Source organism: Vibrio penaeicida (assembly GCF_019977755.1).
GTDB lineage: Bacteria > Pseudomonadota > Gammaproteobacteria > Enterobacterales > Vibrionaceae > Vibrio > Vibrio penaeicida.
On record NZ_AP025145.1, the window covers coordinates 346,030 to 461,372 of the forward strand.

The window sequence follows — 115,343 nt, forward strand, 5'->3', positions numbered from 1 at the left end:
TTTAGTTGGCTTTCAATATATCGCCTTTTCAACACTCGAAATTTTCCCATAAGACGGTTTTTTGTTTCGTGAAGACGAAGCTTCCACAGAAAGAATGTGTTCGATCTTGGAGTGGAATGAGCGAAAAGTGTGAGTTAACTAGCTAACATGTCCGAAATTGACCTCCTATAGAAGAGCATTTCCCGCCAAACTGTTAACAGTATGTAAACTATGCTGGTTTGAAAATGATCGTAACGCGCCTTGCACCTGAAACACTTATTGCCGCGAATGGTAAGCCTCAATATGGGCAGTTTGATGGCATACCCAAACAACTCGCAATCGAAGAGTTTGATTACCGTAATACTATGGATGGAAAAGCGTCGGCGTTGAGGCGGTATTTCCACTATAAGCAGTTTCAGTTTGTCAGTGTGATTACCGATCGCTACGTTATCGGGGTAGCGATTGCAGATATCCGATATTTGGCGTCGGCTTTTTGCTATGTCTACGACATCGAGAAAAACGAACTGATAGAAAACAATTGGTTACGTCCATTGAATTGTGGCTACGCAACGGCACCATCGCCTTATACCAGCTTTGCTCACATAGCTTCAAAGCAGATTCAGTTCCATCTTTTTGAAGGTGGTTGGCAGGTGAAGCTGAACACCAAAAACATCAAAGCCGATTTAACCCTGTCTGCACCCAGTGGAAGCTTACCCTTGGCGATGTGTACGCCTACGGGTTACACCGGTTGGACATACACCCAAAAACACAACGCTCTATCTGTACAGGGAATACTGGAGATTGGCGGCGAGCCAGTCCCTTTAGATTTCGCTTTGGCGGGGTACGACTTTTCAGCAGGGTATATGAGGCGTGAAACCAGTTGGCGCTGGGCAAGTATCAATACTCGTTTGGGTGAAACCACTTTGGGTTTAAACCTCGCGGCAGGGGTTAATGAAACGGGAAGCAGCGAAAATGTGTTGTGGCTAAACGGCGAGAGGCATTTTCTTTCGAATGTGCATTTTGAGTTCGACCGCGATAGTTCTGATCAAGACAACATCGATCAACATTGGCGAGTTTTCTCTGAAGATGGCTGTGTGGATTTGGTTTTTAAACCATTAAACAAACGCAGCGAAAAGTTGAATCTTTGGTTACTAAAAAGCAATTTCAGGCAGTTTGTTGGGCAATTTTCTGGCTCTATTAAAGATAATCACGGGCAAGTGCATCATCTCGATGAGGTACTTGGATTAACAGAAGACCATTTCGCGCGCTGGTAGGTTCGATGTGCTAGTGCAGATAAGGACGAATTCATGGACATAGACTCCCTTATTCACCACCCAGAATGGTTGCTCATCGTTTTAGCGCCTTTGTTCATTGTCTGTATTTTGGCTGAATATTTCATCGGTCAGAAAAAAGGAAAGTTACCAGACAATGCGACTTATAAACTACCGGAAGTCGCCTGCAATTTTGCCCTTGCGGGGATGCACCAATTTGCCGACTTGCTGACCGGGTTAATGATAGCTCAGCTTTACTTGTGGCTGTTTGGTTGGCGTTTGCTGGATATTGAAATGGGGTTAGCAAGCTTTCTGGTATTAGCGGTATTGCAGGACTTTTGTTATTACTGGTTTCACCGAGCTAGCCACCGAATTAGATGGATGTGGGCGGCGCATGTGGCGCACCACAGTTCGGAACGGATGAATTTCAGCACGGCTTTTCGCCAAAGCTTTATGTACCCTTTAGCTGGAATGTGGATATTTTGGTTACCATTAGTGATCATCGGGTTTGATCCTAAATGGGTGGTGTTTGTGGTGCTGTTAAACTTAGGCTTACAGTTCTTTGTTCATACGCAATGGATACGTACGCTCGGTATCATTGAGTATGTATTTAATACGCCATCGCATCACCGTGTGCATCATGGTCGAAACCCGCAATATATTGATAAAAACTATGCGGGTGTATTGATCATCTGGGATAAGCTGTTCGGCACTTTTGAGCCTGAAGTTGAAACGGTGCGCTATGGTATTTCTAAACCCGTAAACAGCTTTAATCCGCTGGTGGTGACGTTTCATGAATGGCGAGACATGTTTAAAGAAGCCAGCCAAAAAGACCTGTCGGTACAGCAACGTTTCAAGGCGTTATTTTCTCCGCCGAGCGATACACCCATCGCGTCGGCAAAGAGAGCAGAGCCAAAGAAAGCAAAGCAAAAGAAACAACGTGCAGAGCATTAGCTCGCTTGCGCTCAGGTGAAAAAGCTATTCCCCCACACTTTAGGTTATTTCGGATCTTGCTTGGTTACGGTTGATTGTTGCCCTGTATCTTTCACTTGATACCCTTGCGCCAAGATCTGATTTCGAATGGCGTCCGCCTCTTCATATTTCCCCTGTTTTTTAAGTGCGGTGCGCTTTTTTGCCAGTTCTAGAATGTTATTGGGTATGGCGACTTCTTCCACTTTGTCTATTTCAATGCCAAAGATTTGGTCGAAATACATCAATGTGGCTTTTTTGTTTTGCGGTGCGATTTGGCTATCTAACACTTCCCAGATGAGAGCCAACGCTTTTGGCATATTGAGGTCACGGTTGATGTGTTCAAGAAATGCGTTTTTAAATGATTCATCGACCTGACCACCCTCAGGCAAAGCGGCGACTTTTGTTCTCAATCGATTGAGGGCTTTTTGCGCGCCTTTCAAACTGTCCCAAGTGAAACTTAAATGGCTACGATAGTGGCTAGTGAGTGCCAAATATCGATAAGCCAGCGGGTCAAATCCTTGTTCTAACAAGCTGTCTAACAGCAAAGATTTTCCTGATTTGGAAATCTTCTCATTGTCTATTTTTAGAAAGTAGCCGTGCAGCCAGAAGTTGGCTTGAACGTGGCCATTTTTCGCTTGGCATTGGGCTATCTCATTGGTGTGATGGACTGGAATATGATCTTCACCGCCAATATGAATATCGAAGACCTCACCCAAATATTTCTCCGCCATCGCAGAGCATTCAATGTGCCAACCCGGAAAGCCTCTTCCCCATGGGCTTTCCCATTCCATTTGTCTTTGTTTGTTTCCGCTGAACTTCCAAAGCGCAAAATCGGTAGGTCGCTTCTTTTCTCCCATATCCACTCGGATACCGGCTTCTAAACCTTGTTTATCAAGCTTTGCCAGTTTGCCGTAATCAGGCAACTTGTTTGTATCGAAATAGACACCATCACTAGTTTGATAGGTGAACCCTTTTTCTTCCAGAGATTGAATGAAGGCTATTTGTTCTTGGATGTGCTCGGTTGCTCGGCAAGTCGTGGAAGGAGTAAGAATGTTCAAACGTTCAAAATCTTGAAAGAAGGCGTTTTCAAAATGGGTCGCTATCTCCCAAGCAGATTTTTGTTGCTTGCGAGCGCCTTTCTCCATTTTATCTTCACCTGTGTCACCATCGGATACCAAGTGACCAACGTCGGTAATATTCATGACGTGGTGGACATCGTATCCATTGATTTGAAGCACACGGCGCAGCACATCCACAAATAAATACGTGCGTAAGTTACCTACGTGAGCGTAGTCGTAAACCGTTGGACCACAGGCGTACAGCCCAACTTTTTTTTGCTCGATGCTGGTAAAAGGCATGAGCTCCCTGTTCATAGTGTTAAACAATTCCAGTGTTGGCTGAGCCATAATTCAATCCTTGTGTCGGGTTTTATTAGTACAGACCCTAATAAATAAACAAATGCAAAAAGGCCGTAGATGGAATCATCTACGGCCTTGGAATTCGTATGAGTCTTACTTTGTGGTAACTAGTTTTGGTGATAACCAGTTTTTAGTGGTGACTCGATGGCAAATACGCGAAAGCAGCCGTAGATGAAAGATCTACAGCAACAACAAGATTGGTGAGCAATCGCGAATATCGAAGTCATGCTTTTAAACTAATCGAGATAATAGGGAATTGCAATGGTTAGGGGCGAGATGTTCGGATTGCTTAGGTATTTGGTATTTAGGTATTGACCTCTACTTAAGTTGAGGTTTTAAGGTATATACCCAAGTAACCTCAAGATACTTGGTTCAGCGAGATTTAACTGGCTTTAAGACAAGGCACCGATTTGATGATTTAGTGGTTCTAAATCAAAAATCGGTAACGCAGTATGAAAGCCAGTTAAACTCGCCCTTGGGAGCCCATATTCTGGCTCATTTCATCGTCAAAGAACTTGGAAAGGACTCGTCATTCCACTGCGTCCTTTTCCTTGAACTGAGCCAGAATATACGGCTCTGAATCCTGTATCTTGAGGTCACTTGGGTATAGTTTTTCGAAATCAACAATAGAGTTTACATGCTGACAGAAACACAAAAAAATCAATATTTAAGAAGGCTAGGTATCGATCCTATGTCGATGCAGGCTGGCGCGCATTCAGACAAAAAATCATGGCTTAACGTGCTCCACCATGCACATCTACACAACGTCCCGTTTGAAAATTTAGACGTTGTATACGGCAGAAAAATTGAGTTGTCTAAAGAGGCGGTTTTTCGCAAGTTAATCGAAAACGAATGGGGTGGTTTTTGCTATGAACTGAATTACGGATTCTACCTTCTGCTTTCCTCTCTGGGGTTTTCAGTACAACTTCTTTCCGCGAGAGTTTACGGAGAGAAGGAGGATGGGGAGAAGGGATATGGGCAGGAGTTTGATCATTTAATGTTGCTGGTGGATCTTGAGGGGGAGCGAGTTATCGCCGATGTCGGTTTTGGCGACAGCTTTCTTTACCCTATGCCATTGAGTGGTGGTGTTCATGTTGAAGAAGGTGCCCAATTTCGAGTGAAAGAAGAGCAAGGCGATTTGTATCTGTTGAGTAGTGATGACAATAAAACATGGCAGCCCCAATACTGTTTTACTTTAACACCAAGAAAGTTTGCCGATTTTTCTGAAATGGCGAGCTATCACCAAACGTCTCCAAAATCATCGTTTACTCAAAAGTCCGTCTGTACTATTGCGACCCCAAATGGGCGAGTAACACTAAGTGACCGCAAATTGATCACCACAGAGAGTGGAGTAAAGTCTGAATACCCTGTTCTCTACACGCTAGAGCATGCCAAATTATTGAAGAAGCATTTTAATGTGGTGTTTCCTGAGAGTTTTTCTATCGAAGAATGAGTGGATAGAAATGACCCATTCTTAGCGTGAAAAAGCCGGAGTAGATGCTCCGGCTTTGATTGGAATCGCATTATAAAGTGTTATTTACAAGCACCTAGGTTTGCCCAAACTTCCCACGGACCTGAATTTTGTTCTGGGTTTGCACCTTGAGTCCACCAACCTGCTTGGTACTTCACGCCACCAAGCTGAACGGAATCGCCCGCTACGTAAATAGCCTTGTCATCCCAAACGGGTAAGCCAGCACACAAACCGCCACCTGTTGAGTCTTTTTTCACTGTAACGCTTTGGGTGTATGCATCCGATAATTTCGCATCGTCGGTGACAACGAGTTTCACCGTGTAGGTACCATCGGCTAAGTAAGTATGTGAAGGCTTAGCGGAGCTAGAGTGGCTCCCATTACCGAAGTCCCAGTTGTAGCTCAGTTGCGCACCTTCGTAATCAAACGACTTAGAGCCATCAAAAGTACAGGCTAGTTTGTTACAGCTGTATGTGAAATCGGCTACCGGAGGGCGATTCACATCAATAATGTCGATGTAGCTGTTAGGAACACCAGCAGGGAAGTGAGAAGACACTTTCGGCCAAATTTTGCTAATGTGCGCGCCTTTGTTGTAGCAGCCACCAAGGTGGTGTAACGCGATAACGTTGTTGCTTTTTGCGGCCAAAACAGGAGAACCAGAAGATCCGCCTTCAGTATCACACAGGTAGCCTGCATCCGTATTGGTGCCACGACCATTCACAACAGGGCGATCGACCTGACAAACGCCAGCGGTGTTGGAATCGGTTTCGATGCCAAGCTCTTTTTTACGTCCACCAGGGTGCTGTGGAATGAAAATACGCTCGGACAAGGAAGGGATACGAGGGTCTAACCCTAAGTGACCAAATTGCGTGATTTTAGCGAAATCTTTCACATTAAAGAGAGTGTAGTCGAGTGTGTAGTCAGTAGAAAGAAGCTGATTTGCTTGCACTTTTACGGTTTTAGCACTTGCGCCGCCACAGCTCGCTTGCTGGTAGTTAAACCACACTTCAGTTGAAGCTGCTTCGGCTGCAGATTCAACACAGTGGTTGTTGGTCATCATCAAGTTATCAGGACCAACACGCCATGCCGTACATAAGCTACGCCCGCCAATCAGCAATCGAGCCACTGGGCGCGACAGTGCGTATTCTGTTGGGTGAGAAGTTTCGTAGCACACAGCGGCTTTTTTCTGGTCTGTACCACAGATAGATTCGGTGCCATCTGGGTTTAAGTTAATAATGGAATCGATTTCGGCTTGTGTTTTGCCTTTTTGGTATTGGTCTATCACAACATTGAACGTACTGTTCGGATCTTTCGCTTCGCCGATGACCTTAACATGTACCGTGTCCCCTTGAATCGAAATAGCCGAGAAGCGGTTCACACCATCATCTCCGGCATTTGAATCGTAAGTTTTCGCGGTATTTAAGCCCGGTCCGTAATGCAGCACTTCACTTCTGTCTGGTGAAGAAAGCTCGATAGCCATGCCTTCCGGTACTTGAAACTGCGAGAAGTGCACTTTAATGAAGCTCGCATTTGGAGAGTAGAGCAAGCTAGCACTCTCTTCATTGACTTGTGTGGCAGATAAAGACAATTGTGCCACCACATCTTCCGAGATGGTTGGCAAAACATCTGGGATTTGATCGTTTGCCGCGAAGCTTGACGTCGCGGTTGCAATACCTACTGCCAAAGCACTAACGGCAATAAGTTGTGATTTTTTCTTCTTAATTCGTGTAATTGTATGGTTCATTTTTAATTCCATTTTATGCATCTGTAAATTTCAACCTCGCTGACGTTTCTATCCAAGCGCAAAATCCGTAAGTGATAAAATCGTCCTTTTTCTTCGAGGCACTAAAAATTTAGTTGGAATTTATAATTTCGCTTTAAATGAACGTAAAAAATTCAAGTAGTTTTAAGAAGTTATGAGAATAGTTTGGATTAAATGAAATTAATAAATCTCACATTTAATGATTTAGTGACAGTGTTCCAAAATGTGGATACTGAGGTTGTAGCTGCAAGACGAGAGCGATGGATGAAATGAAAGTGAGTACAATGAGTGTAGGTATAAAAAAGCCCGGCATTAATGCCGGGCAAATGGATTGAGATCCATGATTTTTATGGAGTCCACGTAACTGTCAAATCGACGTTTGAGTAAGACTGGTAGCCGTTTAAGGCGATGTACCACTTTCCAGCGGTTGGATTATTGATAACACAAGACTCTGTGTTGCCATTTATCCAAGGTGCGCAGTCGTTATTGAATGTCGATGGTTGGCTACCGAACTTAACGTATAAGTCGGCATCGCCAGTCCCGCCAGCAATGCTAATGGTGAGCTTGCTCATGCCTGCAGGAATATCAATATTGTAATGGTCCCAACTTCCTTGTGCGCCAGATAGGTTGCTTGCTTGAGCATTGCCACCTTGGCCAGGTGCTGGGTCCGGATCTGGTGTTCCACCGCCACCAGCTAATTGGAGGGCGCGGTCAACAGCGGCATTGGCATCCAGCATACCTGCGCCACATCCGCCATTGTTACAAGAGCCAGGGAAAGGACGTGCTGAATCTTTAATAATGGATTCAACTTGATCAGGCGTTGCTGCTGGGAAGGCTTGTTTAACTAAAGCCGCAACACCCGCAACATGAGGGGTCGCCATTGACGTACCATTCATGCTTGTTGAAGACGGACCTTGAGGTGTCGCTGTACCCGAATCGACCGTAGACAATATGCTCACGCCGGGTGCCATAATATCAACCTCAGAACCATAGTTACTGAAGTTAGCTTGGTTGCCGGATGTGTCGGATGCACCGACAGTAATAATGCCTTGGCAGTTTGCTGGGCGTACGTTTTGAGTGTTGGTTCTATCGTTACCTGCCGCCACAACGACAACTGCACCATTGTTTCTCGCAGCGTTTATCGCATTTTGGTAGGTGTAACCACAGCTGCCTCCACCACCAAGGCTTAAGTTAATCACTTGTGCTGGATTAGGGTTGTTAACGTTGCCTGCCCCCGCAGCCCAGATGATGCCATCTGAAATATCGGAAACGGAACCACCACAACGGCCGAGCACACGAGCTGACGTGAGCTTCGCATCAAACGCAACCCCAACACCGTATTGACCATTTCCTTCAACAGCACCCACTGTGCCAAGTACATGAGTACCGTGCCATGTTGAATTTCTCGCAGGGATAGGGTTACCGTATTGGTCGTTTCCACACTCCCCATAAGCGCTGCGGTCACCTGCATCGATACCGTTAGAATCTCGACCATCGCCGTCACGGGATGTCCAAGAATTACTGATGAAATCGTAGTGTGATACTAAGTTTGGCGTGAGATCTGGGTGATTGGTATAACCCGTATCGACCACACTTACCGTCACGCCCTGACCTGTGGCTTTGTTCCATGCCTGATCCGCACGGATACCGACATTAGGGTTACTGTAATGCCACTGGCTTGAATATTGAGGGTCGCTAGGCGTATAGAAGGGTTTTGCCCAGCCATCCAGCTCGACACTTTCTACATTCGGATCAGCGTTTAATTTACTGATTATCGCTTCCAACCCATAGGCGTTGGTGCGGCTGTCAATTTTCACAACGTGATGATCATCAAGCAGCATCGCACGTTTGTATCGAACTTCGTTGCCTAATTCATTCGTAATATTGTTGGACAAACTGCGAATCGAGTCTGATTGCTGTGCTTTAACAATCGACGCCATAAACCCACTTTGGGCTTGACCAGAAGACTTATATTTAACGATCAGCTGTACTTTATTAGGCGGAATATCCTTTAGTGCACGCGAAAGTGCGTGGTAGGAATTTTGTGGTTGAACCAGCGATGATGAAGCGTCTGCTGCCATTGCGCTCGATGCTGTTGCCCCTGCAAGTAATAAGGCGGAAACCACTGCCGTTAATTTGAAGTTAGAACGTTTCACTTCTTTTCTCCGTGACTATTTTGGGCGCGTACATCCAGAGACACCAATTTATTTTTGCTCCTGCTATACAGGTGGGGCTATGCCTACTGTCATTCGGCAATCCTCACACAAGCATTAAAGCGCTTAAGTGGCGTATCTGATTAACACGCTAAAGATTGAGCAACACATCCCTGATTCGCTAAATCTATATATGACGACGTATTCCGTTTGTCGCCTATCTACCCAAATTACACTCGATGAAACTAACATCTTGAGAGTTATTGGGCTTATTTGTACTCATAACAACGTTAGTCATGTCGCTCCCCTGAAGCTTTCTTCATGACCATTGAGTACATGTAATGCATGCCCAAAACATTAAGATATAAAAAGTCTTGTTTATAGGATTCCATCGAATATATGGAATCATGTATGGATAACCTCATGTACATTCATGAAACGAATTTTGTCGTGTCATTAAGAATTTGTTTGAGATGAAATTTCTTGCATAACAACATTAATTGGGGTTTGTGTTGTGAAATATGGTGAATACATCAGTTTGGTAGAGAAATTGACTATGTTTTGGGGAAAGTGTCAGGGCTAAGACAGGTAGGTTGGTTGAATGGTGAGATCTCATTTTGTACAAAATACGAGCATTGCGGGTAAAAAAAAGCACAGCCATTCAAGCTGTGCTTTAAACCGTCTTTTCAAAAGTTGCGCTGCTATCAGCGCTTCAGTAAGCGGTGCGTGTTACCGAAAGCAGGTATTTGCCCAATGAGTTAAACCTGCTGTTACCGAGCCGAAGAAGTTGCCGCTAACGATTGGTATGTTAGGTAACTGAGCCTCGATCGCAGCGCGCAAAATTGGAGAACGAGCACTACCACCGGTTAGGTAAATGGCATCTGGATTCTTTCCACCCAAGCTGACGGCTTCGGCGACCAAATCAATCATTTTTTCTTGGGGAGTCGAGACAGCCTCAGCCATCTGAGCTTGTGAAACATCGACTTCCAACATTTCAGAAATCAAATTTAACTGAGTTGTAAACAGCGATGCATCGGACAGTGCGATTTTGGCTTGCTCCGCCTGACGAATAATACTGTATCCGAGTGTTTCCATGTAAACCTGCAACAAGCGTTCGATCTTGTTTGGCTCTAGGACATCTTTTCTTAATTGCTTGAGGACTTTGTGATTCTCTCTGCCATAAAAGTCACGCTGCGCTTCAACATTATTGATGGCGACGGGGTTCCAAAACTGATTTAAAGGGATATCGATGCCCGCGTGGGTTTTCGAACCCTTACCAAATGCAGGCATAAGTTGTTTGAACGCAAGGTATATATCGAAATCATTCCCTCCAACTCGTTGACCACTGTGCGCTAGTAAACTGGCAGTGCGATCGGTTTGATGTGCCCAACTTGGTCCCATTTCTATCAACGAACAGTCGGTGGTACCACCGCCGATATCAACCACCAAAACGGTTTTGTTTTCGCTCAAGGTGTTTTCATAGTCGAGCCCTGCGGCTACGGGTTCGAATTGGAATTCGATGTTACGAAAGCCTGCACGCGTTGCTGCGTTACGTAAAATGGTTTCGGCTTGCTGGTTCGAATCTTCACCGCCACGACCATGGAAGTTGATTGGTCGACCGATCACCGCATCATTTATCACTTGATCGATATGGTGCTCGGCATTGTTTTTTATATTAACCATCATCGAACAAACCAAATCTTCAAAAAAACGGATCTGGATTTCGTGCAAACCACTGGCACCCAAGAAGGATTTTGGAGATTTTACGTAATAGACCTCTCTAGGGTCTTCGAGGTACAAATCCAACGCGGCTTGACCAAATAAAATGTCATCTGCCAGTACTTCGATGTCTTCTTCGCGGTTAAAAGCAATGGAGCGCCTGAGCACTTGTTCGCCAACGGAATCACTTGGCGAGATCCCGTGATGACGAAACAACGCCTCAGAAACGGCTTCCCGTGTAGGAGCACAAAGTGTAGAAGGAATAAAGTTGCTGTCATTCTCTAACGGGATTAATACGGGTGTGTCTTTCCCTGATGTCGCATCTTTCAACATGGATGCTACCGAGCAATTTGCGGTTCCATAATCAAAACCAATATACATGTCATCTCCCGTATTTGAGTGAAAAAGGTCGGCGATTCTACAGCAAATGAAAGACTGAATAAATATTTAAATATACCCAAGTATCTTGGGGTTACTTGGGTATAGACCAAACAACTCAATTGAAGAGGAAATTGTTACTGTGCAGCGTATTGTGATCTTTATGCAAAATAGGAGACTAAAATAAATTTCAGAGATTTTGAGATTTGTTTAAAAGTTTGACTGGAGATCAATGAAAGGGAACATTCCCATTGACGGAAAAAATGAAAATCAATAGGTTTCTCCGTGCCATCGAAATTTCGCAAAGCCAGTATTTATAAGGGATGCAGTCCGATATGAACTGGTTAAATAGTCGGAGTCGGTGTTTTTGTTTTTGGAATCATTTTTTAACCGTATTCCATTGTCTGTTGTTTGAATTTTTATTTTCTTAAGCATTTATTCACTTCAGATACGCATTTTGTATACGTCATTGCGAATTTACGCAGAACTTCTGACGTTCAAATAAAAATAATACCGGAGAACACAATGAAAACCCTGAATCTCTCTAAATTGTCGCTTGCAGTAGTATTTACTCTGTCTTCAGCGTCAGCTCTAGCCCAATCACCATCCTTTACCGAGGGGCTAGAAGGACGTGTTATGTCCTACTCGGAGTTTGTTGATAATAAATCAAACCAAAAAATGTTGATGACATTTGCCGATCAATCTCGAGCGGGTTCGATCGTATTTAACATTGACCACACTTGTGGTTATGTTTTGGGTACGCTAAACCTGAATGATCCTACTAGCACTTTTGGTGGCGGGATGAATATTAAGCTCAATAAATTTGACAGCACCCATCGATGCAGCACGGAAGAGTTTGATGATCTTCGAACTTTGGTAACGGCAGACAACATCAACAGCTTAAGGATATTCGACAGCAGTAGAACGAGCCTTTCTTCTAAAGTCACTGGCGCAACGTTGTCATTTAGTGACGTTACAAAAGAAGTAGAGGCACAACGCGCTCGACAAGCGGTGCTCGATACTTACTGGGTAAGAGGAAATGACTCTGCATCCGGCAGCCAATCCGATGAGAAGCCTTCTGTGGACCTTTACTTGGAGCGAGTTCAACAAGCACCAATAGACTATCCGTACTTTGTGGTTCACAATCACGCATTACGTATCTTTGAAAGCGCTCAAACAGACACAGGTATTGCAGCAGAAACTTATGTAGGCGGTATGTTCGGCGGTTTCAATATCACAAATGGTATGAGCAGCGAGTCGATAGTTGGAAATCAAGGAACGACATTTGGGTTTGACCACACGCATGCAAATGGCTTCGACCTAACTCAAGGGTCTATTAAATTTGGTCAGTTTCATTGGCTGGATCGGATACATTTGGATTGGCCTAGGGAGTTGAGTTCCAAAAATCGTTTTCAAGTTAATGGCGATTCGCTAACGCTGTCTTCCGATACTTCTGAGGAAATCATTAAGTATAATCGTTTGGTCAAATCCGCCAAAATTGAAGATCTTAAAAGTACAGAATGGGTTGGGAACATAGCAAGCGAGAACGTGACGGCGAAGTTTGCGAGCCACTCTTTAAAAGAGATGGTAGTGAGCGTGGAAGGAGCGGATTCTAGAGCTATGGTGAAACTGAACACAAATGACAGCGGTTCATTTAACAAAGCACAAGTTGTTGGTGCAACCCACCAACATGCTTTGGTAACAACGCTGAGCAACGCATTACCGGAAGTAAAGTCCGTTGTTTTGGATTACTCTGACGCGAATAGCCGCAAGCTTCACATCATTACAGAAAGTGAAATATTCTCGCTAACAGAGAAACGCGCGGCGATTGCTATCACTTTTAATTAAGATCGCTTTTTAGATTTATACTACCCCCCGATAGCCCGACCGAATCAACGGTTGGGCTTTTTTGTTTTTATTTATCCAAAGCTGAAGTTATTTCGTATGTGGATACCATTTGTAACATCAGTTGCATTCACGCTCTACAACCTCAAGATGCTAACTCCGATACCCACAGTTTTAAGCTACATAATCTGGCAATCGAATCATCGCAAGAATTGAAAATTCTTTTAGTCAGTTAACACCTAGAATGGCGACCAGGCTTAATAAAAAGGAATCAACATGTCCGCAAGGAACACCAGTAAAGAAGCATCGACTCAACAATTAGCGAATACGCCCATCTTCCCTCTGTTTATGCAAACTGCCATTCCCATTTGTATCGGAATGTTAGTGATTGGCTTGTACAATTTGGTGGATGGTATTTTCATTGCACGATGGGTAGGGGCGGATGCGATTGGCGCGGTTTCGATGGTGTTTCCAATGCAAATGCTGATCGCCTCAGTGGGTGCGATGATTTCCTCGGGCACGGCAGCGATACTTACGCGGCTTATCGGAGAAGGGAAACTATCGGATGCAGGAAACGTGGCTGGGAACGCCGTTTTTCTTACTGCTACTCTTAGTGTGATATTTTTTGTTATCGGGTGGCAGCACCTAGACGCTGTGCTTGAATTCCTCGCCGTTTCACCCGCTTTTTATGATCAAGCATTCCAGTACGCGCAACCCATCGTTCTTACGGCTATCGTAGCGATGATGCTCCCTGTTTTTGGCGACGTATTCCGTGCTGAAGGCAAAGCGCAGATCATGATGCTATTGATGCTGACCTCTTCCGTTTTGAATATTGTGTTGGACTACCTGTTTATCGTTGTCATGAAGTGGGGTGTATCTGGTGCGGCTTGGGCAACGGTACTCTCACAAGTGGTTTCCATGAGTATAGGGATCTACATGTATTTAAAAGGAAAAACCTTGGTTCGCTTTTCCTTTCAATTCAATGTTCGGCTTTGGGGTTCTATTGCCGCTTTAGGTGTACCTGTGTTGGTTGCTCAAATGGGCATGGCGATTCAAACGGGCTTGGTGAATTTTCAATTTACAGAAATAGCATCTAAAGATTGGATCAGCGCTTACGGCATTTTGGGAAGGCTGTCGATTTTCATTATCCTGCCTATGATAGCGATGCTGATTGCGTTTCAAACCATATGTGGTTTTAACCTTGGTGCGAAGGCGATGGGCCGAGTTCAACAAAGTATTAAAGTTGCGCTGACGGCAATGGTTGCGTATTCCAGTTTTGTCACACTCTTGCTGATTACTGTACCCGAATGGTTGATGGGCGTATTTACAACGGAACAGGAATTGATTTCTTACGGGAAAATTATCATATTTGCCACCATTTGGGGCTTACCATTGGCTGGAATCAACATGCTGGCGACAGGGTTCTACCAAGCAAAAGGCAACGCCAAACTGGCAACGATGTACAGCTTGTTGCGTGTTGTGTTTATTATGAGCCCATTGCTCTTTATTTTGCCGTACTTTTTTGATTTGGAAGGGGTATTCTTGGCGATTGTCGCAAGTGATATTTTGGCAGCAGGTATTACGTTATTGCTGTGTTTTAAAGAGTACAAAAAACTTTCTGAACCGGAGTTGAGTTACGTTGACGTTTAGTGTGAACTCCCTGTCAGCCAGCAGTTGGCAGGTTTATAGTGAAAGGCTAGAGCCCGTTCTAGCCTATATTCATCAGCATTTGGATCGACCACTGACGCTTGAGAAGGCGGCAGAGCTGAGCCACTTTTCCAAATATCATTTTCAGCGAATCTTTAGCGCTATTATTGGTGAAAGCTTATCGCAATACAGTAATCGGTTAAGGCTTGAGAAAGCCGCAAACGCGCTGCTTTTTCACGAATCATTGTCGATAACAGATATCGCCATGCAATTTGGCTTTTCCAGCAGTGCGAATTTTTCTCGCTCATTTAAAGATCATTTTGGTATCACGCCCTATGGGGTAAAAAGTGGTAAGCCCAACTCGTTGAATGGTGTAAAAACCCCGCTTAAGCAGCCAATCGATACGGCTATTTTGCAACACATTCATACATTGCGAGCCGAAGCCAAAGTTTGCCCACCTAGTGAGGCTATTACCCCCGACAGGATCTTTGAATCACCAGACATCGAGCTCTGTTCATTGAGGTCGGAAGATGGGTATTTATTGCCAAGTATATTCCAGTGCTGGAATACGTTGATTGATTGGGGGCTAGAGAACGACATAGGTGCCATGGATCAGGTTCGGCTTGCAATGTGCCACGACAACCTGCTTTTTACCCCCAGAGAAAAGTGCCGATATGATGCGGCACTTATGATCACGCCAGAACAGCGAAGTAAAATCCACGAACCATTCGAACTGGGCAAGTTAAATGCGGGTCGGTATGCGGCTTTCAGGTATCAGGGCAAACCAGACAATGCTGCGAAATTTCAGATTAGCTTGTACGCGAAATGGTTGCCGTATAGCGGATACGAGCCTGATATCGCCCCCCTCATTGAGCGCTATGATAGACCGATTTCTTCATTGGATAAGGACGGCAAGCCAGAGTGGATTGACTTAGAAGTCTGGATCAAAATAAAACCGCTCAGAACGTTGAACGAACTGAGCGGTGGTTGTTATAGCGACTAGATGTTAAGGCGACTTGCTAACGTCGCTTGTTAGGGTGATTGACTAAAATACGCGTCGACGGAGCGTTCGGCCTCGGCTATGGGTGTTGCGCTTTTACTTGCGGGTGGGGCAAATTCTGTTGTCGCTAAATCGTAGGTGTAAAGATCAATGGATTGATCCCGTTCATCCTGACTTCGAATTTGTCCCTCTTCAGACGGGTAAAGCACCGTACCGAGTACATCCCCTAAGTGGCTTAGCAGTACATCAAACGTGCCTTGTTGTGGTGTGGCACTGCGCCTACGTTGCGATGGCGGGTAACCATCCGTCAGTCGCAACCCCAAAGTATTGGCGTTTAACGGCTTAAGGTTTGGGTGTTGTGGCGATACCGAAGGCGATAGAAAATCAAACGCATGAAGGGGGAAGTTGTTTAACACCCCACCGTCCATCCACATTCCATGATAGTCATCTGCTCTTTGGTTGTATTGCCCTGTAGGCACATTCGCTTCCACCTGAACCGGTTTAAACAACACCGGTAAATTCATCGAAATTCCCACGGCTTCTGCGACGGGGAAATCCGGCGTATGCCGTTTAGAAAATACCGACGGTCGGTGCTTGGTAATGTTAGAACCGGTGATCACTAAATCGACGCCCGTGAGGTCAAAGAACTCACGAAAGTTAAGTTCCGACCCGTTTACGGCGTAGATAAGCGGCGCTTGCCCTTGCGGAGTTCTCCGGTTAACCAACCTTTGCCACAGGGTGCCATAGAGCGCACTTTGCAAGAAGTTTCGGGCTGCCACTCCCGGAAACATGCCTCGGTCGAACAATATGTTAAACAAGTAGTGTTCGGGGTGAGCAATTAGCCTACGCACAATGGGATCGGATGTGGAGCCAAATGCCCCGTTCCTCGCCAGATTACCGACCGCGCTCGCCAACATCGACAAGCCACGAATGCTTTGGCTTTGTTGGCGAATATGATCGATAGGTCGAACTCCATTTGGCGCGCTGGTGTGCAAATCGGGGCGATTGTTCCGATCCACCGAGCGAGACAGCCCAATGCTTGGTCCATCAAAAAAGCCAGTAAAGGTACTGGAATTATTAAGCACCTGTTGCAGCTGGGTGGAGTTATACCCCATCGCTAAAAACATGGCGGTGATGGCGCCGGCCGAAGCACCACTGATCCCCCGAATCTGGTTTTGTCCGGGCGTATCAATGTTGATAGGTAGAACACCGTGCCGCTCCAAGGCGCGAATGGCACCGAGGTAAGTCACCCCTTTGCCTCCGCCACCTTCTAGCGCGAGATAGTGTACATCCGCTGGATTAGAGATTCGTGCCATGGCTTAATCTCCATCCAAATCTTCAACCCACTCTCCATCTTCATTCTGTTTCCATTTCGGCAACTTGTCGTCGGCTCTTAAATGCACCAGTGAGGTTGGGATTCGGACATCCCAAGGGTCACCTTGTGGCACTTCTTCTCCGGGTCTATCCAGATGTTCTGCAATTTCGTCTGCGATGGGGAGATAGAGTGGGTTTGAAATGGCGGGCAGCGGACCACCATCCCACAATTCACCGAAGGTAATGAAGTGGTCAACCGCACCTTCAAAACCCGGACGGATTGGCACAGAGACACGGCAATAACCCGCTTTAAGGAACTGATTGAAAAGTGGGTCGGTATCTTCATAAGCGATACGTTCATCCCATAGAGGTTTTCTTCCCCAGAAGTATGGGTAAGTCACCCATGTCACATGTTCCCATTCGAATGCTTGTTCAAAGAACCTTACGTACGGACCTTCTGCTTCGTTTTCAAATATATTGATTTGGGGGAAGCCTTCACCGCCCGTTTCGATGGAGTTAAACAAGTCGAAGTGTTGCTCGGTAAGAATACTCACGCAATGCTTTTTAAGTTCATCTTTCATGAGCTCTAAATTGAGCGTGGGATTCTTCCCTTCTATGGCGACACCGGCTTGCAGTTCGGCAGCTGAGAGCTTTTCTTCGTATTCAGATAGGCGAGCTTTATAGGCGTTGGTCAGTTTGGCGTGGGTGTCTAGCCGCCATTTCATCATGGCGCGGTCGGTTCGTTGGCACTTCACTTCGACAATGGCCGCTATGTCGGAGACCTTCCAGGTTTGCAAGCCAAATGGAATGCTCTCTCTTTCACCACTGAGGCTGGTGCTCCAAACCCAATCGCCGTTCTCGAATCGATGGGATCGATTACCAATCACGACATCGACAACAAAGTTATCTTCCCAGATATTCACGACATTACCCACAACGCCGTGAATTGCCTTATAGCCTTCGTCTATCTGAATGGTGCCAGAGTGGTTGTAGTGTGTGTCGTCATCGCCACCACCGGCTTTAAAGTCTAGTGATTTGGTGATGTAAATTTCAGGCGGCGCACTGACATCGGTCGCACCGTACTCTTGAACCCACGAATGGTAATTGTATTCTGTAATTTGATCAGGGCGCAGGTTAAATTCCATTGGTTTTTCGATGTGCAAGGCACTGGCGTGAGCATCGGATAGTGTTTCAATCAGGAAAGCTCCGGGCTCTGGCACCATAAAATCGTACATGGTGCGAATGCCATAATTGTACATTTGCGCTTGATAAACCTTGTTCACCCATTGGTACACGCCAGCGATATGGCCATCGCCATCGACATTATCAATGCCGTGTGCCGATGTTTCGGTGACTTCATTGGTGACTCTTAATGAAGACCGTTCTAATACACGCTCAGTTATCTTATTGGCGCTTCGTTGTGTCACATCTTGCGAGAAACTGGCCGCGGTTTTAGTGGCTTCCTGCTTACTTCGAGATATCGAGCCTTCTGCACTGGCAGAAAATTCCACCACTGGGCCATATTTCCCCGACACGCTCAAACCGGCTTTAAGCGACGAGTCTTGCTTAATGGTTTCGCTGGTTTCTCGGCTCATTTCAAAACGGCTGGTGGATTCTAACTCCCGCTCTTCACTGGTTGTGATTTCGGTTTCTTGGAATAGGAGTTCTTCGGTTTCCCGACGCCTTATGTGTTCCCTTTCTTTGGTTTCGCCTTTGAGCACATTTTCAATGTGAGCAATATCGGTGCCTTCGTACGCTTTGAGTTGCTGCTTAATCACCAACAAATCGGCGATGCCTGCGGGGGCAATACTGCCGTGTGTTCTCGGTACGCGGGTGTCCACGAGCAGTGGCGCCATCCAGTTTCCTAAGTTCCCTAAAAAACCAATGGTAATGTTGTTCCAAGCCGTCGCGATGGGTGTTTTGGTCATAACCAACGCTTTACCCATTCGCTTAAACGATTTCTTCATGGGGCGGCCGAGCAAACCATCTAAGTCGCTTGCAAGCATGTCGATTTCTTCTTGAAGCTTTTGAACAATTTCGTCGATTGGATCTTTCGTTATGTCCAATTTGCGTGACGACAGAATTTTTCGGGTGCTGTCGGTGAGCTTGTTGCCAGCTTGCTGAGTGGCAAGAAACCCTACTTTTCCTAAATCGACGGGGGTAAAGGCTTGGGTTCCGCTTTTGAAGTGCCGGGCTTTTTCTAGTAGTGACGTAAGCGATTTGCTTTCGCTGCCAACATCAATAGAAAACTGACCTACTTTTGCTTCTTTTAAGTTGTCGTCGATGATCTTAGACCGACTCAGAATGCCTTTCGTGAAAGCCCTGACCAAGCTGTTTTCTCGCTCGAAGGCGGCCGTGGGGCGCAATTCTGCAGCAACCATAAAGCCTTTTTTATTGTCTTGCTGTATATGAACCAAAGAGTGACCTTCTAACCCAGAAAGTTCCTTAACGGCGTTGTTCAGCCGAGTGTGAAGGTTTAATTGACTCTCAGCCTGTTTTCTCTGACGTTCCAAGGCTTCTTGCCTGAGTTTTTCCCTCTGCTTTTGCGCCTCTACGGTAGAAAGTGACGATTTCAATTGAGCGTCGGTGGGCATTTTTAAGGATCGTCTTCGGTAGCGCCTTAGTGCTGTACCGGTTCCGGGAAATGCATTGTCATCATCTGTTTTCGCTATTAGTTCAAGATCGCGCAGCATCTGTGACAAGATTTCGATTGGCTTGTTGTGTTCCTGCGGAAGGTATTTGATGGCGAGAACACTGTCACGCAGTTGTTCTACTGCCTTCTTATACTCTCCCTGACCAACAATTTGATTGGGGTCAGAACCAAACGCTGTTTTGATGGCGTCGGACACCTGCTGGTTGTTGACGGCATCATTCGGTTCTAGCGAATCTAAAGAAGACGCGAGTGCTTGCCATGGTTTATAGATGTCGTGATTTTTGGGGGTATGGACAAAGCGCTGACCTTGTACATATTTGTTGGCTGCGGTTTTTAAAGCCTTGCGAGAGTCATTCTGCCCCTCTGCTTGCCCTAGTTCGGCTTGAAAATCCGTTGCTTGTGATAATTCAATGCTTGGGGCGTCTTCACTTTGTGATACTGCCGGACGTTTAAGCACCAATCGAAATAAAGTTTCCATTTGATTTCTCCATAAATCGAAATGCAAACTGCGTTTTACTTTCCATGACTGCTCTTTTAGCGATAAATGCCTTGCATCGCTAAAGCCGTTTTATTCGCGCAATCGGTTTTAATTTCTGCACGCGTAAAACAGAAAGATCCGGCAACTTGCAAATGGTCTTCATACATAAGGTGATGAAAGGAGCAGTGCAAGACGACTCATACAAGTTGCTCGGTTTTTATAATGAGGTACGTTGGTTATAAATTACTAATGTATTTATAACTAACGTGTGATGTTGATTCCGGGAAGGTAATGCAGATAAGGGGTTTTTAGTGTGGTGTCTGAATTATGATACAGCGGTTATTTGAGCGTAGCCTTCGGGCTGCTCGACTCTTCGAACAGCCATTCAAATATTACTTGGTTAGTGAACTATTTATTGTGAATAGTCTGCAATACCAAAGCGCTGGATTTCTTCTTTTGTCATAAAATGTATGTCACTGGCTGGTGCGGATTCCAGTGTGAACCAGTAAAACTCAGTATCAATGCCCATTACCTTGTAATAGTCCAGATAGGGCTTATGTTCTGCATGGTCTCTTGGCAGCTTAGAGCCTTCAACGTCTACGGCAGACCACGAATGCACACCAATTTTCGCGCCTGAGTCCATGGTTCGAGTAACACCAGAAATAAACAGGTCAGTTCCACCTGAAGCAACCATACTGTTTGCAGCCAGATGAGTTGAAATTCCTCTGTCGCGCAACTCGTACGACATGATTAGATTGGTTTCGTCATCAATAGAACCGTTAATGATACCTAGCTGGATTTTCTTTATGTTTGGGTGGTTATCCACTAAATCATCAAAAGCATCAAGAGAGCCGTCACAGATAACGCCGCTGGCATACGCGACATTTTCTACAACATCAAAAGTGAGTGGTTTATCGCCATCTAGGCTTTCGTCACAAACAGACGCGTATGAGTACTCGAACTTTTGAGAAGCGCAGGCAGAAAGCGTTGAAATAATACCCAGTGCAAGAATTAGTTTTTTCATTTATTCAACCTCGTATGAAACCCATTCGCCGTTCTCTTTCACTAACTTTTCTTTATGTGTAAGAATGCCGTCCACAAACGTAAAAGCGATCTCATGTCCGTCAAAGCTATACATTACGGAATCTACTTCTTCAGCGTTAACTGTGATAGAAGGATCACCATACAGGGCAATAATGTTCTCTTTACTGGTTTCACCGACAAGAGCTTTCGATGTATCGATTGATGCACTTGAACAACCAGAAATAATGGCTGATGCCAGTAATGCTAAAAGAACTTTTTTCATGTTCTGACTACCTATAACTTTATTAAAAACAGGGGTTAACACACGTGTAGGTGCAATAATGTTCGGTTTGTTGGCGAAAATACTACCAGTAGACAGAATCAATCTATGTAAGCCAATGTAAGTGAAATTACTGTACGACTTCTATGTACCCCATCAAACCTGTTTTCATGTGCTCGATAACGTGACAGTGATACATCCACCTACCTAGGTTATCGGCCACAAAGGCGGCGCGCGCTTTACCGTTTTTACCAAGCAATACGGTGTCGGTATGGAAGGGTTCATCCAGTTTTTTCCCGTCCAATTCCAACACCGTAAAGGTATGTCCGTGTAAATGAATAGGATGATGGTATTGGGTAACGTTTCTTAAATTGAATATGTAGGTTTTTCCAAATTCCAATGTCGCGAGTGGTGCTGGAATGGAGTCTTTGCTCATGCCTTCCCAAGCACGCTTGTTCATCAGCCAAAATTTGGTGTCGACTTTGCCATTTTTCTTAGTGGGTGAGATAGCGCCTTCCCATTCGAAGACAAAATCGATTTCCGTCGCATTGGCCAAGTCCAGCTCAGGTACGGGGTTGAGTGGCAGCTTAGGGAACGGTTTTCTTTCTGCAATATCAGAAGCAATGGATTCGAATTCACACAGTGGAAATGGGAATTTTCCTTTCAAGAATCGAACGTAAAATCGTTCGCCTTGTTTCGGTGCGTGCACTGCTAAATCGACTCGCATTCCGGGGCTAATTTTATGTGCTTTCAATTTATAAGGGGTTTTAATAGGGTTGCCATCGATCGCGATCACCCACGCGTCTGCACCTTCAACCACAATAGGATAGGTGAGCGTGTTATCTACGTTCGCAATGCGCAGGCGAGTAGTCGCGTTTTCTTTCAACTGATAAACCGGCTCATGTTTACCATTAACGGTGCCCCATTCTCCGGGAGTACCCATTCTGGCGCTGTAGCGTGGGATCATCAGCTTTTTCCATTGACCTTGTTTGTCTATGTGCCAATGCTTGAGGATCAGCGTGTGTTCTTCATCAAAGACAACGGGCTCTTCTTCTTCAACAATAATGGCACCAACTAATCCCTTACCAAGCTGAACCACACTGTTCACGTGGGGGTGATACCAAAATGTGCCGGCGTCTGGTGGCGTAAAGGTGTAGGTAAAAGTTTCACCAGGCATAATAGGCGGTTGGCTTAGGAAGGGAACGCCATCCATTTCGATGGGAATGCGTAGCCCATGCCAATGGATCGTCGTTGGTTCTTTCAGTTTGTTCGTGAAAATGATGGTAACGGGTTCGTTCTGGCGACAGCGAAGGGTAGGGGCAGGAATACGTCCATCGAAACCCAATACATCGGTTTGGAACCCATCCACCAATTCGGCCGTGGTTTCTTCCGCGGTGAGTTCGTAAACCCAACCTTTCTTTTTGCTGTGGCTTGCTTTGGTTACGGTACATGCAGGAAGCGCAAACAGAGAAGAGATTGCTAGCCCTGCTTGAAGCAATCTACGTCGACGGATATCCATAATTTCATTCCTGATAATAGCCTGATAATAGCCTGATATTAGAGCCTGATGGTTTTTCGAGATGATTTTTGCGTGAAACCATAACACATTTGGTTTAAATCCCCTGATGCCTTCGTTAAACTGGCAGCAGTTTAATTAGATTGGATTGGAAATGGCTAAATTAACGCTTCAAGAGCAGATGTTGAAAGCTGGCTTGGTAAACGAAAAGAAGCTGAAAAAAGCGAAAAAGAATTCGAAGAAATCGCGCGTGCAAGCACGTGAAGCAAAAGCGGCTGCAGAAGCAACAAAAGCAGCGCAGCAAGCGAAAGATAAAGAACTCAGTCAGCAGCAAAAAGAGCTTAAGTTATCAAAAGAGATCCGCGCTCAGGTTAAGCAGTTGATCGAAATGAATAAGCTTGATCTGAAAGATGGCGACATTAAATATAACTTTACAGACGGTAAGCTGATTAAATCTTTGTACGTTGAGTCACTTGTACGTGACCAATTGCTAAAAGGCATTCTAGCCGTGGCACGTTATGAAGATGGATATGCAGTGATTCCTGGCGTAGTAGCGACTAAGATCGCAATGCGTGATGAGGAGTCCATCATTGAGAATAAGTCGACGGAAGAAGAGATTCCGGCAGAAGACGATCCGTACGCCGATTTTGTTGTACCGGATGATTTGATGTGGTGATCGCCCACACTTTTTCAACATATCAATCGGTTAAAAGCAGCGGAAACGCTGCTTTTTTATTGCGCGCGATTGGCATCGGTCGAGCCTTTACAAAAGCGGCATAGACTTAATGTTTAGCCGCTGGCGTATATGACTCACCGCTTGAGTAGGTGGTTCGGCTACGACTTCGCTGTTGGTTTCATTTGGGATTTTAGGCTGCTGATTCTTCACAAGATAAAAGCCGTAAATCACGACAGTGGAGTAAATCGTAATCAGCAGAATAAGGATTTGTGTGGATTTCGCCATGTTCAGCCCCCTTGCAGAATCAGAGTGATCACCCAGAGACGTCCTTAGCGAAAAAGGTATCGGAAAATCAATTTGTTGCATAAACGATTATGAGGGGAAAAACCTAACATTCAGGCGATAATCCTCGGTACTAATGATGGGTTTAACCCAACGAAATGTAATTTAATGCATCAGTAAGCCCTGCTAAGTTGATGAGTATTCGATTTCGTCGACTTTTTCACAAGGTTTAGACGTCCTAAATCAGCAGAAAAAGCGCCATTAGTTAGGGGTTAATATGAGACATTCTTTGTTAGCTTTCGCGACAGCCCTCACCTTTTCTTCAGCTGCCATGGCCGAAGAATCCGAGATGATCGACCCAGCCGATCTCACACGTGTTTATACCCAAGCCGCAGTATTTGTTACATCGGACGCCGATGTACGTTTATCTTCCATGCTGACAGGATCTTGGACAGAAAATATCCAATTTGGTGGTTTTCTTGAAGCTAATTTTGGCGATAGCCAAAGTACAGCTGGGAAGGATTCGCTGGGTGCGGATTATTTGGGTTCCAGAGCTCAGTATTTCCAAGTATCTGGCATTGATAACGCCTTGATTCCAAGAATAGGATTTATGGCTGATATCATTCATCAAAAAAATGGGGGTTTAGATGATACCGCGCTGTATTCATTTGGGGCAATCGGATCGATTAACCCAGAGTACACTGGGGGAGTGATGTTGTTCCCCAATGTAAATTACACGTCTGGTAAGGTGTTTGGGGAGTCCGCTAAAGGATACATGCTAAACCTGTTTGCCACGATCCCATTTGGTGACACAGGCGCGTTTATTCAGGCTTGGCCAGAATACTTCACGGTTTCTGGAGATACGGTCGAGATGGAATCCACCGCGTTCAATTTAATGTTCAATGCACCGCTAAAATCAGACCGGACGCAGTGGCTAATGACCAAGCTTGAATACGCTGCCGCAAACATCGTTACGCCAACGGGGATCAGCATAGAAGGGGACTACGAACTGAAAGCGGAAGTTGGCGTTAAGTGGTTCTTTTAGTAGTCATACACAGCCTTAGATAAAGTGCTTCCTCGCGTATTGTGATATCACTTCCTTTATGTGAAGAAGCTCTTTTTCTTTTTCTAGAGCGATAGGGTAATAGAAAGCGACACCGGATTTTGGTGGCGAGATAGCTTGTTCAATTCGAACTTCCTTGAGTACATTTTTTTCTAAGTACGGATGAGCTTGTGCTTTGCTCAGAATTGACCAGCCATCACTTTTTAGCAGCTCGATTAGCACATCATTATTACTAACAAATCGAAGGTCTGGCGATACACCAAACATATCGGGCAACGCATCATAAAGGTTTTCAGTAATGTATTGTTTTTCGAGCTTCAATTCATCAAGGGAGGCGACTTTGGCTTTGGCAAGTGGGTGCTTAGGGTTACAACAGACGACGAAGCTTTCAGCCCCCAGATTTAAAAATCGATAGGGCACTTTAATATCACTGGTTAAGCGATATTGCATTAACGCCAGTTGGTGCGTCCCCATGGAGACTTTATTGAGGATTTCTTCTCTGTTCCGATGAAGCCAATTTAGCTTAATGTGCGGAAATTGCTGTGTGAATTTGGTTTCCACGTGGGCAATCATGGTCGTTGGAACCAGCGCGTCGTGATAAATATCAAAATGTGTAAATTGATTCTGGTAGCTATTTATCATATGTGATTCTAGCGCTTCGCTGCTGCGTAGTACCAATTTGGCTTGTTTATAGAATGCTTCGGCTTGTGCCGTCATCACCGCCTTTTTTCCCTCAATATTGAACAGCGTAACTGCATAGCCATCCTCCAGTGCTTTGATTTGCTCACGCACCGTTGTTCTGTCTTTCTTGAGTTTACGAGCAGCTTGGCTGTAACTGCCTTCTTCTGCTGCGGCGCAAAATGCAGCTAGGTGTTCATAGGAAAACATAATAACCCTAATATGTTGGATAACCCCCCTCATAATGCATTACTTCGAACGGGATTTCATTGGTATTTTATTCCCATAGTGTTCTGAATTGCTTAATACGGGACACAGTTCTCAATATGTGTTTTAAGGCATATAAAGTTTCTGATAAGCAGGTGTCCAAATGAACAAAACAATCAAATATTCTGCAATCGCCATCAGCTTAATGACCGTACTAGGTTGTACCTATAAAGAGCAAGATACAGCGAACGTAAACAATGACCTGGCAGCGAGTGGCGCGATAACCGTGTACGTGTCGAATGATCTGATCACGTTGGCTGACAATACCCCCAAAGGCAGCAATGCCGTTGCGGTACAAGATGGCAAGATACTCGATGTGGGGCTGAAGAAAAACTTGGTGAACAAATACCAAGCGCATCCAGGTTTTTCCATCAATGATGATTTTGCTGACAAAGTCATCACCCCAGGTTTTGTGGAACCTCATATCCATCTTTGGCTGAGTGGTTACAAACTCCCGAGGAACTGGAAGACAGCATGCGCCCCTACTGGGAAGATGATTATACGGTGGTGATTCATGCCAACGGAGACTTGGGCTTTGAAAGTGCTATCGAAGTGGTTGAGAAGCTCAATTCGGAACATCAACGTGAAGATCACCGCACAAGTTTTCATCATTTGGGTATCACTGACAAAAACGACATTCCTAGAGCGGTTGAGTCGGGGGCGAATTTCAGCGTAAACCCTTTCTATACGCATGTTTTGGCTGAGCTATATAGTGAGTTTGGTGTTGGTCAGGAAAGGGCGGAAGTGATGTCACGAGGGCGTTCATTTATTGATGCTGGAGGCGTGCTTTCTTTACATTCCGACGCTCCGATGGCACCTGCTCAGCCTTTGTATTTAGTTTGGGCTGCCGTAAATCGCATTGGTTTGTCTGGCTCTACAGTGATGGGACCACAGGAAAAAATCACAGTCGATGAAGCTATGCGGGCGATAACGATTGATGCCGCCTATACAGCAAGATTGGAGAATCAAATTGGAACAATTGAACCGGGAAAATACGCAGATTTCACCATATTGGATAGCAACCCGTACAAAGTGAACCCGAAAAATATTCATGAAATAGGAGTGGAAGCGACAGTATATCGAGGTGTACCAGCCATTATTGAAAACAGCAATTCTGGTCTGGCGCTTAGTGCAACCAATCAGCGTGTCATGAGAACCTTGGCTATGCTTCCTGGTCACAGTCATAGCGATGAGTTTTGTACCACCAGCTTAATGTTTCAACAAGCCCTGACCGAAGCAACCAAATAAGTGAAACCTAATGCCACGTCCGGCTTTTGAGCGGTGAATGGCATTGATTGGAGCACATTCAAGAAAAGGCAGTCAAATGACTGTCTTTGTTCTACTTTTAACGATGGTTGCAAAACGCACAGATGATTCTTTGGTACATTTGAGCCAATTAAGATAGATAATGTTTTTATCACTAGTGAAGCAATGATGACACACGGTATTGCCATTAGATGTGGTCAGCTTTGCACTTTTATGTGAGATCTCCTGCTAAAATATTGATAACAAGTTAGTAAATTAGTACTCACTAAAAAAGAACAACTATGATCAATGAAGAAAAGATAAGTCAGTGCATTGTTGATATCTATCGTCTTGCTTACGATTTGCCTATAGCTGATTTCAAACAAGCAGCAATGAATAGGTTTAGTGAGCTTATTAAAGTAGATGTGGGGTTTTGGATAACGCGTTCCGAAATAGAAACCCCGTTTTTCGATGAAGACTCTTTCACGTACAATCTACCTGAAGGCGTTATGCAGCATTACATTGAGATCTCTTCTGTGTCTAAAACGGCTCAGGAGATATCAGGCTACTTATTTGCAAACCTTAATAAAACTTATGACGTTCAAGAAATCATTCCAGAAGAAAGATTTAAGAATTCGGATATTTACCTTATTCATTGTAAAAAATATGATTTAGAACATGCCATGGTTACCATGACCTTAAACCCGAACAGTATGATTGTTAACGCATTCTCTTTTGTTCGAGGAGAGAGTAAGCAAAACTTTACTAAAGAAGAGCGCGAAATTAAGCAATTTATCGTGCCAAACTTAGTGGAAGCACTAAGAATTAATCTTATTAAGTCCATCAATGATGATTCAAAAAGCAAACATAGCGTTAGAGGGATAGTGGATAAACATGGGAAAATTATTGAATCTGAAGAGCGTTTTGAAGATTTGATGAAAGAATATGAAATGTTATCTGATAATACCGTTGACCTGAATTTACTTGAGTCCAAACGCTTTTCTGAAAAGAATAAAGTGAGGATGAGCAATAACGACGGGCTCGTCTACATTGAAATCATCAAAGCTCCTATTAAAGATCAACTAAGCAAGAGAAAGCTTGCTGTTTGCCAACTCCTTTGTAGGGGGCTTTCTAATAAAGAAATCGCCAGAGAGCTATTCATTTCTCAAGATGCCGTTAGTAATCATATGAAAGAGATAAATAAAGCACTCAATGTTACTTCCCGATATCAAGCTATCGCGGTGTTATCCGAACAAGATTTAATGTGAGAGTTCAATTGCATTTACTTAATGACAAGCTGAGCCAGTATATCGTCGGCATATATCATAGCAGCCAGAGCCTACAAACAAATGATTTCAGAGTTTGGTGTATGGATAACTTAAGCAAAATACTCTCAGAAAAGACGTTTGTGTGGAGCGTTTTACGAGAGGATAGTGCCTTATCAGACATCAAACTTCATCACTTTCATTTTCAAGCAGAAGGGTCGGGGGTATCTCATATACTTGCGTTGTCAGAATCAACAGAAATCCCTTTAGATGAGAATGAAAAGAAGTTAGTCACGTTTATATTGCCCCACCTTGCAGAAGGGTTCCGCCTTAACTTGTTATCTAATTTTTATGACAGCAATAAGCACCCCAATTCTTTTAGAGCGTTGTATAGCAAAGAAGGTCATATTTTGGAGCAAGATGATGGCTATCTGCCTTTGCTGGTGTCTCAAGGAGCGGCGTTAGATCAAATTAATGCTTCTCTTTTTGACATTCAAGACAATGTCTTCACGCAATTTGGACTGATTTTCAAAGTCAATAAAAATGAAAACTACCAAATCGTCGAGGCTTGTTACCTTGGTACGAGCTTTAGCGTTTTATCGAATAAAGAAAAGGTTGTTTGTTATTACATTGGGCAAGGATTGTCTAATGAAGTAATTGCAAGCGAAATGGGTACATCAAGAAAAACGACAGAGAACCACTTAGTCAAAATTTACGAAAAGCTCGGTATTTCATCTCGTGCGCTGTTGGTTTCTAAACTCAATGACGAGAAAAACAACTTCCAGCTTTCTGTTCAGTAACAATGTAGTGAGACGATTGTGATTCATGAGATAATAGTTGGCTCATGAAAAAACGGTATATCAGCGAAATTTAGATAAATAAGCCAGAGAATAAGTATCCTCTGGCTTGTAAGGTTTGATATCGGTTGGTCGGCGTAGTTAAGACTATTTTTTCACTCTTCTCAACCCAATTAAGAATGCAAACAGTAACCAGCCTAGTCCAAAAGAGGCACCGCTACTGCTTGCGCCACTGACAGTTCCGGTGCTATTGCTGATCGCCTTTGTCGTGGTTGAGAACACCGAGCTTTCGCCACCAATGGTTAGGGTTGATGTTTGCAATGATGAGACGTTACTAGCAGACGTATGTCTAACAACAACTTCATCATTCACACTGACAGTGCCATCGACGGAAGTGAAAGCTCCCCCATTTATGCTGTACTCACCATCAACAATCGATATGTCTGCTGGGGCGTTGATACCCGAAATCGTGATTGAAGCCGAAGCCACTAGAGTATTAAGATCAACGTCGGTCAATGCGCCTAATACAAACGCATCCGGTCTTGTGTCCGTGGTGGCTACGTTCGCTCTCGTCACGCTAGAAAATCGACCAACAATCCCACCAATCGTAAGCGTCGACGCGTTGGTATAGAGTTGACGTGGTCCCGATGTGTGGCGAACGACGACATTATCATTGAGATTTACCGTTCCCACTGCCGAGGTGAAATTCCCACCATTTACGCTGTATTCTCCATCTAGGATAGAAATTGGGGCAGGTGCATTAATGCCCGTTACGGTGATGGTGTTCGATGACACCTGAGTATTAAAGTTCACACCAGTTACACCAGTGAAACTAAATGCATCGGGTGTTGTGTCTGCGGTTGTAGTGGCGGCTTTTGTACCGCTGACAAAGGTACTCGAAACGCCACCTATAGTGAGCGTTGTTAACGTACTAGTATTGTGTGTTGAAGCCGAAGTATGTCTGACTCGAACTTCATCTCCCGCTTCGACGGTGCTTGGCGTTGTGATATATGGTCCACTATTAATGCTGTACTGCCCATTTGTTATCGATACAGGGCTCGGTGCATTAATTCCACCAACAGTAAATGGTGTAGAGGTAATGGTCGTGCTTAAATCAACGCCGCTTTGTCTCGCAAAACTAAATGGGCTTGGCGTGGTGTCTTTCGCTGCAGTGGTGCTGGACAAGCGAGTATTCACCCCACCTACATTTAACCCAACTTCCTTTGTGCCTGAATAGATGGCTGAAGCGTCGTAGCGGACGCTAATCACGTCATTGTTTTCAACGGTACCGCTTGAACCGAGGTATGCCCCCCCATTGATGCTGTACTGACCTCCAGCACCAACACTTATGGGTGAGGGTGCGTTGATTCCCGTAACAGTCACCACATTATTGAAAGTAATGGTTTCGTTTGGAAGGGGAGCATTACCTTGATAGTAGATGATGATAGGGAATGAATTTGGTGTAGTGTCGGCGGCCAATGTTGTGGATTCAAACGTCGCGGTAACCCCGCCAATATCAAGAGTAGAAAGCGTTGCCGTTGAAAAGCTGCTTGATGCTGTGTGCTGAACAGTCACGGTGTCGCCGTTATTCACCGTACTATTTACGCTGGTGTAAGCACCGCCATTTATGGAATATTCCCCGTTCGTAATAGATACGGGCGTGGCACCGTTAACTCCTGCTACCGTGATGGTTTCTGATGTTGCTATTGCGCTTAGCTGTGTCGGTGTTTGGGTTCCCTGAGGCTGAAGAACAAAGGCGTCTGGGGTGGTATCGACAAAATGGGTGGTAGAAGTGAACGTGGCAATGGAATCCCCAGTTGTCCACGACTTGTTGTTTCGGTGATAGCCGTTACCCGTTTTCATGATCAAGGACGTGGTGGTGTCTTGATCGGATACGCTGGACGATGTGTGAGTCAGCTCTAGGCTATCACCATCTGTTACGCCCAAAATACCGGTCATGGGGTTACCTCCTCCGTTACGAATCACCGCACCATTGGAGACAAATGCGTTAACGGTACCCGAAGGCGTGACGGAAACAGTTTGTGCATTGGATGTGACTTGAGTTGCGCCCGCAACATTGGTTTGACTGGTAAAGCTCAAGGAAGAGGCGGTTGCCGTTGCTGGTGGTATAGCAATACCTTGGTACATTATTAGCGAACCCTCAACCTTAGAACCTGTTACGTACGGAATTCCTGTGGTCCCCGCAACAATAATTTGACCATTTTCCATGATACCTAGGGCGCTGAATTTACCTTGTTGCGAATTGTTCGTGGAAGAGTCGATAATATTGCCGGAGTTAGAGAAACTTGTTGCGGCTGAATCTTTATCAAACTGCCACATTATCTGTTCATCAGAATTGTCGCCGATGGCAATTAAACCCGCTGATGGGCTGTATGCGACTTCGGTATAGCATTCATTGTTGGGGAGTACGTCTAGGACTCGTATACCGCCAACGCCAAATGTTGGAACAAATGCTCCAGTGCTGGTTTGGCGTTGAATGATGGCATGACCGTTTGCGTTACAACCTACACTGACAATATCTCCACCGGGTAATATCACGCTCGCGTTCAATATGTTGTTTGTCGTCGATACCCCCGAGCCAGCGGATGAAGATAGATTGTTATGTAAAGCCCATACGTTTTGAATAGATGTATTTGCAACAGTAGGACCGAAGTTTTCAGGTTGCCCAGAAACGTTATATTTGGCAATCAACATAGAAATCAGCGGATTGTAGCTAACATTTACACCAACATATCGACCTGTAAGATAAATGTTGTCGCTGGCATCCAATGAAATTTTTTCAAATTCAACAGAGTGGGTATTGGATGCACCGAATCGCACCACGTTAACAAAATCCGTAGTGAACGAAGTATCTGCAGCGCCAGCCTTAGTGAGCTTTTTCATCTTGGTATAGTATTTATCGGTGCCAAGAGAGGTTTGATAGTATTCGTGGTAGATAAAGATAATGTCGCCTGTAGAGGTTACCGCCATATCTTTTGGGTACAAGTTTTTAGACGCTTGAACAATATATTTCCCATTGGTGCCAAAGCTGGTGTCTAATGCACCACTTTCACTGAGGCGAAGTAATTCCACTTGCCAAAACCCACCCGTATTTCGGCTCATGGCAAGAACCAAAATTTTTCCATCAGGTTGAATAGCGGTAGAAATGGCGCGAGCGTCATCGCGTAGGGGAAGGATCAGCTTTCCGTCGCTATCAAAGCTTGTATCGAGAGCGCCTGTTTGGCTCTGCTTCACCAGCAATACGTCGTAGATGCCGTCTGCCCGAGAGGTATACCCCGCAGCAAGGAGGTTTCCATCAGGCGTGCTTTCAATGTCTTTGAAATAGGTTCGTGAATTGCTGCCCGTGTAATCGGCATAGTTGGCGCTTAGTCTTCCATTTACTCCGAATGTACCGACAGTATTGGAGGGTATGGCGTGGGCTATTGAGCTAGCAAGTAGCGTCCCCATTCCTAAAATGAGTTTGAATCTGTGAGTTGAATACATGTTTACCTCTTCCTTTTGTCCCCCGCCGTGAGCGAGTGTTTTAGTCGAGGCGATTTTTTCAGGAGAGGCTTGATCGGTATATAGGTAGAATTGGTCGTTTTTTCTTAGTAAAGAAATAAAGACTGCTAAATCAATAGATTAATTTCCGTGAGTAGCTCGAATCTGTTTCAGTATTGAGAATAAAGGTTAAAGGTAGGGATAAAGAAAAAGGCAGTTCCGGAGAACTGCCTTCCGCTAGTTTTGTGTTTTTGCGCTCACCGTCGTTTTGGTTTTTTGAACGTACTTTCCTTGAGACAGGTTTCGTAGCCAACGCTGGGCTGGGCGTTCGATACCGTGATAACTTAAGGTCGAAACAGCAACAGTTATCGCAAGGAACAAAGTGATGCCTATCAGTCCGGCTGTCCATGATGTCTGCTCATACCACCATGCCAGTTTTTCTGGTGCGATGTAATGAATAACTTCCGTTCCGGCAAGTAACAACACCGCATGCCATAAGTAAACAGAGTAAGAAATATCGCCAAGGAACTGGGTGAATCGGTTGTCCAATATTCGAATAAACAGTTGCTTGGGTTGCATCTGAACAGCGGAAATACCCACCAATAAAGTCATAAAGACGTAAGTTGACATAAGGGAAAGCTGGCTGGAACGAAAGTGCATAGAAAACACCACACCCGCAATCATTGCCCAAACCCAAAATCCGCCCTGACACCTTGCCATCCAGCTGTTATTGATGTTGCTACACATCCAAGCGCCTAACATAAACCCACTAGCACCTCGAATTAACGCTTCCGCAGACTTGGTGTGATCTAAACTATTTGATTGTGCCACCAAAGCGTAAACCATAAGTAAAGCGAGAACAGGAATCACATAACTTCTGCCAAATGGTTTAAGCAACGAAACCGCCATGGCTGGGAAGCACAAATACACTAACCACTCGATACTGAGTGACCACGACGATATGTTCCAACTAAGCCCACCAGACGTTTCCATACTTTGCAGCATAAGTAAGTTTGAAAGAATAGCATCGCCACGGTTATAAGGCCCTTCAAATGGTGCTTGTCCAGCGAGCCCCCAGCTTTCTGCCAACGGACCGGCATAAAAGAGAATCCCTTCACTGGCTTTAAAGCTTTCCCATGCGATGAGCGTTAATAAAGTAATAAGGAACAAAGGGTAAATACGGCTGAAACGGAGCCACATAAACTGACGCCAGTTGGAGAGCGTTACCCCATCTTTGAATGTATTCCGATAGACATGGATCATCACATAGCCGCTTAGAATGAAAAACAGATCGACCCAGATGTAGCCCCTTTCAAGGAAGTATGTGTAATCCGCAATGGGGGATTTCCACTGAGGAAATAAAACAAGCCGCGCATGGTAGAGCACCACAAACAAGGCAGCAAAGCCTCGTAATGGGGTAAGCAAGGGTAATGGAGGTAAGGATGACGTAGCCATAAACACACCGATTGTGTTTCTTATTAAGTAAAGTCAGTGTCTTACATCTAGGAAAAAGAATACCAGTGGAGATTAGTTAAGCTTTGTTAATGTTAGGTATTGCTTCGCATTTCTATAAAATTAACGAGAAATTGGCGGGTATGACTGTCCATCTGTTATTTGTGAAAGCAAAAGGCACCTTACTCGGCGTTGTTGATCAAATCAGCTTAAGGCTCAACGATGCCATGTATGACTAGCCGTTAGCTTCTAACGGGTATACCTAGTCCTATGACTTTGTTAATCGCTTTGACATTCACCATGATTTCGCCCACTTGAGCGTTTACTGATGCAGGTGTAATCTGGGGAGGTCAGCGGAACATCTAATAGCTCAAAGATAGAGTCGATAAAGCCTTGAAGAGCACGTAATGACAGAGAGAAGATCCCCTTAATCATCAAGGCAGTTTCAATCGCTGTATCAGAGTACTGAAAGCCTCTACCACGCTTACCATGATGAGTTTTACATCGCCATGCATCTACGGCTGAATCATCTATCCAAAACGTAACGGACCCCCGTTTGCACAGAGCCCTATTGTACTCCGCCCAGTTAGTTATCTTCTTTTTCGCTTTGCCCATATCACCACCGTTCTAATCATCACAAAGGATCAGATCGCTGGTCTTGGAAAAGGTTCAACTGATTTAGGCAACAACGCCCCCACAAATTGCTGCAAAAATTATCTCGAAGGGTCAACAGAATCTAGAATATGGACTTCTTCATCGCGTTAACTATCGCATCACCTAGCTGCTGAGTAGTTGCATCCCCTCCCATGTCTCGAGTCAAATACCGTGCTTCCTTAATCACATCTTCCATAGCACTCAGTATGTTATCGTGAGCGGATTTCAACCCTAAATGATCTAGCATCATGGCACCAGCCCAAATAGCCCCCAAAGGATTAGCTATAAATTTTCCAGAAATATCGGGAGCTGAACCGTGGACCGGTTCAAACATACTGGGAAAATCTTTCTCTGGATTAATATTTGCTGAAGGCGCAATTGCTACAGTTCCAGTACATGCAGGACCAAGATCCGATAAAATATCACCAAACAAATTAGAGCCAACAATGACATCAAAATATTCAGGCTTTAGTACAAGATTGGCGGTAAAAATATCAATATGAAATTGGTCAACCTGTACATGAGGAAAACGTGCTGCCATTTTTACTACTCGGTTATCCCAGTAAGGCATACTATGATAAATTCCATTGGATTTTGTCGCTGAACTAAGGTGCTTTTTAGGGCGACGATTGGCGAGTTGAAATGCGTATTTCAATATTCTATCTGTACCTTTTCGCGTAAAGACACTTTGTTGCATACAAAGCTCATGTTCCGTGCCTTCATATTGAAGCCCTCCAATTGCAGAATACTCACCTTCAACATTTTCACGAACAACATAAAAATCGATGTCACCCGCTTGTTTGTTTGCCAATGGAGATGGGATGCCTTCAAATATTCGTACTGGACGAATATTAGCATATTGGTTGAAAGCGCGACGAATAGGTAATAGTAAACCCCATAAGGAAACGTGGTCGGGCACTCCTGGGAAACCAACAGCACCAAGGTAAATAGCATCGAATTTTTTCAACTGATCCAATCCATCTTCTGGCATCATACGACCAGTTTGGTGATAAGTTTCACAGCTCCAATCAAAATATGTCCAATTAATCTTATATTCATTTAGTTTGCATGCCTGCTCAATTGCTTTAATACCTTCTGGAATTACTTCTTTGCCAATACCATCACCAGGAATAACGGCAATATCTAGTGTTTTCATTATTTGTCCTTATATGTGTTGTGGAGGGTGAGGGACTGAGGGAACACTTTATCAAACTCGATAGAAATTAAGACTCTCGAGAAAGTGAAGTAATAATTCACACTTTGGAAAATATGGTTACTCTGTTTTAGGAAGTGTGATGGCTTCAACTTCAATAAAACACAAAGTGTGCTTTTCTTAATTGAGATAAGTATTTTAGAGCGACAAAACTTGAATAATTTACCACCTTTAAATGACATAAGAGTATTTGTGATTGCAGCTAAGTTAGGTGGTTTTTCTGCAGCAGCGAGTCAGTTAAATGTGTCACCCGCATATGTTAGTAAGCGAATTGGGCTTTTAGAAAAGCAGCTCAAGGTAAAACTTTTCCTTCGCTCATCAAGGCAGGTGACGTTGACTCTCGAAGGAAAAGTCGCTCTAAAGTGGTCAATGCAGATATTAGATGCAGCTGAACGGATGTTTGTTGATATTAATTATGAGCATGAAGTACCGCGAGGAAGTTTACGTATTACGACCAGTACGGGGTTTGGCAGCCAGTGTATTGCTCCCATTATTTCTGAGTTAGTACGGAATTATCCAGAATTAAGTGTAGATCTTGAACTACTAGATAGACCAGTAGGTCTTCTAGAGGAAGGGTTTGATCTTGAGATAAAAATAGGAGGAGAGCTGCCACAAAACATGATCGCGAAAAAGTTAGCGGTAAACTCTCGTATCATATGTTCATCGAGTCGGTACATTTCAGAGCATGGTGAGCCGCGTACTGTTGCAGAATTAAAAGATCACACATGTATTAGTATTCGAGAGCGAGATCAACATTATCAGTCATGGCAGCTCGATGGTAAAAATGGCAAAGCTTCTATTGACTTTTATCGTAAGCTAAGTACCAACAATGGCTTGGTAGCAAAGCAGTGGTGTATAGATGGTCATGGTGTAATGCTTCGATCAATTTGGAACGTCAAAGACGAAATTACCAAAGGGAAATTGATTCGAATTTTACCCGACTTCGAGCAACAAGCAGATATTCATGCGATCTTCCCTGTTCGTCTAGAAACCTCCGCAAAGCTAAAAGTTTGTGTGAACTTGTTAAAATCTCGGCTTCCTATCTACTTGTAATGCTTAAGTTATATACCCAAGTAACCTCGCCCTTAGGAGCCCAACTTCTGTCCCACTCAACAGTAATAAGGAATCCGTGTGGTCGTTTAGCAACTGTTTCATTTATTTTTCTCACATCAGACTATCTGTACTGGATTGGTTGTTCTAAACACTAGATTGGCATTTAAGTGGTTATCTGACGTGAAAAAGGAACCAAGGCATGAAAAAAATCCTTCTACTTTCGTTCTCGGGGTTCGTGCTAATTGCCATCATTGCCTACGCTGTAACGCCGATTCCGACACTCTTTCGATATATAGCGAATGCAGAACGAAGCATGGCAGGTTTAGAGCTTAAGCAAATCCAAGTTGGTGAACTCGATATCGAATACCTTCGTGGGGGAAGCGGCCCTCCACTTGTGCTGCTTCATGGCTTTGGTGCAGATAAGGACAATTGGGTACGAATATCCGGCGATCTTGTGAGTGACTTTGATGTTATTGCGATTGATTTACCAGGCTTTGGGAACAGCACGCAGAACATTGCGTTGGATTATGATGTGCTCTCACAAGTTAAAAGGGTAAAGCGAATAACTGAGGCTTTGAATCTCACAGAGTTTAATCTAGCTGGCAGCTCAATGGGTGGATACATAGCAGGGAACTTTGCGGCTCAATACCCCAATACAGTGGAACACTTATGGCTTGTTAGCCCCTTTGGCGTAGAAGGCTCGGAGGTTAGCGAGATGTTTGCTGCAACCAAGAAAGGGCTTAACCCAATGGTCTTACCCAGAACAGAAGCCGAGTTTATGGATCTGCTCGATTTTCTGTTTGTTGAACCGCCATTTATCCCTTCTCCCATCGTGCGTCATTTAGCAGGCAAAGCGAAAGAAAGCGTCGAGATAAACACCAAAATCTTCGAGCAAATACATCGAATGAAAAATGGTGAGCCTCACCCTGACTTGCCTTTGGATAGTGTTTTAGAAAATTACAGTGGTTCGGTACTGATCACATGGGGCGAGAAAGACAGAGTGCTGCATGTTTCGGGTGCGTCGGTTTTAAAGCAAGTTATCCCGCATGCTCAACTGGATATCGCCCCTAACGTCGGCCATTTGCCTATGGTAGAAACCCCTTCAGAAACCGCACAATCGTTTCTATCATTTGCAGAAAAGCACTAAGTTTGAGTGTTTCACTGTGTAGCCAAATCACGGGAGGTCTGTTATTGGTCTCCGAGGCTACCCCTTACAGCATGCCTTCGGGTTTTGTTGTATTGGGGGGCAAGGAACGGTGCCATACGAGCAATAAACGCAACAATCCCCAGGTTTCGGCTTTAATAACTGATGGCAGTGCTCACATTCGTAAAACCACTGACAGGCATTTGTGGGCATCACGTCAATTTTTTTATTCTCACAGTGCGGGCAGGTCAGTTCGGACTCTAGGACAATATCAGTCATGATTCGTCACCTGCTTAGCGGTGGAAGGGTAGCCGGCGTCAGTGGTGGATTTCTCCAAACTTACGATGTCCGTTAATTCATCGTCAAAAGTGACATGTGCAAGCTTGTCTTCAAGATACGTTTCAACGTTCGTTACGCCTTCCACTCGGTTTAGTGCAGCCTTTATCGTGATTGGGCATACAGGGCAAGACATACTAGGAATATCCAACTCGACAATTTGCTCTTTTGCCATAGCAGAACTCACCGCTACGACACTGAGTAGCATTACGATCAATCTAGTCATTTTTCAGCTCCTTTAAACGAAGAACACTATCCAGTATGGACTTGCTATCAAGATTAACGCGACGACTGAAGCCATCCATAGAACCACTTTTTGACGCTTGCGAACCTTTGGAATCGAGCATGCAGCATCTTCCTGCCATTGGTCGATAGGGCGGTAGATGCGTCTAATGGCTAAAATGAAGAATGTAAGTACGGCAATGATGAAGATAGGTCGATAGGGTTCCAGCATAGTTAAACTACTGATCCATGAACCACTCACTCCTAGCAACAGTAATATCAAAGGACCGACACAGCATAAGCTGGCACCAACAGCGGCAATCATTCCACTTATTAATGGGATAGATGGCGTTTTATCCACAATAGACTCCTGTTGCGACTTTTGATTTATTAAATGTAGCAACCGTATCTAGGTACGGAGTCAAGCGGTTATTTTTTGAAAGATTCGACAATGGGGCAGGAGGTGCTTGGGGAATTTGAGCATTGATCAATAAGATGGTTCAAGTTGGACTCTAAGCGCTGAAGATCAACAATCTTTTTCCTAATGAGTACTGCTTTTTGTTTGGCTAGAGCTTGAACCTCTTGACAGTCTTTGTCTTCGAGTTTTAATAGGTTCGAGATCTCGTCTAGAGTAAAACCAAGTTCTTGTGCTCGTTTAATAAAACGCAATCGGTGTAAGGTTTCAGATGGATATTGACGAAACCCTTCGGTAGGTTTTGGGGGCTGGGTGATTAGCCCTTTCTTTTCATAAAAGCGGATGGTTTCAACATTCACACCAGCGGCATTCGCCACTTTCCCAATGGTCAACATTGTGAGTACCTCTTTGCATGTCGATATGGCATAACAAAGCCAGTTAATAAACCGAGCTTCGCTATAAACCGAGCCCTTCTATGAACATAGCGCTTTTAACACGTTTTTGCTTTTCGCGCACACTTCGGTGCCTTGGTGAGTCATGTACGCCGTGGTTATAGCCCCTTCCTTCATAATGCAGATTGCATCAAGGAGGTGGGAATTTTCATCGCTGAGTTTGCTTTCTATGAGTTGTTTTACTTCCCTTTTGTGGAAGGTGCAATATTGCAGAATATCGCTCTCAATGTTACTGAATTCCGCAGAGGTATTGATAAAAAAGCAGCCTCTAAACTTGCCTAAGTCTTTTGTATTTCCGTTAAACCATTGCGCTAAACCATCAAATAAATCATCAATCAACTCTTGGTCGGACTCAGCCTTTTGTAATACCACCTCTAACCACTGCATAAAGCGTGAATGTCTTTGCTCTAATGCAGCAAGAATCAATGCGTCTTTGCTTTCAAAATGGCTGTAAAGCGTTCTTTTGGCGACACCAGACACTTTTAATACTTCGTTGATACCAATCTCATGAATGCCTTGATGGTAGAAAAGATCGAGTGCGGTATCGATCAGCAGTTGACGTTTTTTACTCATAACTCGCCTACGTGGTTTCAAAGAGAAGACAAAAAGAGTTTGACAAAAGTAGACAGACTTGTCTATTTTATTTTGTAGACAAGTCTGTCTACTTTTTTGAGTGAGATGATATGAACAATTCTTTAATTTCTTGTATAGCAGGGGTGGGGGCAGCATTCGCAATTGGTGTTTTAACGCACATGGAAGCATCAATAACCGAAGTTGCGTTGGTAATGGCGCCTTTCGGGGCGACAACGGTCCTCGTTTTTGGCTTACCCAATAGCCCGCTAGCCCAACCTAAAAATGTTGTGCTGGGGCATTTGATTACCGCTTTAATCGGGGTGATTTTTACGCAATGGATTGGGGTAACGCCATTAACGTTGGCGATAGCGACGGGGCTAGGTGTTTCAATGATGTTACTAACGAAAACGACTCATCCACCTGCTGGGGCGAACCCAATACTTATTATGTTATCTGGGCAAAGCTGGTGGTTTTTGATCTTCCCTGTGCTGAGTGGGGCGTTGATCATTGTCGCTGTAGGTAAGCTGTTTCAATTACTGCAAGGTCGCTTACTCAACAGACCCTAGTGCTTGCCATAATATCGGTGAAGCTGGCTAATAGCAGCGACCCCCAACACAATGAGTAAACTAATCCATAACGTTGTTTGGGGAGAGCGCTCTGCCAACACTCCAGCGAGATAGCTACCAATCGAGACAGCCCCAATTTTCATTGCGGCAATCCACATAAAGACCTGAGAAGCACTTTGTGGAGGGGCATATTCCGTTCTTGCTGCCAAAGTTGCAGCAAAGAAAAAGGCATTGGCAATGCCACAAATCAGAAAAGCCCCAAGCCCTAATGAATAGAACGAGGCAGTCGCGATAAACAAGATCCCTACAGCAACACCGAGGGCAGAGGTTGTCATACTAGGATCGGCTTCCTTCTGATTTGGCCATCGGATTAAAAACAGGGAACCCAGCAAATTCCCGATCCCATAACCACTCACGAGAGTCGCGGCACTGGCTGGATCTTGCTGCCAGCCAGACACCAAAAAGATGGCGCAAATGGGTAACGCCGCCAAAGAAAAAGAAGTGGTCATGGTTAGGTAGAGGGTTCGGCTCAACGCACCGTTTTGAAGGATCTGTTTGGCGACAACGGTAACGGTAGGCACTGTTTGCCTGTCGTTGGTTTGTTTTTCATGTTTAGGAAGCCTCATCACCAAAAAGGCAGTGATCAACGGCAGTATTGCAATGGTCGCCACGGCTACCTGAGCATTGAAGTTTTTGGTAAGTAGAGCCACCAGCATGGGACCAGTGGTTGTGCCTATGGCATAACAAGCGACATCCCACCCTTGTGCTTTTCTTCTTAACTGCTGGTTGGCTTTAAACAGGTAGTTGAGTTGTCCGCTAATACCGCCCATCAAAAAGGGAGCGGAACCACCGCACACAACTAAAATCGCAGTCAATATGGGGTACGGAAGCGCAGGAAAAAGGAGAGCTGCTAACAGTAAAAATGCACTGTAACAGCAAGCGGCGAGAGCGACTAACTTGCGTGAATCGGCCACTGTATCCAAGAAGCGCCCCCAAATAGGACCCAGTAAATGCGGAGCCGTAAGGCACGCGGCAAGTATGCCTATTTGTTGACCGTTAATCCCATTTTCAGCAGCCAAAACCAAAATACCGACAGTCGAGGCACCTGTCGCTGTTCGCGCAAAACTGGCAAGAATGGCGAAAAGAGTAAGGAGAGCAGAAGTGTTATTAAGCTCAGGGTGTTTTTTGCTTATACCGTCCATACTTTTGCTCCTAATCTTCTTTTTTCTTTTCTTGAGTTTTATATCAGTTCTAACTCTGAAATAAGTTTGTGAAGGATTGCTTGCGACTCGGTGTTAAGCCCAGTGAGTGGTGAGGGCAAACACGGGGCTTCGGCATACCCTAATATTTCTGCGGCAGATGCCATTACTCGCATTCCGCCCAGATTTTCAGAGAATAGAACCCACAAAGGATCAAATTTCTGTGAAAGCTCTGTGGCTTGTTTGGAATTACACTGTTGAGCTCGATAGAAGATATGCTGGGCGGTACGAGGGAAAAGCCCCGCCAGCACGGAATACCAGATATCACAGCCCGATTGGATACCTGAAGGGGCAAAAACATCACCGCTCACACCAATAGTTACATCGGAAGGCAGAATAGCTTTGAGCTGCTGGATTCGTTGTTCTCCATTTTTTTCAAATGGCATACCCGGGAACTTGATCGATTTGATCATTTCCAACTTTGCGATTTCAGTGTGAAGTTCGTCAGTGAAAGTGAAGTGGGTTGCGGGTGGATTATCGTAAACGCAAATCGGTACAGACACTTGTTCTGCAACCTGTCGGTACAGTTCATACACTTCTTCTTGGGTTAATCGCTGATAAGAAAGGGGAGCAAGTAGAAGCCCTTTCACACCCAACTTTTCGGCTTGCTCGGCATTGGCGAGTACATCCCTTAGCCTCAATGAGCCAATGCCTGCAAGTACGGGTATATGACCAGCGTGTTCTACAGCTATTTGGATTGCCTGTTCTTTCTCCTTAGTATTCAAATAAGGGTATAAACCAGTCGAACCGAGCGCACAGATAGAATCAATTTGAGTGTCGGCCAAGCGATTAATAAGGTTAGCGTAGGCTGAGTGATCTATTTGGTCGTCAGTAAAAGGAGTGATAGGGAAGCCACTTAATCCAGTAAACATATCGCGTATTCCTTTAAGCGTTAGTGGTAGAGAGGAATTTAAATGTTTGAACTCATGCATAAAGGGATACACAGCATCCTGCAAAGGAAAGATCAGAGTGGTATCATTGTCCTAGTGCGAAACATTTATTGTCATAGTTCAATAAATATATTGTCATAGGACAAAGATGAAAATCAAGATAAAAGGACAAACTGGCCAAGAAATTTTTGAGTCGGTTCGATCGCTCATTGCTTCTGGAGAGCTTGAAGAGGGCTGTGCTTTGCCCCCAGTAAGGGAACTGGCTCAAGAAGTGGGCGTGAATAGAAATACGGTTGCTGGTGTTTATCAACGCTTGGTGAAAGCGGGCTTGGCGGAAACTAAAGGCCGGTTGGGAACTAGGGTAAAAGCTCGGCAAACAGCCGGTCAGCATGACGGGGTAACCGAAACTCAATTGGTGGATCTGGCGGATGGAAACTTAAAACGAGAGTGGCTTCCCGATCTAAACCAAGTTGCGCAACAAAGTAATTTTAAGCAGTTTGTTTATGGTGAATCCCCTATATTGCCGGAAATGGAAGAATTTGGCAGAGGGTGTTTTAAAGCGGATTGCCCTGAAGAAATGGGGTTCTCGATAACAGGTGGAGCCGTCGACTCATTAGAGCGTTTGTTGGCTACCCATTTACTTCCCGGTGACAAAATTGCCGTAGAAGACCCGTGTTATCTCGGATCCGCTAATGCTATTCAACTTGCGAGTATGGTTGCCGTCGGAGCCAACATGGACGGCGATGGTATGCTGCCGGATGAACTTGAAGCCCACCTAAAAAAAGGAGCGCGAGCGGTGCTCTTCACGCCTAGAGCGCAAAACCCGACGGGGTGTTGCTACAGTGAAAAACGCGCTCAAGAAATTCGTGATGTGCTTTCTCGTTATCCCAATGTGCTGGTGTTGGTGGATGACCACTACGCGCTACTTTCTACCTGCGAATACCAAAATCTGATCCCAGATAATGCACAGTATTGGGCTGTGTACCGCTCAGTTTCTAAAGGGTTAGGTCCAGATCTTCGGCTGGCATTTGTAGCCGCAGATTTGGTGACGACAAAGCGGCTACAAAGTCGTTTGATTCCGGGCATGACATGGGTAAGTCGCATTTTACAATCTATGGTTCTCACCGCATTACAATCTAAGTCGGTTCAAAAGCAACTTGTTGATACGAGCGAGAAGTGTCGTCAGAGCCGATTATGGTTGATCCAAGCATTGGCAAAACATGGATTATCCATTCGAGAGGATATTGAAGGAGTGAATGTTTGGGTGCCAGTGAAAGGTGATAGTCAGGCTTGTGCCTATGAACTGTCTAAACTGGGTTGGTTAGTCAGACCGGGAAGTTTGTATGATATTGATAGCCAATCGAAAGGATTACGAATTACAACGGTAAAATTGGATAAGCAACAAGCCCAGCAACTGGCGAAAGATATCGTCTCGGTTTGTCTATAATCTTTTCCTACGGCGAGAGTATTGCTGAAACGAAATACAAAAGGAGCTTAGTGGTAAGCTAAGCTCCTAATGATTTTGAGATGGCTGCTAATCTATGCTTCGACCATCCCATTAATTGAATATTGGGATAATATCGTTTTTCATTAGGTGCATTGCGTCATTTCGATTGGCGTAGTTTGTCGCGGTTTTAACCACAACCAAATCCAAATCTTTCACAATAGCGATCATTTGCCCGCCATAGCCTAAACCGTAAATGGTTTTATAGACTCGACCATCAACAAAGTGATCATCAAGCCACCAGTAATAGCCATATGTGCTGGCTCCGGGGCTGGTATATAAATAGCCACGGGTCGAATCTTCAATCCACTCTTTTGCTAGAATGGGTTCACCTTGCCAATTTCCGTCGTTATTCACCAGCATACCCAGTTTGAGCATATCTCTAGGGCGTAACATTCCACCACCAGCGGTATTACTTACGTCACCCATTTGCGCCGATATATAGGCATTTTTAAAACAGAGTTTGGATAGACCAGAATCGATTATTGCACCTGCGAATCGCTCTTTTTTATAGCTGTTGGCAATGATTTCCCCAGCTACAGTAACAATACCGCCATTGTAGTTGAATTGGGTACCGGGTTCGGATGTTAGTGGGCGATCTAAAGTGAATTTAACAGGAGTGTGGCTTCGCATTTCTTGATAGCGGATATTTTCAGGGCTGGAATAAGGCACTGTCCATTCATCCCAGTCTAAACCTGCACCCATCATGAGCAAGTGCTCTAAGGTAATTTTGCTCTTTTCACCTTGCAGATACTGAGAGTGGTTAGGTAGCAGCTCGCCGAGTGGCTGCCGAATACCAGAAAGTTTGTTCTCATAGATGGCGACCCCAGTCATGAGTGACGTAAGGCTTTTGGTGACAGACTGAATCGAGTGCGGATAGGATTGCTTCCAGCCATTCATGTATTCTTCAATAATTAACTGCCCACCTTTCATCACCAAAAAGCTACTTGCTTTCTGATAGAAGTTGTTATTGTTCTTGAATTTATTAAGCAGTTTATTGAGCTTTTCTTTATCGTATTTGACGTCTTCATTTTTGACCAACCAATCTTCGTGGCATTCAGATTGCGTTTCTATGCTGTTGAACCAGCTCGATTGGTAGATCTTGTCAACCAATTCGTCATCGCTGGCATCTTCCACTCTGGCAAAGGTATGGTCAGCTCCCCAATAAGTGATGGTCGCGTTGACGTAATTCCCATTTATGTCGGAACCAAATTTGCCTTGAGTTCCCGTCCCCGTTTCTAGAGAGCGAAAGTGCCCTTCTGAGTCAACGGTAATGGCTTCATGTCCCCATGCTGTCAATATATAGTCTTGTCCATCATGTTGATAAAACTTAACGTGCGGAAGCCCTCCAAAGTTGGATGAAAACAAGCCTAAGTGCTTATTTGAAGAGGCTATATCCTGTGAGGTGGTTCCCTGAGAGATAGCTCCCTTAGTGATGGTATCGTGGGTAATGTCATTCTGAGCGACAGAAGTGAAAGGTATGGCGACGGCAAGTGTTGCTGCAATGGTGTAACTCAAACGAGTCAAAGGCAAAGATAAACGCATAGTAACATCCCTATAAAACCCGCCCTGATTGAAGTGGCAACAGTGGATGCCGCCACTTCAAACAGTTTGGGTATGAAATTAAAGCCTTATTCAATTTATATTAAACGTATCCCCACATTTTATATAAGGTTTCTAAAATGCGGCCGAGGGATAAGAATTAAATAAAATGATGATGCAAACAGCCATATGAGTCATTTAGTGAAGTAATTTGTCGAGCTCATTTTGTTTCGCCTATTTAATGTGCCAGAAGTAAGGTCAATGGAAGTTTGAGGTTTTGTTAAGGATTATTAATGCTGTCAGTCAGTATTACGGTAGGGAAATAAAAAAGGTTGGCTAATCTTGGTTAGCCAACCTTTTTAAGGAGTAGAGAGGGGTTATTTGCGAACGTCGATACGAACGTCACCCATCTCCAGAGCGTGGTTTTCACCAGCATCTTCGGCTAACGAGAAATCCAATTGGTTAGCTAGCGTTTCTTCTTGCAAGTAGTCTTGGTGTTTCTCGATCCATTGCTGAACGTCTGGTGAGGTATGAATAGAAATAGAGATGGTATCCGTTACTTCTAGCCCCATGGTCTTACGGGTTTTCTGAATCCGGCTGATCACTTCTCTCACCATGCCTTCTGCAATAAGTTCGTCGGTGAGATTAGGGTCGATTTCCATGGAAATGAATCGATTGGATACCGCGTTAAACCCTTCTTTTGCTTTACGGTAAATGACGATCTCTTCTTCGGTGAAGCTCTGACCATCAATGTCAATTTGCCCTTGCTGCTGCAAGCGATCAATGTCGTCTGCGGTTAACTGATCAATTAAGCTGGCGAAGTGCTTCATTTGCTTACCAAGTCGTTTACCCAACACAGGGAAGTTCGCCTTGGCGTACAAGTCGATAAACTGGTTCTCTTCAGTACTGAATTCGAGGGTTTTGATATTCAGTTCCGACTTGATGTAACCGGCCAATCGTTCCACATCGCGCAACTCTTCCGGATCACGGTGAAGGACCGTAGCGCGGCTAAGAGGTGTCTTGGTTTTGACCTTCATCTCGTTACGCTTCTGGCGACCCATAACGACGAGGTGTTTGAAGCGCTCGACACTGTTTTCCAGCTCCAGCTTTTTCGCTTCGGTGTTTGGCTGCGGGTAATCGCACAAATGCACGGAGAGTGGCTGTTCACTTTCTTGCGAGTAGCCTTTGAGTTCTTGGTATACATGCTCCGACAAGAAAGGCGCAAAAGGTGCCATCAGTGTTGAGAAGGTATTTAAGCAGTAGTAAAGCGTTGCGTAGGCGCTGTCTTTGTCTTGGTTCATTTCAGATTGCCAAAAACGTGCGCGGTTTAAACGGATGTACCAGTTGGTTAAGTCGTCCAAGAATTCAAACAAAGGTGGTACAACTTCGTACAATCGGTACGCCTGCATTTCAGTGTTTACTTTCTGCTTTAAGCTTTCTAATCGAGACACGATCCATTGGTCTAAGATGTTATCTGTGTCCAGTTTGCCCGACGCTTTCCAATCGTCGATATCAGCGTAAGTCTTAAAGAATTTGAAACCGTTGTACCAAGGAAGCAGCACTTGTCGCACCATTTCTTGAACGCCGCTGTCTGCGAATCTTTGTTCTTCCGCTTTTACCAAGCCTGAATTGATCAAGTACAAGCGCAAGGCATCGGCACCGTATTCTTCCATCAGAATGTCTGGAGCGGTGTAGTTCTTCAAACGCTTAGACATCTTTTTGCCATCTTCTGCCATCACAATGCCGTTAACGATCACGTTGCTAAACGCAGGCTTGTTAAATAAGGCTTCGCTGAGTACTTGTAAGGTGTAGAACCAACCACGAGTTTGGTCGACCCCTTCAGCAATGAAGGACGCTGGGAAGTTGGATTCAAACTTCTCTTTGTTTTCGAACGGGTAGTGAGCTTGCGCGTAAGGCATGGATCCAGACTCGAACCAACAGTCGAACACTTCAGGAATACGGCGGTAAACCCCTTCTTCGTTTGGCAAACTAAAGGTAAGGTCGTCCACGTGGTCACGGTGTAAATCAGACACTTCTTTACCCGTCAGTTTGGTCAGTTCCTCAATCGAACCAACACACAAGTGGTTACCGGTTTTTTCGTTGATCCAGATTGGAAGCGGCGTTCCCCAGTAACGGTTTCGGGAAATCGCCCAATCGATCGCGTTTTCCAACCATTTGCCCATTCTTCCTTGCTGGATATGTTCTGGAACCCATTTGATTTGTTGGTTGTTCTTGACCAGATTGTCGCGAATTTCTGTCACTCTTACATACCAGGAAGGCACGGTACGGTAGATGATTGGTGTATCGGAACGCGGGCAGAATGGGTAGCTGTGCATTAGCGTTTCTTGGCGATACAGCAATCCTTTGTCTTTAAGAGCGTGAAGGATAGGTTTGTCGGCATCTTTCACATAGGTGTTGGAAAAATCGTTCACTTCTTCAGTGAATCGACCACGAGTGTCTAGTGGGCAAACGCTGATTTCGACACCGTGTTCACGACATACACGTTGGTCGTCTTCACCAAAGGCGGGTGCCATATGAACAATGCCTGTACCGCTATCTAGGGAAACATACCCATCTGCAAGTACTTGGAATGCGCCTTTTTCACTGTGAGCGGAAAAGTATGGGAAAAGTGGCTGGTAGGTTTTGCCTGTTAGCTCGCTGCCTTTTGCTTTGGTCAGTACTTCGAATTCATTGTTTTTCAGAACCACTTCCATTCTGGCTTCGGCAAGCCATAGGGTTTTATCCGTGGTTTTGTCCTGTACTTTTACGTAGTCAATATCTGGGTTAACACAGAGCGCTAAGTTAGAAGGTAACGTCCATGGTGTGGTTGTCCATGCGGCGAGATAAGCATCTTCATCATCGAGTTTGAATAGAACGGTTGCGGCCGGATCTTGAACGTCTTTGTAGTTAGAAGAAGCTTCAAAGTTAGAAAGAACCGTTTCCAGTTCTGTGGAGTAAGCAACCACTTTCTCGCCTTGGTATACCAAGCCTTTGCCCCAAAGCTGCTTGAAGACCCACCAAACGGATTCCATGTACCATGGTTCCATGGTGCGATAGTCATTTTTGAAATCGACCCAACGACCCAAACGAGAAATGGTTTTTTCCCACTCTTGGGTATAACGCTGAACGATGCCACGGCATTCATCGTTGTATTTGGTGATGCCAAATTTTTCCACTGTCTCTTTAGCAGACATGCCCAACGCTTTATCGATTTCGTGCTCGATGGGTAATCCATGGCAATCCCAACCGAATCGGCGTTCCACGTGATGACCTAGCATGGTTTGGTAACGAGGAACGATGTCTTTGATGGTAGAGGCAACAAGATGACCATGATGAGGCAGGCCCGTTGCAAACGGAGGACCATCATAGAAGATAAACTCTGGCTTGCCTTTGGATTGTTCAAGTGACTTTTCGAAGACTTGGTTTTGCTGCCAAAAATTCAATACATCGTGTTCAGCTTGTACGAAAGAAAACTTCGTTGATGAAGTCGGTTGGGTCGATGACGCTTCTTCTTGGGATGACGAAGCGGTTTGGCTAGGTTGTGTCGACATACTTACCTCTAATGGGTTTTCCTAAGAGGTTAAGTAAGAAACCCACCTCTTAGGTGGGTTTTTTTAGATTCTTAGCTGCGTAAGCTATCCCACCATTCCGATTGAAATGATGATTATAATTCGTTGGATACCAGCTTGCGCGATCGTGTTCATAAATGCAGCATCGCAGAATGTGTTTTACCTGTCAATCAAGTTGGCTAGTACATTCTTCACGTTGACTAAAAACAGGCTAGCCAACGCGAAATTTAGACCATTACGCCCCAGTGCAAGTATCTGCACCTTGATCAAGCCAAGTGCCAAACTTTCCAGTGTCCGCCGGTTCTGTTTGGTTCCAGTATCTCGCTTTCCAGATTCTGCCGTTCCAGCTCACTAAATCGCCAGATTGGTAAGCTTTTCCGCTTTGCCAAGCTTCCGCGCAGCCATTCCCTGGGTTAGTTGGGTTGGAAGAGTCTGTAACCGTCGCTTTTATTGCAGCGGTGTGGATCTTTGTACCTGTTCTATCGATGGTGAAGTCCAGCTTCACTTCTGCGGTACCTGCTGCGATAGCGCCAAAGGTCGCTTGTATGGAGCACGCTCTGCCCGCAAGCAGTGGCGCGGTTGTGCATTTATCGATTGTCATGGCTGGTGTTTCAGCAACGCCTGAACCGGTTAAGTTTGCCGACGTAATATTGATGTCTGCCGTGCCAGTATTACGAATGGTAAAGAAGTGCTTTTTGCTTTGTCCAAGCTCAAACCCTTCAACCTGAATCGATTTCTTGTAAGTGAAGGCGACTTGGTCGTCTGGATGGGCGATGACCCCTTTGATCCAATCATGGTAATGCGTCACATCGCTGTACACACCGTATTTGCCCGGACGAGCACAACCGACTCCCCAGCTCACCACACCAAGTTGGCTGACTTGTCCGCCTTGGTTAACAACGATTGGACCACCGCTGTCACCAGAGCAAGAGTCTTTCCCGCCTTCAAGGTAGCCTGCACAAAATGCCGATTTTCCGATATACCCGTTTTGGTAGGCACCGCCTGCGGCGTTACAGGTTTCGGTTGATACCAGAGGTACGTCCACTTCCTGCAATACTTTTGGCGAAGGGCCTTTTTCTACCGTACGACCTAGCCCAGCAACGGTCAGTGGATCGCCCACTCGAACATATTGGCTCAAGTTGGTTTGCCCCAAATTCACGCCACTAAATCCAGTCGGTATGCTTTTCAGCTCAATTACCGCGATGTCGTTTAAGCCATACGCTGCTTCATATTCTGGATGCATAAATACGCGTTTTACCTCGAAGCGCGTGCCTTCTTTATTCTCAAACTTATATCCACCCAGCTTAACGTCAAAGAAAGCGGTATGTTTGTTGCGCAAGCAGTGGGCAGCCGTGAGTACAAAGCCCTCACCAAGGTAGCTACCACCGCAAAAAGAGCGCTCGCTGTAAGACGGAACGATCTGAGCGAAGAATTGCCAGTCGGCTGGGTTTGCGTCGTTGCCGTTCACAATTCTGGGGGTAATGTCTGAAGCGCTTGCCGTCATAGGCAGCATAAGGCTGGTAGCCACTGCCAGCATGTTGAGTTTCATCTGTGATTTCATGCTTTATCCTTTTAATTTTAGTTGTCCCAAACATTCGAAGGTTTGGGTATATGCCTCGTGGGGCATAAAGCATGTTAGTCGCCTGTTTTTTACTCAACAAATTGATTTCGAAAATAAATGGCACTTAATAAATGTTATGCACTGAGTGTCAAAAGGCTGGCTGAAACAACACAGTGATCGGACGAGTTAGGGTGACTTTTATCTGAAATTACTGATAGTTAACGTATTGAATTCGATTAAGAAAATCCTTGAATGTTTATGAACTCTCTATCTTGAGGGAGTGTGGCTCCTTCGATCGAAAGTGCGTTCTTGCCAGCATTGAATGTGTTCAGCAACTCGTTCAGGGTGGTTGACCCAGCGGAAATGACAGGGTTTTTTAAGACCGACTTCATCGGGAGCTAGAGTAACCTTATCTACTTGAGCCGATTTTAGTTTGCTCGCCAAGTAATGGCTGCAATTTGGCGTTACATAGCTGTCTCCATCGATTGAAATAAACAGGACAGGTAATTTGCTCGTATTGAGCAGCTGTTCATAGTCTAATGAAGACTCAGTAACTTTGTACCTGCCTGTTAGAGATTCGTGTAGCCAGTCTGAGATGACATTTTTGAATTCTGTCCCTGCAAATTTAAAACGTTCCCCAGGAAAGTAACCACATATCTTGCTGAGTGCTTTAATACAGTGATAACCGACATAGCGACCAATCCTCGCTTTTAACTTCGGTAAGTTTTTGTACCAGTTTGAGCCACTGGCAATCAGAATAGTACCTTTGACGTCTTCAGACTGAACTCCGTACAACAAGCCAAGCTGACCACCAAGGCTATGCCCTAAAATAAAAACTTCTTTGCAGTGTAAGCGATGCTTAACGGCTGCTATGATTCCCGGAATATCCGTAGATAAAATATCGTTATAGCCATAGTTGCGGTGACGACCTGCACGAACAGAGCTTTTGCCATGCCCCCTTAAATCACAGGTAACAGCGGTAATACCTTGCCCAGCAAGCTTTGTGGCAAGCACGCCATAGTATTCAGCACGCACTCCCATTGCTGGCAGACAAATACAAACGGGAGCCGAATCTTCCTCTGCCGTGAATATACTCACTTCAATGGAGGTATTGTCATGAAGCTCGACGAGTAAAGTGAACTTATCTTCAGATGGTCGGCTCTCTTCATTCATTTGTTTACTCTCGTATTGCTGAAGTGCAACGTTTTCGCTCTCATTCAACGCCAAATTCCTTGTACATTTCAGTGAACTGTTCACTTTACCTAAAAATTCAAAGAGCTAAAGGAAAATCTAGGTGGTTTGAGTATTGAAGAATGAACCAATTGATGATGTTTTACATACCGTTCTCTGAACTTTGCTGTTGCACACTTTTCTTACACAACAACTGATGTATAACTTTCTACTCCCATACTTTGTATTCCCATATTTTTAGAGACACGCATGACCCGCTTACTGATTGTTGAAGACATTCCCGCATATCGACAGTTTTTATCTCAGCTTTCGGACTCTGAGCAAATCAGCCATTGCGACAGCGCCAGTTGTCTGGCGGAGGCTTTTGAGCTGATTAAGCGGCATCAATACGATTTAGCCTTGGTTGATCTGGGCTTACCCGACGGTAATGGGCGGGAACTGATCGCTCACTTAAGAGCGCAATCCTCAAAAACGGAAATCATGGTGCTAACCATCTTTGGCGACGAAGACAATGTGCTCAAAGCCATCGAAGCGGGTGCTCGCGGTTACTTGCTGAAAGACACCCCATTCGAACAGATAGAGCAGGCGATCGCTAACCAACTCGCCGGAGGCGCACCCATGAGTGCTGCCGTGGCTGCCCATGTGCTGAACCAAATTCAGGGTGGGCAAAAAGAGCCTTTGCCGAATCCATTAACGGGCCGTGAAAACGAAGTACTGACTTTGCTGGCAAAAGGGCTTAAAAGCAGTGAAATCAGCAATATGATGGGTATTTCTCATTACACAGTGAACGATCATATCAAAGCGATTTATCGCAAACTTGAAGTCAACAGCCGCTGTGAAGCAGTGTATGAAGCCAATCAACAGGGGCTGATAAAGTAGCTCTGAATAACAGAACATTTTTCTAGCCCCTGCATTTTTTCAGGTTACTTCGCTTCCAGCATCATGATGCGCTCTTCCAATCGTTGAACCTGTTGGTGTAGTTGCTTGGTGGTTTCCAGCAGCAAAGGGATCAGCCCTTCATAGTCGACACTCTTCATGCCTTCTGCGTCTTCATCCACTAAAGATGGGATGACCGCTTCTACCTGTTGCGCAATCAGCCCGTATTCCGTAGTGTTGCTATGGCTGTCTTTCCACAAAAACGTCACGCCATTCAACTGACTGAGGATTTGCTGTGGTGAAAGGATAGGGTTGATGTTTTTCTTAAGCCTTTCATCAGACGTTCGGCGAAAGTTACGCGCTTTGATGGCTCCGGTTTCTCCATCGACGTGAATATCGGGGGTATCCTTGGGAGTGATGACTTTAATTGAGCCAGTTTCGTTGTCGATGCGTTCTGTTACCGCTGCCACACTGCCTACACTGATCTCTTTGCGGCACTCCTGTTCTTCACAGAACACTTTATCGGACACGGTTGATTTGGTGCGAACACGGTTTGGCGTGATAACCGTGCGGTTGGCGCGGCTAGAAAACTCCGAAGTGATGATTAAGTTGTCGCGCAGAATCTCAACACCAGTGCCTTTGTTTTCTTCGGCTCTCTGACCAAAACGAAAGTGGTTTGCGATGTTGTCGATTCGGCGGGTGCCCAGTTTGATGTCGGTAGTCATAATTAAGTCCTTTTAGTTTTGAGTTGGCGTAGAAAAGAGCCCGAATGGTAGCGGAGTTCCGGCACTGCTGAGTGTGCCGTTGGCCTCTTCTAAATCGAATGAGAAGGTCGCGCCGTTGATCATCACTTGCAGATTCACGTTAGCGACTTTGTTCACCCCCGATGTCGCGCAGCGAAGGTGCAGTTTTCTGACGGATTTCATGGGAACTCGTGCCTCGGTATCCAGCACCACTTGCTCGGAAGCGTAGAGCTTCATCGCCCCCTGATTCACCAGCGATTTCACCACCAGCGGAAACTTGCGATCCCCGTAATGGAGGTTGAACACCAGCTTTTCTGCGTTGCTTCTTGCTTGTACCGTCAGCGTTGCCCCCAGCATGTTTAACGTTTGATGAGGAATCAGATTTCGAAGCGAACCATTAAACGGAATTCCGAGTTCTTCCGTGGCTTTACGGACGCGATAATTCGGCGCGATTTGCCCCATCACTTTACGCAGGCTAAAGGTGTGATGGTCGGTCATCATGGATTGCAGACGAGCAAAATACTGGTTTGCTCCGGATTTGTTGGGATGCAGCATGTGGGCTTTCTGGCAAGACACCGCAGTGAGCAGGTTTTGTCCCAATTCCAACCCTTCCGATGCAGAAAAACTCAACGTTGCCTGATATTTCGGGCACATCTTGACGCGCTCGCGAGTGACAAGAGGATCGCCTCGCAATCCCCACACCTGCGGTTGCCGGGTGAACATGGCTTTGCTGGCGGACAAACCGGGGTGAACAAACCAGATGGGCGCTTTGCCACTTGCGGTGAGTTGTTGGTTGACCTTGTTGGCGGCACGCATTGCGCCCAGTTCCATGGCGGTATAGAACAGGTAAGCATTGAGTTTGATGATGTCGAGCTGGTCGGTTGGTGCAGTCAGCCCGTCGCCCATCCATCCGAGAATGTCATCGATGGGCGTGAGCGCTTCGGCAAACTCAATAATGGTGTCGGCAAAACGGTTTCCGGTGCGAAAGTTAGCAATTTCCTGCAACACGGAACCCGCTTGCTCCATCACGTCCAATACCTGCTCCACACTTTCAAATTTTGAATGCGGGGAAACGGCCGGGAAGTATCCCGTATAAATGATCAACGCATTGGGGCACTGATTTCTGGCTTTCACCAGAAACGGAATCAGGCGGTCGTCGACCAGTCCATCCAGCTTTTGCACCGTCTTTTCAAAATCGGTGGCGGCAGACTTAAACCCCACGTCGTTGGCGATGCCGTTCATTAGCAGCAAGTCGACGGTTTCGGGTTGGTCGATGTCCGTGAGTTGTCTGGTAATGGTCGGGTACGACGCAGGTAAATCACCAAAATAGGTGAGTTGCGGTAAGTTGGTGTCGTAGCTCGGGCGTCGGTGGTGCTCGTTGTCATGCCCGATAATGGCACCTGAGTGGGCTTTGTAATCGCCAGTGACGGGCTGGTGAAGATCCCGCACGTTTGCGCCACTATTTACGTTTTGTCGAAGCCAACTGACGAGTTGATTCGCATAGGTTAAGTGACGGGGAATACCTTGCCCCCACATCACGGAATCACCAATAACGGCTATTCGCATCATGTCCTCCTTGAGTGTAGATAATTGTAATCTGGCTGTTTTTTGCTCTGAGTAGTGCTTTGCCTAGCGCAGTTACCAGTGCGGCAACTGCGCTAAGCAATGATGAATAATGTCGGTATCCCGCACGTTTTGAGTCCTTTCTAAAGGGGCGATCAGCTCCGTGGCGGAATCCACTTTTATGCCCTCGTGACCTCGCCCGGCGACCACAACGATTTCATCGGGCTGCTGTGTTTTTAAAGCTTGATAAATGGCGTCCGTCCGGTTTTTGATGACTCGGGCATGTGGCAGGACTTTTTTGAGTGGTGCGAAGATCTGTTCAGGCGGCTCGCTTCGTGAGTTATCGCTGGTGATAAAGGCTTGGTCTGCAAACTGTCTGACACTTTCTGCCATGGGTGCGCGTTTGCTTCTGTCTCGGTCCCCCCCGCAACCGAATACCACCACCAGCTTTTTGCCAAAGGTTTGATTCAGTGAATCCAGAGACTTAATCAGCCCGTCTGGGTTGTGGGCAAAATCGACAAACACCTGTCGGTTCCCTTTAGTGGCGATGGATTCTAGCCGACCGGGTGGCAGAGAAAGAGTGGGGATATATTGGCAAGCCTGTATGAGTGCTTCCTTACCGTAAAGGCTCTGGACAATACCGAGTGAAGTCAGCAAGTTTTGAACGTTATGTTCGCCAAAGAATGGGCAATCTCCCTGCCATACAAAGCCGTTAAGATTGAGCGATAATGTGTTTCCCTCTAGCCGCCCAAACCATCCGGGGGTGGACGTTGAGTTGGCAAATAACCGAGCGTTCAATCCAGAACTCTGGCTTGCAGCGATCCATTTGAGGTGCATGGGATCTTGCTGGTTGATCCACACGTCAGCGCCAGCTTTACAATGCTTCAGCAGTTTAAGTTTGGCATTGAGGTAGTCTTCGAGGGTGGGGTGATAGTCCAGATGATCGTGCGTTAAGTTGGTAAAGGCAGCACAGTCGAACTCGAAATGTTGGTACTGCCCAATCTCGATCAGGCGACTAAAACACTCCATCAGACAGACATCCACCTGATTCTGTGCGGTGAGATCTTGAATGAATTCGTGAATCCGTTGGCTGGAATTGCAATACCAGGGGACGTCTTCAAACTCCCCATCCAACCCCACCCCTAATGTGCCCCAACTGGCTGCATGAATACCAAGCTTGGAAAGCAACAGCCTTGCTAACTCTACGCTGGTGGTTTTGCCATTAGTTCCGGTAACCGCTGCCCATTTCATTATCGAATCCTTTCGAATCAGTTAAGTTGCGTGACTGGATATTTACGTTACGCGGACAAGGGGGATTCACCATCCCCAGTTTTGGGGGGACTTGGTTGCAGAGCGGATAGAAATGGCAGTAGACTGAGTTTTTATAAAATAGTAAACGGTATGCAATTGAGCGAAAGGACATCGCTGAACAGACCTGAAAGCGCATCTCGGGAAGTATTTGTGCGCTTGGCGATCATTGTTTTGGTGCCGGTTGTAGCAATTTACGCACTGGTATCGCTACTGAGGTACGGTGATCTCGTCTCTTTACCGTCGGTGCAGTCAGGCGTGCTGGTTCTTAAAGACAATGAAACCACCAAGCTGATAGATGTCGCCCTACCTCATAATTACAGCCAGCACCTCAATTTTTCTTATGGCGAGTATCGGATCTCGCTTCCTAAAGTCGACAAAGATTCGAACGCGACCACAGCTATCTTTTTGCCACCTTTCCGCGACACTGCCGAGTTTTACTTGGGCGAGCAGATGATCTGGCAGACGGCACCGATTGCTCATTCCCGCGATTCTATGATGCCAAGGTTTCGCTATCGCCCTTCCTATCATGAGCTGCCCAATTCGTTTTTTGAGGCGGGTGAACTGCCACTGACTGTAAAAATCGCGTCCAGTGGCGGGCTGCAAATGCCCGAGATTTTTTACGGCACACCAGAGCAGGTTAAGCCCTACTATCAGTTTCAGTACTGGTCGCAGATTGGGCTGCACATTGTGATGCAGTGGCTGACTCCGCTGATTACATTGTTTTACCTGCTGCTGTGGTGGTTTCGACGCAACAACACTGAGTACCTTTTCTTTGCATTGGGCTTTGCATGCTGGGCAATGAGTAATATGACATTTACGGTGTCGTCGCTGCCTATTTCCCAACAAACTTACTGGATGACAACAGTCACGGTTCAGCCTTTTCTCACCTTGTTTATGATGCTGTTTTTGCATCGCTGGTATCAGCTTAAACGCCCGTCTGTCGAGTTAATCGTAAGTGTGGCGACATTGGTTCTGGCGGCATCGTCTTTCGTGATTTATGAATACGAACCGACCGAACTTTGGTGGCGATTTAACGAAAGCGCTTTACGTGGTTATGTTGCATTGAGCTCGGTGTATATCGGCTATGTATTGGTGACTCAGGCGTTATTCAATCGCAGTAAAAGCGCTTTGTTACTCGCAACGGCAGGAATGATTGGCGTGGTCTCAGGGGTATTGGATTCGCTGGACGGGATGCAACTTCTGGAGATGCATTTCCCGCTAAGCGCCCATGCAAACTTACTTATCTTTCTGACTTTGTGCGTGCTTCTTATCTATCGATATGCCAGTGCACTAAACCGCAGTGAAGAATTGCAAAGAACCCTAGAGCAGAAAGTGGTGGAAGCCATCGCGCTCTATAAAAAAGAGCAGGCAGTGGCTCACGATCTGGAAAAGAAACAGGCATTAATGGATGAGCGTCAGAGCCTGCTTTCTGACATGCATGATGGGTTAGGCAGTCAGCTCGTTGAGCTGATTACGTTACTAAGAGTGCCGAACGCCAACCAAACCGATATTCAGCTCAAAGCAACCCAATGCCTGAACGATTTACGACTGATTCTTGATTCTCGTAACCCGCTCTTTGATGCGCAATTCAGCGTATTACTCGGGCAATGGCGAGCGCGTATTGATCCCGTGCTTCAAGCCGCCAATATAGAACTGGAATGGTTTGTGGAGTGTGAAGACAGCGCCGTGACTCTTACACCGCAGTCCAAACTGGACCTGCTACGCATTCTGCAAGAACTGATTACCAACGTCATCAAGCACGCCAACCAAGCCACAAAGGTGAGTTTTCACTGCATTCAAAACGACTCCCAGCTCATCATTCAGGTTCAGGACAACGGGAAAAATTCCAAAGACTTTGTTGATAAGAAATCTGATGGATATGGTTTGTCCTCGATTCAAAATCGAGCAAAAAAGATGAATGGCGAGTTTAGTTTTGAGCTGACTGAAAGAGGTGGGTTAGCTGACGTACAAGTGCCACTAAAAAAGTTGGGAAAATAAGTGCTTTCCCAATCTTAGACATAAAAAAAGCTAACCAATAGTGACGGTTCCACCGCCAACCAAAGAGCCACCACAGCTCACCGCATCACCCGAACGGGCAACGGGTTTGCCGTTCACAAATACAGTGCCAGAACCCGCAGCAATACTCCGACCATGGGGGGGATGTTTAGGCTTTGCGTGAGGGACCAATGGGTCGCCAACTCGCGCAATGGGAATACCATCGGCTTTTACATCGGGAGATGCACCACAGACAGGCGTGGGAGGGAAACCGTCATGATCGGTACCAATATTTCCTAAAACTACTGCGTTACCCATGGTTTCCTCTTATACGTTATAGATAGCGTGATTGAAGATCTTACTTGCTAGACCTTAGTTCCTTTAGTTTCATTACACCCCAAAGCTGATTGTAGAAAAATACGTTGCTTTTTGAGGGTTTAATTTCTTCATCTGACATGCAAAGCACTTGTCGAATTTTGTACTTAGGCAGTGGAAACATTGCTTCCTGATTTTGTTCATCCATAAATTCTAATGTAGACCTGCCACTTTTGAGTATGTCTCGAGGCTCTATGCCTTTAGCAGTAATTTTTCCTAGAATTTTACTCATAGAAGTAGATGAACTTACAGCGCATTCAGAGTTACTTAGGCTGCCACTTTTCCAATAGAGGTACTTTTCAAATTCAGCTTTTTCTTCTTCGCTCATTTTGGTTGCAAGGTGAGAACGTCCGTCAATTTTTAGGTCACTGCTTTCGCCCTTCGTAAATGCTTCAAATTGAACATTGAATTTGCCTGAGTCGTTAATGTAAACCGTGGATGTAATACCCAGGCTCGACCAAATCACAGAACTGATCCCAATCAATATACTTAAAGGTTTTTTTAATCTTATCACCTAAGTACTCCCAAAAAATTTGCTGCCGTTTTTGTCGTTAAATTTGCAAAAAAGCTTGTCTAGTAGCGCAAGCCATCAAGGTTCTAAGAGATAAAGATTTCTTATGGAATCAACCAACTCCGATTCCTTAACAGTAAATTTCCCATGAGCTTCTATACCGCTAAGAGCTTTCCTAACTTTCTCTAAAATTTTATTAAATTCATCTACTGAAATTGTTTTCGAAAGTGAATCTAACGCCCAGTCAAAAACTTTCACACCTTGCTGTGTATTGCGGTTAATCGCACTGTTTCTAAGTTGTTCAAGTAAAATCTGCAACTTAACCACTTTGGTTTCAAATCTCATGTATTCTATATGTTGTTTTTGGCATTCAAACACTCACCCAGAATATCTTGTTTTCATCATCATCTTGAGTAGGAAGTTTCTCCCCCTGATTGACGAAAATGGATTCATTCGAAAGGTTACTTACCCATTCAGCACTTACTGGGCTTTCATCATTTGGGAAAGCAATATAGTGCTGTGGAATATTGTTTGGCTTTAGAGCTTCAGCAATACCAGCTTGACGGGCGTGATCAACAATATCTTTTGGGTAAAAAGGCAGATGGCGATAACTAGAATCATCCAGTTCATAGAGCACAGTAACAAGTGCGGCTTCAAATGCCCAATAGCCGAAAAAGGTTGGAAATCTTCCTTTATGACGATCGTGCCAGTAGCAACCTTTTGAACCTTTGTACCAATTCTTTAGATAGCGCTTAATACTTTCTTGTCTGTGTACTTTTGTTGGTGTGACTCCATCACCTTTTACGGCGTCATAAAGATCGACATATGGTGTCTCAAAAACTAATTTTTCAGCGGAGTTACGTGGTAATCCGATATACCCCAACCTAGACAGTGTGATACTCAATAGAGGGTCATCTTCTGCAATAGGGTTTTTACTTATAAGTCTTACTACTGTACCAATACTTTCTTTTTGACCAAGAAGCACTGAAAGGCTTAGAAGCCACAAAATGTATTGGAAGCTGTCTTTTTCCCAATATTGAAGTTGAAAGTGAGAAGCTTTAGTTTTGTGTAACATTAAAGTTTCTAAGGCTTCTGCAAACTCTTGTGAAAAAATACTGAGTTCTACTCCGCCAGAATAACCACAAATAGAATGTTCAAGAAATCGAGTAAACCTGTCCCAACCAACACGTGAGCGATGTATTGCGTCTGTCGAATTATTTATCACATCCAGAGCTTTGGTATCGTTTTTTACCCTATCTAGGAAGAAACCTCGTTTTTTTAAAAAAGTTTCTTCTTCTAATAATGAGTCTCTTCGAATTGTGTTGTATTCGTCCATCTTTTTCCTGCTATAAATCAATCGACTCGGTAGAGTTTCCGAGGTGATTTAGTTTCGATATATTGACCACTTCACCACTTTCATCGACCAACATTAGCCAACGCTCATACCCATTAGTCATGACATCATAAGCGCCATCATCACCAATTTCATCTGGTATTCGAGGGTGTATCCAAGCATCACTCATCTGTTTAGCTGCAGGGTAACCTTCTGAGCCTCTCGTTGTTGGTAATACTGAACTTCTGGCTATACCGTCCGAATCTATATATTTCCCCGAATCCAGACGAAATTTAGTTTCAGTAATTACATAGAGTGGTGGAGGATCGGTTTTTAGGTATATCCCATCAATCCCTCGTCCTCGAGGGACATCTTCTAAAGACCGCACCTGTCTTGCTTCAGGTAGCATATTTGTAAAGCCATTACTAACCATATAGTGATCACTAATGATTTCACCGTAAAGCCCTTTTTGGGTCGTCGTCAAAATCCTTGGATTAATGTCGACTACTGAATCATCGAGTTGATGGAGGTTTGGTGACGGCGTATCTGGGAAAGCTCTATGCCCTTGATCGACTTGATCTTGTAATGCTTTGGCTACGTCATCAAGTAAACTTTGAACTGGTGTGAGTGCTTTCGCAATCATCTCATCCGCTTTTTGTCGTACGCTTAGCACAATAGTGAGCGCTTCTTGGAGCCAAATTCTGACACTGCTCGGTGCTATACGGCTGATTTTGCTTACCGTACCTTTTATGGCATCAATTACTTCGTCAAACAGTGAGAGTAAAAGATCGGCATTGACCATACCTTTTACTTCTTTGAGCTTGTTAACGACCTCCTGAAGAATGTCATAGATATTCCTGTCACCAAGAAGTTTTTGGACTTTAGGGTCAGCAAGGAACGCAAACACAGGGCGCATTGCTCTACCAACTAATACAAAAACATCTCCTCCTGCTTTGCGCAAAAACAAAAAGATTATTTTCAGAACACCTTTAACGACAGAGCCAAGAGAGGGGATCAATCCTATTATGGTTAGACAAAGCGCTACCCATGCCCAAGTATCATTTGGCTTCTCGTTGATCTTTTTGCAGTTAGCGATGATATCTCGGCAATCAAGCACTTGGTCGACAATTGGGATCACACCTAATACGGCGTTGGCAGCAATCTGACCAGTAGTCATGTTTTCGTTAAAGTCGCCTTGGAGTGCTTCCCAGATCCATTGGACAGAGGCTACCGCTGCGTCAGCAACTTGGTTGGCTTTTTGGATGACGTAGTCTTCGCCAGCATCGTATGCTTCTTCAAGGTTATCGTAGAGCCAGCTTAAAAGGTCATTTCCCCACATACTCATTAGCTCCCGAGCAACTTGTCAATTCGAGACAGCACACCAGAAACAGATTCGCGAGTCAGATCTTCAAAAGGCTCTTCTGGTGGATAGAAAACATTGGCAACACCATTTGGTGCATCTTCAATGAGCGCATAGCCATCGCCATCAAGCTTGCCCGTTACTTCTGTACCATCACTTAGGATGGCTTTATAGCTTGCGTTAGCTTTTGGTTCCATATTTCCATCTAGATGAAAAAACTCGATTTTGTGTGTCTTTTCTTCGACAACGAGTTCTTGTGCATTTTCAGGTAGCGCACCACCAAACCCGCTGCCGCTCCCAGCGCTGCCGCCAGCGTTGAGGTTGATAGCTGGACCGACTAGGTGCACGCCTGCTGGGTCGATTTTGACAAAGCTGCCTCCTGCCTTAACGGTGATCTCAGAACCTGCCTCTAGAACGATATTGCTACCAGCTTTGAAATGGGTTTCCATTCCGGCTTCGTTAAGAGTCTTTGAACCTGATTTGGTATGGAAAGAGCCATCGACTACGATGGATTTATCGGCGGTCACTTTCACTCGGCTTTCCCCATCTACCGTGAGGTGCTGATTGTTTTTCACATGGGTAAACTGGTCGTTGTCCACCGTGTGATGTTCATCGTTGTGAATGTGAGTGGTGCTGTCGTTTTGCACATCCCGTTCTAAATCCTTCTGAGCATGCAGGTAGACTTTCTCGTTCTCGGCTTGGTCCTCAAAACTCAGTTCATTGAAGCCGTCGCCTTGATGGGTTTCACTGCGGATAACGGTTTTGGTCTTGTTGTCTGGCAACGTATAAGGCGGAATGTTGGTGGCGTGATAGGTGCGCCCAGTAATAATCGGCTGGTCAGGGTCGCCATTTAAGAACGACACAATCACCTCATGCCCAATACGCGGTATCGCCATCATGCCGTATTGGCTGCCCGCCCAACCCTGAGAGACACGAACCCAGCACGAACTCAGCTCATCACTGTTGGAATACCTATCCCACGGGAAATGAACTTTCACACGCCCATGCTCATCACAGAAGATTTCTTCCCCTTCCGGTCCCACCACGGTTGCCATCATCGGACCATCGACTTGCGGCTTCGGGGTTGGCGTTGCGCGCCACTGGCGCTGAGCGGGAATGACTGTAAACGTGTTGCCATAAGTGGTGACCCCGCTGCCGCCTTCCTCTTCCAGGGCTTGAGGCTGCTTGCCTGTGTGAGTCGCACTCACCACCAGCCAAGTGCGGTTACAACTCTCATCCAAATGGTCAGATAAAGTAAACTTGGTGCCCGCTTGCAGGGCAGGGTGGTTGCTTTGCCCAGTGGCAATGTGGGCAGTACGACGAAGGTAATCCAACCGATATTGGCTGAACGCCGCGCCACTGTCGTCGTCTTTGTAGCGAGCAGGGGCATCGTAATACTCATAGCCATCGCGTTGATAGCTCATCTCCTCACCAAGCTGCTCTTGTTTAAAGGCGTAGGTGGGTTTCTTAAAGCTGTATTCTTGAAACTGAACGCTAGACACATCGGAGCGCACTCGCTCGGTGAGCCCAAAGACATAAGGGACATCCATAGTGCCGCCGGCTAGCGCGTTATAAGGCACTGGAAACGGGTAGGTGTCGTAGGCTTGGGTGTCATCACAAAACACAATCGTGTGTTTGCTCGTCTGATGAACAAAGCGATAGACCAATCCCTCTTCGGCGGCGAGGCGATGCATAAAGTCCAAATCGGTTTCCCGATACTGGACACAAAACTCTCGGGGCAAGCAGGACCGCTTCAGGGAAAAGGCATAATCGTTGATGCCCATTTCCTGAAACAGCACAGACAGAATCTCAGGCACCGTTAAATCTTGAAAGATGCGACTGTTCTGACGCAAAGACAACCGCTCAATGGCAGGGACTAACGTCAGGGAATAAAAGGTGTGTTGATGCCCGGTGTCGCCTTTTGAAAAGGCGCGGACAATGCCGTGAACATGTTGAGTGACTTCCCCATTTTGAATCACCGACAGCCAAGCGTTTTTGTCCACCACTTGCTCAGGCGTGAGGTCCATAGAGCGGCTGGCGAGTTCAATGTGATAGCGAAAGCCATGACAGCCCTGATAGTTCGACAGGGATTCTTGCCCGTGATACTCGCGCACAATCAAGGTATCCGAAGCCAGTCCTTCGACATCCAATGAGAAGTTTAAGGTGCCCATTCAGTCCTCATAAATAGGGACTAAGCCCCAAACAGTAATCCATAACAAAATCCAACAGTTATTGGTCAGATCGTTAGAGGTTCAGAGCAAGGGGTGTGCCAAAGTGAGAAAGCTTTTTAAAACAGTTGGTTAGTGTTTCTCTAAGAGGTGTGAAAGCGAATAATTGCTTGTGTGTGGGCGAATAATTGCTTAGGTAGCGAGAATGTGCCTGGATCGGTATCACTATTTATAAGCTCAAATAGCGTTATCTCAGTGGGATCTTCTCCATCATTTTACTGTTAAAAATTTGGGAGGGTTGGTTACTCTTCAATGTTACGAATCTTAAATCGAAAGTTTGAATCGAAAAAGAAGACCGAGCTATGTAGTGAAAATTAAAATGAAACTGGATGAGTATTCTTTGTTCTCCCTTTCTATTTACTGAATGCTTGGCTGCAAGACTTAATGTCGCTTTCATAACATCCATCACAAACCTGATAATCATATAAAAAATCACGAGATTTATGACACCGCTGGGCAAAGTGCAACTCTGTTTTCTTAAGTATACATTTCCACTGTGCAGTCACTCGAAAAGTCTTGCTGTTAAGTAAATACTCATTTGAGTGCGGCGACTTCTCTGAGCAACATACAGATAGATTCAATAAAGCGGCTTCGGGTTACTTATCTTGAACTCTGGGTAATTAAGAAGCTCGCAACGTTAAACATCCTACATCTAAGGTGCGAAGTATTTAATGACTATATTTAAGAAAAACAAGCTCATCTTTGCCGTTTCTTTAGCCGTTAGCGCAGTTAGCCCTATCAGTGCACTCGCTGCAGATGCTTGTGCTGGCATCAACGAATATCCTAACTGGACTCATAATGACTGGGCGGGTAACCCGAACCACGCGAAAACTGGTGCTCAGATGCAATACCAGGGTAAAGCGTATACCGCTAACTGGCACACTACGTCTATTCCTGGTTCCGATGGTTCTTGGACATTTGCTTTTGACTGTGCGGGTACTGATCCAGGTACAGGAACAGGCACAAATCCTGGAACAGGTACTTCAAACGCTTCACTACTCATTCGTAAAGACCCTGTTAACTTGAAAGTTGCAGGTTGGCCTAGCACGCTTGCAATGGGTACATTTACCAACAATTCAGCGACTTTAAACGGTGCACTAGCGAGCGCTAATGTTGATTCTGTTTTCAGTGTTGTAACCAACGCTGCTGACGCTTTAGCAACGCTTAAACAAGCAAGAGACGTTGAAAAGGCAAATGGTGGTGAAGCCATCGTGCCAGTGGCCGCAGTATCGACAGCATCTGGTTTGGGTGACACCGACATTCTGACTTACGCTAATTTGGTTGCCCATTACCAAAACCTCATTCAAATCGCAGCACAGGTTCAAGTATTTAAAGACGCTGCGCATGCCTCTCCAGGTTCGATTGTTCTGAATGAAGATCTGTTGGCAACGTGGCAAGCAAACAAAGATACGACATTTGCTACCGCATTCGGAACAGACACAGCGTTAACAGAAGTACAGGTTAAACGTGCACTGCGTGAAGCGATTACTAATGTATCTGCTCTCACTGTGACTGACGCTGCGGGCACATCAAAAAGCATTTCTAGCCTTTACAACCTATCAGCTATCGATACAGCAGCCGCTAATCTAGCCGACAACGTAAAAGGTTGGGTTGCTTCTCAAAACTTTGTGATGGAGCAATTTGCGAAAGACGTTTCTTACGGTTGGTCGCTAAGTGTTTCTAACCCTGGCACAACGAACTGGGTTCACAAAGATTACGCTGGCTTGCGTTCAACTTGGAATGCGGCATCACAATCTGTTGTTTCATTCGTAAACTGGACAGGCGCTTACGCAGATGCAGCCGCTAAACCCGATTTCTTAGTATTTAACCAAAGCGGCAATAATGGCCTTTCTACAGCAGGTCGTGCAGAGCACGCATTTGGTCCTATCGCATGGGATAACTACCTTGTTTACGTTAAGCAAGTGACGGATTCCATTGATGTACCTGCAATGCTCTACAAACTGCCGGGCGCTCACCTTGCTACTACGTCACAATCTGGTAATTACGACGCAGCGACACAAGCGGGTACAGCGGCGAGCTTCTTCATGGGCGACAAGTCTTTGGGTAAATCGTCTGCAAACTTGCGTAGTGATGTTGCATCTATTGCACTAGACAGCGCAACTTATGGCGTGTCTTCTGTTGCTTCCTTGGTTGAACAAGAATCCCATGATTGGGGTGTAAGCCAGCTTCGCCGTGCAGCACACAGCAACGTGTTCTCGATTCTTTGGGGTAGTGACAGCGCTACACCTGTCGTATCTGCAACGGCAAATACCGACTGGCTGAAAGGCAAAGTGGCAGCTTACCAAGCGAACCCAATTCCTCTGTATTATGTGTCTGAAAGCCTTGTTGCGACACCTCTAACTAGCGTTGCCGCTCTAAATGCAGATTTGGAAGGCGCTGAAACTGTCATGAATAACGAAGCTTTCTTGTATGAGCTTCCAGGCAACAAATGGGCTCCTTCTACTATTTACAAGTGGAAAGACTTCCTTAAAGCCCTGAATTCAATGCATAACGTAGGTGTCGCGGGTAACCAATTCTGGCTTATCGACCCTAATGCTGATATTGAAACCAACAAGAAATACGCGAAAGTAGCGATTGCGGCGTTCTTATCTCAAAGTATGCAGGAAACCATCCGTTACAACGCGTGTGATGAGAACAACTGGGCAGAAATCAAGTATGGTGCACCAGCGAATCACCCGAACAGTGCTTCTTGTGGTCAGCTAGATCAGAAATACGCCGATTACGGTTACAACCCAGTGACGGGGCAGGATCATCCTTACTCGTGTCCTCGTAACAACAAACTAGAGCTTTCTGCGAATACTCACGCTTCTTGGTACGGTGCTCCAGCGCCAATCTTCGTAGCACCAGATGCGGTTCTGAAAGAAGAAGGCAAGATGGCGGCAAATGCAGCAGGTCGTTGGGACATCAATGGCGAACACTGTATGACTAGCCCTCAAACTATCGACGAGAACAAGCAAGTTTGGGAACGTTCGAAGTGTGAAATCTACGCAGGTCAAAAAGCAGGTGCATTCTTGTGGGATGGCAGCAGCAAGCAATCTATTGAAGGTTGTGGCTGGTGGGGTCGTGGTGTTATCCAAACGACAGGTCGCCAAAACTTCGGTACATTGAACCACTTCATTGGTCGTAGCCATGTTGACCCAGAAACTGTTGGTCAAACCATCGAAGGTACTTTAGTTGAAGCAGCACCAGCTAACCCGCTTTATGCTGACCTAGACTTGTGTTCTAACCCTCAGTTGATTTGTTCTACTGAAGAAAACACAGAGATCAAATGGATTGCAGGTCTGTTCTTCTGGATGACATCTGTTCAGAACTACAGCGATGTTGGTGGCCCATACGCGGCTTGGAACTACCACGACGAGCTAAAAGCTTACGTTGATGGCGGTATGGTAGGTACTAAGTTTGTTGATGCGGTTTCTGGCATTGTTAACCGTGGTTGCCCAGATGATGCTTGTCCAGTAAGTGGTAAAGTTCACGCTATTGCAGAGCGTCGCGCAAACTTCAACCTAGTACTTCAGAAGCTTGGTTTGAACCCACAATAAGTTAGTTTAATCGTTAAAACGATTTCCTAATACAGAATAAAAAAGGAGCTCTCATTGAGGGCTCCTTTCTATTTAAAAAGAGTAAGTTTAGCTACATTGCCCAAATTTTATGTTCATGACGTCTGCTTGTTTATCTTGAACCACATCACCAGTTTTAGTTAACGCGTTGAGCGCCCCCGAACCCTCCCAGCTTCCAATACTTGATGCTTTCAGTAAGGTTTTGAACTCTTTTTTATTGAGTGAGCATTTACCTGATTCAAGCAGCGCTTTTTTTAGACTTTCTGTCGGTTTAGGCACAACCTTATCGCCGCCACACAATGGTGTTTTTGCCAAAATTTTGTCGTCTGTTTCTTGCGCTTGAATGGTGCCCTGTGTGATTAGATAGTCCTTCATTAAATGAAGAGTTGGGCGAACCCTTATACCTAAGCTTTGCGAAATGGATTGTGATGTTTCTAAATCGGAGAGATCTACCGAACAATCGCTTTGCTCGACGTGTTGTACAAAGTTGGCAACCAAATTATCGATGGTATTGGCATGAACAGAGGGAGAAGCAAAAGCGATAGCTACCAGAAGCATCGCGGGTCTTTCGAGTTTCATTTTTATATCTCATTAGGGTTTGGAGGAAAGGTCTAATGATGATGGGGAAGATGAATTTATCTTTTACGAGTATGTAAATTCTTGGTCAATAATCAAAATTGAGAAGCGTGTATTCAATTGAAGATGATTGCCCATAACAAAGCTGTCATTTACGAAGCTAAGTCATATTAAATGGTGTCGGCAAATCGACGACAGCTTGCAATGACTTGATTCATCAGTGGAATTGAGCGCTGACTTATATTTACCGCCATACCAACAGAGAGCGAACAGTCAAAACCTTCGATTAACCTGAGTGCGATACACTCGGAGCCTGTAATTTCAGCCCAATTGGGTAGCAAGGCTGCCCCAACACCTGCTTGAACTAGGGGCCAGGCGTAATCGATGGTCCGGATATTGGCTCGGGCATTAAACTGAATTCCCCGTTGCAACAGGCTGTCTTTCAACGAATCGAGAGCGATACACGGTTCTCGGTGAATAAATGGCATTCCATCTAAGTCTTCAAAATTTAAACTCCCTTTTTGTGCTTCAGCCCAATGGTGAGGGAGAGCCAATTGATAAGTGTCTTCCCATATTGGTACAAATTGGTCATCACTCACGCGGGAGGAGCCGACTAAAATTCGTGCGTCACAAGGTTCGTCGGCATCAACAAGTGTGAGTTCTAAATGCTCGATGTCTTGGCTAAGGTGCTGAAGCAGTAAACTCATCCGTTTGGCTCCGAGTGAGCGCATAATTCCGAGCCTTAGTGGTACGGTTACGGGTTGATCGCGAAAGGTTTGAAGGATGTTTTTTTCGCTGTCGATCATCCGCTTAGCTTCTGGATAAAGTTGTTGGGCGGCTGGCGTTGGCGCCACACCGCGAGCATGGCGAACAAAAAGGGTGGTATTGAGGACCGATTCCAAATTCTTAATGGCAGAGGTGATCGAAGGTTGAGAGACAAAGCAGTGCTTCGCAGCGCCGCTGACACTGCCTACTTCATACACCTTCAAAAAGTAGCGTAATGTTCTGAGTTCCACGTCTGCCTACCCCAATATACAAGAAACAACTCGTTTTAACGTAAGGTATAGGAAAAACCTATAGTTAACATAAAAATAACATATTTCACGCAGATACACGAACAGAGTAAGGTTTGCGATAGCACGCTGCTCGGTAATACTGAGTAGCGGAAATTCGTATTACCCTAATTGGATCAGAAGTTTAACAAGGAGTCGTTATGTCGCCGGATAGCTTATTTAACTCACTTTGGCAGGACTACATCAACCGTCTTTGCCCTTCAGCACAAAAAGTTCATGACTTGCTGCAAGAAGACGAAGCGCTCATCAATGACCATATTGCGCTACGAACATTTGAAGGTAGTAAAGTAGGAATCGATGTTCTTGCCAAGCCGTTTTTAGCAGTGGGTTATCAACCAGCAGGTGACTATGTGTTTGAGTCGAAAAAGTTGATTGCAAAGCACTTTGAACACCCCGATCCAAAATACCCTAAAGTGTTCATCAGTGAATTGGAAATCCATAAATGCTCGGCTGAACTGCAAAGAATCGTGGGTAAATTACTTGATCAGGTAGACACATCGACCTTACAAACTTCTGATTTTTTATGCAGCGGTCGTCTATGGGAACTGAATTATGCTGATTACGTGACCTTAGCAGCAGAGAGTGAATATGCCTCTTGGCTTGCGGCGCACGGATATGGCGCGAATCACTTTACGGTGAGTGTGAATCAGTTGAATCAATTTGAAGAGGTGAAACAGGTCAACCAACACCTACGAGAAGCCAGCTTTACCATCAACGAGTTTGGCGGAGAAGTGAAAGGGTCGCCAGAGGTTTTACTGGAACAGTCTTCTACAATGGCGGATAAAGTGCCAGTGCACTTTGTTGAAACAACAGAAATCATTCCTGGTGGATTTTATGAGTTTGCCAAGCGTTATCCAATGAATAATGGTGAGCTCTATTCCGGATTCGTTGCCGCCTCCGCCGACAAAATTTTTGAAAGTACCAACGGTTAGATAGTGAACTTAGTAAAATAATGAGGGAAGCGCGCCGACTTGTTAAGCCTATACTGCGTCCCTCGTTTCCAATTTTTATTGGATTACGATTTCTTAACTGCCGCCGTCACAATAAGCTCCACTTTCAGCGTTGGGCGAGCCAGCTTTGCTTCGCCACACGCACGGGCAGGGGCTTCACCTTCATCAAACCACTCATCCCAAACCGCATTCATTTCTTGGAAATCGGACATATCAGAAAGCCAGACGATAGTTTGCAACACATGATGTTTGTCGCTGCCCGCTTCTTCAAGTAAAGCTTCTACACGCCTAATTGCTTCGCGTGTTTGGTCGGCGACACTCTCTTCCGCAATACCCACTTGACCGCACAGATAGATCGTATCGTTATGCTTGACTATCTTGCTCATGCGTTGGTTCGTGTGCAGTCTTTCTATATCACTCATGTTCCTTCCCTTTACGTTATCTTGATGGGTTCCAAACCCAAAATCTTACCGTCAGTGTATTGATAAAGCTATTGAAAAGAAATCTTTGGTTTTCATATGAGAGTGTCTTTAAAAACATCGTTAGATCAAATACACAAATTGAAAAATTGCATTTACAACTCAAAGGTAGAATAGAAATAATGTCCCCTGATATGGACGTATGTGACTTTAGTTCTTTTTCTGCTTGCGATTGTTGTCGCCACCTAGATATAAAACTTACAAAATTATTTCGTTCTCAAAATTGCTAGTTTACAAAATATAAAAGCATGATAAATATCTCAATTAGTACTTTTGGAAAGCTGAAGGTCTATTTTGATATTCGTTTGTAAACTAGAATCCTCATTTATTTTATAAGAATCTTTCTCTGATGCATAAAGGATACTAGCAGTAGAGGAAAGCGTTCATTTGGTCAGGTTGTTATGAAAAGCGTTGTTTTAGCTACTTTGGTTAGCTTTGGATTATTGATGGGTTGTGGCGGCGGCTCCGATTCAGGAGGAGGTCAGACAGCTGAAGATGCATTTGTACAAGCGCTTAACCATGAAGAGACTGGCAATGTAAGTGCAGCATTCGCACTATACAAAAAATCGGCAGAGTTGGGGCACAGTGGTGCACAAAACAACCTGGGTTTGATGTACCTTTACGGCGAAGGTACTGAGCAAAATGAAGTAGAGTCTTTGAAATGGTTTAGTAAATCAGCCAATCAAGGGAACAAATATGGTCAATACAATCTTGCACGTTCTTATTTCTATGGCTGGGGTACAGGAAAAAATTATTCTCAAGCATTTAATTGGGCAAGCCGTGCTAAGGATCATTCTGGTGCGATAAACCTTCTGGGTATCCTTTATGAGGAGGGTAAAGGGGTTTCAAAAAATCTTATTCAAGCTTTCCAGTTATATCAAAAGGCAGCTAACTCAGATAATGCCAGTGGAATGTTCAATTTAGGACGAATGTATCAGTACGGGATATATGTCCAGAAAAGCTTCTCAGAGGCTAAAAAGTGGTATGAACTAGCTGGATCCAGAAATCACGGTGGTGCCTATTACCAGCTGAGTCTAATGTATTTCAAAGAACAAAAAGAAAATGAAAGCACGATCAGCTACTACGTCGAGCGTTCTGCCTCGTTGGGTTATAGCCAAGCCCAGTTCTCGCTTGCGAGAGCTTACTATACAGGAAAGTTATTTGATGAAGTTTCTCACAGGCAACATTTTGATTATGCCAGACAATGGTATGAAAAAGCCGCTTTAAACGGTCATATTGGTGCGAAAAATAATCTTGCTTTGATGCTAGCTATGGGAGAAGGAGGAGACGCTGATTACGTTTCTGCCTACAACTTGCTAAAAGAAATTTCTGAAGAAGATTACGTAACTGGTCAAGTTAATCTGGCTGAGTTTTATGAACTGGGTCATCTTGGAACTAATGATTTCACTAAAGCATATCAGTGGTATCAAAAGGCTGAGCTTCTTTGTGAGAAGCTCACAAGCATTTCAAAAAGCTGTGCTGAAGTTTATGTTCGAATTGGGATGCTCCACGAACGGGGCGTTTTGGATGAAATAGATTACGACAAAGCTTTACATTACTTCCAGAAAGCTTCCAGTGTGTCATATCCTCCAGCATTTACTCAATTAGGAAAATTGTATCTAGATGGTTTTGCATTTGAGAAAAAGTATGACGTAGCTAAAGAGTGGTTTGAAAAAGCAATCAATTCTGGTTCTCCTGATGCTGGCGCCCAGAATTATTTGGGGTATATGTATCAGCATGGATTAGGAGTGGAAGAAAACGTCACAATAGCCGAAGAATATTATAAGAAGGCAATGGCGCAGGATTATGCCCCAGCCTTTACTAATATGGCCATCTTAGCAGGGCCTGACGGTGGAAGATATCAGCTATATTCATCGGCTGTCTTCAGGTATGACTACGATCCTCAAGCTCTATATTACATTTCTAACTATACCTATTTCATGAGCGAGGAAGATAAAAGGAAAGATTGGCTAATGCTTGCAGCCAATGCTGGCAGTGTGGATGCTTATCACGGACTGGGATACAGAGCGGAAACGGTTGCTAGTTTTTACGATGAAAATAGCCACAAGTACAAAGAGTTATATAAAGAAGCAGCACAGTGGTACGAAAAAGCAGCTAAACGAAATCATATTCAAGCTATGCTGAAAATTGCGTATCTATACACCAGTGGTAATGGTGTTGCTCAAAACTCAGAGAGTGCTTCGTACTATTATTTGAAAGCAGCACGGCTTGGCAACCCAGAGGCGCAGTTCAAAATGGGGCAACTTTATCAATCTGGATTTGGTGTTGATGTCGATTATGCACTTTCTCTTTATTGGTTTGAGAAAGCTCAGCTGCAAGGAATGGATATAGCGACGACGGAAATTGGAAAAATACACGAATTCGGTCTAGGTGTTGCTCAAGACTACAATAAAGCCTTTAGCTATTACTCTGAAGCGGCAGACAAAAATGAAGCTGAAGCACAGTACCGTCTTGGTTTGTTGTATAGAGACGGTCTGGGTACGCAAATGAATGAGAATGCTTCTAAGACCTGGCTGATGCAGGCAGCGACCAAAGGTCATAGAGAAGCTCATGCTTTAACTTATTCCCCTGTAAAAGAGATTTTAAATACCGTAACAGCAGGGGCAGTTCTTCGAGAAGATGGCTCAGTGATAACTTGGGGAGACGCTGTTAGCGATATTTCGTCCGTAAAAGAAAAACTTACACAAGGAGTGGTTGCCATAGGTAGCAGCTTAGCAGATTTTGCTGCTTTGAAAGAAGATGGAAGCGTCGTTCGATGGGGAAAGCTAATTGGTGACAATCTAGACGAAAGCAGGTTTGCAAGCGGTGTAAAAGAGTTACATTTTGGGCGACGAGGGCTAGCTGTGATAAAAGAAAGTGGGGAATTAATCATATGGAGTGATTGCTGTAATGACCAACCACCAGTCTTGCCTAAGCTACAATCAGGCGTCGAAAAAGTACTTTTTACTAGTTCTTCAATTGCAGCCTTGAAAGATAATGGTGAGCTTGTGACCTGGGATTGGTTAGATTCTAGCAATGTCGAAGCACAGCTAGCTTCTGGTGTTGTTGATTTTGTCTCCAATTTTCAAGCTAACTTGGCATTAAAGAATGACGGTTCCATAGTTTTGTGGGGAGTATCGAAAGGCGCCAACAATACTGAAGTTGAAGGTGAGCTAAACAATGATGTGAGTAAAGTTGTTAGCGGGTATGACAGTATGGTTGCCATTACAAATTCTGGGAAAGTCGTGGAGTGGGATGATGAACAATACAATGTCGTGTTCCCAAGAGGGATAACTAATGTCATATATGGCAATGTACAATATCTTGCCTACAAAGATGACGGAAGTGTTTATTCCTGGGGCAGTGGAATGTCTGTTGAATCTGTCAGTATCTCTGGGAGCAAAGTGAAAAAGGCTATCTCATCAGATGCCGGTTTTGCGGTGTTAAAAGAAGACGGAACCTTAATATCCTGGGAGCGAACCTACGTAGGAACTTACTACAATAAATATTACGATACGATTCCAAATGACGGTATTAAAGATATATTTGCAAATGAAAACTCATTTGCTGCGATTAAGAATGATGGCAGTGCATTTTCTTGGGGAGAATTAGAATCAAGCGAAGTGTCGGACAAACTCCGTAGTGATGTTTCTAAAATCATTCCCACCAACCGAGCTTTTTATGCGATCAAATCAAATGGAGAGGTTGTATACTGGGGTGGAATTGGTGATACTTTTGACCGTATTTCACGCCCTGATATTGTATTAAACCCACCTCAATAACCTCTGTTCTTAACCGAATTAGGATGCCTCAAACAATTTGGTTGGGGCATCATTTTAGGCAAAAAATACTGACAAGTTCCAAGAATCTCCGTTTTTTCTGTAAAGGCGATTAAATTTCATGGAGTCCTCAGGAACATTCACTTTAAAAATGCACGAATTCCGCCAGTCACAATGAGTTAAGTTTCGACCCTTAAAGCCACTTGCAGTCTCTTCTGGCACTTAAAATACTAGCGTATGTTGTCTTCCAATCTTACCTAGAAAAGGTCGTTCATTTCATATTTAAAGCGTTGAGAGGGGCTGTATTTTCGTTAAGACAAAATTGAATACTCAGCCGAATCCCATCGATATTACTCAAGAACTCGAAGTGCTAAAAAGTGAACGAATGGTTCCTTTCTTAATGCGAGTGTCCCACTAATTTGTAATTTGTAATTTATACGCAATTAACAGTAAATATTATAGAGTTACTGCCGTTAAAGAATAGCTGGTTGAATTATGTTAACAGTATTTGAGCGGTATTTTATGAGTTGTTTTTCTAACCTCATTTCGCTTTCCAAAAGCACATGTTAAGCAAGTTTTTCTGGCTAAATTGATAATTTAACATTGGTTGAATGTACATCGTTTCAGATAGTTACGAGACGCCTTGCTAGGAATAAATAGATATGAAAAACATCACTTTTTTGCTTGCCGCACTTTTATCTACGTCCACCTTCGGAGCTAGCCATCATCTGGGTATTAAGCTTGGAGGTGCAGCTATTAATAATGATGACACTGGCGATGTTGGGGTTGCAGTCCAGTTTGAGTATGCCTATCAATTTCACCCCAATTTTTCTGCTGAAATAGGTTATGCGACCGCTTCTGGAGTGACTAACGCTATTGTGACTGGCGTACTTACCGACAACACAGAAACGTTTGAATATGACGCTACCTTCGCAGGTTTGAAGGCTAACATTGCTCCGATGGACTTTTTTAATTTTTACGCGATGGGCGGTGTCAGCCATTCAGATCTACAACGAACACTCAAACCCAAGTCAGGTGGAGCTGAAACGGTTGAACACCACAAAGGGGCAAACCCATATTTTGGGGGCGGAGCAGAGCTCATCTTGCTGGATACTTTTAGCCTTAGCTTGGACTATCGTCGCTTCATGTTTGAAAGCAGCTATTACTCCGATACCATCTTAGCTGGGCTCAATTTCCGATTCTAAGATCTACCAACCTGCATTGATGATCCTACAGCTGCCGTATCATTGGTACGGCAGCTTTATCATCAGTAAATATCTCTTTAAAGCAATAAACTGCATAGCTGATGAACTAGTCGTATAGTCACTTTAAGCTCGAATTTAATCAGATATATAGAGCTTGGTCTTAGCAGTAAGTTATTGAATAAAAAATTCAAATAGTTCGCCAAATTAAATGGCATACTTTAACAATATGAACAGTCATCATCAGGGCTGTAGTAAAGGTACTCTGATTTGGTGGAATCCCACCGAAAATATGAGATATGAGTATCAATGCATTGTTTAATGTCATCTATCACATCTTGCACTTGGTCTTTCTTGATGATTTGAATGTTAGCAATTCGATGGTAAAAAACAGTCCAGGAAACAACAGCGTGATCCCATCGAACGCCACCATCGTCACTGGTTGTGAAAATGTAGCGGAGTGGATCTATTTTCCCGGTATGCTCCCACTCTTTGGCAATTAGTCTGTCTAACCCTTGGCTACCAGCTTCACAGGAAGACAATGATACAAAGACTTCTCCGAAGAATAAGTGGGACAGTCGTTTTAAGAAAACACGAAACCCATCAATTACAGTGAGTTGCGCCTAAATCCACAAAGGCTGCACTCGCCCGTTTCCCGCTGTGTTCGGCGCTCATTCTTATGCGGCTATGATTCGCAGCAAAACCAATGCTTTGAACATCGCAGAGGCTGGATTGAAGAGCGACTCCTCAAACTCACTCAGGTATTCTGTATTGATGTTTGCGCCTACGCCATCATGAGTAACCACTACCATGTGGTTCTTCATATCAATGTTGAACATGAAAAAGCCCTTTCAGACGAAGAGATATGCGACCGATGGTTAAGTTTTCACGCGCCGCCTGTATTGATTCAGAAGTGGTTGAAAAAAGATGCCTTATCCGACGCAGAAGAAGTCAAAATCCACGAAATCATTGATATTTGGCGAGAGCGTTTAACCAGCATCAGTTGGTTCATGCGCTTACTGAATCAATTCATTGCCACTCAAGCCAACAAAGAAGATGGCTGTACAGGTCACTTCTGGGAGGGGCGATTCAAAAGCCAAGCGTTATTGGATGAACAAGCCCTTGCGGCAGCGATGGCTTACGTCGATTTGAACCCAGTTCGCGCCAACATGGCAGATACCCCTGAAACGTCGGAATACACTTCTGTAAAAGCGCGAATTCAAGCGCTGAAAAACAACAAAGCTAGTGTACCTTGCTTGCATCCTTTTGTGGGGTATCCAAGAAAAGATATCCCTTCAGGCATTCCTTTTCGGCTCATGGATTACCTAGAATTGGTGGATTGGACGGACAGACAAATTCGTGAAGACAAACGCGGATCTATCAATTCAGCTCTTCCTTCCATCTTAAACCGATTAGGCATAGACCAAGCCACTTGGATGAGCGCTTGCACTCAGCTGGAGAAGGGCACGGTCGTTGGCTGTGAAACCACCATCAAACACGTGATGCCGAAGCTAAACCGAAAGCGCATAGCCAGTTTTCGGTTACCGGATAGCTAACGCTCCCTCCTAGACAAACCACACACCTCAAACTCTTAAGCCAATAGCCACTTTGGCGGCTTTGCATACCTAAAAATCAAAAAGATAAGAGATATTTGCTAAATTTTCGGCAAATATCCCATATAGTGAGCTCAATTTCATCGATATCAGTTGGGTTTGGTATTCGCAACAGGTAAGTACTTCAGATCCTTTCTAAAGTGTGTGTCCTGCTAAATTCGTGTCCTGCTAAATTCGATACTTGAAAGCCTCAGTACCCGAAATACCCCATCATCGCCTTTATGGTTCTAGGCACAAGCCACTGTAATTGATGGAGTTCGTGTTTTCTTAAAAGTGACTGTCCCTGTTTTCTTCATTTTCTTAAAAGTGACTGTCCCTGTTTTCTTCAATCTATGCGAAATAAAACGCAATATCTTTTATTAATTCGGAATCTTTCCTATCAATACCAATTTCCGACGAGGAAATTTCATGGAGAACTCCATTAACTCCATTAACTCCATTGAAGCCGCGTATTTCTATTTCATGTAATAACGTGTTTTTTTTGCTACTTTTGATAGTATACTTATTAGCCAAATAGTAAAGATTTTCATATAGTTGCTCATCGGTCACAATATGTTTACTCCTCAGGAATTAGTTTTATGGTTTTAACCCCAAAAATGAAAAAGGTCCTCTATGATTTCTTTATCTTCGTCAGGTAAGTCGCTGTAAAACTGATTTTTTTTTCTTTGAGCAATAAACTTTTCGAATATTGATCGAAATGGCAATCTTCCGCTTTTTTTAGATAAGTCAAGGATGATTTGTAACTCTTTTCTAAAGTCTGCATCGGTTACTGTTTTATCAAATATTGTTTCAAGATCTCTTATGGCTTCTTGAATCGGATAACTTTGTCGTAATTTCATGTCATTCCTCCGGCAGAATATCCACTTTATTAAACCGTATTATTTTTCTATCAGCATGTAGTTGAACCGCTCCCCCTAGACCGAATTCAGGGTATGCTTCAGTAATGGGTTCCAATGGTTTACCCTCCGTATCTCCGAACATTCTTGGGACTCTAGCTTTTGGGGTTCCCGTATTATCATATAGTTGAAGAGTATCAAATTCCCCTCGTAACCTAGCATCGCTCCAAGATCTGTCTAAAGGGTCTTCAGGATTAACATGTTTTAATGTTTTTATCTGGAAAGCGTCCGCAGCTTGAGTTCCATTGTCAAACTTTTCGAATCCGAAGTATGTAACTTGACCTTTATTTGTCGATAGCATGCTTTGTCCCCATTTATTTGGGGTTCCATTATCATTTAGATATCGATCATATCTGTATGCGGTAGATGGCAATGTGGATGAAGGACCATCTGGACCGACATAAAAATCTGGTTTTTGGGTTGCACCACAACAAGCCCCTACAGCCTTCTCAACCGCCAACCCCAGTGGATCCACCCATCCCGTCGGGTTAGGAACATACTGATAGTTATTTAACCCGCCTGCAAGCCCGATTGGGTCGGCGGTGGTGAACCTACCTGTGCTTGGGCTGTAGTAACGGTGGCGGTTGTAGTGTAGCCCTGTTTCGCCATCATAATACTGACCTTGGAAGCGCAATGGGTTGGCAATCTCTTCAACATGTTGGTAAAGCACATTACCGTAGGCGCGATATTGAACCGACCACACACTTTTGCCGCTGCTGTCGGTGAGGTCTGTCGGGGTGCCGATTTGGTCGAGCTGATAATGGTAAACCTCGGTGTGTTCACCCTCGCCACTAATGAGCGCCAACGGCTTAAAGCTGCCCGGCTCGTACACATAGGTTTGGTAGTGAGAATCGCTGGTTTCCGCAATCAGGTTATCGCCTTGCCACACAAATTCGGTGTTGGTTTGCTTACCCAGTTTGTCGGTCACGGTTTTTTCAATGCGTCGCCCAAAGGCGTCGTACTGATAGTTTGCGATGGTGCCATCGGGCAGGGTAGATTTGGTTAGGCGGTGCTGGCAGTCGTATTCGTAAGTGGTGACGAGCGTTTGCCCTTTCCCCCGCTTTTCTGCAATTAAACGCCCAAATTCATCGTACTCATAATGTGAATCGCCATGAAATTGCAGTTGGTTACCTTGTACGCCAGATTCTACCTCTTCAAAACGCCCACCTAATGTTTGTTGCAGCAAGTTACCCGCAGGGTCGTGGGCGAAGGTCTCTTCGACTACGCCTTTCGTGGCACTTAAGCGTGAAAGTGGGTCGTAATCGTAGTGGACTTTGCCATATCGGCTGTCCGCCATTTCCGCCAGATTGCCCTCGGCACTGTATTGGTATTGTTTGGACTGAGTGAGCTGACCGCGTTGATGATGCGTGTGAGCGATCAATCTGCCTTCTTCATCGTGCTGGAAACGGCTAGTGAGGCTCCCTTGCTGGCGAGACGTCTCCAATCCATTATCGAAGTGGTGCCGTGTAAGCTGCTCATCATTCAGCATAATGCGCGAGAGCACGCCACCAGCACTGCGCTCATACCTCAGGGTATTGGCGTCGGGCAGTTGACAATGAGTAAGGTTACCCAGCTCATCGTATTGATAATAGTGAGAGGCCCAACCTTGGTGCTCTTGGGTAAGCCTGCCTAGCGCATCATATTGCCAGGCTAATGGGGTGTCGCCATCCTCAACTTGCGTCAGCTGCCCATATTCGTCGTAATCGTAGGTAACTTCGTTGCCATCGGGGAGGACTTTTTTGGTCAGCCTACCCATTACATCGCGTTCAAATAGCGTGTCTAGTTGGGTGCCTTGTGTGCCCGTTTCCGTTTTTTTAAGCAACTTGCCATTGAGATCGTATTCGTACTCAAAGAACCGACCATCGAAGGTGGTTTCTCTTTGCACTAGCCCGTTAGGGTAATAATCGATAAAGTACGATTCGCCCCTTTCGTTGGTAATGGTACTGACGAAGTTTTTGGCGTTGTTGTAGTCGTATTGAAGTGAAGACCCATCGGGTTGAGTCACGCGGCTAACCAAATCCGTGTGCTGATGATAATCGAATCGGGTGACTTGCCCGTTTTCGTCCACCACTTTGGTGGGTTTACCATAGCCGTTGTATTCGAAAGATTTGGATTTACCACCAGGTAACACAATACGAGCGAGCCTGTCTGCCGAATCCCATTCATAGCGCGTCATCGCACCTGTTACGGATTTTTCCAGCACAATCCGCCCAAAGATATCGTAGCGATAAGTCGCTTCCGAGCCGTCTGGGTAGGTTTCCCCAATGAGCATGCCCAATCGGTTCCACGCCAGTTTATGTTGGCTGCCATCGGGGTAGCGAATTTGGTCTAGCTGACCGTATTGGTTGTAGCGATAAAACGTGTCTTGGCCAAGCGGGTCACGTTTTTCGGTAATGTCGCCAAATTCGTTGTATTTGTAGCGCCAACTTCGGTCGGATTGAATGACTTTGCGCAGATTACCACGCCAGTACTGAAACTCTGTTGTTGTACCATCAGGGGCGATGGTGAGGACTTTTTGGTTTTGTTCGTTGTAGACATGTTGGGTTTCATTGCCCATAGGGTCAACGGTGAGCACCAAATCGCCATTGTCGCTGTATTGGTTTTGTGTCACCGCACCATCAGGGTCGGTGGTTTGCACTAACTGGGCGTTCTCATCGTGTTGATAAGCGGCAGTGCTGCCATCAGAATAGGTAACCACCACAGCATTGGCGTCGTCATCCCAATCGAATTCGGTGTTGTAGCCTGTGTTGCTCCAGTGGCGTAAGCATCGAACCGATTTACCAGTACCATCCCATTCCCAGCCAAATTCCACACCGCCCGCCATTTTCCGAAGCGTAATAACGTGCTGAGCATCGTAGGCGTAATCTTCACCCTCATTGCCCGTATTTCTCTGTGCGATGAGCTGATCATGTGCGTTGTATTGATAGGTGGCACAGGTTCTTTCCGTTATCCACTCACCCGTCGTACTGCCTTTAGTGAGAGTGCGAAAATCTATTTGGGTAATGAGGTCGTTTTGGTATACAAACCATAGGGCGATACCGTGCTCATTCACGACGGCTTCAGGGCGCTGATGCCCGTCGTAGCGAATGGTCAGTCGGTTACCATATTGGTCGGACAGCTTACTTAGGCGAGCCGAGTTACCCCGTCGTTCAAAGTGGTAAAAAGGTGAACCCGCTTGTGCGAGGATGTATTCGCCGTCTTCTTGTCCTAAGAATACCGCCGCACCAGCAAGATCGTTGTATATCTCAGGCAGTTTTTTTGTGGGCTCGGGCAATTCCGTACGTTTGTTTTCCGCATCTAACCAAAAGAGCTTTCCACCTTCGAAGGCCAAAGACTGGCTGAGTGGGTGGCTCCAGCCAAACCCTAACCCTGTGTTGATATCGCAGCTACTGGTTTTGTAGGTTCGGGTGAAGGTAAACGGCAGTGCCCCAGGTAATGTGACATCTTGTAGTTCGAGAAGCTCTTCGCCTGTGACCATTGAAACAGGGCAACCTTCGGTATCGGTCTTCTGGTTCGATTGGGTAGCGTCACCGTTGCCATTCTTACTGGCGTTGTTTTCTACCATTCGTTTTTCGTTGGTCGCTAGGTGTGTCGATTGTTTGGCTTGGCGTTTTTCAGATGTCGCGTTTTGAACCGTTTTACCGTCGACAGTTTGATTAACCTTGGCTTGACCATTAAATTTGCTGTTTCCGTGTTGAGTCACTTTCCGTAGGTTTTCGGCATTATCCTTTGCGTCGACCTTGACTAAATCTACGACCTCTTTGATCTTTTTTACTATGGGTGCAGAGCGAGGTTTTCTAGCCATTCTTATGCCCCCACCAGAGTCGCTGTGCCAGCGACATCTCTCAATCGATTCATGTTTTTCAAAATTGCGCCACCCGGTATCACAATGCTGATCACGACTTCAACAAGCAGCGGCGCCAACATGGTGGTCGCAATACCGATGATCTGAAGTGGGCTTAGCAATTTAAACCAAGAAACTGCTGCATTTAAACAAAGGAAACAGCGTGCTTCGTCTTTTAATAAGGTGAGCATTTCAGCGGCTTCTTCTTTCGCCGAGGCAAGCTTTTCAGCTATTAACTCTGGGTTTTCAACATATTTAGCAAGTTCCTTTGCAAGCTTACTTGGGTTGGCGAGCAGCTTGAAAAGTTCGGCAATCTCATCCCAAGCATCGACGATGGCATCCAATAACTTACTCATGAATTTTTTGACTTCGTTCCACACATCAATTGGCTCATTAATAAATAGATTCCACTCCTTGCGAAGTTCGGTGTTCCACTGTGTATCAAGCCAAGTGCTAAGTTTGCTGATGGTAGGATCATAAGAATCCAGCATTGCTTTGATGTCGCTTTCAGATACGTCGGGATAAAACGTCACGCGGACTTGTTTGCCTCTGTGCTCTGGCGGCAGCGTAATTTCAGCGAATCCGTTGTCATCCATAGTGCCTGAAATGGCTTCGCCGTCCGCTTCGTATTCAAAATTCCCCCAGAAGTTCTTTTCAAGTTTCATGGGCTGAATTTTGAAAGGTGTACCACCAATCGGAACAAAAGCTTCCGCTTCGAAGCAGTGAACAAGAGTGATTTTTCCGTCTAGTGGGCAGGTAATTAAGTCGGCTTCGATGTTGGAATCGTCGGTGTCTGCCGAGTACTCATCCTTATTCACGATTACTTTTTGTTCCATGTCTAAAGCCCAGCCATAAAACCAGTTTTCTGAATGGCGACGATACTCGTCAATAGAACTTTCAAAGTCGGTTTTTATCGTGCTGAATAGGTTTTCTGCATCTGCCATCGTCATGGTGGTCGTCATCGGTATACCTCTTTCTCAAGCACACTTTTTATGTATTCGTTTAGTGAGCCAAATTCCTTTTTGTGGCGGTTCACTAAACGCGTCACTTTGGCTATAACGGTATTTTCTGGGAAGAAAAAATAAATGTCAGCGTAACTCTCTTTTAGCCACTTTATGGAATTGGCAATCAGGGTGGAGTTATCAATGTTTGACAGTTGTAGCAGCACGTCTTCTGGCACTGTCCACCATGGGAACCCGAGCTCTATGATGTCTACAGCAGGGGTGACGTTCACCACATCACCATGTTGAGAAAGCCAAACCTGACAGGGCCCCATAACTTTCGCTCGCTGTTCTTTATCGCAAAACTTAGCCACATTCAGGCTGAATCTTGGGTCATAGAAACGGAAGAAGGCATGAGTGCCGGATGGCATCCATATTTGTGTCAGGCTTCGAAAGTGCGCTAAGACCTGCTGAAACGTTGACGTTGTCCCTACCAACATCCCCCAGTCTTTCTCCGCTTTTTCAGCCACCCAGTGGATGAATTCTCCATCAGGATCAACAGGGGCGATGTAAGGCATCACTAATGTCCAATCTTCATATTGTGTGCCCAACCAAATTCCGTAGGCGTCTTTTCCACCTAACTGATAAAAGTCTGCCAGCGCGCTGTAATCGGTTGTTCCGTTAAAAATGGCATACCAAGACAACGCTTCTTTGCCAACGTACGAGTCTAGATCGAACATTGCCCATCCTTGCACTTCTCACACTCTTCGCAGAATGGAGCCGCTGCTTTCATCGTGGCGATTTGCGCGGGTGTAAGAATCGGGGCAGGCGCACTCGGTGGTGGCTCTGGTTGCCCAGGTTGTATGGCCGCTTGTCCTCTAAACCCGCTGCCGCTGCCTGCCGCGCCACCTGAGTTTAGGTTGACACCTGCTCCAGATAGCGTGACGCCAGAAGCGTCAATGGTGACAAAACTGCCTCCCGCTTTAATCGTGATTTCATTATCGGCTTCGAGTACGACTTTTTGTCCGGATTTTACGTGGATCTCGGTGCCTGCTTCACTCGCCCAATTATTGGATGATTTCTGATGAATAGAACCATCGGTGATCAAGGTATGATCGGCTGCAACTTTGATCCGGCTTTCCCCATCTACCGTGAGGTGCTGATTATTTTTCACATGGGTAAACTGGTCGTTGTCCACCGTGTGATGTTCATCGTTGTGAATGTGAGTGGTGCTGTCGTTTTGCACATCCCGTTCTAAATCCTTCTGAGCATGCAGGTAGACTTTCTCGTTCTCGGCTTGGTCCTCAAAACTCAGTTCATTGAAGCCGTCGCCTTGGTGGGTTTCACTGCGGATAACGGTTTTGGTTTTGTTGTCCGGCAAGGTATAAGGCGGAATGTTGGTGGCGTGATAGGTACGCCCAGTAATAATCGGCTGGTCAGGGTCGCCATTTAAGAACGACACAATCACCTCATGCCCAATACGCGGTATCGCCATCATGCCGTATTGGCTGCCCGCCCAACCCTGAGAGACACGAACCCAGCACGAACTCAGCTCATCACTGTTGGAATACCTATCCCACGGGAAATGAACTTTCACACGCCCATGCTCATCACAGAAGATTTCTTCCCCTTCCGGTCCCACCACGGTTGCCATCATCGGACCATCGACTTGCGGCTTCGGGGTTGGCGTTGCGCGCCACTGGCGCTGAGCGGGAATGACTGTAAACGTGTTGCCATAAGTGGTGACCCCGCTGCCACCTTCCTCTTCCAGGGCTTGAGGCTGCTTGCCTGTGTGAGTCGCACTCACCACCAGCCAAGTGCGGTTACAACTCTCATCCAAATGGTCAGATAAAGTAAACTTGGTGCCCGCTTGCAGGGCAGGGTGGTTGCTTTGCCCGGTGGCAATGTGGGCAGTGCGGCGAAGGTAATCCAACCGATATTGGCTGAACGCCGCGCCACTGTCGTCGTCTTTGTAGCGAGCAGGGGCATCGTAATGCTCATAGCCATCGCGTTGATAGCTCATCTCCTCACCAAGCTGCTCTTGTTTAAAGGAGTAGGTGGGCTTCTTAAAGCTGTATTCTTGAAACTGAACGCTAGACACATCGGAGCGCACTCGCTCGGTGAGCCCAAAGACATAAGGGGTATCCATGGTGCCGCCGGCTAGCGCGTTATAAGGCACTGGAAACGGGTAGGTGTCGTAGGCTTGGGTGTCATCACAAAACACAATCGTGTGTTTACTCGTCTGATGAACAAAGCGATAGACCAATCCCTCTTCGGCGGCGAGGCGATGCATAAAGTCCAAATCGGTTTCCCGATACTGAACACAAAACTCTCGGGGCAAGCAGGACCGCTTCAGGGAAAAGGCATAATCGTTGATGCCCATTTCCTGAAACAGCACAGACAGAATCTCAGGCACCGTTAAATCTTGAAAGATGCGACTGTTCTGACGCAAAGACAACCGCTCAATGGCAGGGACTAACGTTAGTGAATAAAAGGTATGCTGATGCCCAGTGTCGCCTTTTGAAAAGGCGCGGACAATGCCGTGAACACGTTGAGTGACTTCCCCATTTTGAATCACCGACAGCCAAGCGTTTTTGTCCACCACTTGTTCAGGAGTGATGTCCATAGAGCGGCTGGCGAGTTCAATGTGATAGCGAAAGCCATGACAGCCCTGATAGTTCGACAGGGATTCTTGCCCGTGATACTCGCGCACAATCAAGGTATCCGAAGCCAGTCCTTCGACATCCAATGAGAAGTTTAAGGTGCCCATGCAATCAATCCGTTAATTCAAAGTACATGTAACGACAAAAGCAAAGCCCCGTTTGGTGGCTTTGCTCGAAAGGTATGGGGTTAAATTACGCTTCAACAGGTTTACGCCAATCGTCGGAACCTGAAGTGCCTGCGTTTACATGGTCCCAATTGATCTTGCGGTAAGACAAAGAGACAGTCACATTCTGGGTAAAGTCAGATTTGGTTGGATCTTGACAGTGAGGCATCTCACAGTGAATGTCTACAATCGAAGCACTTTCCAACACAGTGGTAAAGAAGTTCTCTTGCTTGCCTTCAATTGAGGTTCGATACCACTTCAGCTCAACTGTGCTCATCTTTTCGCCAGATGCTAGTGCGTTGTACAACAAAGGTACTGCCTTGTTTAGCGCTACCGTAAATTGGAACGGCTTATGAACACGTTGACCAGAAGGTTGGCCAGATTGTGGGTCGGTTGGCACGGTTACATTGTGATTGAATTCTTGCACAAGCATTTGGTCTTCGTGCCCTTCAACAAAGGCGTCACCAATGGAATCGGTAGAAAGAGCGCCAGCGGTGATGAGCCCCTGAGTCTCGCCTTCGATAGAGATGTAACATGGAGTAGGCATAGTCAATCCTCATAAACAGGGGGCTGCCCCCTTAGCTATTAAATAAGACATTTGATAAGTAAAGAGTGCCTGAGCACAGTGTCGTGCCAGAAACTGAAGAGTATTGAGCAAGGGGTGTGCCAGAATTATATTTTAATTTAAAACAACTGGTTAGATGAATTTGGCTATGGGGCAAAGCGAATAGTTGCTTGTGTGTGGGCGAATAATTGCTTGAGTAGCGAGAATGTGCCTGGATCGGTGTCACACTTGGTTTGTTGTCGCACTAGCAATAGATTCTGAAGTGTTCGAGCTGCTTCGTTTTCTATTTGGGTGTTTATCAAAAACTGAAACTGACACCAAAGTGAGCTCAACGATTGCTTTCCTTTTTGCCATGCTTGTTGGCGATCAAATAAAAATAAAAGTAGGTGTGAACAAAGTTGGGATAATTGCGATTTCAACTGAAGCTCATGCCATGAATAAACGTAAATAGTCAGCATAAACATAAAGGATACTATTAATATGCCAAAGTACTACGTCTACCCAGCGATTGGCATCGCAAGGCTAGGAAACTCTGAGTCTGAGTTTTTTGTTGGTCCAGAAGTTCCGTATCAGGACATAAACCCAAATTTTACAGGCAATAATTTTAGCGAATGCTACGAAACTTACAGTTTAAACAATCGTTCAGATCAAGAACTCAATTTCAAAGACAGCCAAGGAAAAGTGAAGCGCCAAGCGGCGCGTTTTCGAATATTCGAGATAGATGATTGCGATCAAATTGTACGAGAAGTGACCGCTAAAGAAGCAACGATAGAGTGGGAAGTTCATATAGCGAATCGAAAGTCCATTAACTACCAATTTAACAACGCTATGGACTTAGGAAAGCTCTCTCAAAATTGTGAGTTACGCAACGCCTTTGTTACCGATCTTCAGGAACGAAAAGACAAGTTACTGATTGAGCCGAGCGTACGAAACATTCAAGGTCGCGACCAATATGGGAAAGATTATCTATTTGACGATGGCACCTTTTTTGGTGGGACAAGCCAAGAAAGAACGGTCTATTTAGGTGAATTGAGAACCGATTGCGAAGGGCGCTTATTGGTTCTGGGTGGACGCGGAAAATCAGATAGTTACAACAATAGCCCCATCACGACGTTTGCGAACAATGACAATTGGCATGATGACATCAGTGACGGCACAGTTCGAGCTTCCATCACTATTGATGGTGAAACGCATGACGCTGAACCCGCCATGGTAGCAGTAACGCCGCCAAACTTTGCTCCGGGCATGCCCAGTGTCGTTACTATGTATGATGTTGTAAACGATCTGCTTAACGATAAGCCTCAAAAAACGCAGTTTTATCGCGATATCTTCCCTATTCTTAATAGCTTAGTAGAGAACCAAGGCGTCAACTTGGGCTACTTTATGGCATTTGGTGACAATGCACCTGCGAACTTCACCAAGCCTTCCATTTTAGAAAAACTGGAATCTTCAAGTGTTGATAATCTAGCTTTACGAGAGGCGGTGTTCAAACAATTCCGTATCACACCAGAGCTCACCGTGGCACAGAGAGCCGAAGAAGTTGAGAAGCTACTTAATTCACCGAACATTTCTGAATTGGATGAAAGTTTAAAATTGGACTTAGCAGGTACATTTAACGAAGCCATCAAGAAAGCACAAGTGCAAGTGCAAGCCGATAAGCTTCCGCCAATTTTTGGGGACAGCTACGGTGACGCGCCAGATTCACCTCTTGTGGGGTTGAGTCTAACTTCCACTCAATATCAACACATGCACAATTGGGCTATAGGTGAATTTGAGCTAGACACTAATCCCAAAGAAAACCCTACACCGCTAGATGGCATCAATGACCCACTGGAAACAATTTTCTCTGCAAAAGAACGCGCACATACACTTACCAAAACTAACCTGCAAGAGTGCCTCGGTGGACCGTTCCATCCCGGTATCGAATTAACGTGGTTTTTGCGCCGTGAGTCTATGTGGAATGTGTCTGATAGCGTCGACAGAATGCGCCTAAACGTTATAAACAGAGGGGAAGAAGTACAAGATTACTTTGGTCCTATTTTAACTCCAGAAGTGGCGTTAAAAGATATGTTTAATGTTAGTGGTCCTGGCACACTAACGCGTTTTATGGGCGTGCCTTGGCAATCGGATGAAGGGAGCTGCCGCTCGAACCAAGACTACGATACAGCGCAATACTTACCAACGATCACTTTCTGGTCTGCGCGTGTTCCCAATCAAGTGTTGAGCCAGCGTTCTTTCCAGCAGACTCAAAACACAGATCTATCTGCTGCACAGCGTCACAAGTTCTTCAGTTACCGCCAAGACTGGTTGCGATTCTTACGCGAAGGCGGACAGAACCCGAGAGTTACCATGGTCGATAACTGGGACAAAATTGGGATTGTTGTTAAGAAGCCTATTGATGACTTCGAAATAGACAGTGAAGAAGTGAAAAGTGCTTGGGTTGAATCACAAGTAAATGTGCGTTATTTGGCTCACGACGCAAGTTATCGACAATTGCTTAATTTAGAAACCCTGTCGCCTAAAGATATATTGCACAGTGCAAATAGCCTTTCCAAGACAAAGGAAGACATTGAAAAGCTAAATGAAGAAGACAAGGAAGTGTCTGAATTAGGTCTCGTGCCTAGAATCATCCCAAGTCGCGAAAAGTTGAATTAGCAATGAAGGAATCACACTATCAAGTTGTGGTTCTTGGAGCAGGTGTTGCGGGTTTGTCTGCAGCACTTGCGCTGGCACAACAAGGCATCAAAGTCGCTGTATTTGATAAACAAACCGCACAAAAACAGAGTTTTGGTGAGTGTGTTCATGGAACCATGCAGCCTATTCTGTCAGAGCTGAAATTATTCGATAGTTTTATTAAAGACGCACACTTTGAACTTCAAGGATATCAAATCGATTGGGATGAATTAGGTCATCATGAACGGAGTTTGATCACCAGCCCATACGGGACAGGCTGGATCCTGAACAGAGAAAAGTTTGATACGAGTTTGATAAGTGCGGCTATAGAAGCTGGTGTCGATATCTTTTGGCAATCTCGTCTAACTGAATTCTCAGAGCAAAGTGATGGGTGGCAGCTTCATTTCATGCAGCCTGATACCAGCCAGTATGTGGTGGAATCCAATTTTATTGTTGATGCAACAGGACGTGCCCGAACTCTCACACGAAAGTTGAACATTGCAGAGAAAAAGGCCGATAGCTTGGTAGCTTGCTGCGCACATATAAATCACAGCGGTTCTGGTGCTATAGCAAGGCAAGAAGCCGTTATTCATAGCGGCCTAAATGGATGGTGGTATCTTGCTCCGTTTTCTAAAAACCAAGCAACACTGTGCTATTTCACCGACAATGATTTGGATATGCCCAAGACATTTTCTCAGCTTGTCGAGCTGGCATATGAACATGCTTCGTTGGCCCCCTATTTGGATTGCTGCGACTTAAACGACAACGCTCAAATGAAAATTACCCCAGCTTACTCATCTTGTATCGCAAAAAGCGTAGGCAATAACTGGTTGGCTGTTGGGGATGCATCTTGTAGCTACGACCCGCTATCTTCATACGGCATTACGTCTGCTCTTGGAAGTGCATTTTATGCCTCGAAAGCCATTACCCGCTGGTTTATTGGTCAGCCCCAATACCTAAAGGAATATGAAGCACTCATGCAGGATAGCTTTCTTTCATATTTGCCAAAGAAAAACGAAGAGTATGAAAAGGTGACCCAATTCAACTCTCCTTTTTGGCGAAGAAGGAACCTCAATCAACCACTTCATCATTTAACAAAGGAATAATCTGATGACACGTATTTACTTCCTATTCACACTCATTTTTGTATTGGCAGGGTGCCAAAGTACCGACGTCCCAACAGAAAAAACGGGCATGTCTGAAAATGAAGTCATTACTGAGCTGCAAAGTAGGCTTATAACCACTTCCTACCTTTTAAAAGAATCGAAGTTTGTTGAACGAAACCAAAAAGTAATCTGTAAAGGTGTCGATTTTGCGCAAGGTAAGTGCTTTGCCCCTGCATGTGCCCCATGCGAACCTTCTGCATTTAAAAAAGACAAGATAGGTTGCCTAGATCCAGGTCCGCTAGGCACAGGGTTATTGTGCCAAGTTACGAATGGTGAGGTTTCGGATAAACCCTGCTGCATTGATGGGCAAAGTTGTGAGTTGGAATCCTCCCCTCCGGTTTCCAAAACAAACGAGAAGAGCATGAACTACCAACTGTTTCCATCTTTGACTGATCGTAAGTTTGAAAATAACAAGTGTGTTTCAGTGAAGTGATATGTTTTGCAAACCCGCTTATAAACCGATTTGTTAATACAAGTCGGTTTTTGTTTTTAGGCAATATGAGCAAGCACACTAAATCTACATTTTATCGTTATCTGAGCGGTAGTAGAGATAATCTGATTTGGTACTGTCCCACCGGAAATAGGAGATATTAGTATCGATGCATTGTTTGATGTCGTCTATTACGTCTTGTACGTGTCCTTTTTTAATCGTTTGAAGATTGGCGATCCGATGATAAAAAACAGTCCAAGACACAACCGCATTATCCCAACGGACGCCGCCATCATCACTGGTGGTAAATATGTAGCTGGGAGGGTCTATTTTTTCGCTATGCTCCCATTCTTCAGCAATCAACCTGTCTAACCCTTGATTACCAGCTTCACAAGATGAGAGTGATACAAAGACTTCACCATCGTAGTCATTCATGTCGGTAAAAATGGGTTTCATGGCCTCAAACATCTCTCGTCATCTGAGAAAATCGCTACCAAATTCAATACCTTTTTTGTTGCCGTGAGCAGAAATATGAATACACAAAGGCATATCTTCTTCCCCTCTAGGACCGTGGCTAGAATCAATGGAGGAGATGTAGCGACAATACTTGATGAGATCTTTTTCAGAATAAGCGATGAACTTAGCCACTTTATGCCCAAAAATTTTACACACCTGCTCTAGTGCTTCTGCTTCTGAACGCTCATTAAGCAAATCCATAGGGTCAACGCATTCAATGATAAAAAGCCTGATTTTGTTATACATTTTTCTAGCCTATGGTTTAGCCTTGATTTAATTGATAGGAGAGTAATTTAAAGCGCGAGGTTTTAGGAGGGGTTCAGGTTACTGGGTTTGAAAATGCGACCGAAGTAACAAAGTTATTTCGGTCGTTTTTGAACAAACGAAAGCCTCAGTAAAGCAAAACACTAAGAGTTTGTTGGTTCAAAAATATCAATACTTGGTCCTGTTGTAGGCAGCTCGCGTTGCTCTGTTCTTAATTTGGATAGAGCCGCCTCAAACTCTTCATCCGTCATATCTCGCCAGTACCTTGGCTTTCTGCTTGTTTGTTCGTCGTGTGCTGTGGTGACGGAGTCTTTTGGTCTTGCAGGTTCAAGAATCATGATATCTGGTATCGGCTGGCTCACGTCCATATAGCGTTGAATCATGTTCCATAGGCGGTAGTACTCGCCAACAGGTTGATTTGGCCCTATCAAGGTTCCGATGGGGACGCCAAACGAGTAACCCATATAGCGATGCACCAAAAACAGGCTGTAACTTAAATGTCCTTGGTGAGAAGGGGCAGACATCAAAACGCAGTCAAATTCAATGAATGGATGGGTAAAGCGAACTTTATTGCCTTTTTTATACAGTGTGACCATGCCAGTTTCGCGGCTCAGATCAAAAGACCGTTTACTCTTAAGGAACGGTGCTAAGAATAAATACCCCCTAGAAATCAATATAAAGTGCAAATAAACAAGTGCAGATGGGACCAAGAAATATGAGATGCTAGTAATTATTGCAACAAGTAAATCTGCAGTAATTGGAGTATCGGGATTAAAAAATGGGAGAGATGAAGCAAGAATCATTATAGGTACTACGACATAAAGTCCAACTTTAGCCATTGCCACTAAAAAGAAATAGAGTTGTGACCAAGCGGATAAAGATTCCTGCTGCAGGTCTCTTTCATCCCAAAACATGCCTTTTGAGGTGTCTTTCTCCATCTCCCTAAAATCTGAAGGCTTTAAGTTTTCGATGCATGAGACCGAAACAACCGAGCTGGCTTTGGAAAAGCCCAACATTTGCCCTTTGGAAAAAAAAGTCGTGTGCGTGTTGGGTTGCTGCTTGGAGTAACTCTCAGAGTTATAAATAGAATTCTTCATTAATTACGCTTTCTCTATTGGTTCCAGTTTTTATGGTCGCACAATGGCAACCCCTCTGAGCCAATCCTTATCCTTTTTATTAAAATTTGGAGAGCTACTGACTTTTGAATTATCAAACGTTTCATCCAACTCTGGTCCGGGGTAAATCGTATCGTTTGCTCTAAGCCGAACGCGAATGTTAAATGCCCTAAAATAGGTGTGAGTATAAGCCCTAGTCTTGAACATGTTGGTTTCCAAATTTGTACTTTTTAAAGGAAGATCATGTTTTACAAAAAAGGCATACCCATCAAAAGTATTTACCGTTTTTAGCACACTTAAGTTGTTTGAACGTACCTCCGAAAGTTCTGCGGAGTAATCAATACCCATTTGGCTGGTCTCTTTCGTTTTCCGCCAGATTCCTTGCCTAGCAAAAAACTCTATCTTCAATTTTTCCTTATTGAACAAAGAGGCGAGGTTGGTGTTCACCCATATTACGTGAGTCGCCCCCAATGCTTTTACTTCCTCGGTAATAGAGGCGGGTAATTTCGTTTGCTTTTCAACTGAATACGATTTGATCGAAATATTGAATATCAACCCGATAAATCGGTTAAATGCGGTTTTTGGATCTTGTAAGTGTTTGTATTCTTTAGAAGGGTCTTTACCGAATGGGCCGTTTTTTAGCCACACTTCAATTGGTGTGTCTTTAAAAATGGTGTAAAGCACGAACCCGAGCACCGCGATCCCGACCCCAATCCAAGCTATGGGACCAAGGCCTAGAAAAGTGGCAGACGAGGTAAACAACCCTGTCGCTAGTGTGGTGACCAGCGTGCCCATTGCAACCATGCCCATTGCCAAACCCGCATCGGTATCGTTTGATTCGAAGAGGCGGTAGCTGTCCCAAGCAGCTATGCCTGCAGTCAAAAGTCCCCCAAAAATCCCAATGGTCCCTAGCCGGCTAATATTACTGACTAAAGTCGTTGTACCGTTTTGAAAGGTAAAGCGAGCAACAAGGCTCGGTGGAAAACGAATCAAAGTCTTAGCGCTATTGATGGCAAAGGAGGACGCATTAGATGTGTAAAAATTTGCAGAGTGCGCAAGTGCTACTCCCAAATCTAATATAGTGCTAGCCACGTTAGCGATAGAGTGAGTGGAGAATTTCCCTTCAGATAGATTTTTATAGTGTTGTAAGTTGTTGATTAGATTTATTGTTTCAATCACCGTGATAAAGTAGGGGACTTTCAATGCTTCATAAATGTTACTCCCAGTCGCTCCTTTCTTACCAATATCTTGCAATGTTCTTTGCGTAGCTTCTCTATTTAAAGCTTCGGCGACTTCTGAACCTTCCGGTACCACCACCACTTTAAGCGGTAGCTTTTTACCGACACTTTTAGTTCCTGATATTACATCATTTGCATGAAACGCTTTTTTCCCAGTAGAAGCGATCAGTTTTCCATCTTTATCGTACAAACGCCCCATAGGGGTTTTATTTTTCTTACTTTGTATATGCTTACGTTCTACATCCAACACGCCGTAACTTAAGCCGTGACCATGTACGCCAACCACTGCCCCTTTCAATTCTGAACCGCCGACAGGCACATACAGTGCCTCCCCCCAAAGCTTTGAGTTTGTGGACTTTAACAATGCGAGTACGGGCGCATAAGCTGAATTGAATTCCACCACTTTAGCGTGTTCGCTAATGTTTTTAGATAGCGCGAGTACTGCGTCGAAGTAGCCTCGTAGAATGCCATCGGTTGTGTTTGAAATTCTGCGTACTGTAGCAAAAGGACCTTCGGAATTGTCATTTGCCTTAGCCATGAATGCTAAGTCCATGACCTTTAGGGCGTCATCCTCAATGATAAAGTGTTCACTTTCCCATTGCGCGAGGGATTCAGGGGTCGCGAATCCCGTTCCTGAATTGAACGGCTCTGGTGGCGTGTATTTATCTTCCAGTGAAACCAGTTCAGTTGATGGAAATAAAATTTTATGGAGTGGGTGAGGGCTGCCGCTTTTGAGGATATGTCTTACTGTCGGCATAAAGCTCACAGGCTTTTTATCCTCTGGAATGGTCATCGAATCAAGGTTGTCGATATTCATACTTAATGCGGTTAAGCCATACCCAGCAATGACGTGGGCTGCAGAAGCGTTCACCCCATTTAGCGAGCTGATATCTCGCAGTACCTGTGCAGTGCGTGTCGCGTTCATTTTCAGCTCTACGGCTTCTTGAATTTCTTTCACATCTCGCACGCAGATCTGTCGTTCAATGGTTCTCATTGTGCGATGGAATCGCCCTCCAAAAAATGTATCGAACTCGTCTTTATGCTCGTAGAATGGGTTCTCTTGCTTGCCGAATTTCTTTGGCAAAACGAATCGTTGAACCAGCTCAGCGCATTGGAAATACTCTTGTTTGGACATGTCCGTATAGACTTGCTGCAAATAACCAATGCCATACATCACAGTAAAGGCGTTGTGCCTAAGGTCAAATAAAGGGTCGTCTAGAACAATGGCTCGGAGTTTACGTTCGCGTGCGTCAGCCAAACAATCTTGAAGAGCGTCGGTCTTCCATGCATCTTCGCTAGAATTTTCTGGCGAAACAATCGCCTCCAGAGCCGCATGTTTCATCCCATATTCGTATTGGAAAGATTCATTGTATCTGAGGACAGCCAACGCACTTTTTCCATCAGCCGAGATGGTTTTGAATTTGTTTTTTATTTCTTGGTATTGAGTACTAAGCCAATTTCCAGAAAGGTCACGACTTAGGTATCTGGGTTCAGCACAAAACAGTTCAATCTCGGGCTGGCGAGCTCTCATCTCAGGCAATGCTTTGGCATGAAGAACATCAACAGAGTCTTTCACATTCAGTTCATGAAAGGCAGACAAACGACGTGAGCGATCATATTCATTGGATTCTAGGTAATTTAAGTACTGTGCACTCCATTGAACTTCAGAATACGCAAAATGAACTGTTGCTCTGCTGCCATTTGATTTTGCAGGCACCCAAATATCGCTGATGGGTAAGCCTTCAGGTTCTCTCTCTTCGATTTTGAAAGGCTGATCCGTTGCTTCCCGGTGCTTATACAGGTCGATGTCTCTGAACTTGATAGAGCCATCCTCTTGCCTACGAACTTCAATCTCTCGCCATGCTTTATCGTTGTAGAAAATATAGAGATACCCATTTCGGACTGGGGCAACTCTGTCTTTGTAATTCAGATCTTTGTCAAAAGTTGGCAAAAGAGCGAGTGGAACAATGGAGTGAAGCAAGTAATGTTGTTCTTTGGATTGCCTCTCTTTGGGCTGAATATCTGGGTACAACGGTAGATTTATCTGACCGGTTTCCTTAGACACTGCTAACCAAGCGTTAATTTGCGCGTTTTGACCAGACCAATCCCAACTATGAATCGTCGTGTTATCGAGTGTTTCGATTTCTATTTGCTGTTCTAACCATTCCTGTCGTACCAAATCGCCTTCGTCGTAGAACATAATTGACTGCTCTGGATTGTGCTGAGTACCAGTTACTTCAACGAATACTTTCTTTGACTCACAGGCAGGTTTTGAGCTGAGCTTATTCGCCGACATAGTGCTTATCCTCAATCATTTTTTGTTCTAGAGCGTGAAATTTGGAACTCGAATCCAATGGTTTTAAATGCATTAGATGTTCAATGTTTTCAGGTTGCGTTTCATAGTGATCGCATAGTTGGAAGAACTGAGCGATGTCATCGGGTTGGCTGAGATTTAGATTTTCAGAGAGAATGTAAAGTTTTCGGTATCGCTGCCATTGTTGAGCATCACAATGGGTTATTGATTGTTTGGACAAATATTCGCCAATAATTTTGTCGTCATGAAGGCGTTCCAGAGCGATTTGTTGAGAAGGTGAAAGCACTTTTTGTGTATCCACTTTCGAGATTGCGATGCCGAGGTTTTCTGCTGAGCCATCGAAAAAGCAGACTGAACCATTGCTCGGAGAGTCTGATGGTGAAATCCAGGTGACTTGCCTAATTTCACCAAGCCATGTTTGCGTATCAGACGGATCGGACTCACCAAAGAAATAGTGAGCGACTCGTGGGTTGTAAAAATGAAAGACTCCCCTTCTCGCCCCATCAAAAGAGAGGGTGAGGCTACTTCTCAATTGGCGAAGGAGATGATCGAATAACATTGATGTTGGAACAGATACAAGAATCCAAGACCAATCAAAATCTGAGGGTGTCCCCTCCACTAGGCGTCTAAATAGGGTGCTTTTGGTTTCAACTCTAGCGACTATTGGGCTGATGGATACGAATTCTTGGAGTTCACTTTCTGCATAAAGAGGCTCTATTTCGGAAGTCTCCGAAAACGCATATATTTCTTGAGCGGTTGAGCCACTATAAGATGCAATGATGTAGTGTTTCAAGTTGCTCTGATTCAGTTCCAGCAGAGTGGGGCGCACATTCGCGTTATTTGCTTCCGGCATGGTGACTATCTCGGTCATATTGCTCAATTCCGACATGGACAGTTTGCTAGCGGGCATGAGCCATCAGGTTGCTTTTGGCAAATTTCGGTGATTGCCATGTCCGAAGAGCTATCACTCTGGATCCTCTGCATCAATACAGGGGTTGCCGGGATGGATGTTTTGACATTTGCATCTAGGCTTTGTTGAGATGCGCTAAAAGGAGAGAATTCTTGCACCTCTGGCGCAGCCAACCCTTCTAACTCCAATGGCAACTCAGCACCTTGCCCACCAAATCCACCGCCGCTACCTGCGCTGCCACCTGAATTCAGGTTGATCTTAGAACCAACAACATGCACGCCTGCGGGGTCTACTTTTACAAAATTGCCGCCTACTTTTAGGGTGAGTTCGCTCCCGGCTTCCAACACAATTTTAACGCCGGATTTCAGGTGAATTTCAGTTGCAGCTTCACTTGCCCAATTGCTTCCTGCTTTCTGATGGATAGATCCATCGACGACCAATGATTGATCGGCAGTGACTTTAGTTCGGCTTTCCCCGTCAACGGCTAAATGACGAGCGTTTTTGATGCGCATGAACTGATCGTTGTCGACTGTTGCGTGCTCGTCGTGTCTTATGTGGCTAAGGCTGTCGTTTTGAACTTCTCGCTCCAAATCTTTTTGGGCATGCAAGTAGACCTTTTCATTGTCGGCTTGGTCTTCAAAGCTAAGCTCGTTGAACCCTTCCCCTTGGTGCGTCTCTGTACGAATAACTGTCTTGGTTTTGTTGTCTGCCAAAGCATAAGGAGGCGTATTAATAGCGTGATAGGTTCTTCCCGTTATGATTGGCTGATCAGGGTCGCCATTCAGAAAAGAGACAATAACCTCGTGCCCGATTCGGGGAATTGCCATCACACCGAATTGGCTACCTGCCCATTCTTGGGAAACTCGCACCCAACAAGAACTGTGTTCGTCGCCGTTTGAATAGCGATCCCAAGGGAAATGCACTTTCACACGACCGTGTTCGTCACAAAATATTTCCTCACCGTCGGGGCCAACAACCATCGCCATGGCAGGACCATCGACTTGTGGTTTGGGCAATGGTGTCGCTCGCCACTGACTACTGGCTGGTATAACAGTGAATTGATTGCTGTAAGTCGTTGCACCACTGCCCCCTTCTTCTTCTAACGCTTGAGGCTGAGTGCCAGAATGCGTCACCTTTACAACAATCCAAGAGCGATTGCATTTAGGGTCTAAGTGATCTGTAAGCGTAAACTTTACACCGGCATGTAAGCCCGCATGGTTACTTTTTCCTTCTGCGGTATGCGATTCGCGTCGGAGGAATTCTAGGCGATATTGGCTGAAGGCTTGACCACTCTCATCATCTTTGTAGCGCGTGGGGGCATCATAGTGCTCGTATCCATCGCGCTGATAACTCATGTTTTGTCCTATCTGCTCTTGTTTGAACGAATAGGTGGGCTTCTTAAAGCTGTATTCCTGAAACACGACACTGGTGACATCTGAACGCACTCTTTCAGTGAATCCAAAAACATAAGGCGTATCAGCTTGCCCTCCAGCGATGGCGTTGTAAGTGATTGAGGCCGGTAACGCATCGTAGGTTTGGCTATCGTCGCTGAAAATAATCGTATGTTTAGTTTTTTCGTGATTGAAGCGATACACCAAGCCTTCTTCTGCCGCGAGCCGATGCATAAAGGCCAAATCGGTTTCGCGGTATTGAACGCAGAACTCCCTTGGCTGGCAGGACCGTTTCAGGGAAAAGGCATAATCGTTGATGCCCATTTCCTGAAAAAGCACTGAGAGAATATCGGGTACAGATTGGTTTTGAAAAATGCGGCTATTTTGCCTTAAAGAAAGTCGCTCTATGGCTGGCACTAATGTGAGCGTATAAAAAGTATGTTGTCGACCTGTGTCACCTTTAAAAAAGGCACGAACAATACCGTGAACGGTTTGTGTGACTTCGCCATTTTGAGTGACGACTAGGCACGCATCTTTGTCGACCACTTGGTTCGGCTGAATATCCATAGAGCGGCTAGCTAACTCAATCTGGTAGCAAAAACCATGGCATTCTCCATCGTGTGATAGAGACTCCTGTCCTTGATATTCGCGAACAATCAAAGTATTTGGAGCTAAGCCTTCGACATCCAGAGAGAAGCTTAATTTGCCCATGCAGTCATTCCGTTTAGCGATCGAACTTGTTAAAAATCTGCATTAAAGATGCAGACAAATGAAAAAACGCAAAGCCACGCAATGTGACTTTGCCATCATGCGAACAACCTAATCCGTAGGGGGAGAGCACCAACAAAATGGGGAGCAAATCATTGGTGCGAATACGGTGTTGGTCGATTGCTTGATTATGCTTCGACTGGTTTACGCCAATCATCTGAACCAGATGTACCTGCGTTTACGTGGTCCCAGTTGATCTTACGGTAAGACAGAGACACCGTAACGTTCTGAGTAAAGTCAGACTTAGTTGGATCTTGGCAGTGAGGCATCTCACAGTGAATATCTACGATAGACGCACTTTCTAATACAGTGGTAAAGAAGTTCTCTTGCTTACCTTCGATTGAAGTACGGTACCATTTCAATTCAACAGTCTTCATTTTTTCGCCCGAAGCCAATGCGTTGTACAGCAATGGAACGGCTTTGTTCAGCGCAACCGTGAACTGAAATGGTTTGTGAACACGTTGACCGGATGGTTGACCAGACTGAGGATCCGTTGGAACCGTCACGTTGTGGTTAAATTCTTGAACCAGCATTTGGTCTTCATGACCTTCAACAAACGCGTCACCGATAGAGTCGGTAGACAGTGCGCCAGCAGTAATAAGCCCCTGTGTTTCACCTTCAATGGAGATATAACATGGAGTTGGCATATTTAATCCTCTTGTAGAGTTGAATGTTACTGGTCCAGTCGCTTCCCAACCTCAATATGCAGGTTGACCTAGGCAAGCGGCTAAATCCTTTTATAGCAACAAATAAATAACAATAAATTATGAAGCGCTTTTTGCGCGAATTAGTGTCGATAGACAAGAAGTAATAGAGCAAACAGTGTGCCAATTAATAATTTTATTTAAAAACAAATAGTTATGGCATTTGAGTTATTGTTCAAGCAATAGATTGCTATATTGCGGGCAATTTATTGCTCGAATAGCGGATTAATGCCTGGATCAGAGTCACATCAATATATATTTCATGGTTCTTTATGATATTTTTGTTTTGTGATGTTAATACAATAATTAATATAATCATCAATTTCTTTGTTTGCGGGAATGTCTCATTTTTGATTTTATACATGCCCATAAAATATAGACTGTCTCGAATATATGAATGATGCATGAAGTATCGATTTGTTTTGGCAAATTAATACGTTTTATAGTAAAAGAGAATAAGGGATATCAAATATTCCATATCAAACAAAGACAGATTGATTTGATACTTACCTACTGATATTAAACGAAATTTACAGCCATTTATTGCATTGAAACCTAACGATTAGGTTTGATGATTAATGATTGTATTTTATACACTTAGGGCTGGCGTTGTCTTTTAAATGAGAATTTTATCATCTTATTTTTGTGATGACAGTAACGGTTTTACTTTATCCTGATATAGTAGGTTAAATACGTAAATTGAATGATTAAGAACAGAGAATAAAAAGTGATAGTTGTTCTTAAAAATATAAAAAATAATCTTAAAGATGAGAATTTAATTACATTTTCACTTTGGCTAGTGGATTTCTAGACTAAAAAATTAAAAATTTATTCTATTAGGCTTTAATGGTGTATACAGATATATCGTACATAAAATGTACGCGCTTTCTTGTACCTTTCTTATACGTCATCCTGTCGAACTTGACTCCCCTAATTAGAAGCTCACAAGCAGAATTTAATAATTTTTGCTCTGATTGTCAGAGCGAAATGGTGTTTGTTTATTGCTATTTAGCCTGATTTGGAACTGAAAGTCGTTGTTATTGGAAAGGTTCGTTGTTGGAATTTTTCTTTTTGGAAGCAGTGGTATTTCTGAAGAACAGCGGTTAATTCCAAGTCTTGAGCACAAGACTGATATGCCAAGTTTAAGTGCAAAATCAGGCTCGCTCAAATAAGCGCTTGCTCGTAATAAATTCAACATTAACAGCAGTTGGGACAGACGAAGGAGACCGTAATATGTCCAAAGAAGGCAGTGTTGCCCCGAAAGAAAGAATCAATATCAAATACATTCCTGCGACGGGCGACGCTCAGGCGGAAGTGGAATTGCCGTTGAAGACATTGGTGGTTGGAGACTTTAAAGGGCACGGTGAAGAAACCCCTTTAGAGGAACGTAAACCCGTCAGCATCGACAAAAACAATTTCGAATCCGTCATGAAGGAAAGCAAACTAACGCTTTCTACCTCGGTTTCAAGCAAGTTAGTGGATGAGGACGACGCTAACTTGCCAGTCGAATTGTCATTTGAGTCTCTTGCAGACTTCTCACCAGACTCCATCGTTAAGCAAGTTCCTGAACTAAATAAACTGATCGAATTGCGTGAAGCGCTGCTGGCTCTTAAAGGTCCGCTAGGTAATGTGCCTGCATTCCGTTCTCGTTTACAAGAGCTGCTTGCTTCTGATGACTCACGAGAGAAGCTGTTGGCGGAACTCGATCTTGTGGCAACTGATGAGAAAGAAACGTCTGATCAGGGAAATGAATAACCAGCGTGAAAAACAGGAACGAAAGGATAATTCCGATGACAACAAATGAAGTCGCTGTAGAAAGAACGATTGAACAGCAGCAAGGCAATTTACTTGATGAAATCATGGCGCAAACGCGCATCGCACCGAACGAAGAAGCATACGATATTGCTAAAAAAGGTGTGGCAGCGTTTATCGAGAACCTCGTTGGATCCAACCGCACAGAAGAGCCAGTAAACAAAGCGCTGGTCGACCAAATGCTGGTTGAACTCGATAAAAAAATAGGCGCTCAAGTTGATGAAATTCTTCATGATGACGGTTTCCAAAACCTAGAATCATCATGGCGTGGTCTGAAGTTAATGGTAGACCGCACCGATTTTAATGAAAACAACAAAATCGACCTATTGCACGTGACGAAAGCAGAGCTTTTGGACGATTTTGAATTCGCACCAGAAACAACTCAATCTGGCTTGTACAAGCACGTTTACTCTTCTGGTTATGGTCAGTTTGGTGGTGAGCCGACAGGCGTCATCATTGGTAACTATTCCTTCACGCCATCAACGCCAGACATGAAGTTACTTCAATACATGGGCTCGTTGGGTGCGATGGCACACGCACCATTTATTTCAAGTGTTGGTCCTGAGTTCTTTGGCATCGATTCGTTTGAAGAATTGCCTAACCTGAAAGATCTTAAGTCTACTTTCGAAGGGCCTAAGTACACCAAATGGCGTTCGTTGCGTGAGTCGGAAGATGCGCGTTACCTAGGTTTGACTGCGCCGCGTTTCCTTCTTCGTGTCCCTTACGATCCAACGGAAAACCCGGTTAAGTCCTTCTCTTACGAAGAAAATGTGAGCAACTCACATGAAAGCTACCTATGGGGTAACACAGCGTTTGCTTTTGCCACTCGTCTAACCGACAGCTTTGCGAAATACCGTTGGTGTCCGAACATCATTGGTCCACAAAGTGGTGGTGCTGTTGAAGACTTGCCTGTTCACGTTTACGAGTCAATGGGTGCACTGCAATCTAAGATCCCAACCGAAGTTCTGGTCACCGACCGTAAAGAATTCGAATTGGCTGAAGAAGGCTTTATCGCACTAACGATGCGTAAAGGTAGCGATAACGCAGCATTCTTCTCTGCAAACTCTATTCAAAAACCAAAGATCTTCCCGAACACCAAAGAAGGCAAAGAAGCGGAAACCAACTACAAGTTGGGTACTCAGCTGCCTTATATGATGATCATCAACCGCCTTGCGCACTACATTAAAGTGCTTCAGCGCGAGCAAATTGGTGCTTGGAAAGAGCGTCAAGATCTTGAGCGTGAACTCAATGGCTGGATCAAACAATACGTTGCCGACCAAGAGAACCCGCCAGCAGACGTGCGCAGCCGTCGTCCACTTCGTGCAGCCGCTATCGAAGTGCATGACGTTGAAGGCGAGCCAGGCTGGTACCAGGTATCGCTGTCGGTTCGTCCTCACTTCAAGTACATGGGTGCGAACTTTGAGTTGTCTCTAGTAGGACGCTTGGATCAAGCCTAATGGGATACATCGCCCCAGAAGAAAGTGTTTATGGTGTCAGCCTCTTTGAGCGTTTAGAGGCTGACGCTAAACCCATGTCACTTTCGAAAGGACCCGATTCCGCTGAGGTGCTTCGTTCCATTAAACGGAATGTGTCTAACATTCTGAATACCAGAATCGGAGAGTCATTGAGCTCTCCGAATTTGGGCTTAGTGGATTTTAACGATGCCACCATGGCGATGTTGGACCTTTCCATTCGAGTGAAGCTGTCTATAAAGCGATGCTTAGAGGAATTTGAGCCAAGGCTAAAAGAAGTCGACGTTCTTGTGATTCAGGACGAGGCGGAACCGCTTAATTTGCGATTTAGCGTAGCAGCAACCATAGACACCTCCGCCGTTCATGAAAGAGTAAAAATTAGTTTACTCCTTGATAATAATAGAAAATACCGAGTAGTAGGGTAGTTAGCTAGTGGCACAAGACAAATATTTCAGAGATGAGCTGGCGTTTTTAAAAGACCAAGGGAAACAATTTACCGAGATTCATCCTCAACTTTCTCGCTTTTTGAATGGTCGGAACACCGATCCAGATGTCGAGCGCCTACTCGAAGGCTTCGCGTTTCTAACCGGTAAGCTGAGAGAGAAAGTCGAAGATGAATTTCCAGAGTTAACTCACTCCATCATCAACATGCTTTGGCCGAATTACCTTCGTCCAATCCCCAGCATGAGCATCCTAAAGTTCAGCCCTAAACGTAACTTCAGTACACGTCAGATCATCAAAAAATCCACAACAGTGGATTCTATTCCCGTGTTAGATACAGCGTGCCAATTTCGCACATGTCGAGATGTTGAGATTTACCCGTTAGTGTGCGATCGCGTTTCTGCTGTGCACACTAAAGACGCCAGTAAAGTCTCGCTTGAGATGGCGATGATCAATAAGGACGATTCGGTTAAGTCGATCGAGCTGGATTCGCTGCGTTTCTATTTGGGTGGCGACACCTACAGCGCACAGAATCTGTATCTTTGGCTTGGGCACTATATCGATTCCATTGAAGTGGAGTATGAAGGCGGCAGCGTTAAGGTGCCAAAAGATGTGTTTGATGTCGTTGGGTTTGATAACGACGGCTTACTGCCATACCCAAAGAATGTTTATCAGGGTTATCGCATATTTCAAGAATACTTGGCGTTTCCAGAGTCCTTTCATTTCTTCGAACTCAAGCATATCGGGCGTTACATTCCGGATCATGTAGCAGGTAAATTTACGATTCGCTTTAACTTCACCCAAACCTTGCCTGGCAGTACGCAAGTGACCAGTGAAAGCTTTACGTTGTACGCCACGCCTATTGTTAACTTGTTTAAGCACGATGCCGACCCGATTGATTTAACGGGCAAGCGCCCTGAATACCGTTTGTCGCCATCGAGCCGTTACCCAAGGCACTATGAAATTTTCAGTGTTGACCATGTAGAAGGTTGGCAAGAAACCTCCGACGGTCGAATCCGTGGTCAGCGCCGAGTTTACACCCCGTTTGAAAGCTTTCAGCATGAAATTGAATTGGCACGTAAGCGTCTCGCTCTTTACTACCGTGTTCGAGTAAAAGACAGCATTCGCAAGGATGGATTCGATCATTTTATCTCGTTCGTAAGGGGCGATGAAACGACAGGTTACTTGCAGGATGAAGCGGTTACGTTAGAGCTCACGTGCACCAATCGCCAGTTACCGGCGGAGTTGGGCGTAGGTGATATATGCGTAAGCACCGACACCTCTCCTCCGTTTGCCGATTTCGAAAATATTACGATCCCCACGCAAACCTTGCGCCCTGTATTGGATGGCAGTTTGCTGTGGACATTGATCTCAAATTTATCTCTCAACTACTTGTCGCTTCTTGATAAGAAAGCGCTGTGCTCGGTCCTTCGCGCTTACGATTTTCGCTCTTTAGTGGATCAGCAAGCCGCGCGTATTTCTCGCCAACGCATGGAAGGCATTGTCTCTATCGAATCCGAGCCGCTCGACAAACTCATTAAAGGCATGCCTGTTCGAGGTCTACTCTCAAAAATCACCATGGATCCAAACGCATTCGGATCCGAAGGGGATTTGTATTTGTTTGGCACAGTTTTGAGTCAGTTTTTCGCTTTGTACGCCAGCATCAACTCATTCCATGAATTAGTGGTGGTGAATGCAGAAAGTCGTGAAGAGTACAGCTGGGGTAATCAGCATGGAATGCAGCCACTGATATGAGATCGACAATGCTTGAGTCAATTCGGGATGAAATGACAGACATAAATGAAGTAACAGACATCGATCTAACCGACATTGATGTAAAAAGTTTCAACTTCTACCAATTGGTGGAATTGCTGCTGCAACTGAGCGAGCACGATCCAGAAGATGAAGACTGGGAAAGGCAATGTCAGTTCGTGTTTAAGTCGAATCCGAGCTTAGGTTTTTCTACGTCAGATGTGTCTGGCTTGGACCAAAAACACGACGACCGATTGGAGTTGGAAACCACCTTTCTAGGGTTAACCGGCTCGCAATCTCCTTTGCCAGGCTACTTGCTGGAGCAAGTGTTAACAGAGGGCGAATTTGGTTTAAGAGGACCGTTTCTCGACTTCTTTAACAATCGAATGATCACGCTGGTGTACCGCATTTGGCGGAAGTACCGCTACTACATTCGATTTCAAGAAGGCGCGAGCGACGACTTTTCGGCTCAGTTATTTGCCTTGGTCGGGTTGGCGGACCCGGACATGCGCGGCGAAACGCCGATCAACTGGTGCAAGATGCTCTCTTACGCCGGAATGCTGGCTGGGCGCAGCCGTTCACCGCAAGTGGTGTCGGGGATCATTGCGCATTGCTTCGATATTGAAGATGTGGACATTCGCCAGTGGGTACAAAGGAAAGTGGACATTCGCTTGAACCAACAAATGCAGTTGGGCATGGCGAACATGAATTTGGGCGACAACACCGTTATCGGTGAACGAGTGACAGAGTGTAACGGCAAATTCACCTTGGTATTGAAAGGGTTGAGCCAAGAACGGTTCAGAGACTTTCTGCCAACAGGCAAAGAGTATCAGCCACTTTGCAAAGTGGTGGAATTCGTGCTGCGAGAGCAAATGGCGTACGACCTAGAACTGCAGCTCGAAGAAGGCGCGGTGTCTGCCATGGTATTGGACAGCAAGGTCGACATGCCTTTGGGATGGTCGACGTTCTTGGGTGAAGGTGACACCAAACAGAGTGTCACGATTCAAGTCCGACAATAGAAAGTCAGTCTGATAATCGATAGCCAGGTTAGTTAATAGAGGCATGGAAGTGGAACAGAATAAACGTCTTAATTTGATGGTATCAAACACCAAAGAATTGGAACCAGGGCTCACCCCTTCCTGTGAATTTACGGAAGAGGGCGGGGTGATTGGTTCGAGCCCGAGCGCGTTTTGGGTTTTGCAAGACCAACGCCGAGACGTGCAAGGCAGCCATTGCGAAATCTTGGTGTACGACAGTCATTTTTGTGTCAAAGACCTCAGCGGAAAAACCTACGTTAATGGCGCAACGATGCCGATTGGCGTGGGGAAAATGGCGCAAATCACCACCAAAGACTCCCTTAAAATTGGCGTCTATGAGTTGATGGTGGTTAGCGGAGTTGGCCACTCTAGTATGTCGTCACACAACCAGTCTCTTGAGCAACTGTTTATAGAAGATGCCGCCTTGGTGAAAGGCGATCCTGACTCCGTCGAAAGCCTATCCGTACCTGAAGAAATTACGTACATCGACCCACTCGATGTATTAGATGGTGGAGACACCACCGCGAAAAGCGAAAGGCTATACGCCGAAGAAGAAGAAAAACTGTCAGACGACCAAATTGAAGCGAATAGGCTACTGGCGGATGAAGAGCCAGAAAGCCGTGAAAAACCGACCCTTCAAGCGGACAGTGAATATGAAATTTCTTCTGCAATAAAGCTGAAAAAGCGCAGTCGATTTAATCCATTTTCATTCTTTTCCAAATCAGATTCTTCGGAATCAGAGCAAGAATCTGCAAACTCAAAGCCAGATGCAGAAAAGTTAGAACCAAACATTTCAAACTCCTCACCCGCAATGGGAGCGGAGTCAGCAGCAGTGTCTGCCAAATCGAATCCGGTTGAGACATCTCAGCCTTCAACTCACACCTATGATCAGCTCTTGGCAGAAGAGACTGGTGCACAAAACGCGTTCAGAACAGAGGGCTACAAGATGGACGATAAAACCCTAGATTTATTAGAAGAAGAAATCGCCCAAAATGAACAATTCAAAGCGGATATGCCGCTTGGCGATGAAAACAACCACCTATTGTCTGGCCCGTTATTTCGTGGGCTAGGTGTATCGGTGACCCCTTCGCACCACTCTGGTGATGTGCAAATGACATCCGAAGAAATGGGGGCAGCACTGCAAGCCGCAGTGAAAGGTTTACTGGATTTGCATCAACACGTGGATAACAGCCGCTACGGGGTGATCAATAAAAACCTGCAACCGATAGAAGACAACCCGCTTCGTTTAGGTATGTCTTATGAAGACACGGTGAAAACCTTATTCAATACCAATCCTGGTGCGGTTCACCTCTCAGCACCTTCTGCGATATCTGAAAGTTTGAAAAACCAGAAAGATCACAACGATGTCGTGCAAATGGCCACCACGTTAGCGCTCGGGCAAATCGTACGTGCGTTTTCACCAGAAGTATTGATGAAGCGATTTGAAAATTACCGCCGCTCTTACCAAACCCCAGAACAGAACACTGATGCGTGGGCGTGGGAAATGTACCAAAGCTACTACAAAGAACTGACTTCCGATCGTCAGCAAGGCTTTGAGAAGTTGTTCTGGGAAGTATTCGATCAAGCGTATGACCGCTTACTTCGTGAGAAACAGATGGAGTCGTGATCGTGAGACAAATGCTGTCCATATTTTTGGGCGTTTTGCTGCTAGTAGGGTGTAGCTCTAGTGAAGATGTTAGAGAGCTACCATCTGTCGTGTCGTTCAGCATGGTGGCAGATGAAGGGGTGAACCCCAATGTGTTTGGCGAATCGTCCCCCGTTGAAGTTCAGGTCTTTGAGCTGGTGGATGACTCCATGTTCATGTCTGCGGATTTTGATCAAATCAATGAAGATCACAAAAAGGTATTAAAAAGCAATTACATACAGGTATACGACTACGTATTGACGCCAGGCCAATTTAAGTACGTCGACGACGTAGTGGTGGATGAAGACACCCGCTACATCGGCGTGTTAGCGAAGTTTGCCGAGCCAGAACTGAGCGAATGGAAAAAAGCAGTGAAGATCATCAATTTAGGTCGGAAGTACCACTTGCTGATGCTGTTTAAAGATTACGACATTAAGTTAGATAAGGTTGAGTGAGTATGTATTCACGGAATAGAGTCGTTTGGAGCGAAGGATTATTCATTAAGCCACAGCATTTCCAGCAACAACAACGTTACATGGAATACGCGTTAGATGAGCGAGTGTCATCTGCCAGCCAATACCTATTTGGGGTGTCAGAGCTGTCGCTGAATCCGGAATACCTAAGCTTTGGTCGAATTGCTATAGAGCGAGCGGTTGGCGTGATGCCCGATGGCACCGTTTTTCGAATTCCTCAAGAAGATCTCATGCCTGAAGCGCTGGAAATCACCGACGATTCTCTTGCTAACCAGATTGTGTATCTCGCGTTACCACTTCGCAGTGATTCATTAGCTGAAATCAGCTTTCCTGATTCTCAAGGAACGGGGCGATATACCGCTCGTAAGCAAGAAGTACGCGATGTGCATACACCTCAAGGGGACAGCACCGTATTGGATGTGTCACCTGTACAGCCGCGCTTAATGTTAGAAAAACAAGATCGAAGCGCATTTGCTTCCGTTGCTATTGCGAGAATTCTAGAAAAGAGACCCGATGGCAGTGTCATGCTGGATCCGGACTTTGTGCCTTGTCATTTCAATGTTGTCGGTGTTCCGCATTTGCACCGATTCATCAGCGAAATGTCGGGATTAATGCGCGAACGTGCAAAAAACATCGCCCAGCGAATTGGTTCGCCAAGCCAAGGTGGTGTTGCTGATGTCTCCGATTTTATGTTGCTGCAATCACTTAACCGCTTGCAACCGCAACTTCAGCATTTGTCATCGCTAAGAAGCTTACACCCAGAGCGTTTATACGAATCGCTCAGTGCCATCTGTGGTGAGCTGGCCACCTTCACAGACGAAAGCCGCATGCCTCCGCAATTTACGGTGTACCAACACGAAATGCCGACCGAATCATTTCAGTCTTTGATGCTCAAATTACGCCAGTCTCTCAGCATTGTGCTGGAACCAAGAGCGGTGTCGATTCAGCTACAAAAACGCCGTTACGGGCTTATGGTTGCGCCTATCCAAGATCAAAGCTTGTTGGAATCTGCCGATTTCATTTTGGCCGTTCGAGCGCGTATGCCTTTGGAAGATTTGCGTCGTCTGTTTGTGCAGCAAACCAAAGTCGCTTCGGTTGAAAAAATCCGCGAGCTTATTTCGTTGCAGCTTCCGGGCGTTCCCGTCAACCCATTACCCGTTGCACCAAGGCAATTGCCATACCACGCAGGTTACACCTACTACCAATTGGACAAAACCAGTGAAGCGTGGCGCATGCTGCAAAACGCCAGTGGGTTTGCTTTCCATGTTGCTGGTGAGTTTGACGAATTGGACCTGCAGTTCTGGGCCATTAGGAGTTAATCATGATCGTCACTGAAGAATTCAATAAAGACCGTTACGACGAACTTCTGTTTGATGAAGTAAAGAGCATCGATGCGGATCAGGATTACTGGTTCAAGCTGCGTGGTGACAACCAAAACAAAATGGTCGATGCGGCTACCCCTTTGCTGGGTTTGTCGCTTCGTATTCGCTCTTTGGCGCAATGTGAAAACATTGAAACCATCTATAAACAGGCACAAGAAGAAATCAAAGCCATCGAGATGGAGTTGGTTCAAGCCGATATCGAACACGCCATGATCATGGCCTATCGCTATGTGCTCTGCGCCGTATTGGATGAAGCGGTCATGAGCACGCCATGGGGCGCCGACAGCTCGTGGGCGGAGCATTCTCTGTTAACTCGTTTTCACAACGAAACATGGGGTGGGGAAAAGGTCTTTACCATTCTAAATCGCTTACTGAGCGATCCACCAAGATATCGCGATTTGCTGGAATTTATTTACCTCTGCCTGATGCTCGGGTTTGAAGGCAAATACAAAGTGGTGGAAGGCGGGAAAGAAGAACGCGAACGCGTCGCCATCAAGCTTTATGAAACACTTTCAAGGCTGGATGACAAAGAGCCAGAAGAGCTAACCAGCGCGACAGATCACGTGGTAGCGACCAAATATCGACTAAGCCGCCAAATGCCGATATGGCTGATTTTCGCGGGTTTTGCTGGGCTTTGGGCTGTGGTGTTTTTTGTCTATCGCTATCTGTTGCACAGCAAGTCACTCGACGTACTGAGCCAGCTAAACCAAATTTTATAAAACAAATGCTATAGCTCATACGTTACAGATGAAACGTTATAGCCCAAAAAGACCAATAGATTTTATTTTTAATTTTCAATGTCAAAGGTTGCGCCGTGATTCGAATCGAACTCCCAACATTAATCAGTAAACTGAACGAACAGAGCAAGTTAGCCCTCGAGCAAGCGGCTTCACTGTGTTTAGAACATGAACACTCAGAAGTGACGTTTGAGCATTACCTGCATGTGTTGCTGGATAACCCACTGAGCGACGTACGTGAAATCCTGCGCAGCAGCGATACCGATCATCATGAAATTCAAGACATGGTGCATGGCGCTTTTCCGCGTGAAACGGGTCACGATACGTACCCCGTTTTTTCGCCGCTCCTGATTGAGTTGTTGCAAGATGCGTGGCTGTTGGCGTCGACCGAAATGAACCTTGATCACCTTCGTTCTGGTGTTATCTTTTTAACCGCCATCATGCGCCCCGATCGTTACTTACCTGTCACCTTATCTAAGCGATTTGATCGTTTAAACCGTGAAACCATTCGTCGCGAATTCTTCACCATTCTTAAAGATTCCTCCGAGACGCCCGTTGAGGCTTCTGGGAAAAAAGGCAAAGCCCCTGTATCAAATGACGGAAACCGCGCACTAGACAAATACTGCGCCAACGTCACGGCACAAGCGCGAAACCAAGAATTGGATCCAGTGTTATGCCGTGATGAAGAAATCAATTTGATGATCGACATTCTTTGTCGTCGCCGCAAAAATAACCCAATAGTGGTGGGCGATGCGGGTGTCGGCAAAAGTGCTGTAGTCGAGGGTTTGGCGCTGCGTATTATTGATGGGAAGGTACCGGATAAGCTGAAAAACATTGAACTGATGAGCTTAGATCTCGGTCTACTCCAAGCAGGCGCAGCCGTGAAAGGCGAATTTGAAAAACGCCTTAAATCCATCATTGATGAAGTGAAATCTTCACCGACGCCCATTATTTTGTTCATCGATGAAGCGCATACCCTTATCGGTGCGGGCAATCAGGAAGGGGGCGGCGACGCTGCTAACCTGTTGAAACCAGCACTAGCAAGGGGCGAACTGTGTGCCGTAGCCGCTACAACGTGGAAAGAATACAAAAAATACTTCGAGAAAGATCCTGCGCTTAGCCGTCGTTTCCAATTGGTGAAGCTAGACGAGCCTTCGGCAGATCAAACCGTCGATATCCTTCGTGGATTGTGCGAAGTGTATGAGAAAAATCATCAGGTACTCATTTCAGACAGCGCATTGAAAGCGGCTTCTCATTTGTCGGCAAGGTATGTGTCTGGTCGTCAACTACCAGATAAAGCGATTGATGTTTTAGACACCGCCTGTGCCCGTATTTCCATTAACCTCAGCACGCCACCCGCCCGAATGTCTGAACTGGAAACACTTCAACATCAATACGAGTTGGAGCGCAAAATGCTGGAACGCCAACTTCAGATCGGGCAATCGATTGATGAAGAGCGCCTTGCCACACTCATTGCTAAAGACGAAGAATGCCAAGCCGAATTCCACGAAACCGAGCGTGCGTGGGTAAAACAGCGCGATTTGATCAATCACATGATCGAACTTCGTACCAAGCTGCTTTCTGATGAATTAGAACCAGAAGAGCTTGAGGAAACAAAGCAAGCACTTGAAGTGATGTACGAAGAACTCGAGCAGACACCGTTTAATGATCGCCTCATTCACCCAGAAGTCGACGAGCAGCAAGTTGCCGAAGTGATTGCCGACTGGACAGGTGTGCCGATCGATCAAATGAACACCGATGAGCTGACGAAGCTGACTCATTTGCCGGACATTCTTGAAAAAGCCATCAAAGGTCAGGATGTGGCGATTCAGCGAATTCACAAACACCTACTAACGGCCCGTGCCGACTTAAGAAGACCCGGCAGACCGAAAGGCGCGTTCCTACTTGTAGGGCCAAGTGGTGTTGGTAAAACAGAAACCGTGGTGCAACTTGCTGAAGAGTTATACGGCGGCAAGCGATTCCTTACCACGATCAACATGTCTGAGTACCAAGAGAAACACACTGTATCGCGTTTGATTGGTTCGCCTCCGGGCTACGTAGGCTTTGGTGAAGGCGGCGTGTTAACGGAATCCATTCGTAAAATGCCGTACTCCGTTGTATTGCTTGATGAAGTCGAAAAGGCACACCCAGAAGTACTGAACTTGTTCTATCAAGCGTTCGACAAAGGCGAGTTAGCGGATGGAGAAGGGCGTCTGATTGACTGCCAAAACATCGTGTTCTTCTTAACGTCTAACCTTGGTTTCCAAACCATTGTCGATTACGCCGACCGCACCGATGAAATGGACGATGCGTTGTACCCAGAACTCGCCGCGTTCTTTAAGCCAGCGCTACTGGCGCGTATGGAAGTGGTGCCTTACTTACCATTAGGCGAAGAGGTGATGGAGAAAATCGTGCGCGGCAAATTGGCTCGCCTTGAGTCTGTGCTTACCGAGCGTTATAAGGCGACTGTGGATATTGCCTCTAGTGTTATCGACGAGATCTTGTCTCGTACCACTCGCTCCGAAAATGGTGCGCGAATGCTAGAAGCCATTATTGAAGGGCAAATGTTGCCACCGATTTCATTGGCATTACTGGAAAAGTTAGCCAATCAAGAACCGGTATCGCACATCAGCATTTGTGCTCAAGATGGCGAATTCATCGGTAAGGTGGAATAGCATGGCGGATTGGCTTAACGTTTCCGACAAACTGGTCAACGCAAGAGAAGCCTCTGGCCTGGTACAGGTTTTGCTCGATACGTTAGAGCAAGACTTGCAAGTCGACAAAAGCTTTTTTGTTGCTGTGACACCGGACGGTCGCCAGTTGCTGACCCTAAACCGTGTGCCTGATCTTTGTTGGAATGTCACTGATTTTGAATGCCCATTTGCGCATGTGCTGCAAAATGGCGGGCAAAAAATCATTAATCACGAGCACCTTGTGTATTGGCAGGGTGACAGCAATTTCACCTCACTGATCGAAGGCTGCCGACCGGATCAAAAAATCGTCGTGACCCCTTTACCTAGCCGTCACGGCGCGGTTGTGGCTTTGTCTGTGAACTTGGTTCACGTCGATAGTTGGAAAAACGCCCTCGGGCAATCTCACTACGACCGCTTCTTGGCGTTGTTTACTCGTCATTGGGAAAGGTTAAGTGAGTTGAACGAAGCGTCTGTCTCGAAGAGTAATCTTAAAGAGTCACTGTCCTACGTTGAAAAAACACAAACCATTTTAAAGCAGTCGGATGCGATCAAGCACAAGCTTGTGGGTGACAGCACGGCGATGAAAAAGCTGCGCGAGCAAATCGCCACCGCCTCTCAATCCGACATGACGGTATTGATTCAAGGTGAAACGGGAGCAGGTAAAGAAGTCGTCGCGTCTGCGATTCACGACCTTTCTTCTCGTCGTAAAAAGTCACTGGTGGCGATTAACTGTGCTGCCATCCCTGAAAACTTGTTAGAAAGTGAGCTGTTTGGCTACACCAAAGGGGCGTTTTCTGGTGCTACCACCAACAAACCGGGCTTGATTGCACAAGCTGATGGCGGAACGCTGTTTCTGGATGAGATCGGCGATATGCCTCCCATTCTCCAAGCGAAGCTACTGCGGGTGCTAGAAACCCGAACTTACCGCCCTTTGGGGGCTGAAAAAGAGCAAAGTTCCGATTTTCGTTTGGTGGCGGCAACGCATGTCGAGCTGCGTCAGAAAATTGAAGAAAAAAGCTTCAGACAAGACTTGTACTACCGTTTGTACCAATTCCCTTTGTCTGTCCCCAGCCTCAAAGAGCGCATGGGCGATGTTGAGATTCTGGCGAAACACTTTATCGACCAATTCAACCAAACCCACGGTACTCGCGTTCGCGGTATTCATTTCAAAGCGCTGGATATGCTCATGCAATACCCGTTTCCTGGGAACGTGCGAGAGCTTCGCCATTTGATCGAATTCGGCTGCGCGCACCTTCACAACGGTCATGAACTTATGGCCGATGAATTGGGGCGTTACATTCAAGATTCTCCAGGAATGGCGGCCAATGAAGACAATGTCCATGACGTGCCGGATGAAGAACAAACTCTGCTTTCCATCTCGGATTTACGTTCTGCCGTGAAAAGCTACGAATCCAAAATTATTGCGCTGCGTTTGCGTCAGTACAAAGGAGACCGATCTCGCGCGGCAGAGAGTTTAGGCATACCCAAGCGAACATTGGCCGACAAATGTTCCAAACTGGAGATCAATATCTGATGGTTAAACGC

91 protein-coding genes and 1 pseudogene (1 of these 92 running past the window's edge) are annotated in these 115,343 nt (G+C 45.2%); 40 read left to right on the forward strand and 52 right to left on the reverse strand.

The genetic code is table 11. The annotated features are described in order from the left end of the window. Positions 1 to 224 precede the first annotated feature (224 nt). A complete protein-coding gene (locus LDO37_RS20005) occupies positions 225 to 1,253 on the forward strand; it encodes a DUF2804 domain-containing protein (RefSeq protein ID WP_126608557.1) in 1,029 nt (342 codons plus the stop codon). 33 nt (positions 1,254 to 1,286) lie between these two features. After that, positions 1,287 to 2,204 carry a sterol desaturase family protein gene (locus LDO37_RS20010; RefSeq protein WP_126608558.1) on the forward strand — a complete coding sequence of 306 codons (918 nt, stop codon included), beginning with the start codon at positions 1,287 to 1,289 and terminating at the stop codon, positions 2,202 to 2,204. Positions 2,205 to 2,248: 44 nt separating this feature from the next. Here the strand turns inward: LDO37_RS20010 and cysS are convergent, their stop codons facing one another. Further along, positions 2,249 to 3,628, reverse strand: coding sequence for a cysteine--tRNA ligase (cysS, locus tag LDO37_RS20015; protein WP_126608559.1), 1,380 nt, complete (start codon positions 3,626 to 3,628; stop codon positions 2,249 to 2,251). A 649-nt stretch (positions 3,629 to 4,277) separates the two neighbouring features. On the opposite strand from cysS, the gene LDO37_RS20020 reads away from it, so the two are divergent. Beyond that, positions 4,278 to 5,093, forward strand: a complete 816-nt coding sequence (locus LDO37_RS20020; protein ID WP_126608560.1) for an arylamine N-acetyltransferase family protein — start codon at positions 4,278 to 4,280, stop codon at positions 5,091 to 5,093. Positions 5,094 to 5,173: 80 nt separating this feature from the next. On the opposite strand, the gene LDO37_RS20025 is transcribed toward LDO37_RS20020, so the two are convergent. From LDO37_RS20025 to yegD, 3 genes are all read right to left on the reverse strand, one after another. Beyond that, positions 5,174 to 6,853 (reverse strand): PKD domain-containing protein, encoded by a 1,680-nt coding sequence (locus LDO37_RS20025; protein ID WP_185829858.1) that lies wholly within the window; start codon positions 6,851 to 6,853, stop codon positions 5,174 to 5,176. A 365-nt stretch (positions 6,854 to 7,218) separates the two neighbouring features. After that, the gene (locus LDO37_RS20030) at positions 7,219 to 9,027 is read right to left on the reverse strand and encodes a S8 family peptidase (RefSeq protein ID WP_126608562.1); all 1,809 of its coding nucleotides are present in this window, start codon (positions 9,025 to 9,027) and stop codon (positions 7,219 to 7,221) included. Positions 9,028 to 9,753: 726 nt separating this feature from the next. Then, complete coding sequence (gene yegD, locus LDO37_RS20035) at positions 9,754 to 11,124, reverse strand: molecular chaperone (protein WP_126608563.1); 1,371 nt, start codon at positions 11,122 to 11,124, stop codon at positions 9,754 to 9,756. 522 nt (positions 11,125 to 11,646) lie between these two features. Between yegD and LDO37_RS20040 the strand changes: the two genes are divergently transcribed. From LDO37_RS20040 to LDO37_RS20050, 3 genes are all read left to right on the forward strand, one after another. Continuing rightward, positions 11,647 to 12,969 carry a hypothetical protein gene (locus LDO37_RS20040; RefSeq protein ID WP_126608564.1) on the forward strand — a complete coding sequence of 441 codons (1,323 nt, stop codon included), beginning with the start codon at positions 11,647 to 11,649 and terminating at the stop codon, positions 12,967 to 12,969. Between the two features lie 273 nt (positions 12,970 to 13,242). Further along, positions 13,243 to 14,616: an MATE family efflux transporter gene (locus tag LDO37_RS20045; protein WP_126608565.1), complete on the forward strand. Its 1,374-nt coding sequence runs from the start codon at positions 13,243 to 13,245 to the stop codon at positions 14,614 to 14,616. Continuing rightward, positions 14,606 to 15,616 carry an AraC family transcriptional regulator gene (locus tag LDO37_RS20050; protein WP_126608566.1) on the forward strand — a complete coding sequence of 337 codons (1,011 nt, stop codon included), beginning with the start codon at positions 14,606 to 14,608 and terminating at the stop codon, positions 15,614 to 15,616. Before LDO37_RS20045 ends, LDO37_RS20050 begins: the two co-directional genes overlap by 11 nt. Before the next feature lie 29 nt (positions 15,617 to 15,645). Here LDO37_RS20050 and LDO37_RS20055 read toward each other — a convergent pair whose 3' ends face one another. The 5 genes from LDO37_RS20055 to LDO37_RS20075 form a co-directional block, all read right to left on the reverse strand. After that, positions 15,646 to 16,929: a patatin-like phospholipase family protein gene (locus LDO37_RS20055; RefSeq protein ID WP_126608567.1), complete on the reverse strand. Its 1,284-nt coding sequence runs from the start codon at positions 16,927 to 16,929 to the stop codon at positions 15,646 to 15,648. 3 nt (positions 16,930 to 16,932) lie between these two features. Next, positions 16,933 to 20,058 carry a hypothetical protein gene (locus tag LDO37_RS20060; protein WP_126608568.1) on the reverse strand — a complete coding sequence of 1,042 codons (3,126 nt, stop codon included), beginning with the start codon at positions 20,056 to 20,058 and terminating at the stop codon, positions 16,933 to 16,935. A gap of 412 nt (positions 20,059 to 20,470) precedes the next feature. Continuing rightward, a complete protein-coding gene (locus LDO37_RS20065) occupies positions 20,471 to 21,082 on the reverse strand; it encodes a COG3904 family protein (protein WP_126608569.1) in 612 nt (203 codons plus the stop codon). Next, positions 21,083 to 21,364 carry a putative periplasmic lipoprotein gene (locus LDO37_RS20070; protein ID WP_126608570.1) on the reverse strand — a complete coding sequence of 94 codons (282 nt, stop codon included), beginning with the start codon at positions 21,362 to 21,364 and terminating at the stop codon, positions 21,083 to 21,085. A 127-nt stretch (positions 21,365 to 21,491) separates the two neighbouring features. Next, entirely contained in the window at positions 21,492 to 22,880 is a 1,389-nt protein-coding gene (locus LDO37_RS20075; RefSeq protein WP_126608571.1) for a multicopper oxidase family protein, read from the reverse strand. 151 nt (positions 22,881 to 23,031) lie between these two features. Here LDO37_RS20075 and LDO37_RS20080 point away from each other — a divergent pair, with 151 nt between their 5' ends. Further along, on the forward strand, positions 23,032 to 23,553 hold the full coding sequence (locus LDO37_RS20080) for a DUF2058 domain-containing protein (RefSeq protein ID WP_126608572.1): 522 nt from the start codon (positions 23,032 to 23,034) through the stop codon (positions 23,551 to 23,553). Positions 23,554 to 23,640: 87 nt separating this feature from the next. Here the strand turns inward: LDO37_RS20080 and LDO37_RS20085 are convergent, their stop codons facing one another. Beyond that, on the reverse strand, positions 23,641 to 23,838 hold the full coding sequence (locus LDO37_RS20085) for a hypothetical protein (protein WP_126608573.1): 198 nt from the start codon (positions 23,836 to 23,838) through the stop codon (positions 23,641 to 23,643). A 274-nt stretch (positions 23,839 to 24,112) separates the two neighbouring features. Here LDO37_RS20085 and LDO37_RS20090 point away from each other — a divergent pair, with 274 nt between their 5' ends. Next, the gene (locus tag LDO37_RS20090) at positions 24,113 to 24,880 is read left to right on the forward strand and encodes a hypothetical protein (RefSeq protein WP_126608574.1); all 768 of its coding nucleotides are present in this window, start codon (positions 24,113 to 24,115) and stop codon (positions 24,878 to 24,880) included. A 15-nt stretch (positions 24,881 to 24,895) separates the two neighbouring features. Here LDO37_RS20090 and LDO37_RS20095 read toward each other — a convergent pair whose 3' ends face one another. Then, positions 24,896 to 25,786 (reverse strand): LysR family transcriptional regulator, encoded by an 891-nt coding sequence (locus LDO37_RS20095; RefSeq protein WP_126608575.1) that lies wholly within the window; start codon positions 25,784 to 25,786, stop codon positions 24,896 to 24,898. A 160-nt stretch (positions 25,787 to 25,946) separates the two neighbouring features. Here LDO37_RS20095 and LDO37_RS20100 point away from each other — a divergent pair, with 160 nt between their 5' ends. The 4 genes from LDO37_RS20100 to LDO37_RS20115 all read left to right on the forward strand — a co-directional run bounded on the left by LDO37_RS20100 (position 25,947) and on the right by LDO37_RS20115 (position 29,153). Continuing rightward, on the forward strand, positions 25,947 to 26,354 hold the full coding sequence (locus LDO37_RS20100) for a hypothetical protein (RefSeq protein WP_126608576.1): 408 nt from the start codon (positions 25,947 to 25,949) through the stop codon (positions 26,352 to 26,354). After that, entirely contained in the window at positions 26,318 to 27,091 is a 774-nt protein-coding gene (locus tag LDO37_RS20105) for an amidohydrolase family protein (RefSeq protein WP_126608577.1), read from the forward strand. Before LDO37_RS20100 ends, LDO37_RS20105 begins: the two co-directional genes overlap by 37 nt. 299 nt (positions 27,092 to 27,390) lie before the next feature. Beyond that, positions 27,391 to 28,356 (forward strand): response regulator transcription factor, encoded by a 966-nt coding sequence (locus LDO37_RS20110; protein WP_126608578.1) that lies wholly within the window; start codon positions 27,391 to 27,393, stop codon positions 28,354 to 28,356. A gap of 101 nt (positions 28,357 to 28,457) precedes the next feature. Then, positions 28,458 to 29,153 (forward strand): helix-turn-helix transcriptional regulator, encoded by a 696-nt coding sequence (locus LDO37_RS20115; RefSeq protein WP_126608579.1) that lies wholly within the window; start codon positions 28,458 to 28,460, stop codon positions 29,151 to 29,153. Between the two features lie 144 nt (positions 29,154 to 29,297). On the opposite strand, the gene LDO37_RS20120 is transcribed toward LDO37_RS20115, so the two are convergent. Further along, positions 29,298 to 32,654 carry an NHL repeat-containing protein gene (locus tag LDO37_RS20120; protein ID WP_126608580.1) on the reverse strand — a complete coding sequence of 1,119 codons (3,357 nt, stop codon included), beginning with the start codon at positions 32,652 to 32,654 and terminating at the stop codon, positions 29,298 to 29,300. 234 nt (positions 32,655 to 32,888) lie between these two features. Then, complete coding sequence (locus LDO37_RS20125) at positions 32,889 to 34,106, reverse strand: acyltransferase family protein (RefSeq protein ID WP_126608581.1); 1,218 nt, start codon at positions 34,104 to 34,106, stop codon at positions 32,889 to 32,891. 89 nt (positions 34,107 to 34,195) lie between these two features. Between LDO37_RS20125 and LDO37_RS20130 the strand changes: the two genes are divergently transcribed. Then, complete coding sequence (locus tag LDO37_RS20130; RefSeq protein WP_185829859.1) at positions 34,196 to 34,342, forward strand: hypothetical protein; 147 nt, start codon at positions 34,196 to 34,198, stop codon at positions 34,340 to 34,342. A gap of 76 nt (positions 34,343 to 34,418) precedes the next feature. On the opposite strand, the pseudogene LDO37_RS20135 reads toward LDO37_RS20130, so the two are convergent. Then, positions 34,419 to 34,718, reverse strand: a pseudogene (locus LDO37_RS20135) (transposase); the annotation flags it as partial. A gap of 121 nt (positions 34,719 to 34,839) precedes the next feature. Beyond that, complete coding sequence (locus LDO37_RS20140; RefSeq protein WP_126608582.1) at positions 34,840 to 35,913, reverse strand: tartrate dehydrogenase; 1,074 nt, start codon at positions 35,911 to 35,913, stop codon at positions 34,840 to 34,842. A gap of 168 nt (positions 35,914 to 36,081) precedes the next feature. Between LDO37_RS20140 and LDO37_RS20145 the strand changes: the two genes are divergently transcribed. Both LDO37_RS20145 and LDO37_RS20150 read left to right on the forward strand, forming a co-directional pair. Further along, positions 36,082 to 37,023 (forward strand): LysR substrate-binding domain-containing protein, encoded by a 942-nt coding sequence (locus LDO37_RS20145; RefSeq protein WP_224055779.1) that lies wholly within the window; start codon positions 36,082 to 36,084, stop codon positions 37,021 to 37,023. A gap of 199 nt (positions 37,024 to 37,222) precedes the next feature. Next, entirely contained in the window at positions 37,223 to 38,170 is a 948-nt protein-coding gene (locus LDO37_RS20150; protein WP_126608584.1) for an alpha/beta fold hydrolase, read from the forward strand. 57 nt (positions 38,171 to 38,227) lie between these two features. Here the strand turns inward: LDO37_RS20150 and LDO37_RS30290 are convergent, their stop codons facing one another. The 5 genes from LDO37_RS30290 to LDO37_RS20170 form a co-directional block, all read right to left on the reverse strand. Then, positions 38,228 to 38,446: a GDCCVxC domain-containing (seleno)protein gene (locus LDO37_RS30290; protein ID WP_126608585.1), complete on the reverse strand. Its 219-nt coding sequence runs from the start codon at positions 38,444 to 38,446 to the stop codon at positions 38,228 to 38,230. Beyond that, the gene (gene merP / locus LDO37_RS20155) at positions 38,439 to 38,729 is read right to left on the reverse strand and encodes a mercury resistance system periplasmic binding protein MerP (RefSeq protein ID WP_126608586.1); all 291 of its coding nucleotides are present in this window, start codon (positions 38,727 to 38,729) and stop codon (positions 38,439 to 38,441) included. Before merP ends, LDO37_RS30290 begins: the two co-directional genes overlap by 8 nt. Positions 38,730 to 38,741: 12 nt before the next feature. Beyond that, complete coding sequence (locus LDO37_RS20160) at positions 38,742 to 39,086, reverse strand: mercuric transporter MerT family protein (protein WP_317982785.1); 345 nt, start codon at positions 39,084 to 39,086, stop codon at positions 38,742 to 38,744. A gap of 68 nt (positions 39,087 to 39,154) precedes the next feature. Then, on the reverse strand, positions 39,155 to 39,535 hold the full coding sequence (gene merR / locus LDO37_RS20165) for an Hg(II)-responsive transcriptional regulator (RefSeq protein ID WP_101110204.1): 381 nt from the start codon (positions 39,533 to 39,535) through the stop codon (positions 39,155 to 39,157). Positions 39,536 to 39,613: 78 nt separating this feature from the next. Further along, a complete protein-coding gene (locus tag LDO37_RS20170; protein ID WP_126608587.1) occupies positions 39,614 to 40,165 on the reverse strand; it encodes a TetR/AcrR family transcriptional regulator in 552 nt (183 codons plus the stop codon). 110 nt (positions 40,166 to 40,275) lie between these two features. Here LDO37_RS20170 and LDO37_RS20175 point away from each other — a divergent pair, with 110 nt between their 5' ends. Next, positions 40,276 to 40,731, forward strand: a complete 456-nt coding sequence (locus tag LDO37_RS20175; RefSeq protein WP_126608588.1) for an HPP family protein — start codon at positions 40,276 to 40,278, stop codon at positions 40,729 to 40,731. Here LDO37_RS20175 and LDO37_RS20180 read toward each other — a convergent pair. Both LDO37_RS20180 and LDO37_RS20185 read right to left on the reverse strand, forming a co-directional pair. Beyond that, positions 40,728 to 41,933 carry an MFS transporter gene (locus LDO37_RS20180; RefSeq protein WP_126608589.1) on the reverse strand — a complete coding sequence of 402 codons (1,206 nt, stop codon included), beginning with the start codon at positions 41,931 to 41,933 and terminating at the stop codon, positions 40,728 to 40,730. The genes LDO37_RS20175 and LDO37_RS20180 overlap by 4 nt on opposite strands. Positions 41,934 to 41,971: 38 nt before the next feature. After that, a complete protein-coding gene (locus LDO37_RS20185) occupies positions 41,972 to 42,862 on the reverse strand; it encodes a dihydrodipicolinate synthase family protein (protein WP_126608590.1) in 891 nt (296 codons plus the stop codon). A 166-nt stretch (positions 42,863 to 43,028) separates the two neighbouring features. Between LDO37_RS20185 and LDO37_RS20190 the strand changes: the two genes are divergently transcribed. Next, entirely contained in the window at positions 43,029 to 44,327 is a 1,299-nt protein-coding gene (locus LDO37_RS20190) for an aminotransferase class I/II-fold pyridoxal phosphate-dependent enzyme (protein WP_126608591.1), read from the forward strand. Between the two features lie 111 nt (positions 44,328 to 44,438). Here the strand turns inward: LDO37_RS20190 and LDO37_RS20195 are convergent, their stop codons facing one another. The 4 genes from LDO37_RS20195 to LDO37_RS20210 form a co-directional block, all read right to left on the reverse strand. Beyond that, entirely contained in the window at positions 44,439 to 45,929 is a 1,491-nt protein-coding gene (locus LDO37_RS20195; RefSeq protein ID WP_126608592.1) for a serine hydrolase domain-containing protein, read from the reverse strand. Between the two features lie 374 nt (positions 45,930 to 46,303). Beyond that, positions 46,304 to 49,477, reverse strand: a complete 3,174-nt coding sequence (gene ileS / locus LDO37_RS20200; protein ID WP_126608593.1) for an isoleucine--tRNA ligase — start codon at positions 49,475 to 49,477, stop codon at positions 46,304 to 46,306. 253 nt (positions 49,478 to 49,730) lie between these two features. After that, positions 49,731 to 51,056, reverse strand: a complete 1,326-nt coding sequence (locus LDO37_RS20205; RefSeq protein ID WP_126608594.1) for a trypsin-like serine protease — start codon at positions 51,054 to 51,056, stop codon at positions 49,731 to 49,733. Positions 51,057 to 51,323: 267 nt separating this feature from the next. Beyond that, complete coding sequence (locus LDO37_RS20210; protein WP_126608595.1) at positions 51,324 to 52,277, reverse strand: alpha/beta fold hydrolase; 954 nt, start codon at positions 52,275 to 52,277, stop codon at positions 51,324 to 51,326. A gap of 219 nt (positions 52,278 to 52,496) precedes the next feature. Here LDO37_RS20210 and LDO37_RS20215 point away from each other — a divergent pair, with 219 nt between their 5' ends. Continuing rightward, complete coding sequence (locus tag LDO37_RS20215) at positions 52,497 to 53,126, forward strand: response regulator (protein WP_101110194.1); 630 nt, start codon at positions 52,497 to 52,499, stop codon at positions 53,124 to 53,126. Positions 53,127 to 53,170: 44 nt separating this feature from the next. On the opposite strand, the gene LDO37_RS20220 is transcribed toward LDO37_RS20215, so the two are convergent. From LDO37_RS20220 to LDO37_RS20230, 3 genes are all read right to left on the reverse strand, one after another. After that, positions 53,171 to 53,848: a tail fiber domain-containing protein gene (locus LDO37_RS20220; RefSeq protein ID WP_126608596.1), complete on the reverse strand. Its 678-nt coding sequence runs from the start codon at positions 53,846 to 53,848 to the stop codon at positions 53,171 to 53,173. Between the two features lie 12 nt (positions 53,849 to 53,860). Further along, positions 53,861 to 55,432, reverse strand: coding sequence for a hypothetical protein (locus LDO37_RS20225; RefSeq protein WP_126608602.1), 1,572 nt, complete (start codon positions 55,430 to 55,432; stop codon positions 53,861 to 53,863). Positions 55,433 to 55,504: 72 nt separating this feature from the next. Next, complete coding sequence (locus LDO37_RS20230; RefSeq protein ID WP_126608597.1) at positions 55,505 to 56,680, reverse strand: Mur ligase family protein; 1,176 nt, start codon at positions 56,678 to 56,680, stop codon at positions 55,505 to 55,507. Between the two features lie 156 nt (positions 56,681 to 56,836). On the opposite strand from LDO37_RS20230, the gene LDO37_RS20235 reads away from it, so the two are divergent. Further along, complete coding sequence (locus LDO37_RS20235; protein WP_224055783.1) at positions 56,837 to 58,738, forward strand: sensor histidine kinase; 1,902 nt, start codon at positions 56,837 to 56,839, stop codon at positions 58,736 to 58,738. A 30-nt stretch (positions 58,739 to 58,768) separates the two neighbouring features. On the opposite strand, the gene LDO37_RS20240 is transcribed toward LDO37_RS20235, so the two are convergent. The 6 genes from LDO37_RS20240 to LDO37_RS20265 form a co-directional block, all read right to left on the reverse strand. Continuing rightward, the gene (locus LDO37_RS20240) at positions 58,769 to 59,053 is read right to left on the reverse strand and encodes a type VI secretion system PAAR protein (protein ID WP_126608598.1); all 285 of its coding nucleotides are present in this window, start codon (positions 59,051 to 59,053) and stop codon (positions 58,769 to 58,771) included. Positions 59,054 to 59,093: 40 nt separating this feature from the next. Continuing rightward, entirely contained in the window at positions 59,094 to 59,624 is a 531-nt protein-coding gene (locus LDO37_RS20245) for a hypothetical protein (RefSeq protein ID WP_224055784.1), read from the reverse strand. A 75-nt stretch (positions 59,625 to 59,699) separates the two neighbouring features. Beyond that, positions 59,700 to 59,966 (reverse strand): hypothetical protein, encoded by a 267-nt coding sequence (locus tag LDO37_RS20250; protein ID WP_224055785.1) that lies wholly within the window; start codon positions 59,964 to 59,966, stop codon positions 59,700 to 59,702. A gap of 25 nt (positions 59,967 to 59,991) precedes the next feature. Continuing rightward, positions 59,992 to 60,957 carry a DUF1911 domain-containing protein gene (locus tag LDO37_RS20255; protein WP_126607017.1) on the reverse strand — a complete coding sequence of 322 codons (966 nt, stop codon included), beginning with the start codon at positions 60,955 to 60,957 and terminating at the stop codon, positions 59,992 to 59,994. A gap of 10 nt (positions 60,958 to 60,967) precedes the next feature. After that, entirely contained in the window at positions 60,968 to 62,293 is a 1,326-nt protein-coding gene (locus tag LDO37_RS20260; protein WP_126607018.1) for a hypothetical protein, read from the reverse strand. Between the two features lie 5 nt (positions 62,294 to 62,298). Beyond that, a complete protein-coding gene (locus tag LDO37_RS20265; RefSeq protein WP_224055786.1) occupies positions 62,299 to 64,485 on the reverse strand; it encodes a type VI secretion system Vgr family protein in 2,187 nt (728 codons plus the stop codon). Positions 64,486 to 65,213: 728 nt separating this feature from the next. On the opposite strand from LDO37_RS20265, the gene LDO37_RS20270 reads away from it, so the two are divergent. Beyond that, entirely contained in the window at positions 65,214 to 68,102 is a 2,889-nt protein-coding gene (locus tag LDO37_RS20270; protein ID WP_126608347.1) for a cellulose-binding domain-containing protein, read from the forward strand. A gap of 87 nt (positions 68,103 to 68,189) precedes the next feature. Here LDO37_RS20270 and LDO37_RS20275 read toward each other — a convergent pair whose 3' ends face one another. Next, positions 68,190 to 68,699, reverse strand: a complete 510-nt coding sequence (locus tag LDO37_RS20275; protein ID WP_126608348.1) for a hypothetical protein — start codon at positions 68,697 to 68,699, stop codon at positions 68,190 to 68,192. A gap of 167 nt (positions 68,700 to 68,866) precedes the next feature. Beyond that, complete coding sequence (locus LDO37_RS20280; protein WP_126608349.1) at positions 68,867 to 69,712, reverse strand: LysR family transcriptional regulator; 846 nt, start codon at positions 69,710 to 69,712, stop codon at positions 68,867 to 68,869. 197 nt (positions 69,713 to 69,909) lie between these two features. Here LDO37_RS20280 and LDO37_RS20285 point away from each other — a divergent pair, with 197 nt between their 5' ends. Beyond that, entirely contained in the window at positions 69,910 to 70,701 is a 792-nt protein-coding gene (locus tag LDO37_RS20285; RefSeq protein WP_126608350.1) for a DUF1338 domain-containing protein, read from the forward strand. A gap of 83 nt (positions 70,702 to 70,784) precedes the next feature. Here LDO37_RS20285 and LDO37_RS20290 read toward each other — a convergent pair whose 3' ends face one another. After that, positions 70,785 to 71,141 carry a RidA family protein gene (locus LDO37_RS20290; protein ID WP_101110179.1) on the reverse strand — a complete coding sequence of 119 codons (357 nt, stop codon included), beginning with the start codon at positions 71,139 to 71,141 and terminating at the stop codon, positions 70,785 to 70,787. Positions 71,142 to 71,599: 458 nt separating this feature from the next. Between LDO37_RS20290 and LDO37_RS20295 the strand changes: the two genes are divergently transcribed. Then, a complete protein-coding gene (locus LDO37_RS20295) occupies positions 71,600 to 74,980 on the forward strand; it encodes an SEL1-like repeat protein (protein ID WP_126609643.1) in 3,381 nt (1,126 codons plus the stop codon). A gap of 659 nt (positions 74,981 to 75,639) precedes the next feature. Then, positions 75,640 to 76,182: an outer membrane beta-barrel protein gene (locus LDO37_RS20300; RefSeq protein ID WP_126606760.1), complete on the forward strand. Its 543-nt coding sequence runs from the start codon at positions 75,640 to 75,642 to the stop codon at positions 76,180 to 76,182. A gap of 218 nt (positions 76,183 to 76,400) precedes the next feature. On the opposite strand, the gene LDO37_RS20305 is transcribed toward LDO37_RS20300, so the two are convergent. Continuing rightward, positions 76,401 to 76,721 carry a hypothetical protein gene (locus LDO37_RS20305; RefSeq protein WP_126606759.1) on the reverse strand — a complete coding sequence of 107 codons (321 nt, stop codon included), beginning with the start codon at positions 76,719 to 76,721 and terminating at the stop codon, positions 76,401 to 76,403. 60 nt (positions 76,722 to 76,781) lie between these two features. Between LDO37_RS20305 and LDO37_RS20310 the strand changes: the two genes are divergently transcribed. After that, complete coding sequence (locus LDO37_RS20310; protein WP_126606758.1) at positions 76,782 to 77,735, forward strand: transposase; 954 nt, start codon at positions 76,782 to 76,784, stop codon at positions 77,733 to 77,735. Between the two features lie 641 nt (positions 77,736 to 78,376). Here LDO37_RS20310 and LDO37_RS20315 read toward each other — a convergent pair. The 6 genes from LDO37_RS20315 to LDO37_RS20340 all read right to left on the reverse strand — a co-directional run bounded on the left by LDO37_RS20315 (position 78,377) and on the right by LDO37_RS20340 (position 86,847). Further along, entirely contained in the window at positions 78,377 to 78,631 is a 255-nt protein-coding gene (locus LDO37_RS20315) for a hypothetical protein (RefSeq protein WP_224055787.1), read from the reverse strand. A gap of 1 nt (position 78,632) precedes the next feature. Then, a complete protein-coding gene (locus LDO37_RS20320; RefSeq protein WP_126606394.1) occupies positions 78,633 to 82,493 on the reverse strand; it encodes an RHS repeat-associated core domain-containing protein in 3,861 nt (1,286 codons plus the stop codon). A 2-nt stretch (positions 82,494 to 82,495) separates the two neighbouring features. Further along, positions 82,496 to 83,494, reverse strand: a complete 999-nt coding sequence (locus LDO37_RS20325) for a Rhs family protein (RefSeq protein WP_224055788.1) — start codon at positions 83,492 to 83,494, stop codon at positions 82,496 to 82,498. Then, on the reverse strand, positions 83,491 to 84,213 hold the full coding sequence (locus LDO37_RS20330) for a DUF4123 domain-containing protein (protein ID WP_126606393.1): 723 nt from the start codon (positions 84,211 to 84,213) through the stop codon (positions 83,491 to 83,493). Before LDO37_RS20330 ends, LDO37_RS20325 begins: the two co-directional genes overlap by 4 nt. Next, the gene (locus LDO37_RS20335; protein WP_224055789.1) at positions 84,201 to 86,243 is read right to left on the reverse strand and encodes a type VI secretion system Vgr family protein; all 2,043 of its coding nucleotides are present in this window, start codon (positions 86,241 to 86,243) and stop codon (positions 84,201 to 84,203) included. The genes LDO37_RS20330 and LDO37_RS20335 overlap by 13 nt, the downstream gene beginning before the upstream one ends. An 85-nt stretch (positions 86,244 to 86,328) precedes the next feature. Then, entirely contained in the window at positions 86,329 to 86,847 is a 519-nt protein-coding gene (locus LDO37_RS20340) for an Hcp family type VI secretion system effector (RefSeq protein WP_101110170.1), read from the reverse strand. 223 nt (positions 86,848 to 87,070) lie between these two features. Between LDO37_RS20340 and LDO37_RS20345 the strand changes: the two genes are divergently transcribed. The 4 genes from LDO37_RS20345 to LDO37_RS20360 are packed head-to-tail and all read left to right on the forward strand — an operon-like array spanning position 87,071 to position 91,137. After that, complete coding sequence (locus LDO37_RS20345; RefSeq protein WP_126606392.1) at positions 87,071 to 87,316, forward strand: hypothetical protein; 246 nt, start codon at positions 87,071 to 87,073, stop codon at positions 87,314 to 87,316. 29 nt (positions 87,317 to 87,345) lie between these two features. Beyond that, positions 87,346 to 89,520, forward strand: coding sequence for a LodA/GoxA family CTQ-dependent oxidase (locus tag LDO37_RS20350; RefSeq protein ID WP_126606391.1), 2,175 nt, complete (start codon positions 87,346 to 87,348; stop codon positions 89,518 to 89,520). A 2-nt stretch (positions 89,521 to 89,522) separates the two neighbouring features. Beyond that, positions 89,523 to 90,644 carry an NAD(P)/FAD-dependent oxidoreductase gene (locus LDO37_RS20355; protein ID WP_126606390.1) on the forward strand — a complete coding sequence of 374 codons (1,122 nt, stop codon included), beginning with the start codon at positions 89,523 to 89,525 and terminating at the stop codon, positions 90,642 to 90,644. Positions 90,645 to 90,648: 4 nt separating this feature from the next. Then, on the forward strand, positions 90,649 to 91,137 hold the full coding sequence (locus LDO37_RS20360) for a hypothetical protein (protein ID WP_126606389.1): 489 nt from the start codon (positions 90,649 to 90,651) through the stop codon (positions 91,135 to 91,137). Positions 91,138 to 91,221: 84 nt separating this feature from the next. Here the strand turns inward: LDO37_RS20360 and LDO37_RS20365 are convergent, their stop codons facing one another. The 7 genes from LDO37_RS20365 to LDO37_RS20395 form a co-directional block, all read right to left on the reverse strand. Continuing rightward, positions 91,222 to 91,590 carry a hypothetical protein gene (locus tag LDO37_RS20365; RefSeq protein ID WP_224055790.1) on the reverse strand — a complete coding sequence of 123 codons (369 nt, stop codon included), beginning with the start codon at positions 91,588 to 91,590 and terminating at the stop codon, positions 91,222 to 91,224. A gap of 18 nt (positions 91,591 to 91,608) precedes the next feature. Beyond that, on the reverse strand, positions 91,609 to 91,896 hold the full coding sequence (locus LDO37_RS20370) for a hypothetical protein (protein ID WP_224055791.1): 288 nt from the start codon (positions 91,894 to 91,896) through the stop codon (positions 91,609 to 91,611). 161 nt (positions 91,897 to 92,057) lie between these two features. Beyond that, entirely contained in the window at positions 92,058 to 93,011 is a 954-nt protein-coding gene (locus tag LDO37_RS20375; protein WP_126606388.1) for a hypothetical protein, read from the reverse strand. A gap of 30 nt (positions 93,012 to 93,041) precedes the next feature. Continuing rightward, on the reverse strand, positions 93,042 to 96,563 hold the full coding sequence (locus LDO37_RS20380; protein WP_126606387.1) for a toxin VasX: 3,522 nt from the start codon (positions 96,561 to 96,563) through the stop codon (positions 93,042 to 93,044). Beyond that, a complete protein-coding gene (locus LDO37_RS20385) occupies positions 96,550 to 97,452 on the reverse strand; it encodes a DUF4123 domain-containing protein (RefSeq protein WP_185829713.1) in 903 nt (300 codons plus the stop codon). The genes LDO37_RS20380 and LDO37_RS20385 overlap by 14 nt, the downstream gene beginning before the upstream one ends. A gap of 5 nt (positions 97,453 to 97,457) precedes the next feature. Then, positions 97,458 to 99,593 carry a type VI secretion system Vgr family protein gene (locus LDO37_RS20390; RefSeq protein WP_126606385.1) on the reverse strand — a complete coding sequence of 712 codons (2,136 nt, stop codon included), beginning with the start codon at positions 99,591 to 99,593 and terminating at the stop codon, positions 97,458 to 97,460. A gap of 185 nt (positions 99,594 to 99,778) precedes the next feature. Continuing rightward, a complete protein-coding gene (locus LDO37_RS20395; RefSeq protein WP_101110158.1) occupies positions 99,779 to 100,297 on the reverse strand; it encodes an Hcp family type VI secretion system effector in 519 nt (172 codons plus the stop codon). A gap of 1,290 nt (positions 100,298 to 101,587) precedes the next feature. Between LDO37_RS20395 and tssB the strand changes: the two genes are divergently transcribed. The 12 genes from tssB to vasI form a co-directional block, all read left to right on the forward strand. Beyond that, positions 101,588 to 102,109, forward strand: a complete 522-nt coding sequence (gene tssB / locus LDO37_RS20400) for a type VI secretion system contractile sheath small subunit (protein WP_126607149.1) — start codon at positions 101,588 to 101,590, stop codon at positions 102,107 to 102,109. A 35-nt stretch (positions 102,110 to 102,144) separates the two neighbouring features. Beyond that, complete coding sequence (gene tssC / locus LDO37_RS20405) at positions 102,145 to 103,623, forward strand: type VI secretion system contractile sheath large subunit (RefSeq protein WP_101110156.1); 1,479 nt, start codon at positions 102,145 to 102,147, stop codon at positions 103,621 to 103,623. After that, complete coding sequence (gene tssE / locus LDO37_RS20410) at positions 103,623 to 104,063, forward strand: type VI secretion system baseplate subunit TssE (RefSeq protein ID WP_126607150.1); 441 nt, start codon at positions 103,623 to 103,625, stop codon at positions 104,061 to 104,063. The genes tssC and tssE overlap by 1 nt, the downstream gene beginning before the upstream one ends. Before the next feature lie 7 nt (positions 104,064 to 104,070). Beyond that, on the forward strand, positions 104,071 to 105,834 hold the full coding sequence (tssF, locus tag LDO37_RS20415) for a type VI secretion system baseplate subunit TssF (protein ID WP_126607151.1): 1,764 nt from the start codon (positions 104,071 to 104,073) through the stop codon (positions 105,832 to 105,834). 32 nt (positions 105,835 to 105,866) lie between these two features. Then, complete coding sequence (gene tssG / locus LDO37_RS20420) at positions 105,867 to 106,850, forward strand: type VI secretion system baseplate subunit TssG (protein WP_167404832.1); 984 nt, start codon at positions 105,867 to 105,869, stop codon at positions 106,848 to 106,850. 49 nt (positions 106,851 to 106,899) lie between these two features. Then, on the forward strand, positions 106,900 to 108,495 hold the full coding sequence (gene tagH / locus LDO37_RS20425; RefSeq protein ID WP_185829755.1) for a type VI secretion system-associated FHA domain protein TagH: 1,596 nt from the start codon (positions 106,900 to 106,902) through the stop codon (positions 108,493 to 108,495). A gap of 11 nt (positions 108,496 to 108,506) precedes the next feature. After that, entirely contained in the window at positions 108,507 to 108,968 is a 462-nt protein-coding gene (gene tssJ / locus LDO37_RS20430; protein ID WP_370693370.1) for a type VI secretion system lipoprotein TssJ, read from the forward strand. Positions 108,969 to 108,970: 2 nt separating this feature from the next. Further along, positions 108,971 to 110,305, forward strand: a complete 1,335-nt coding sequence (tssK, locus tag LDO37_RS20435; protein ID WP_101110151.1) for a type VI secretion system baseplate subunit TssK — start codon at positions 108,971 to 108,973, stop codon at positions 110,303 to 110,305. Between the two features lie 2 nt (positions 110,306 to 110,307). Then, positions 110,308 to 111,087 carry a type IVB secretion system protein IcmH/DotU gene (gene icmH / locus LDO37_RS20440; protein ID WP_101110150.1) on the forward strand — a complete coding sequence of 260 codons (780 nt, stop codon included), beginning with the start codon at positions 110,308 to 110,310 and terminating at the stop codon, positions 111,085 to 111,087. 95 nt (positions 111,088 to 111,182) lie between these two features. Beyond that, complete coding sequence (gene tssH / locus LDO37_RS20445; protein ID WP_126607154.1) at positions 111,183 to 113,780, forward strand: type VI secretion system ATPase TssH; 2,598 nt, start codon at positions 111,183 to 111,185, stop codon at positions 113,778 to 113,780. Between the two features lies 1 nt (position 113,781). Further along, positions 113,782 to 115,332, forward strand: a complete 1,551-nt coding sequence (locus LDO37_RS20450) for a sigma-54 interaction domain-containing protein (RefSeq protein WP_185829756.1) — start codon at positions 113,782 to 113,784, stop codon at positions 115,330 to 115,332. Then, positions 115,332 to 115,343, forward strand: partial view of a type VI secretion system-associated protein VasI gene (gene vasI, locus LDO37_RS20455; protein WP_185829757.1) — the beginning only. The gene runs 681 nt beyond the window's last position; the window shows 12 of its 693 coding nt (coding positions 1-12); it begins with the start codon at positions 115,332 to 115,334; its stop codon lies off the right edge, out of view. The genes LDO37_RS20450 and vasI overlap by 1 nt, the downstream gene beginning before the upstream one ends.

Bases quoted from the DNA above. Each gene is read 5' to 3' on its own strand.
- LDO37_RS20005 (WP_126608557.1), top strand. From the start codon at position 225: ATGATCGTAACGCGCCTTGCACCTGAAACACTTATTGCCGCGAATGGT.
- LDO37_RS20010 (WP_126608558.1), top strand. From the start codon at position 1,287: ATGGACATAGACTCCCTTATTCACCACCCAGAATGGTTGCTCATCGTT.
- cysS (WP_126608559.1), bottom strand. From the start codon at position 3,628: ATGGCTCAGCCAACACTGGAATTGTTTAACACTATGAACAGGGAGCTC.
- LDO37_RS20020 (WP_126608560.1), top strand. From the start codon at position 4,278: ATGCTGACAGAAACACAAAAAAATCAATATTTAAGAAGGCTAGGTATC.
- LDO37_RS20025 (WP_185829858.1), bottom strand. From the start codon at position 6,853: ATGAACCATACAATTACACGAATTAAGAAGAAAAAATCACAACTTATT.
- yegD (WP_126608563.1), bottom strand. From the start codon at position 11,124: ATGTATATTGGTTTTGATTATGGAACCGCAAATTGCTCGGTAGCATCC.
- LDO37_RS20040 (WP_126608564.1), top strand. From the start codon at position 11,647: ATGAAAACCCTGAATCTCTCTAAATTGTCGCTTGCAGTAGTATTTACT.
- LDO37_RS20045 (WP_126608565.1), top strand. From the start codon at position 13,243: ATGTCCGCAAGGAACACCAGTAAAGAAGCATCGACTCAACAATTAGCG.
- LDO37_RS20055 (WP_126608567.1), bottom strand. From the start codon at position 16,929: ATGGCACGAATCTCTAATCCAGCGGATGTACACTATCTCGCGCTAGAA.
- LDO37_RS20060 (WP_126608568.1), bottom strand. From the start codon at position 20,058: ATGGAAACTTTATTTCGATTGGTGCTTAAACGTCCGGCAGTATCACAA.
- LDO37_RS20065 (WP_126608569.1), bottom strand. From the start codon at position 21,082: ATGAAAAAACTAATTCTTGCACTGGGTATTATTTCAACGCTTTCTGCC.
- LDO37_RS20070 (WP_126608570.1), bottom strand. From the start codon at position 21,364: ATGAAAAAAGTTCTTTTAGCATTACTGGCATCAGCCATTATTTCTGGT.
- LDO37_RS20075 (WP_126608571.1), bottom strand. From the start codon at position 22,880: ATGGATATCCGTCGACGTAGATTGCTTCAAGCAGGGCTAGCAATCTCT.
- LDO37_RS20080 (WP_126608572.1), top strand. From the start codon at position 23,032: ATGGCTAAATTAACGCTTCAAGAGCAGATGTTGAAAGCTGGCTTGGTA.
- LDO37_RS20085 (WP_126608573.1), bottom strand. From the start codon at position 23,838: ATGGCGAAATCCACACAAATCCTTATTCTGCTGATTACGATTTACTCC.
- LDO37_RS20090 (WP_126608574.1), top strand. From the start codon at position 24,113: ATGAGACATTCTTTGTTAGCTTTCGCGACAGCCCTCACCTTTTCTTCA.
- LDO37_RS20095 (WP_126608575.1), bottom strand. From the start codon at position 25,786: ATGTTTTCCTATGAACACCTAGCTGCATTTTGCGCCGCAGCAGAAGAA.
- LDO37_RS20100 (WP_126608576.1), top strand. From the start codon at position 25,947: ATGAACAAAACAATCAAATATTCTGCAATCGCCATCAGCTTAATGACC.
- LDO37_RS20105 (WP_126608577.1), top strand. From the start codon at position 26,318: ATGCGCCCCTACTGGGAAGATGATTATACGGTGGTGATTCATGCCAAC.
- LDO37_RS20110 (WP_126608578.1), top strand. From the start codon at position 27,391: ATGATCAATGAAGAAAAGATAAGTCAGTGCATTGTTGATATCTATCGT.
- LDO37_RS20115 (WP_126608579.1), top strand. From the start codon at position 28,458: ATGGATAACTTAAGCAAAATACTCTCAGAAAAGACGTTTGTGTGGAGC.
- LDO37_RS20120 (WP_126608580.1), bottom strand. From the start codon at position 32,654: ATGTATTCAACTCACAGATTCAAACTCATTTTAGGAATGGGGACGCTA.
- LDO37_RS20125 (WP_126608581.1), bottom strand. From the start codon at position 34,106: ATGGCTACGTCATCCTTACCTCCATTACCCTTGCTTACCCCATTACGA.
- LDO37_RS20130 (WP_185829859.1), top strand. From the start codon at position 34,196: ATGTTAGGTATTGCTTCGCATTTCTATAAAATTAACGAGAAATTGGCG.
- LDO37_RS20140 (WP_126608582.1), bottom strand. From the start codon at position 35,913: ATGAAAACACTAGATATTGCCGTTATTCCTGGTGATGGTATTGGCAAA.
- LDO37_RS20150 (WP_126608584.1), top strand. From the start codon at position 37,223: ATGAAAAAAATCCTTCTACTTTCGTTCTCGGGGTTCGTGCTAATTGCC.
- LDO37_RS30290 (WP_126608585.1), bottom strand. From the start codon at position 38,446: ATGACTGATATTGTCCTAGAGTCCGAACTGACCTGCCCGCACTGTGAG.
- merP (WP_126608586.1), bottom strand. From the start codon at position 38,729: ATGACTAGATTGATCGTAATGCTACTCAGTGTCGTAGCGGTGAGTTCT.
- merR (WP_101110204.1), bottom strand. From the start codon at position 39,535: ATGTTGACCATTGGGAAAGTGGCGAATGCCGCTGGTGTGAATGTTGAA.
- LDO37_RS20170 (WP_126608587.1), bottom strand. From the start codon at position 40,165: ATGAGTAAAAAACGTCAACTGCTGATCGATACCGCACTCGATCTTTTC.
- LDO37_RS20175 (WP_126608588.1), top strand. From the start codon at position 40,276: ATGAACAATTCTTTAATTTCTTGTATAGCAGGGGTGGGGGCAGCATTC.
- LDO37_RS20180 (WP_126608589.1), bottom strand. From the start codon at position 41,933: ATGGACGGTATAAGCAAAAAACACCCTGAGCTTAATAACACTTCTGCT.
- LDO37_RS20185 (WP_126608590.1), bottom strand. From the start codon at position 42,862: ATGTTTACTGGATTAAGTGGCTTCCCTATCACTCCTTTTACTGACGAC.
- LDO37_RS20190 (WP_126608591.1), top strand. From the start codon at position 43,029: ATGAAAATCAAGATAAAAGGACAAACTGGCCAAGAAATTTTTGAGTCG.
- LDO37_RS20195 (WP_126608592.1), bottom strand. From the start codon at position 45,929: ATGCGTTTATCTTTGCCTTTGACTCGTTTGAGTTACACCATTGCAGCA.
- ileS (WP_126608593.1), bottom strand. From the start codon at position 49,477: ATGTCGACACAACCTAGCCAAACCGCTTCGTCATCCCAAGAAGAAGCG.
- LDO37_RS20205 (WP_126608594.1), bottom strand. From the start codon at position 51,056: ATGAAATCACAGATGAAACTCAACATGCTGGCAGTGGCTACCAGCCTT.
- LDO37_RS20215 (WP_101110194.1), top strand. From the start codon at position 52,497: ATGACCCGCTTACTGATTGTTGAAGACATTCCCGCATATCGACAGTTT.
- LDO37_RS20220 (WP_126608596.1), bottom strand. From the start codon at position 53,848: ATGACTACCGACATCAAACTGGGCACCCGCCGAATCGACAACATCGCA.
- LDO37_RS20225 (WP_126608602.1), bottom strand. From the start codon at position 55,432: ATGCGAATAGCCGTTATTGGTGATTCCGTGATGTGGGGGCAAGGTATT.
- LDO37_RS20230 (WP_126608597.1), bottom strand. From the start codon at position 56,680: ATGAAATGGGCAGCGGTTACCGGAACTAATGGCAAAACCACCAGCGTA.
- LDO37_RS20240 (WP_126608598.1), bottom strand. From the start codon at position 59,053: ATGGGTAACGCAGTAGTTTTAGGAAATATTGGTACCGATCATGACGGT.
- LDO37_RS20250 (WP_224055785.1), bottom strand. From the start codon at position 59,966: ATGAGATTTGAAACCAAAGTGGTTAAGTTGCAGATTTTACTTGAACAA.
- LDO37_RS20255 (WP_126607017.1), bottom strand. From the start codon at position 60,957: ATGGACGAATACAACACAATTCGAAGAGACTCATTATTAGAAGAAGAA.
- LDO37_RS20260 (WP_126607018.1), bottom strand. From the start codon at position 62,293: ATGTGGGGAAATGACCTTTTAAGCTGGCTCTACGATAACCTTGAAGAA.
- LDO37_RS20265 (WP_224055786.1), bottom strand. From the start codon at position 64,485: ATGGGCACCTTAAACTTCTCATTGGATGTCGAAGGACTGGCTTCGGAT.
- LDO37_RS20270 (WP_126608347.1), top strand. From the start codon at position 65,214: ATGACTATATTTAAGAAAAACAAGCTCATCTTTGCCGTTTCTTTAGCC.
- LDO37_RS20275 (WP_126608348.1), bottom strand. From the start codon at position 68,699: ATGAAACTCGAAAGACCCGCGATGCTTCTGGTAGCTATCGCTTTTGCT.
- LDO37_RS20285 (WP_126608350.1), top strand. From the start codon at position 69,910: ATGTCGCCGGATAGCTTATTTAACTCACTTTGGCAGGACTACATCAAC.
- LDO37_RS20290 (WP_101110179.1), bottom strand. From the start codon at position 71,141: ATGAGTGATATAGAAAGACTGCACACGAACCAACGCATGAGCAAGATA.
- LDO37_RS20295 (WP_126609643.1), top strand. From the start codon at position 71,600: ATGAAAAGCGTTGTTTTAGCTACTTTGGTTAGCTTTGGATTATTGATG.
- LDO37_RS20300 (WP_126606760.1), top strand. From the start codon at position 75,640: ATGAAAAACATCACTTTTTTGCTTGCCGCACTTTTATCTACGTCCACC.
- LDO37_RS20315 (WP_224055787.1), bottom strand. From the start codon at position 78,631: ATGAAATTACGACAAAGTTATCCGATTCAAGAAGCCATAAGAGATCTT.
- LDO37_RS20320 (WP_126606394.1), bottom strand. From the start codon at position 82,493: ATGGCTAGAAAACCTCGCTCTGCACCCATAGTAAAAAAGATCAAAGAG.
- LDO37_RS20325 (WP_224055788.1), bottom strand. From the start codon at position 83,494: ATGACGACCACCATGACGATGGCAGATGCAGAAAACCTATTCAGCACG.
- LDO37_RS20330 (WP_126606393.1), bottom strand. From the start codon at position 84,213: ATGTTCGATCTAGACTCGTACGTTGGCAAAGAAGCGTTGTCTTGGTAT.
- LDO37_RS20335 (WP_224055789.1), bottom strand. From the start codon at position 86,243: ATGGGCACCTTAAACTTCTCATTGGATGTCGAAGGACTGGCTTCGGAT.
- LDO37_RS20340 (WP_101110170.1), bottom strand. From the start codon at position 86,847: ATGCCTACTCCATGTTACATCTCTATCGAAGGCGAGACTCAGGGGCTC.
- LDO37_RS20345 (WP_126606392.1), top strand. From the start codon at position 87,071: ATGTGCCTGGATCGGTGTCACACTTGGTTTGTTGTCGCACTAGCAATA.
- LDO37_RS20350 (WP_126606391.1), top strand. From the start codon at position 87,346: ATGCCAAAGTACTACGTCTACCCAGCGATTGGCATCGCAAGGCTAGGA.
- LDO37_RS20355 (WP_126606390.1), top strand. From the start codon at position 89,523: ATGAAGGAATCACACTATCAAGTTGTGGTTCTTGGAGCAGGTGTTGCG.
- LDO37_RS20360 (WP_126606389.1), top strand. From the start codon at position 90,649: ATGACACGTATTTACTTCCTATTCACACTCATTTTTGTATTGGCAGGG.
- LDO37_RS20365 (WP_224055790.1), bottom strand. From the start codon at position 91,590: ATGAAACCCATTTTTACCGACATGAATGACTACGATGGTGAAGTCTTT.
- LDO37_RS20370 (WP_224055791.1), bottom strand. From the start codon at position 91,896: ATGTATAACAAAATCAGGCTTTTTATCATTGAATGCGTTGACCCTATG.
- LDO37_RS20375 (WP_126606388.1), bottom strand. From the start codon at position 93,011: ATGAAGAATTCTATTTATAACTCTGAGAGTTACTCCAAGCAGCAACCC.
- LDO37_RS20380 (WP_126606387.1), bottom strand. From the start codon at position 96,563: ATGTCGGCGAATAAGCTCAGCTCAAAACCTGCCTGTGAGTCAAAGAAA.
- LDO37_RS20385 (WP_185829713.1), bottom strand. From the start codon at position 97,452: ATGACCGAGATAGTCACCATGCCGGAAGCAAATAACGCGAATGTGCGC.
- LDO37_RS20390 (WP_126606385.1), bottom strand. From the start codon at position 99,593: ATGGGCAAATTAAGCTTCTCTCTGGATGTCGAAGGCTTAGCTCCAAAT.
- LDO37_RS20395 (WP_101110158.1), bottom strand. From the start codon at position 100,297: ATGCCAACTCCATGTTATATCTCCATTGAAGGTGAAACACAGGGGCTT.
- tssB (WP_126607149.1), top strand. From the start codon at position 101,588: ATGTCCAAAGAAGGCAGTGTTGCCCCGAAAGAAAGAATCAATATCAAA.
- tssC (WP_101110156.1), top strand. From the start codon at position 102,145: ATGACAACAAATGAAGTCGCTGTAGAAAGAACGATTGAACAGCAGCAA.
- tssE (WP_126607150.1), top strand. From the start codon at position 103,623: ATGGGATACATCGCCCCAGAAGAAAGTGTTTATGGTGTCAGCCTCTTT.
- tssG (WP_167404832.1), top strand. From the start codon at position 105,867: ATGACAGACATAAATGAAGTAACAGACATCGATCTAACCGACATTGAT.
- tssJ (WP_370693370.1), top strand. From the start codon at position 108,507: ATGCTGTCCATATTTTTGGGCGTTTTGCTGCTAGTAGGGTGTAGCTCT.
- tssK (WP_101110151.1), top strand. From the start codon at position 108,971: ATGTATTCACGGAATAGAGTCGTTTGGAGCGAAGGATTATTCATTAAG.
- icmH (WP_101110150.1), top strand. From the start codon at position 110,308: ATGATCGTCACTGAAGAATTCAATAAAGACCGTTACGACGAACTTCTG.
- LDO37_RS20450 (WP_185829756.1), top strand. From the start codon at position 113,782: ATGGCGGATTGGCTTAACGTTTCCGACAAACTGGTCAACGCAAGAGAA.